The organism is Streptomyces sp. NPDC059828, assembly GCF_042731955.1.
In the GTDB taxonomy this organism is placed as follows: domain Bacteria; phylum Actinomycetota; class Actinomycetes; order Streptomycetales; family Streptomycetaceae; genus Streptomyces.
The window spans coordinates 1-96,849 of sequence record NZ_JBHWIW010000001.1 but is presented as its reverse complement, the minus strand read 5'-3'; the positions used below and the strand labels follow the sequence as shown (position 1 = coordinate 96,849).

The window sequence follows — 96,849 nt, the reverse complement described above, 5'->3', positions numbered from 1 at the left end:
CCCCGGGTACTACCCCCGCCTGAAACCGCACCCACTTGGCCCCGGGCACCCCCCGCCCCCGGGTACCCCCGGGCCCCCCGGGGCCGGCGCGGCGGGGGGGGGCCCCCCCCCCCCCCCCCGGCAGCAGCACACCAGCGGCCCGCGCTCAGCGGTCCTCCGCCGCTGCGGACTCCGCATCGGCGACGGCCGACTCCGCGCCCTCCACCAGCTTGGTCATCTCGGCCACCTGCGAGGGATCGGCGGTCGTCCGCTCGGTCGGCGCAGCACCGCTCTCGCCACCCTCGCCGGGCATACAGCCCGTGACCCCGAGCAGTGCCACCAGGCAGCCCGTGGCGAACGCGACGGTGTACGGGGCGCGCCTCACTTCGCCTCCCCGCCCTTGTTCCCGTTGTTCGCCTCGCACCAGGTCTTCACCGCGGCCAGGTCCTTCTGGCGCTTCTCGAGCGTCGGCACGAGGGACCGGCGGAACGCGAGCTTGCCACTGAGGTACTTCTCGACCTCGGTGTGTCCCGCCTTCTCGGCGTTCTCCACCCGCTTCTCGAGCCGGCTCACGGAGCCGCGCTGTGCGGCGTCCCCACGCAGCCGCTCAAGGGCCCGCTCCAGCCGCTTCTCGACCTTCGGCGCACGCTTGCACAGCGCCTTGGCACCGTCACCGCTCGGCGTACGCCCAGGCGAGGGTTTCCCCGCGTCGGCCGTGGCCGCGCCCGCGGTGGCGAGCAGGGCCGTGACGGTGGTGAGAGCCAGCGCAGCGGTCTTGACGGTCCTCATGACGTGTACCTCCCGGAGCGTGGCGCGGCCCAAGTGCCTGCGCCTGCGCGGAGGCTAGGAACCGACTTTGTGGAAACCTTGTGGCAGCCGTGCCGTGCCGATCAGCCAGTCGCGTTCGGTCGGCAACGAGGACCCGGCATCCCCCCGCAGCGGGAGCCGTACCTCGAAACGGGCCCCGGGGCCCGACGGCGGGTCCAGAACCCTCGCCTGGCCGTGGTGGAGTGCGGCCTGCTGGGCCACCAGCGTGAGCCCCAGTCCGGAACCGGGGCTGTCCGGTCCGCGCCTGAAACGCTCGAACACCTCGTCGCGCCGCGCCCGTGAAACACCGGGCCCCCGGTCGTCCACCGTCAGGACGGCCACCTGGCCGGGTCCGCCGCTCTCCACACGCAGCCCCACCTCGATGCTGGCCCGCCCATCGGCCCCGCGACCGTGAACCAGGGCATTGGCCAAGAGATTGTCGACAACGGTACGGAGCCCCGGCTCCCATCCGTACACGCCGGGACCGGATGAGGTACGCACCGTGATCTCCGCCGTGGGATGTCTGCGTGTGGCCTCGGCAACCGATGCGTCGATCACCTCCGTCAGATCCACCTCACCGAACGCGTCCGCTTCCACCAGATCACCCCGGCCGAGCTCACGCAGCATCACCAGCAGGCCCAGCATCCGCGTGTGCTCGGTGCGCAGATCGCCCAGTACCTCCGCGCGCTCGCCTGGACCGAGGCCGGGGTGACCGCTCAGGACCTCCAGATTCGTCTGCATGCTCATCAGCGGTGTGCGCAGTTCATGGGAGGCGGCGGCAGCGAAGGAGCGCGCCGTGGCCAGGGCCTCCGAGGCCCGGGCGGCCTGCTCGTCGTAGCGGGTGAGCACCGTCTGCACGGTCCGCGCGAGGTCGTCCACCTCCGTGACCCCGGTCGGAGCGTGCTCGAGCCGTGCCGTGCCGGCTCCCGGATCGAGCCCGCTGGTACGGCGCTGCAACCGGCGCAGCGGACGGCTCGCGCCCGACGCGATGGCCAGCCCCAGCAACCCCGCAACGGGAGCCGCCAGCAGAGCCACCGTCACCACACGCCTGCGGACGAGGGCCACCTGCTCCTGACCGGTGGAGTCCGGGGAGAAGAGCCACAGCGTTCCTTCGACTCCCGCGCGCGTACCGCGCACCGGGACCGCGAGCACCCGCCAACTGCCATGTGCGTCTGCCACGCTCACCGGCTTCGGTGCCACCGCCGGAAGAGCCACCGAGGCCGATGGCTGCGGGCCTCCGGAGACCGTTCCGTCGGGCCCGGTCAGCCGGATGCCGACATCCAGAGCGGAGGCGTACAACCTGCGTTCGCGTGCCCGTTCGACCGCGGCCGACCGGTCCTTCGCCGCTGCCCGCAGCAACCCCCGGGCCTCATCGGCGACCTGTGCGGCGCGCTGTGCGAGCAGTGCGTCCTGCTGCGCATGCGCGTCGCGTGTCACCAACTGGAGCAGCAGCCATGCGGCCGCGAGCACCAGGACCGGCACGGCGACGGCCACGGCCAGTGCGATCCGGGTGGACAGCTTCATCCGGGCTGCCGTCCGGATCCGGGCTTTCAGTCGGGCATGCATGCCGCCCCTCCCCTCATTCCGTCCTTCATCCGTCCTGCACCGGACCGTCATGGCGCAGCACGAAGCCCACACCCCGCACCGTGTGGATGCACCGGGCCCGTCCGCCCGCCTCCAGCTTGCGTCGCAGATAGCTGACAAAGGTGTCGACGGCGTCCGTGCGCACCTCGAAGTCGTAGCCCCAGACCCGGTCGAGCAGCTGGTCCCTGGTCAGCACGATTCCCTCGTTGCGTGCGAGTACCTCGAGCAGCTCGAACTCACGCCGTGTCAGGGACAGCGGCTCACCGTCCACCCGCGCCTCCCTGGCCGGCGGGTTCAGCGTGAGCGGCCCGGCTCGTACGGTTTCCGTGGCCTGGGGCGGACGGCGCCGCAGCAGCGCCTCCAGCCGCAGGACGAGTTCCTGCAAGGCGAACGGCTTGACCAGGTAGTCGTCGGCTCCTGCCTGGAGACCCGCGATCCGGTCCGCCGTCTCGTCCATAGCGGACAGCATCAGCACGGGCACGTCGTTGCCCCCGTCGCGCAGTGCCCGGCACACCTGGATGCCGCTGACGTCCGGGAGCGAGATGTCCAGTACCACCACATCGGCGCACCCGCCGTGTACGTGGCCCAGCGCGGACTGCCCTGCCTCCGCCAGGCCCACGGAGAACCCGGCCAGCCGCAGTCCGCGCTCCAGAGACCGGCGGATCGCCGGATCGTCATCCACCACCAGCACACGGCCCCGGCCCGCACCACTGTCCATCCGCCCGCTCTCCCGTCCTCGCCACCCGGCCCGCCCCGGCCCGGCCCCAGCACCGTAGTGCAGACCTCTGTGACAGCCCGGTGGGAGGTTCACAGCACAGGCGCCGGTGGCACAGGCACCCGAGCACGGGAGCTCAGCGCATCCGGAACCCTCCCGGCGGTGCCCCGAATGCGGGCACACCGCCAAGGAGAACCGGCCCACACAGGAGAAGTTCCACTGCGTTTCGTGTGGCCACAGCGCACACGCGGACACGGTGGGCGCCCTGAATGTTCTACGGGCCGGGCTGGTCCGTCGCGAAGCTCAACCCGCTTAGCGAGAAGCCACCCCCGCTTAGGGGTTGGAGGAGTCACGGAACCCGATGTGTCGACCGCGAAGGTGTACCGGACGATCTCCTCGGGAGGGAAGTACCGCCCGGCGCGCGGGATGGCGGGGTCCTGACGCCGCACCGGCAGGGCGCAGCTGCGCACCGGCTCCGGTCGGGGTACGAACTCGTCGAACCAGCGCGAGAGTCGGGCGTCCCACGGCACGAGAGGGTGGGTGATGGCGCGGTTCCCTCGACCAGGCCGGCCGGGAGCAGTCCGCGGTCGCGATCGGTGTGCGGCTGATGGCCGCTGAGCAGTGCCCGCCGGTAGAACTCGTCGAGATGGACGGGAGCGCCGGGCGGGCGCAGCGGCTCACCGTGGATGTCGCCGACGGCCTTTCCTCGGAGGGTGGCCAGCCGCCGCTGCCGTCGCAGATCGGTGGCGATGCGGTCGTAGACCTCCTCCACGGACTGGTCCTTCAGGGTGGGGTTGTGGAGTGCCGAGGTGGATCAGGCAGCGGGCCACTGTCCACGCCCAGTCTTGGGGTTCGGTTACTGAGGTTTCGGGTTGTCGTCGGGAGCAGCGGCCGGGCCGGCCACCGGGGTCAGGCGACCAGCGGCCGGTCGGTGGCGGCGATCGGTGCGGGAAGCACGGTGGTCCCGGTCAGATAGCGGTCCGTCGCGGCGGCCGCAGCCCGGCCTTCCGCGATGGCCCACACCACGAGTGACTGACCGCGCCCGGCGTCACCGGCCACGAACACCCCGTCGAGCACCCCGCCCCCTGTCTCGGCGGCCGCACCCGCCAGCGCCGCGAAGGCCTCGTCCCGTGCGAAGTTTCCCCGGTCGTCCAGGGCGAGCCCGAGTTGCTCCCGCAGCCCGCTGTGCCGCTCGGGTCCGGAGAAGCCGAGCGCGATGAGGACCAGCTCCGCGGGGACCGCGCGTTCGGTGCCAGGTAGCGGACTCCGGCGCACCGGCTCCACCTCCGCCAGGCACAGCGCCCGGACCTGCCCCGGGGAGCCTTCTTCGAAGCGGAGCGTGGCGGAGGCGAACAGCCTGGGGTCCGAGCCCTCGCGGCCCCGCGCCTCCTGGTGGGCGTGCGAGATCCGGAACACCTTCGGGTGGGTGACCGGCCAGGGCTGGGTGTCCGGGCGGGCGTCGCCCGGCTCCGGGTTGATGTCGAGCTGCACCACCGAGGCCGCGCCTTGGCGAAGTGCCGTGCCCAGGCAGTCCGACGCGGTGTCGCCGCCACCGATGATCACCACGTGCTTCCCCTCGGCGCTGAGCGGGGTGGCGGCGTAGTCGCCTTCCCTGACGCGGTTGGCGAGCGTCAGGTAATCCATGGCCTGGTGGATACCGCCGAGCTCGCGCCCGGGGACGGGTAGCTCCCGCTGCTCCATCGCGCCCACGGCGACGACCACCGCGTCATGGCGCCTCCGCAGCTCCCTGGCGTCGAGATCGCCGCCGACGTCCACGCAGGTGCGGAACTTGGTGCCCTCCGCCCGCATCTGCTCCACACGGCGGTCCAGGTACTGCTTCTCCATCTTGAACTCGGGGATGCCATAGCGCAGCAGTCCGCCCACCCGGTCGGCTCGTTCGTACACGGCGACCGTGTGACCGATGCGGGTGAGCTGCTGTGCGGCGGCCAGCCCCGCTGGTCCCGAGCCGATCACGGCCACGGACTTCCCGCTGAGCCGCTCCGGAGGCCGCGGCGGTGTGTAGCCGCGCTCCCAGGCTTCGTCGGCGATGGCCTGCTCGACGTTCTTGATGGTCACCGGATCGGTGTTGATGGCCAGCACACAGGCGTCCTCGCAGGGTGCCGGACAGAGTCGCCCGGTGAACTCGGGGAAGTTGTTGGTGGCGTGCAGCCGCTCCGCGGCGGCGCGCCAGTCACCCCGTGTGGCGTAGGCGTTCCACTCGGGGATGAGGTTCCCGAGGGGGCAGCCGCTGTGGCAGAACGGAATCCCGCAGTCCATGCAGCGCCCCGCCTGCTCGGACACCAGCGGGAGAAGTACCTGCCCCGCGTAGACCTCCCGCCAGTCGTCGAGCCGCTCCTCGACCCGCCGCGCCGGGACGGGGCGGCGGGGGGTCTTGAGGAAGCCGTGGGGGTCGGTCATACGCCGCCTCCATCAGTCACTCGCGGTGCGTTACGGCGGTGTGACCAGGGTACGCCTGGTTTGTACCGCTTTCACCGGGCGGTGTCCGAGGAGTCGGGGCCGCGTCTCAGTACGCGCCGTTGACGTTGTCGATGGACCCGTAGCGCTTGGCCGCGTAATTGCATGCGGCGGTGATGTTGGCAATCGGGTCGTAGATGTCCCAAGAGGTGCCATTGACGTGGTATGTCCGAAATGTGGGGTCAATTACCTGCATGAGGCCTTTAGAGGGAATGCCCGCCTTGGCATTCGAGTCCCAGAGGTTGATGGCGAAAGGGTCACCGGCCGACTCGCGTATGAGATTGCGGCGGATCCCTTCGTGGCTCCCGGGAATTCCCTCGGCTCGCATGACCAGGAGCGCGTGGTCGATCCAGACGTCAATGCGCTGCGAACTGGCGGGAGTTGCCGATGCCGACGCCGGGAAGGCGGCCGTGCTGACACCGAGCAGAACGGCCGCGCCGGCGGCGCTGCCTACGAGGTAGCGGAACGCCTTGGAGGGGGCCTTCTGGGGGAGGGGAGACAGCCGCATATTGTCGGGCCTTTCACGTGATTAGTCTGACCTGATCCCGTGTGCTGCGGTTCATAGCTAAAAGGTGGGAACCGCCTAGGGAATTCCTAGCATCCGAATATGGACGGTCTACGGCAAGTGTCGGTTTCTGTGATTGCCGCCACAAGAGTCTGAATTAGGTGGGGCCGTCCTATGGCAATTTCGGACAAAAGACCCTTCTCGGTTCGGCGATGCGCAGCACAAAACCCACGGGGCGACACCTGGAGGTGTCGCCCCGTGGGCCATGGGGTTTTGGGTCAAGTGACGGTGGAATAAGCCGAGTTCAGTACGACAGGTTCAGTGCGGTGCCCTTCAGTGCAGCACCTTGAGGGCACCCGGCTGGACGCGGGCCGTCACCGGGAGTGTGGCGTTGACCTCGCCGTCCGTCCCGTACGGGACGGGGCGGTCGGCCTCGATGCGCACTTCCTTGCCCCGCACGATCTCGACCTCGGGGCGGTCCACATGGGCGCCCGTCTTGAGCTCGTTCATCATGGCGAAGAACAGGTGCCGGGGCGCATGCCGGATGATCACGACATCCAGGAGCCCGTCGTCGATCCGCGCCCCCGGCGCGATGTTGCGCCCTGAGCCGTAGTAGCCCGAGTTGGCCGCGACGACGGTGTAGCCGCTGCGCTCGTACTCCACCCCGTCCACGGTGACCCGGAACGCGGCGGGCCGCCAGGTCGCCATGGCCCGCAGACCGCCCGCGTAGTAGGAAGCGGACCCGCGCAGCAGCTTCGCGGAATTGGCGTGGAGATTGGCGACCGCGTCGACACCGGAGTAGACACTGCCCAGTACGGACGTCCTGGCATGGACGGCCGACTCGACCTCGATGGTGTCGACCGGCCGGGGCGACCCGTTCAGCAGCACATCGACCAGCTCGGCCGGGTCGGTGGGCAGCCCCAGCGCGCGGGCGAAGTCATTGCCGCGTCCCGCCGGTACGAGGCCGAGCACCGCGTCAGTCCCGCTCAGCGCCCCGCCCACGCAGCCGGCCATCCCGTCACCGCCCACGGCGAGCACCACGCGCCCCTGCTCACCGGCCTGGCGCGCGAGCTCCTGCGCGTGCTCCAGGCTCCGGCTGTACTGGGTGTCGAGCTCGGCACCCGCCTCCCGCAGCAGCCGGGCCACCACCAGCAGCCCGGCCGCTCCGCTGGAGCCTCCAGCGGTGGGGTTGACGACGGCGGTGAACTGTCGCATGTGTGCGCCTTTCGGAAGGCCGGCCGGATGAGGGGTCGGTGGCTTGAGGATGAGGGATGGCCGGTGCCCGCGGACGGGACCGGGCGGATCAGCGGGGCGGGATCAGGATGCCGGGGCTGAGCACACCTGCGGGGTCGAGCTCGGCCTTGACGGCTTGCAGGATCCGTACCCCGACCGGACCGATCTCACGGGCGAACCAGTCGCGGTGGTCGGTGCCCACGCCGTGGTGGTGGCTGATGGTGCCACCGGCCGCGATGATCGCGTCGTTGGCGGCCTTCTTGACGGGGGCCCAGTGTGCGACGGGGTCCTCACCCTGGGCCGAGACCACGGTGAAGTACAGCGACGCGCCGTTCTCGTACACATGCGAGATGTGGCACATGACCAGCGGAGGAGTGCCCGCCTCGGTGAGCGTGGCCGTCAGCGCCTGGCGCACGGCGTCATAGAGCACCGGCAGATTCGACCAGTACGTGGCCGTCTCCAGCGTCTCCGCGAACGCCCCGGCGTCAAGCAGGGCATCCCGCAGATAGGGCGCGTTGTAGCGGCCGTGGGCCCAGCGCTCGCCGGGCTCCTCGCCCGCGAACTCGCCACCGCAGGCCAGCAGCACCTTCCGGGCCTGCTCACGGCGCTCGGTGGTGTCCTCCGGGGTGCCCTCGTATCCCGCGATCGCCATACATCCGGCGGCCGACGCCTCCGCGTTGCCGATCTTGTCCGGCTGTGCCAGGCCGATGAAGGTCTCCGACTCGTCCGACAGCCGCAGCACGGTCGGCCGCGGGCCGTCCTGGGCGAGCTTGCGCAGCGCCGCCGCACCGGCCTCGAACGAGGGGAAGCGCCAGCCCTCGTACACACGGACCTGCGGAAGCGGCCTGATCCTGACGGTCACCGAGGTGATGACGCCCAGTGCGCCCTCGGAGCCGAGTACCAGCTGACGCAGATCGGGGCCCGCGGCCGACCGCGGGGCCCGGCCGGTGTCCAGGGTGCCCTCGGGGGTGGCCACGGTCAGGCCCAGCACCATCTCGTCGAAGCGGCCGTAGCCGGCGGACGCCTGACCGCTGGAGCGGGCCGCGGCGAACCCGCCGATGGTGGCCCACTCGTACGACTGCGGGAAGTGGCCCAGGGTGAAGCCCTGCTCGTTCAGCAGCGCCTCGGCCTGCGGTGCCCGCAGACCCACCTGGAGGGTGGCCGTGCGCGAGACCTCGTCCAGGGTGGTGAGGGCGTCGAGCCGGCGCAGGTCCAGTGCGATGAAGAGGCGCCCGCCCTGCGGGGCCAGACCGCCCACGACCGAGGTGCCGCCGCCGAACGGCACGGCGGCCAGGTCCAGCTCCGCGCAGGCGCGCAGCACGGCGAGCACTTCGTCGTGGCTGCCCGGAAGCACGACCGCGGCCGGGATGTCGTCGGTCTCGCCGGCGCGGATGCGCAGCAGGTCCGGAGTCGACTTGCCGCGGGTGTGCCGGATACGGCTCTCCGCGTCGGTCCGCACATGCTCCGGCCCGCCCACACGCTCGGCGAGCGTCTGGAGCGCCTTGTCGCCCAGCGGGGTGCCGGCGACCGTGATGTCGCCCAGCCCGGCGGGACCGCTCTCACGAGGCACGACTCCGAGCAGGTCACGCAGCAGGCCGGTCACCGATTCAGGCAGCGCGGCCGCCTTGGCCGGGTCTCCCCAGCCGCTCCACAACATGTCGGTCGACATCACTCGAGTCATTCCTCACCGTCGGTTTCGCGGGGGCGCAGTGCCGCGAGGGTCTTGGGGCTTCCCCCCTGGCCTTCGGCCCGGGGGACGGGGGCGCTTTCCGCGCGGGTCCCTCCGGCTCGCTCGCCCCTGCACTGCATTACACTGTGACAGATGACGCCCATTCGTCACAACCATGCGGACCAAGATGCCGTGCTCGACGCGGCACGCGACTGTGTCCTGGCCGTCGGCGTGCGCCGCACCACGCTCACCGACGTGGCCCGCCGTGCCGGTGTCTCCCGGATGACGCTCTACCGTCGCTGGCCCGACGTGCGTTCGCTCGTCGGCGATCTGATGACCAGGGAATGGATCAGCGTCGCGGTCACCACCATGCCGACGGTCAAGCAGGGCGCCCCCACCCGGACGCGGCTCGTGGAGGGACTGGTGGCCGGAGTCGGCGCCTTCCGGGCGCATCCGCTGTTCCACAAGATCCTCGACGTCGACCCCGAACTGCTGCTGCCGTACGTGCTCGACCGCCGTGGCGCCAGCCAGGAAGCCCTGCTCGGGCTCATCACCGCCGCCCTGGCGGAAGGCCACGCAGACGGGTCCGTCCGCAGGGAACACATCGACCTGCAAGCCCGTGCGCTGCTGCTCGTCGTCCAGTCCTTCACGCTCTCGCTGCGCACGATGACCGACGAGGCCGACCCCCGCCTCACCGACGCGGCCTTCCTCGAAGAGCTGCGGACCCTTCTGGAGAGGATCCTCACCCCATGAGCCGCCCTGCCGGAGCCCAGCCTGCCGCCGCACACGCCACCCCCGCCTCGTCACTCACCGCCGCGCGTCGCGCCCGTGAGCTCGCCGAGCTGGCCGAGGGCGCCGAATCCGGCCAGGTCGACGTTCTCGTCGTCGGACTCGGCGCTACCGGCGCCGGCGCCGCACTCGACGCCGCCACCCGGGGCCTGAGCGTCGCCGCCATCGATGCCCACGACTTCGCCTTCGGTACCTCCAGGTGGAGCTCCAAGCTGATCCACGGCGGACTGCGCTACCTCGCCACCGGCCAGCTCGACGTCGCCCACGAGAGCGCCGTCGAGCGGGGCATCCTGATGGAACGCACCGCTCCGCACCTCGTGCGCGCCCAGCCGTTCGTGCTGCCTCTCACTCCGCTCGTCTCACGCGGACAGGCGGCCCTCGCCCAGGCCGGTTTCCTCGCGGGCGACATGCTGCGGCTCGCCGCCCGCACCTCGCGCCGCACCCTCCCCGCTCCTCGCACGCTTTCCGCGGTCGAGACCCGGCACATGGCCCCCGCGCTGCGCCCGACCGGTCTGCGCGGCGGGCTGCTGTCCTGGGACGGTCAGCTCGCCGACGACGCCCGCCTCGTCACCGCGATCGCCCGGACCGCGGCGGCTCACGGTGCCCGTGTCCTCACCCGCGCACGGGCGCTCAGCGTGACCGGCAGCGGTGCCACGGTCCGCGACGAACTCACCGGCGAGACCCTGGAGATCCGCGCCCGCGCGGTCATCAACGCGACCGGTGTCTGGGCCGGTGGCCTCGTGGACGACATCCGGCTGCGCCCGTCCCGGGGTACTCACCTCGTGCTGCGCTCCGAGAGCCTCGGCGGTCTCTCGGCCGGCCTGCACATCCCCATCCCCGGGGAGAGCAACCGCTTCGTGCTGGTCCTACCGCAGGGCGACGGCCGGGTGTACGTCGGTCTGACCGACGAACCGGTCGACGGGGACATCCCGGACGTGCCCGAGGTGCCCGAGACGGACATCGGCTTCCTGCTCGACACGCTCGGCTCCGCACTCGACGTCCCGCTCAGCCGTGACGACGTCGTCGGGGCCTTCGCCGGGCTCCGGCCACTCCTGGACACCTCGGGGACGGACGGCTCCGGCCGCACCGCCGACATCTCCCGCAAGCACGCCGTGCTCACCTCGCCCGACGGCGTCGTCACCGTCGTCGGCGGCAAGCTCACCACGTACCGCCGCATGGCCCAGGACGCCGTGGACGCGGCCGTCGCCGCGCGGCGACTGACCGCCGGACCGTGCCGCACCGCCGGCACCCCCCTCGTCGGCGCCGCCCGTCCCAGCACCCTGGCGACCCTCAGCGCCCCCCGCCGTCTGGTGCGCCGCTACGGTACGGAGGCCCTGGCCGTCCATGCCCTGGCCGCCGCCGACCCTGCCCTGGCCCGGCCCGCTGTCCCGGGTCACCCCATCACCAGGGCGGAACTGCTCTGGGCGGTCCGGCACGAGGGCGCTCTCGACGAGGCGGACCTGCTGGACCGCCGCACCCGGATCGGCCTCGTGCCCGAGGACCGCGGAGAGGCGCTCGCCGCGGCACGGGAGGCCCTCGCCGAGGGGACCGCGCTCCTGAACACGGACACGGCCTGAGCCCAGGCCCCGACCGGCCGGTACCAGCCGGGACCGGCACCCCGCCGCGACCACGCGAGGCGGGGTGCCGGGCTTGCGGCTGAGGCGGGATTCCTCGAACACGGCCGGGCGGGCGGCACCCCATCACGCCGGGCGCCGGGGGAGGCCGCTGGATAGAATCCCCCCATGGCTGAGCTGCCCGCCGCGTCGGCAGAGGCCCCGCACGACCGGGGCCCCGAGCGTTCCGGGACCACCTGATGGAACGGGCGTCGGGCGAGAACCCGTACGCGGGGCGGCCCTCCGGCCTGATCGGCGAGCAGATCGCCGGCTACCGCGTGGAGCGCGAGATCGGCCGCGGCGGCATGGCCGTCGTCTACAGCGCGCGGGACCTGCGCCTGGACCGTACGGTCGCGCTCAAGCTGCTCGCTCCTGAGCTCGCCCGCAACGACACCTTCCGGCGCCGCTTCACCCACGAGTCACGCGTGGCCGCGGCGATCGACCATCCCCATATCGTGCCGATCTTCGAGGCGGGCGAGACAGAGGGGATTCTCTACATCGCGATGCGCTATGTCTCCGGCCTCGACCTGCGAGCCCTGCTCGACCGCGACGGCCCGCTTCCCACGACCACCGCCATCCGCATCGCCGCGCAGGTGGCGTCGGCGCTCGACGCGGCACACGAACACGATCTGGTCCACCGGGACGTCAAGCCCGGCAACATCCTGGTCGCCAAGGGCACCGACAGCGACCATCCCGAGCACGTCTATCTCACCGACTTCGGCCTGACGAAGAAGTCGCTCTCACTCACCGGCTTCACCACCGTCGGAGAGTTCGTCGGCACCCTCGACTATGTGGCTCCGGAACAGATCTCCGGCCGTCCGGTGGACGCCCGATGCGACCTGTACAGCCTTGCGTGTGTGGTGTACGAGACCCTGACCGGCAAGCCCCCCTTCCAGCGCGACGAGGACATCGCGCTGCTGTGGGCGCATCAGTACGACCAGCCACCGCCCTTGAGCGAAAGGCGGCCCGGCAGCGAACCCGCCCTCGACGACGTGCTCGCGAAAGCACTCGCGAAGGTGCCCGACGACCGTTTTGAATCCTGCCTCGGCTTCGTCGCGGCCATGCGCGCCGCCACCACGAGCGGCGGCAGCGAAGGCGTTCGTCAGCCGACACGGGTCGCCACCCTCGTCGCCGCGTCCCCGTCGCACCCGGTGCCGCCTCCGGAACCGCCTGACTGGGCCAGACCGGTGTTCCGCCAGGGCGCTGCGGACGGCGTGGCGCCCTGACGAGACCTCACAGGCCCCGGCTTCGAGGGCTGGTCGAGAGGGTCTGCTCGGTCCAGATGGTCTTGCCGGCCGGGGCGTGGCGGGTACCCCAGCGTTGTGCGAGCTGGGCGATGAGAAGCAGCCCGCGGCCCCCTTCGTCGTAGGTGCGGGCGCGGCGCAGATGCGGGCTGGTGCTGCTGGTGTCGGAGACCTCTGTGGTCAGGGTGTTGTCATGGTGGATGAGGCGGAGCTGGATGGGCGGAGCGCCGTAGCGGATGGCATTGGTGACGAGCTCGCTGACGATGAGTTCGGTGATGTACGTGGCGTCGGGGAGCTGCCAGGCGCTCAGCTGGTCGGTGGCGTGGTGGCGGGCCTGGGCGACGATCGCGGGGTCGTCGGGGAGGGCCCAGGTGGCGATCTGCTCGGTGCCGAGGACGCGGGTGCGGGCCAGCAGGAGGGCGATGTCGTCGCTCGGCGGCCGGGTGAGGAGGGTGGTGAGCAGCCGGTCGGCGAGGGTGTCGAGCGCGGCGGTGGGCCGGGCCAGGGTGGCGAACATCTTGTCGAGCGTGTCGTCGATGTCCTGGTGCTGCGGCTGGAGCAGCCCGTTGGTGTAGAGCGTGAGGAGAGTGCCTTCGGGGAGCTCGATGTCGATGGTCTCGAACGGAAGGCCCCCGAGGCCGAGCGGCGGTCCGGCCGGCACATCCAGCAGGTACACCGTGTTGTCCGGGTTGACGATGGCGGGTGGGGGATGCCCGGCGCGGGCGAGGGTGCAGTGGCGGTTGGTGGGGTCGTAGATGGCGTAGAGGCAGGTGGTGCCGACGCCGGATTCGGTTTCCGGGGTGTCGTCGCTCGGTGTGCTGTCCGTGGACAGATGGATCACGAGGTCGTCGAGATGGGTGAGCAGCTCGTCGGGCGGCAGGTCGACATCGGCGAGGGTGCGCACGGCGGTACGCAGACGGCCCATGGTCGCGGAGGCCCGTATGCCGTGCCCGGCGACATCACCGACGACGAGCGCGACCCGGGCACCGGACAGGGGTATGACGTCGAACCAGTCGCCCCCCACCCCCGTGTCGCCACCGGCGGGGAGGTAGCGGGTGGTGATGTCGAGCGCGGCCTGGTGGGGGAGCGTATGGGGGAGCAGGCTGCGCTGGAGCGTCATCGTCGTGGTGCGCTCACGGGTGTAGCGGCGGGCGTTGGCGATGCTGATGGCCGTGTGGGTGGTGAGTTGTTCGGCGAGCTTCAGATCGTCGGGGGTGAAGGGCCCGGTATGTGTGCTGCGGGCGAAAAGGGCGACGCCGAGGGCGGTGCCGCGGGCATGCAGGGGGACGATCATGAGGGAGTGGGCCTGGGCGGCGTGGATCCAGGCCGCCTGGGGATCGTGCGCGATCCAGTGGGTGATGGCGCCGTCGGTGGTGTCGTACAAGGCGGGGCGCCGTTGGGCGAGGGCCACGGCGACGGGTGAATGAGGCGGACAGGTGAGGCTGTCTCCCGGGGACGGCACGGGGTACGGCACGTTGTCGCCGGCGGACCGGGTGGCCGCGCGGCTCAGGGTGAGCGGTGAGCCGGGCCGGATGCCGGGCTGAGTGTCGCTGTGCCGCGACAGATCGAGGAGGTCGACGGCCGCGTAGTCGGCGAAGCGGGGGACGGCCACTTCGGCGAGTTCCTGGGCGGTGTGGCTGATGTTCAGGGTGGTGCCGATGCGCGTCGCGTCGTCGAGCAGCAGCTTGTGCTGGGGCGCGGGGGCGTGCTCTGCGGTGTGATGGGCGACGAGGCACACGCCGCGGACCTGCCCTTCTGGGTCGCGCAGGGGAGTCGCTGTCGCAGGCCTTCCGGCCGGCCCGCGGGCGCCGGCCGGCGGGGGGCCGGGGAGCTGGGTGTCCTGGCGTTCACCGGTGCCGAGCGCCAGGCGCAGGGCGGCTTCGACCGCGTCACCCGTGGGGCCGGGGACGATGTCCGGCAGCCGCAGCCCCTGAGCCGGGGTGGCGGCGAGGCCGAGTCCTTCCGTCATGCCGGGATTGGCCCGGACCAGCCGCAGGTCCGCGTCGAAGACGGCCAGGGCGCAGGGATGCTGGGTGAACGCCCACTCATGCCATCGTTCATCCGGTGGTTCGCCGCCGAGGCGGGCGTCCGGGTTGCGCGGTCGCTCTGCCGACCGGGAAGAGTTGGGGGGGTGCTCCATCGCGGGTCATCTCGCCGTCGCTCATTCGTGTGCGCAGGCCAGGGCACTACTGACCAGCATGATCCTGCGGGACGGGGAGCACCAGCGGCGGGAGTGCCACGGGGATCCGAGGCGAACCCTTCTCGCCGGTGATCAGGCCGCCCGGGGCGCGGCGGTCAGGGGCTCGGAGCCCAGGACGCCCTCTCCGTAGAGGTCGTGCACCCAGTTGGTCTGGTAGATCGTCTCCAGGTATCGCTCCCCCAGATCGGGGGCGATGGCCACCGCCGTCAGATCCTGCTGACCGTGCCGTTCGAGCCAGCTGACGGCCCCGCTCACCACGGTGCCGGTCGACCCCCCGAACAGGAAGCCGCGGCGGGCCAGCCGATGACAGGCGCGTATGGTGTCGGCCTCCTCGACACTCACCACATCGTCCACCAGGGATTCGTCCAGCTGGGGTGGCCGCACGCTGGTGCCCAGGCCGGGGATCATCCGCCTGCCGGGGTGGCCGCCGAACGTCACCGAGCCGGCGGTGTCGACTGCCACGATCCGGACCTTACGGTGCCACCGGCGGAAGTAGCGCGCGCAGCCCATCAGGGTTCCGGTGGTGCCTGCCCCGACGAACAGGACATCCAGATCCGGGAACTGCCGAGCGATGGCAGGAGCGGTCCTGCGATAGTGCGCCATCCCGTTGTGGGGATTGGTGTACTGGTTGAGCCAGACGTAGCGGTCATCCCTGGCGCACAGCGCGCGGACATGGTCGATACGGGCACCGAGGAGACCGCCCACGGCTGAGGGCTCCGAGACCACGTGGACCTCGCTGCCGAGGGCCTCCATGAGGAGCCGTGTGGACAGATTGCAGCGGGAGTCGGTCACACACACGAACCGGTAGCCCTTGCTGGCCGCGATCATGCTCAGTGCCACACCGAGATTTCCGGATGAGGACTCGACGAGGACCGAGTCCGCGGTGAGCAGACCGTCGCGTTCCGCGGCCTCGACCATCTCGGAGGCGGCCTTGAGCTTGATCGAGCCGGCGAAATTGAACCCCTCGCACTTGAGGAACAGCGGGTGGCCGAAGATCCCTTCGAGGCCGACGTAGAGCTCTTCCTCGTTGAAGTCCTGCGGAACGGATATGACGGGCATGATCGCTTCCTCCTCACCTGGTACGTCCAGTAGGCCCTTTCGGTCGTGGGCTCGTCATGCCACAGAAACTCGGGACTTGACGTGGGCTGATGTGCTGTGCGTGGCCACCCTCACCGGCGGCATCACCCACCCCGCATGCCTCACCTCGAGCTCACTCGGGGGTTGCGCTTTCGAAAAGTAAGTGCTTTCCTTTTGTTCGGTGCCGCTGTCGGGCGGCCCGTTATGAAGCCGCATGCCACCACTCGTTAACGAGGAGCGCTCACGTGACTACCCCTGTCGTCTCGATCGCCTACCACTCCGGATACGGCCACACCGCCGTCATCGCCGAGGCCGTGGCCGCGGGTGCGTCCCGTGGCGGCGCCGAGGTGCACCTGGTGAGGGTTGACGAGATCACCGAAGGCGGATGGGAACTGCTGGACCGCTCCGACGCGATCGTCTTCGGCTCGCCCACCTACATGGGCACGGCGTCCGGCGCCTTCCATGTCTTCGCCGAGGCCACATCGAAGCGCTGGTTCTCCGACGCCTGGCGGGGGAAGCTGGCGGCCGGGTTCACCAACTCCGGCTCCAAGAGCGGCGACAAGCTGCACACCCTGCAGTTCTTCCAGATCCTCGCCGCCCAGCACGGCATGCACTGGGTCGGTCTCGGCCTCAAGCCGGGCTGGAACTCCAGCACCGGCTCCGAGCACGACATCAACCGTCTCGGCATCTTCCTGGGCGCCGGTGCCCAGACCAACTCCGACGAGGGCCCCGAGGCCGTCCACAAGGCCGACATCGCCACCGCCGAGCACCTCGGCCACCGTGTCGCCGAGACGGCCAGGGTCTTCGTCGCGGGCCGGGCCGCCGTCGCCTGATCCCCGGAAAGGCGAGGTGCCCTGCACGAGCCGTCAGCTCGTGCAGGGCACCTCGTCGGTCGGGCAGGGGTTACTTGACGTTGACCGCGCCCCACGCGGCGGCGACGGTCTTCGCTTCCGTCCCGTCCGCGCCGTAGAGGTCGCCGGCCGCCTTCACCGTCGCCTCGCGGGCGGCTTTGTAGTCGGTCGTCGAGGTCATGTACGTGGTGAGCGCCTTGTACCAGATCTTGTAGGCCTTCTCGCGGCCGATACCGGTGACGGTCGAACCGTCGGAGGTGGGAGAGTCGTACTCGACGCCGTTGATCGTCTTCTTGCCGCTGCCCTCGGCCAGCAGGAAGAAGAAGTGGTTGGCGATTCCGGACGAGTAGTGGACGTCGGTGTCGCCGGCACCTTCCTTCCAGGCGTCCAGCGAGCTGCCGTCCTTGCTGGGCTTGTCCATGTAGCGCAGCGGGGTCCCGTCGCCGCGGATGTCGACCTTCTCGCCGATGAGGTAGTCGCCCACGTCCTCCTTGTTGTTCGCGAAGAACTCCACGGAGGTTCCGAAGATGTCGCTGGTCGCCTCGTTGAGCCCGCCGGACTCGCCGCTGTACTCGAGGTTGGCGGTGTTCGATGTCAGACCGTGACTCATCTCGTGGCCCGCCACGTCGATCGCCGTGAGGGCCTTCTTGTTGCCCTCGCCGTCGCCGTAGGTCATGCAGAAGCAGCTGTCGTCCCAGAAGGCGTTGACGTAGCTGTCGCCGTAGTGGACCCGGGAGTAGGCGGCCTTGCCGTCGCCGGCTATGCCGTTGCGCTCCAGCTCGGTCTTGTAGAAGTCCCAGGTCATCGCCGCGCCGTAGTGGGCGTCGACCGCCGCGGTCTGCTCGTTCGCCCCGGTGCCGTCACCCCACTTGTCGTCCTCGTCGGTCAGCAGAGTGCCGGTGCCGCTCTCGCCGTGCTTCAGGTCGTAGGTCTTGTGGCCGCCGCGCTCACCGTCGGCGAGCTCGAAGGAGTCGCCGTTCTTGGTGGTGGAGACGGTCACCTCGCCGCTGTACTGGCTGGTGCCGCTGCCCGTCTCGACGGCCTCGAACTGGTGGAGCTTCTTACCGGTGGCGGCGTCGGTGATGACATGCAGTCTGCTGGGCGTGCCGTCCTTCTGGACCCCGGACTTGACGGTCTCGAACGCGAGTACCGGCTTGCCCTCGCCCGCCCAGATCACCTTGCGTGCGCCGGCTACGGCCTTGCGCGCCGCAACGGTCGTCGGCACCTGTATGCGGGCGTCGTTGGCCTTGTCCACGCCCTTGAGGGTGCCGTTCCCCGCGGTGTGGGTGACCAGGTCGCCGCCCAGCACCGGCAGCCCGGCGTAGGTGCGCTCGTAGCGGGTGTGGACGGTGCCGTCCGCGTCCTTGATGACGTCGCGGACGAGCAGCTTCTCCTGTGCACCCAGACCGAGTTGGGTGGCGGCCGCGGCGGACTGCTCCTGTGCCGCCTTGATGGCGGCGGCGCGCCCCTGCGCCGTGGGGGAGGGCGCGGGGCGGGGTCCGTTGTCGGGCGCCGCGATCGCCGAACCTGCCTCGGTGCTGACGATGAGCATGGCGGCCGCGGCCACGAGGGCAGCGGCGCGCCGGGTGTTCTTGTGGGGGGTCATGCGATCTCCATCGCTTGTCCTGTGGGGGGTTGACCGCTGACCAGCCTCCCACCGAACGAGCGCAATTGACGGAACGCCGACAATTGCCTCACAACTTCTTGACCATCTGTTGTTCGTTTGGAGAACACAACTGTCCGGTACTCGACTAGCTTTGACGACGTGTCATCTGAGACTGGCGGTTCTTGACGTCACCCGGCACCCCGCGCCACACAACGCCGGTACGAAAAAGACCCGCCACCGCTGCGTACTCACAGCGGTGGCGGGTCTGCTGTCGCAGTGCGAAACCGGTAGGTGTCAGCCGCCCACGGCCTCGTAGAGCCCACGGCCGGCCCGGTGGACACGGGAGGTCGCGACGAGACGGTCCAGGGTGCTGCGGACGGTGTTGATGTCGCCCGCGCTGCCGTCACGGCCGATCGCCTGGGCCACGTCACGGGCACGCAGAGCGGTACCGGCTTGGCCGTTGAGGACGGTGAGCACCTGGTCGGTCAGGCCCGTGCCGTCCGCGGCGGTGCGCTCCTCCGGCTCCGGCTCCGGTGACGGCTTCGGCTTCGCCGTCCTGGCGGTCGCGGGCTTCTTCGCGGTGCGGCGCTTGTCCGCCTGCTTCCCGACCGTCTTGGAAGCGGCACGCTTCCTCGCACTCCCGGCGGACCTGCGAGCCGGCTTGGCCTCACTCGGCTCGGCAGCAGTAGCAGCGGCGGCCTCCTCCGCAGGGGCGGGGACCGTTTCCGTGGCCTCCTGCTCCGCCGCAACGACCACCTGCTCGCGCTCCGCGGTGCGGGGACGGGGAAGTGTGGTGGCCGACAAGGCGCTCAGCGCTGTCAGTGCGCTGCGCACTGATTCCAGCCGCTCGGAGACCACTGCAAGCTCTGCCTGCAACGCCGCCTGCTGTTTCTCCAGTTGAGGAAGCTCTGCCTGGAGCAGGGTCGTTGTTGCTTCGACGCTGCCCGTTGCGGTGACTTCTGCTGTCATTGGTGCGCTCCAGAGAAGTGAAGAGTGCTGCTTGCGACGTGCCAGCGTGATGTCGCGGTGCGACCGTTGCCCTGACCGGTGGCGCGTGCACGTGTGACTGTCACAAGTTGCCGCTCAGTTGTGTTGCCATCGTCCCGTGGGACGAGAGCGACACCGTACCACCGAGACCGCCGCACATGAGCTGGTCGGGGCGAGATCCGAGAACCGGAAACGCCGCCTGATACATGGGCGAGTGGACCCGTGGCACCGGTGCCGGTCACACCTGCCGCAGTGCGCCGCCGTCAACTCCCCACTCGGATCCGGTGACTTGGCAGGCCAGCGGTGAGAGCAGGTAGGCCACGACCGGGGCGACATCGTCCGGGCTCCCGATCCGCCCCGATGGCAGTCGGCGCACCTCCCGGATGAAGTGGTCGACCGCTTCATCCGCCGGCAGCCCGAACCGCTCGCCGAGCTGCTCGGCGAAACCGCCCGGTGCGTCGAACAGCGCGGTCCGCGTAGGGCCGGGCAGCACGACGTTCGAACGTACGCCCTGTGGCCCGAACTCGCCGGCGAGTGCCTTCGACACCGAGAGCAGCGCGGTCTTCGCAGCCGCGTAGTCGGCGATGGCGGGCTCGGGGAGGCGGGCGGCTTCACTCGCGATATGCACAACGGCGGCGCCGTCGGACCGCAGGAGCACGGGCAGCGCGGCACGGGTCATCCGCACCGCCGAGTGGAAGTTGGTTTCGAACGTCGCCTTCCACTCCTCGTCGGAGATGTCGAGGAAGCCCTGGTGGGAGCGCACTGCTCCCACATTGTTGACCAGGCCGTCCAGCCGCCCGTGACGCTCGACGACACGGTCGATGACGTACTCGGCGGCCGCCGCTTCCGAGAGATCCGCGGTGATGGTGCTTCCCCGCCCGCCTGGCGCGTCGATCGTCCACGGCTTGCGGGCGACGCCGACGACCGTGGCTCCCTCGGCGGCAAGCAGTCGGGCAACGGCCGCGCCGATCCCCGAGGAGGCACCGGTGATGAGATACACACGGTCTTCGATGCGCAGGTCCATCGGGCTTCCTCGGAGGACGGCGAGGCGGTGGGTGATCGGCCGGGGTTCAGCAAATGAGCCGTGGCGCCGGAGTCACGCTACCCGCGTCCGCGGCCACCACCGGCCGCGTGAACACGGTGACGCTGAGACGGCACGAAAAGTCACCCGATCGCGGTGCGATGCGGGTGGCGCTGGACCTGCGAGGGCCTGGCCGCACGTCACAGAACCGTCATCACTGGTACTTTCGTGACGATTTCGGCGGTGAGAGCCGCCGAATGCCGTGTGCGGAGCGGTTCGCGGTTCTCGCGCTTCCTGTCCGTCTCATTGCGTGTACCTGTACGTATCAACGCCGGGAGTGGGCCATGCGGAGGTTGTGGGCAGCGGGCGTGAGCCTTGTCATGGCGGCTGCGGGAGTGCTGAGCACCGCGGGGACGGCTGGCTCCGTGCCGCACCAGGCACACGCTGCGGCCGCCGGGTGCGCGACCGCCTGGGGGAGCCGGGTCAAGTCCGCCGTGGACGCGGACGGAAAGTCGCTGAAGAACATCACGACCAGTCAGAGCAGGTGCTACGACCGCATGGTCTTCGAGGTCGGCGGAGCCACACAGCGGCTCGGCTATCGCGTGGGCTATGTGGACGCCTTCCGCCGTGACGGTTCCGGCGACGCGATGCGAGTGGCCGGGGGCGCCATCCTCCAGATCTTCGTCTCCGCGCCCAGCTGTGATCCGAACACCCTGAGGCAGACCTACCGGGGCCGGGCGGGGAAGTCACTGCCAGGCGTGAACGTCACCGGGTACCGGACGTTCAGGGACGCCAGGTTCGGGTCGAGTTTCGAAGGGCAGACCCAGGTCGGACTCGGCGTCCGCGCCAGGCTCCCCTTCAGGGTGACGCAGTCGCGCGACAAGCTGATCGTGGACGTGGCCCACACCTGGTGACCCTCGCAGCCGTCAGGGCAGGAGCCCGGGCGGATCACGCCGCCTTCCGCTTCGGCGGCACGCACAGCCACGCGAGCACCGCGGCGGTCAGATAGGCAAGCGCCCCGACGGCCATGCTGATGCGCAATCCCGCCCCGTAGTCCGACGCGGTGGCGAGCAGCGTGCCGCCGAGCGCCACGCCCGTGGCGCTGCCGATCTGGCGCGTGGTGTTGAACAGAGCGGATGCGGTCCCCGAGTACCCCGTCGGGGCCGCCTCCATCACCGTGGCGGTCGAGCCGGTGAGGGCGAAGGACGTGCCGAAACCCGCCGCCATCATCGGGGCCACCAGCAGGGGGTAGGCGGGGTCGTCTCCCGCGGCGACCCAGCCCGCGAGCCCCAGGGCGGCCAGGATCATGCCGGAGATCACCAGCGGCCTGTGGCCGGTGACACGGCTCAGCCGCCCCGACAGGACGGAGGCGAACATCGTCATCGCCACCGCCGGAAACAGCGCCGCCCCCGCACCGAGTGCGCTGAAACCGCGTTGGTGCTGGAAGTCCAGGCTCGCGGTGAAGACCATGCCGTAGAAGGCGAAGTTGAACAGCAGGCCGATGGCGGCCCCACCGCTCATCGCGCGCGAGCGCATCAGACCCAGCGGCAGCACCGGGGACCGGGCGAGCCGTTCGCGTACCGCGAACGCCACGGCGGCCAGTACGGCAAGCCCCGCCCCGGCGAGAACGGCCGGGTCGGTCCAGCCCCGCCTTCCTGCCTCGTTGAGAGCCGCGGTCAGCGCCGCCACCGCCGTCACGACGGCCAACTGCGCCGGCCAGTCCAGGGCCCGGGTGGGGTCCCGCGGCGAGGGTGTGACATGGCGCAGTGTCAGCATGAGGCAGGCGATTCCCACGGGCACGTTGATGAAGAAGACCCAGCGCCAGCCCACCGTGGACACGATCACCCCGCCCAGCAGCGGCCCCGCCGAGGCGGCGATGCCCGCCAGCGACCCCCAGAGCCCGAACGCACGCGCGCGCGTGGCCGTATCCGGGTAGGCCTGCTGGAGCAACGCGAGCGACCCGGGCACGATCAGCGCCGCACCGAGCCCCTCCACCAGCCGGGCGGCAATCAGGCTCACGGTGTTCTGTGCGAGTGCGCACGCAGCTGATGACGCGATGAACACGCCCACGCCGGCACAGAAGATCCGGCGGTTCCCCAGCCGGTCACCCAGCGCGCCACCGGTCAGCAGCAGGCCGGCGAAGACCAGGGTGTACCCGTCGGTGATCCACTGCATGGCGGTGAGCGGGGCCGACAGGTCCCGGCCTATGACCGGGACGGCGACATTGATGATCGTCACGTCCAAGATCACCATGAAGTACCCGGCGCACACGGCCAGCAGCGGTCTCCACGACTGCTTCCCGGGCGCCGGGGCCGACTCGGACGGCACGTTCTCAGCTCCCTCCGCACACGGAGATCACTGCCGAAATTCCACGATAGGTGCAGAGCGGACTGTCGGCGATTTGTCAAGCCCCGAGTTTCAGCGGCGTGACGGGAATTCCGACCCAGGGGTTAATTGAGTCAAGAGTTCACGGAAATCACGTGGATGATCTCTCTCGCTAAGGAGAAAAGTCATGGCTCGCACTTCCCGCACCCGCCGTTTCATCGTGCTGAGTGCCTCAACCGCTCTGGCCGCGGGAGGTGTGCTGCTTCCCACGAGCGCTTTCGCGGCCACGGATTCGCACCACGCGGTGACCGCGAAGTCAGCCCCCCAGGGTGACCACTGGCGCCACGGAAACCGTGGCGGTGGCGGTGGCGGTGGCCAGAGCACCGGGCGGGGAAACGTCATCATCATTTTCGGCAACGGAAATACCGTGCCCATCAACAACGGAACCGTCAACAACCGCTGAGTAGAAATTCCAGAGGAGAATCCCATGTCTCGTAATGTCCACTCCCACGACATCTCCCGTCCCAAGCGTCCGCGCTTCCGGCTCGTGGCCGTGCTCGCCTCGGCCACAGTGATCGGCGGCGGAGTGATCTTTCCAGCCACCGCGATGGCGGCCCCGAAGCCCGCCGCGTCCGTAGTGAGCCTCGCCGACCACCACCCCGAAGTGAGGGCCGGTACCGGCGGGGCGGGCGGAACCGGGATCTTCGGCGGCACCGGCGGTCCTGGTGGCACCGGGATCTTCGGCGGCACCGGTGGCCCCGGTGGCACCGGGATCTTCGGCGGCACCGGTGGCCCGGGCGGTACTGGCATCTTCGGCGGCACGGGCGGCCCGGGCGGTACCGGGATCTTCGGCGGCACGGGCGGCCCGGGCGGTACTGGCATCTTCGGCGGCAAGGGCGGCCCCGGTGGTACCGGTGTCTTCGGTGGCACGGGCGGTCCTGGTGGCACCGGACTCTTCGGCGGCACCGGTGGCCCGGGCGGTGTCGGCATCTTCTGACCACTGCCCTACGGCCCGGACTGTCCCTGTCCGGGCCGTGCCGGCCCCAGGGAGGCCCCGGCGATCCGGGGCCTCCCGCCACACAGCGTGTGACACCAAACCCCCAGTCACGGAACGGAGTTCGCCATGTCCAGAAGCCTCTGGCAGCGTCCAGTCATCCTCGCGGCGACCGCAGCGGCCCTCGCACTCGGCACCGCCTGCGCCGCAACCCCATCGCAGAGCGCGCACACAGCACCTCATGCCAGTCGTGGCGACGGCCTGGCCCAGACTTCCGACGGCAGCCGTGGAGGGCTGCTCGGCCAGCCGGGTGAGCCCGGCAAGCCGGGCCTCGGCAGCCGGGGCGGTGACGGCGGTCGCGGTGGCGACGGATTCTTCGGCGGCACGGGTGGCCGGGGTGGTGACGGCGGAGACGGGGCCCGTGGCGGCGACGGAGCCCGCGGCGGCGACGGAGGCGGCTGTCTCCGGCTGAGCGACCTGCCGGACAAGCCTAAGCAGAAACTCACGGTCGCGGACAAGGTGCGGATCGTGATGGTCGTGCTCTACGGGGACGTCACCAGCGCCGAGGCCGCGAGCAAGTACAAGATCCCGGAAAGGGACGTCGAAGCCTGGAAGCAGCAGGTCCTCGACGGTGACTGGTTCACCCTGACCGGAGTGGGTCCGCCCTTCCCCTCATGACGCGTAGCCCCGGTCGGCTTCCTGCCGCCTCGCCGGGCCCCGGCACGGAGACGTCACCCGTGGCGGTGCGGCCCGGGAGGCGGTGGCGGCAGAGTGGCCGTGCTGGGTGCGGCTTCCGGCCAGACCAGCAGCACCGGACACGGGGCGTGGTCGACGATGAAGCGGCTGACGGGGCCGAGGCTGCGGGGGCCGAGGTGTGAGCGGTCGCCGTCACGGGCGAGGACGAGAAGATCGGCATCCTCGGCTGCGGTGACGACTTCGTGCTCGGCGCGTCCCGTGCGTTCCTCGCGGGCGCAGGGGAGCCCCAACCGCTCGGCCGCGGCCGCGAGCAGTTGTTCGGCGGAGGCGGCGGCGAGGTGTTCCATCGCCGTGCCGGGGTCGCGATCGGGACGGGCACGGCCGAGCAGCCCGGCGTATGCGCCATGGGCGGCGCCGGGCACCTCCGGGCCTGACACATGCAGCAGCGCGATATCGGCGTTCTCGGGTGCGTGGGCACGGACAGCGTCGACGCAGGCGGGCCAGGTGCCCTCGACGATCCAGGCGATGATGGTCACGCGGTTCAGCCTCCGATCACATGGAGCGAGGCCCACAGTGCCAGCACGGAGAGCAGCAGCGCGGCCGGCACGGCGAGCAGTCCGAGGCGGGTGAACTCGCCCAGGTCCACCTCGGTGTCGTGTTCGCGCACGATACGTCGCCACAGCAGGGTGGCGAGGGAACCCGCGTAGGTGAGGTTGGGCCCGATGTTGACACCCAGCAGCACGGCCAGAACGGCGCCGGGGCCGGCGGGTGCGGTCAGCGGCAGCAGCACGAGTACCGCGGGCAGGTTGTTGATGAGGTTGGCCAGCACGGCGGCGAGTGCCGCGATGGCCAGCAGCGCGGGCAGCCCTGTGCCGTCCGGCACCAGATGCCCCAACGCGCCGGCGAGGCCGTTGTCCACGACGGCCCGGACCACGATCCCCAGGGCCAGGACGAACGCGAGAAGCGGCACCGCCGCGGCCTGCACGATCGCGGTGGGCGTGGTGCTGCGCCGGGTCAGGGCCCGGCAGGCGAGCACCGCCGCCCCCGCCGCTGCCGCCCACGCCGGGCTGATCCCCAACGCGGAGGTCACCACGAAACCGGCCAGCGTGCAGACCACCGTGGCGAGAGCGAACACCGGCACCTCGCGGGACGCAGGGGCCGTCGGCAGTTGGGCCCCGGCATCCAGATCGGTGGCGAAGAACCGCCGGATGACCACGTACTCCACACCGATGGCCACAAGCCACGGCAGGGCCATGAGCGCGGCGAAGCGGGTGAAGCTCAGGCCGCTGGCGGCGAACGCCAGCAGGTTGGTCAGGTTCGATACCGGCAGGAGCAGCGAGGCGGTGTTGGACAGATGGGTGCAGGCGTAGACATGGGGTCTGGGCCGTGCACCGAGCCGGGCGGCGGTGGCGAACACCACGGGGGTGAGCAGCACCACCGTCGTGTCCAGGCTGAGCACCGCGGTGACCAGTGAGGCCACCATGAACACATGGACCAGCAGCCGGCGCGGCCGACCCGCCGCGGTGCGGGCCATCCAGGCGCCGCAGGCCTGGAACAGGCCCTCGTCGTCGCACAACTGAGCCAGTACCAGCACGGCGGCGAGAAAGCCGATCACCGGTGCGAGGCGTGCCGCCTCCTCCGCCGCATGGTCGAGAGAGATCGCCCCGGTGGCGACGACCAGCCCCGCCGCGGGGACCGCGACGACGGCTTCCGGCCAGCCCCAGGGACGCATCACGGCACAGGCCAGAACCGCCACGAGCAGTACGGCGGAGAGTGTTTCGGCAAGCGGGGCGCTCAGGGTCGATGCCTTTCCGGGGAAAACACGGTGACGGGAGGGAGACCGTCTCCCTACTGTCAGCAGTATGGATGTCAGGAGTACACAAGGGCCCGGAGGGCTGCTGAACGTAGTGGATGTCGAGGCAACGTGCTGGACCGGGGATCCGCCACCCGGTGCGGTCAGTGAGATCATCGAGGTCGGGCTGACGGTGGTCGACCTCGCCAAGGGCGAGCGAGTGGCGCGGCATCGCATTCTCGTACGGCCCTCCAGGTCCACCGTCAGCGCCTTCTGCACCGAACTGACCGGACTCACCCAGGAGGAGGTGGACACCGGAGTGGGCTTCGCCGAAGCCTGCCGACTGCTCGCGAAGGAACACCAGGCGGGCATGCGTCCCTGGGCCAGTTGGGGTGACTACGACCGTCACCAGTTCACCCGGCAGTGCGGCGCCACCGGTGCCGGGTATCCGTTCGGCCGTCAGCACACCAACGCCAAGGCGGCCTTCACCGAGGCATATGGGCTGCGCAAGCGGCCCGGAATGGCCCGGGCGCTCAGCATCGCCGGGCTTCCGCTGGAAGGGCGCCATCACCGTGGCGAGGACGACGCCTGGAACATCGCCGCTCTTGTCCTCGACCTGGCTGCCCGGGACGCCTGGCCCGAAGCCACCCGCTGAGAAGCGGGAGGTGCCGCTGCGGCGGGGTGCCCAGAGGCTCAGACGGTCAGTGGCGTGTGACCGGCCGGTACGGCCTCTTCGGGCGCGGTCGGCCCGGGCGGTGTGCCCGTGCCGAAAGGACGCCCACCCAGTGCCGCACGGTCGTGTGACCCGAGCCAGTCGGACAGGTCAGGACCCGCCGGCACGATCCCCGTCGGGTTGATGTCCCGGTGCACCAGGTAGTAGTGCCGCTTGATGTGGTCGAAGTCCACCGTGTCGCCGAAACCAGGGGTCTGGAACAGGTCCCGCGCGTACGCCCACAGCACCGGCATCTCCGACAGCTTCTGCCGGTTGCACTTGAAGTGGCCGTGGTACACGGCATCGAAGCGCACCAGTGTGGTGAACAGCCGTACATCCGCCTCGGTGATCGTGTCCCCGACGAGGTAGCGGGAGCGTTCGAGCCGCTGGGACAGCCAGTCGAGCCGGTCGAACAGCTGCCGGTAGGCGTCCGCGTAGGACTTCTGCGATCCGGCGAAGCCCGCCCGGTAGACGCCGTTGTTCACGTCCTTGTAGACCACCTCGTTCACCGCGTCGATCTCCGGACGCGACGCGGGCGGGTAGAGCGCCGGCGCTCCCTCGCGGTGGTAGGGCTCCCACTCCGCCGACATGTCGATCGTGATCTGAGGAAAGTCGTTCGTCACCACCCGGCCCGTCGGTACGTCGACGATCGCGGGCACGGTGATGCCCCGCTCGTACCCGGGCTCGCGGGCGAAGTACGCCTCCTGAAGCCGTTCGATACCGAGCACCGGGTCACGCCCGCCCGGATCGAGGTCGAACGTCCAGCTGCGCTCGTCGTGCGTGGGGCCGGCGATCGCCATGGGCAGCGCCCGCTCGAGCCCGAGCAGCCGCCGCACGATCACCGCCCGGCTCGCCCACGGACAGGCACGGCTGACCACCAGGCGGTACCGGCCCGGCTCCACCGGGAATCCGTCACGTCCATCGGCGGTGATCCGGGTGGTGATGTACCTGCTGTCGCGTGAGTACGCTCCACCGGGTTTCACATAGGTCACATAGGAGCCCTACCCCGTGGGCGGCGTGGCAAAAATGCCGGTGAGGGATCCAGGGGGTTCGACCACCCCGTGAGGAGGAACGCCCCGCCACCGCCCCTGCGCGCGTCTCAGTGTGCCCGGTCATGCTTCGGGGTGCCGGCGCGGGCGTCCCGGGCGCGCGGCCACCACTCGAAGACGGCGTAGGCGAGCACCGCGAGAGCCGCCCCGCAGAGGGTGAGGCCGATCCTCGTGGCCGCGAGTTCCCAGTCTCCCGTTCCGTGTTGCATGCCGAAGAACAGGGCCACCATGGTCAGACACAGCGTCCACCAGCCGTAGCGGGCGGGCCCCACCAACTGCATGGCGAAGACGGCGACCGCGGCGCTGGCCACCAGCAGCAGGTCCGGCAGCGCGGGGGTGAGCAGCACCGCGGCAAGGACGCCGCCGCCGAGTGTGCCCAGCACGCGGGCACGGACACGGGCGTGGAACGCCGAGGGCTCCGGCTTCGCCACCCGCAGCGCGGACGTGGTCAGCCACACCGCGTGGGGCGACGGGATGAACCAGGCCGTCGCCGTGCCCACCGCGCCGATGACCGCCAGCAGCCCCGCGTACGGAACACCCTCGCGCCGCAGTCGTACGGCCCGCCGGGGTGCCGGGCCGGTGGGCGTACCGGTCGCCGCGATGACGGCGGTCTGCCACAACGTGCCCATCGCGAACGCCGCCGCGTACTCCCACCACGGCACCCCCTGCGCCAGGTTCACACCGGCGAGCAGGAAGGACAGGGCCGCCATGGCCGCGATCATCCTCAGGGGGCCTCCTCCCGTCTCGAACATCCCCTGGAGCCCCGCGAGCACCGTGGCACCCGCGACGAGCCCCAGCGGCTCGTCGGCCGCGGCCGCTCCGGCGGCTGCCGCCACGCTCAGATACGCGCAACCCCAGAGCATCACCGAGCCACGCGGGCGCTCGCGCAGCGCGCAGAACGCCGCCAGAAGCAGATAGGCACCGAAGGAGCAGGCGGCGCCCCACGTCATCCGGCCGGTACCCAGACCGAGGGCCAGTGGGGTCATGACGGCGACGGCACGGGCGAGAGCCGTCAGCCGTGTACTCGAAACCGGCACGCCCACTCCTCGTCAGGTGCCTGCGCCTGTCTGCGCCGTGGATCCGGACTGGTCCATGGTCGCGGGCACCGCGCGGTGGCAGGGGGGCGCCGCGCCGTCGTCTGCCGGTCCGCCGTCGCCGCGGCCTCGCGGCTCAGTTGCGACGCAGCACCCGGTTGGCCGAGGTGGCGGCGACGGTGGCCAGGAGCCAGCCCGCGCAGATGAGGAGGAAGGCGAGCCACTGGTACGGGCCGTCCGCCGCGTAGAAACGGTCCTGTCCCAGGTCGGTGAGGGGGATGAGCAGGTCGAGGGTGTACAGCGGCGCGTTGAACGCCGGGTACGGTCCGTCGCCGACCGGCTCCGGGTGGTGCGTCGAGAACACACCGGCCCCCAGGGCCAGCAGCAGAAGGAGCAGCCACACGGCGCGCCTGGGCAGATACCCGTAGCCGATCACCAGGTCCTGGAGCAGTCCCCAGAGCCGCTGCGGTGCGGGCCGGGTGGCGCGCAGCCGCCGGTGCTTGGCGAGCAGCACGGTCCGGGCGTCGGCGTCGCGACCGATGCGCTGGTAGTGGACGGCGAGCTGCTCGTACGGCTGGGGTATGAAGCCGGCGGGATCCCTCGTGAGCCAGGAGAGGCGATCGTCGGAAGAAACCCGGCCGGGCAGCGCGTCGTACTGGAGGCCGTCCAGCACGAGCGTGCGGGGCCAGGTGGAGCCGTCGTCGCGCAGGACGCCGAACGTGGCAAAGCTCAGATCGACGCAACCGGTCGGCGCCTCGCGCAGCAAGAGCGACAGTTCCGGGGCGGTGACACGCCGCAGTATCAGGGCGTCGCCGTCGACGGGAGCGGAGATCTCCGCCCCGGCGAAGGAGATCCGGCTCGCCACGGCAGCGCTGCTGAGCCAGACGGTTCCCCGTGCGGTGATGTCCTGGCACACGATCCGTGCCCCCACCACCAGGTTGCGTGCCCGGAGCGCTATGCCGTCGTGTCCGGTGAGCTCGGCGCCCTCCAGCAGCAGCGAACCGCCGATCCTGGCCCCGGAGAACTCCAGTGCGCCCACCGCGACGAAACCGCGGCGCGCATGGAGGTCTCCTCCGACCTGGATGCGGAACGCCCTGATCGCCGGGCCGTCATGATGGGTCAGCCGCGCGCCGTCCAGGTTGACCGTGCCCCGGATCTGGGTGTCGCGCAGGTCCATGCAGCCGGTCACCCGCACACCTTCGCCGCCCTGGAGGTTGCCGTCCACGGTCGCGCACACCAGTCCTAGCGCGGTCTGGCCGCGGCCGGTGCCTCGGCCCGTCAGGGTCGCCTCCTCGATATGGACCGAGCCGCCGATGGACGCGCGGTAGAGGTTGATCGGTCCCTCGTTGACGAAGCCCCGGTCGAGGTGGAGGCTGCCCCCGACGACGAGTTCGGGTGCGCGCAGGCGAGCCTCCGGGCCGACCAGCTGCGCCGCGCGGAAGCCCAGGTACTCCTGGATGTTCGCACTGCCCAGGTCCACGGCGCCGCCGCAGTGCAGCCCGCCGGCGGACATGCCCTGCTCCACGCTCAGCGACTGGGCGTCGAGCGCCGGACGCCCCGGCAGGGCCTCCAGCCGGGACCCGTCGAGGCTCAGCCACGCGCCGACGGTGAAAGAGCGCAGATCGAGTGTGCCGGTCACCCGGCAGTCGACGAACTTCGCCTCCCGAACGGTCGCCGCGCCGGTGGCCGCCAGACCGGGCAGGTCACAGCCGACGAGCTCGAGGGCGTCCAAGCGCGCCCCGCGCAGGTCCAGCGCGCTGTCGAAGGTGCACTGACGCAGCCGGACAGGCACGCTGATGCCGACATCGGCCAGGTCGAGCTCGCCGGTGATCCTGGCACCCCGCAGATGAAGCCTCGCCGTCTGGCCGGCCTCCGGCGCAGGGGCGGTCAGCAGCAGTGAACGTAACGCCGCGGCCCCGACCGCAGTGGCGTCGCACCACTCACCACGGCGGTACTGCCACCACATGTGCCGCTCGTCCGCTGTCCAGTGGTCCGGTGGGCTGAGGGACGGCGTCACCGATGTGGGTCCTCTCCCGTCCGGCGGTGCTGGTGTGCGGCTGCCGTAATCCGGTGCGGCTCGACAAGCCGTCCCAACAGTCAATCACGTCAGTGAAGTTGACCGGCCTCCGGGCGGCTGTGCGGGCGGGCGAGGTTGGCCGGTCGCAGAATGCGCTGGAGCTCCTCCCTCGTCAGCAGCCCCTTGTCGAGCACGAGCTCCTGGACGCTCCGCCCCGTGACAAGGGCTTCCTGCGCGACGGCGGTGGCCTGCTCGTAGCCGATGTGCGGGTTCAGTGCCGTGGCAAGACCGATGGAGCGGCCGACGAGGTGCGCGAGGTGCTCGCGGTTGGCGGTGATGCCCGAGACACAACGCTCGGCGAGCGACACACACCCCGCCCTCAGATGCGTCAGGCTCTTCAGCAGGCTGTGCGCGATCAGCGGCTCGAAGGCGTTGAGCTGGAGCTGACCGGCCTCGGCGGCCATGGTCACCGCCATGTCGTTGCCGATGACCTCGAAGGCGATCTGGTTGACCACTTCGGGAATGACGGGGTTCACCTTGCCCGGCATGATGCTGGAACCCGCCTGCACCGGCGGCAGGTTGATCTCGGCGAATCCGGCACGGGGTCCGGACGACAGCAGCCGGAGGTCGTTGCAGGTCTTGGACAGCTTGACGGCGATCCGCTTCAGCACACCCGACAGCTGGACGAACGCCCCCGCGTCCTGGGTCGCTTCGACGAGGTCGGCGGCGACGGTCAGCGGGAGTCCGGTGAGGTCCCGGGCATGACGGCAGGCCAGCTCCGCGTACCGGGGATGGGCGTTGAGTCCGGTGCCGATGGCGGTGCCGCCGAGGCTGATCTCATGGATCAGCGCCCGTGCCTCGGTGAGGCGCTGGCGGTCCTCGTCGAGCATGACCGCGTAGGCGGCGAACTCCTGGCCCAGGGTCATGGGAACCGCGTCCTGGAGCTGGGTACGGCCCATCTTGAGGACATCCGCGAACTCCTCCGCCTTCGCGGCGAACGCGGTGCGAAGCCGCCCCATGGCTTCCAGCAGACGCTGGGCGGCGAAGTCGAGCGCGATCTTCACGGCGGTGGGATACACGTCGTTGGTGCTCTGCCCCGCGTTGACGTGTTCCAGCGGGTGGAGGACCGCGTAGTTCCCCTTCTGCTCCCCGAGGAGTTCGAGCGCGCGGTTGGCGATGACCTCGTTGGCGTTCATGTTGGTCGAGGTGCCCGCGCCGCCCTGGATCACATCGACCACGAACTGGTCGTGGAGTTTCCCGGAGCGGACCTCCTCGCAGGCGGTGGTGATCGCATCCGCCCGGTCGGCCGTCAGCAGTCCCAGATCACGGTTGGCCAGGGCCGCGGCCTGCTTGACGCAGGCGAGCGCGGTGACGAGGTCCGGGTAGCACGAGATCGGGGTGCCCGTGATGGGGAAGTTCTCCACCGCCCGAAGGGTGTGGATGCCGTAGTAGGCGTCGGCGGGGATGTCGCGGTCACCCAGCAGGTCGTGCTCGGTGCGGAACTGGGGGCTGGTGTGCGCGGCCATGGGATGAGGACTCCAGAGAGAGGACGGGGGTGTGGAGGCGGGGGGTGGAGGGCTTGCGGGATCCGCGCCGGACGGCTTCGAAACCACGGCTTAGGCCGGGGCGAACACCCCGGTACGCGGCTCGGCGAGGGCATGCCGCAGCACCCGGTCGCGTTCCGCTCCGTCTGTGCCGGCGAGTAGCGCACTGAGCACGGCGATGCGGGCCTGTCCCGCACGCAGGGTGCCGGTCGGTACGGCCCCGGCGGCGACGAGGTCGACCGCGCCACCCTGGGTGTAGATCTCGGTGACGGGCCCGGACGCCACCCGCGTGGTCAGAGCGACGAGCACGCCCCGGGAGGCGGCGGAGGCGACCGCTTCGACGAACTCGGGAGTGGCATTGCCGGCGCCGGTGGCGACCAGGACGATCCCCTGGGCCCCGGCGTCCAGGGCCGCGTCGAACAGCAGTGCGTCGGCGCCGGCGTGGTGCATCACCATGTCGACGCGGGGCGGGATGCCGGGCATGGCGGGCAGACCGAGCGCGGCCGGGCGCGCGGGGCGCCGTTCGACGGCGACCCGGCCGAAACCCATGGCTCCCAGGGGCGCGCCGGACGGGTCGGCGAAGGCGTCGGCCACCAGTGTCTCCGTCTTCACCGTGCCGCGGGCGGAGTGGACCTTGCCGGCGAAGACGACGAGTACGCCGAGACCGCGCACTGTCGCGGCGGTCAGCAGGGCATCGTGAAGGTTCCCCGGGCCGTCGCCGTCCGCTGCCTCGAGGGGGAGCTGGGCACCGGTGAAGACCACCGGGCGGGCGTCGTCATGGTGGAGGTCGACCAGGAACGCCGACTCCTCGAGCGTGTCGGTGCCGTGTGTGACGACGATGCCGTCCACTCCGGGGTCGGAGAGCACCTCGTGCACGGTGTGCAGCAGTGTGAGCTGGTGGGCCGTGGTGAGACGCGGGCTGTTGACCCGGAACAGGTCGACCACTTCGACGGACACACCGTCGGGCACCGGGGCGGTCGCCATGACCTCGTGTCCCTGGGCGTTCGCGACGAACCCAGGGCCCTGCCGGCGGCTGGCTATCGTCCCTCCGGTGCTGATGACGACGATCCTGCGCACTGTGTGGGCTCCTGTTCTCAGTTCGATTGGTGTTCGCCTGCCGATACAGCGCAATGATAGAAGGCATATCGCGCAAATCGATTGCCATTTTCAGCACGGATGGCGAGAGGTTCTAGTGGATAATTGCGTCATGGATGAGATTGATCGCGCAATCTTGCGTGAGCTTCAGAGTGACGGCCGGCTGAGCAACCAGGAACTGGCGCAGAGGGTCGGCCTGACCCCTTCCCCCTGCATGCGCCGTGTCCGTCAACTGGAACAGGACGGAGTGATCCGGGGTTATCGGGCGATCATCGACCCCGAAGCGGTGGGGCGGAGCTTCGAGGTGCTCGTCTCCATCGAGGTGAAGCGCGACCGTGAGGCGGTCGAGGCGTTCGAGGCGGCGCTCGACGACATCCCCGATGTCATCGAGGCCTACCGGCTGTTCGGCAGCCCCGGCTGTCTTCTGCGCATCGCCGTGGCGGACCTGCGTGCCTATGAGCGCCTGTGGATCGAGAAGCTGACCGCGCTGTCAGGCGTCACCGAGGTCAACTCGCAGATCATCATGAAGCGGATCAAGGAGTCGGCCGGACTGCCGGTGAGCGGTTAGCCCCGGAACGGGCCCGCGGGGGGCAGGGCCTGTGCGAGCGTCCCGCCACCACCTGGGCGCGGCGGGGGCGCCCCCGGGCTCATGCCCGCGCCCACGATCGCAGCAGCGCCGCACGCTCGGACGGTTTCGGCGTGCCCTTCGGACCGTGCTCACGACCCCATGCCTCAGCCGCACGCGGATCCGCGGTTCCGGCCACGAAGCGGGCGAGCAGCTCCTGCGAGAGCGACACCTCTTCGACGCCGTACCCTCCGGCGGCCGCCGCGTACACGGTCAGCTCCTCCGGCCCGTGCTCCGTCTCCAGCCGCAGCGCCATCGCGGGCGGGCCCCCGCCGAGAAACGCGCCGACGGTGGCCGAGACCACCGACCCGATGAGCTTCGCGGCCCGGCCCGACGGCTCCCCCGTGGGCACCTCGGCGACGACCGCGGAACGCAGTCCGTCCCACGCCCACATCCGGGACCGCTCGGTGTCGACGGCCTCGACGCCCTCGGTCGTCAGCCTGACGCAGCCCCCGTCGGCGGCGGGCGGCGAGCCCACGTACATCCCGTCCGGCGTGACCCAGAACAGCCCGACCATCGCCATGACCCAACTCCCACTTCCCGCTGTAAGCCCCACCGCCACCCCTACCGCCCCACGGGAACGCAAGGCCGCAGACGCGCCGCGGAATCGCCGGGGAGGCGGAGTGGGCCAGCGTCGTCGATGCCAGGCGGCCGCCCATGAGATCTTGTGGATGGCTTTGCGGCGATATGATGCCTTACGTGATAGCGCCCGGACCGCTGCGAGGCCGTCGTCTCTCTTACGCTGGCCGCTGGCAAGCCGCTCAGCTGTCACCGCTGGCCCTGACCATCGTCATCGCCGGCTTCGCGTTCGCCACGCCGAGGGAGATCGCCCTCAGCCGCCTGCTGCCCGCCGCACCCGCACTCGCCGCCGCGATGTGGCCGGTGATCCCCACTCTTCTGCTGGGCGCGGGCTGCCTTCTCATCATGATCACTCTCGGCTTCTTCTACGCCGACCTGGGCACCGAGTACACATCGGCCGCCATCGTGGCGGTCACGCTCGCGGCCGCGTACGCGAGCCATGTCCGGCTCCAGCGCGAGGAGGTGCTCTTCCACATCCGGCTTGTCGCCGATGCGGCCCAGAAGGTGCTGCTGCGCCCCGTGCCGCACCGGATCGAGGGCGTCGAGATCGAGTCGCTGTACCTGGCGGCCCAGCAGCAGGCCCGCATCGGCGGTGATTTCTACGAGGCGGCCGACACGCCGTACGGCATCCGGCTGCTCATCGGCGACGTCCGGGGCAAGGGCCTGTCCGCGGTGGGGGCGGCCTCGGCGGTGATCAGTTGCTTCAGAGAGGCCGCGTACGACGAACCCGACGTGACGGGCATCGTCCACCGGCTGGAGACCAGCATCATGCGCTACAGCGCCGCCTTCCCGGGCCAGGACCTTCCCGAGCGTTTCGCCACCGCGATCATCGCCGAGATCTCGCCGGCCCGTAACCATATGAGGCTGCTCAACTGCGGACACCCACCGCCCCTGCTGGTCCACAACAGTGAGGTCCGCGTCCTGGCCCCCACCACCCCGTCGCCGCCGCTCAATCTCGCGGCACTCATCGGCGACCACTATGTCGTCGACACCGCGCCCTTCGCGCCGGGCGACCAGCTGCTGCTCTACACCGACGGGGTGACGGAGGCCCGCGACCGGACGGGTGAGTTCTTCCCACTGACGGACTGGCTGCGGCAGCAGGGTCCGTTGCGGCCCCGTGAGCTGCTCGACCGGCTGCACGGCGATCTGCTGCGGTACGGCGGAGGACGACTCGGTGACGACATCGCGGCCCTCGCGGTGCGATCCCCGGAGGCCGTGGGGGAGCAGGGGCCGCAGGCCCCGGGCCGTGACTGATGCGTGGGATTCCGGTCAGCGCCGGTCAGCGCCAGCCGAAGCGGCGGTCCACCACCGCTGCGAACTCCTCCAGGGTCAGTACCGCGTCCCCGTTCTGGTCGGCGGCGTCGAACAGCGCCGATGACGCGTCGGGGTCACCGAGCCCCCAGAAGGGCAGATCACCCGACGCGGCGAGCTGCGGTCCCTTCGTCCGCAGGGCGGTGATCACCTCTTCGCGGGTCAGGGTGCCGTTCGCATCGAGATCCAGCGCCCCGAACAGCTTTCGGGCCTTGTCGCTCACCACGTCGTCCCCGGTTCCTCTCACCTGAAGGGCGGGCCGACCCACCCGGTCACGGTGACAGACGCCTCCCGGGCCGTCCGGGTTCCATCGGGCACACCCGCCCCGTCGGCGGGGCTCCGGAATGCGGCCACGCGGTAAAGATCGCCTTCCGCATGCATATCCAACGGACCCGGTGGAGCATGAGAGTGATGACCGGATCCGTGCCCCTGATCAGCGAGAGCCCGGAGGACCCCTTCTCCATGGGTCGCGCCGCCTCTGTGGTGCTGGATGAGCAGGGATTGGTGACCGGCTGGAGTGAACGGGCACGCGCACTGCTCGGCTACACCCCTGACGAGGTCTACGGCCGGTCTGCGGCGGAGCTGCTCGTCGACCCGCAGGACCGCGGCCTTGTGAGGGAGGCCACCGCGGTATGCCGCAGGGACAACGGCTGGTTCGGATTCCTGCCGGTGCGGGACCGCCATGGCGTGCGTCAGCACTTCGGCCTGCGCGTCCGACGGCTGACCCGGAGCACCGGTGCGGACGAGTGGTTTCTGGTCGGTGCCCCCGCACAGGAGGTCGCCCAGTGGGAGCTCGACCGGAGGGTGATGGACGGTCTCTTCCGGCAGTCGCCGATCGGTCTGACCATCCACGATCCGTCCCTGGTCATCCTCAGGATCAACCGCGCGATCGCCGGTATCGGCGGGATCACCCCCGATCAGGCACGCGGCCACCGCATCGGCGACTTCCTGGTACGTGAGGACGCGGAGACGATCGAGGCGCGGTTGCGGCAGGTGCTGGAGACCGGGGCCCCGATGATCTTCACCGAGCAGCCCGGCCGGTTGCGGGGCGAGGCGGGGGAGCGGTTCGTCTCGGCCTCCGCGTTCCGGCTGGACGACGCGTCGGGCGGGACGATGGGCGTGGCGCTGCTCGTCGAGGACGTCACCGACCGGCACCGGGCGCGGCGCAGACTGGCGATGCTCAACCGGGCCAGCAAGAAGATCGGCACCACTCTCGATGTGGAGACCACCGCGCAGGAACTGGTGGACGCGGCCGTGCCCGGGCTCGCCGACTGTGTGACCGTCGACCTGCTCCAGGCCGTCGACCTGGGCGAGGAACCGCTGCCCGGGGGAGAGGGGCTCCTGGTTAGGTCGGCGCTGAAGTCGACCGCGCCCTACCCGGAGCGGGTGATGTATCCGGTGGGCACGCTGAGGACGTTCCCGCCCGACGCCCCCCAGGCGAGGTCCCTGCTCACCAGGCGTCCCGTCCTGGTCGCCGAGTTCGACCCCGAGGCACCCGCGTCCGGGCTCGACCCGGAGCAGGCGGCCCACGCCCGGAAGCTGGGTGCCCACTCCCTGATGGTCGTGCCGCTGACCGCCCGCGGTCTGGTCCTCGGGCTGGTGTGCCTGTGGCGCTACGCGGTGGCCGAGCCCTTCGAGGAGGACGACCTCACGCTGGCCGGCGAGTTCGCCGCACTTGCCGCCGTCTCCATCGACAACGCCCGCCGCTACACACAGCAGCACCGTACGGCGCTCGCCCTGCAACGCCGTCTGCTGCCCGGAGAATTCCCGCTGCACCCGGCGGTCGCCGTCGCGCACCGGTATCTCCCGGCCGGCGGAGCGGCCGGGGTCGGAGGGGACTGGTTCGACGTGATTCCCCTCTCCGGTGCCCGGGTGGCGCTCGTCGTCGGGGACGTGGTCGGCCACGGCATCAACGCCGCAGCGACGATGGGGCGCCTGCGCACGGCCGTCCACACCCTGGCCGATCTGGATCTCGAGCCCGACGAGGTCCTCTCCCACCTCGACGACCTGGTCACCCGGCTCGCCGTGGAACACGAAGCCTGGGACCAGGGCGTCGCCAGCGAACAGGTCGTCGGCGCCACGTGTCTCTACGCCGTGTACAACCCGGTCTCGAAGCTCTGCACACTGGCCCGCGCGGGCCACCCGCCTCCGGTGGTGCTCACTCCGGACGGACAGGCGAGCCTGCCCGAACTCCCGGCCGGTCCGCCGCTGGGACTCGGCGGCCTGCCGTTCGAGTCCGTGGACCTGGAGCTGCCGGAGAACAGCACGCTGGCCCTGTACACCAACGGACTGATCGACGGCCCTCGGCATGACGTCGACGACGGGCTCACGAGGCTCTGCGACGCGCTCTCGGGTCCGCCCGGGCCGCTGGACGAGACCTGCCAGACGATCGTCGACTCGCTGCTGCCCGTACGGCCTGCCGACGATGTGGCCCTCCTTCTGGCACGGACCCGGACACTGGACCCGTCCCGGGTCGCCACCTGGGTGCTGCCGGCGGAACCCACCGCACCCGCCAAGGCCCGTGGACTGACGGAGCGGCAGCTCGTCGAGTGGGGGCTGGAGGAGCTGATCTTCACGACCGAGCTGATCGTCAGTGAGCTCGTGACCAACGCCTACCGGTACGCCGGCGATCCCGTGACGTTGCGGCTGATCCATCTCCACCGGCTCATCTGCGAGGTCTCGGACCCCAGTAGCACTTCACCGCACCTGCGCCGCGCCCGCAGCACCGACGAAGGCGGCCGTGGGCTGATGCTCATCGCCCAGCTCACCGCACGCTGGGGCACCCGGCACGCCCGGGAAGGGAAGACGGTGTGGACCGAGCAGGAGCTGCCTTCCCGGACGGGCTCCGGGGCGCTGTTCTGATCGCCGGCCCGCCGACGCGCGCCTGGCCGACCCGTACGGGTGACGGGCGTTCCCCGCGAGAGAGTGAGCTGCTATCTTAGGTAAGCCTAACCTAAGGAGTGTGCATGGCTCTCGCAGATGCTCGCGTGGACGAGCCCACCGCCGCGGAGCGGATCCGTTCGGTCGTGCTCGCGTCCGCTTCCCTGAGTCTGACGACGGACGGCGCCACCTATGAGCTGACGGCCATGCACACCGTGGACGGCAAGGGCCGGTTGCGGCTCCACGCGCCCGCGGACAGCCCTCTCGCCGCCGAGGCCGTATGCGCGCCGCGCGGTGTGTTCGCCGGTCTCGCGCAATTCACGGACATCGCGCCGGTCGCGGTGCGCGACCGGGTCCGGGCCAGGGTCACGCTCTCCGGCTGGCTCACACCCGCCGACATCCAGTCGTCCCCCGACACCCTCGTGCTCCGACTCGACGCGGCCCGCGCCACCATCGACACGGACGCCGGCGCCGAGGCGGTCGGCCTCGACGAGCTGGTGCTTGCGCAGGCCGACCCCCTGGCCGCTCAGGAAGCGGCACTGCTGTGCCACCTCGCCCACGATCACCACGATGTGGTCACCGAGCTCAGCCGTCTCGCCGATCCGCAGGTGCTGCGATGCGCTGTTCGGATCCACCCGCTTGCCTTGGACCGCTACGGACTCACACTGCGCTGCGAGTACCCCCGCGGGCACCAGGACGTCCGCCTCCCCTTCCCCGCTCCGGTGGGCGGCCCGTCCGGGATCTGCGAACAGGTCGAGCTGCTGCTCGCACAGGTTCGCCATGACCGCCGTCATCACACGCACGGGCGCCGTGCCGGGCACCCATGACCGGACCCTCGAACGACCGGCAGCTCCCGCCCGTGGCCGGTGTGCCGTACGACCGGGTCGCCGCGATCATCCGCGCCGCGCCCCGTGCTGCCGCCCTGTACTCGGTGCCGTGTCCCCTTGCCGTACCGCGAACTGCCGGTGAGGGGCGCCGCTCGAACCGCTGACGGGGAGCGGCCCGGCCTCTGCCGGCAGCCGCTCCTGAACGGACCGGCGCGGGGCACGGATCCACGACCGGGCCCCCACCTCATCCGGTCCACACCCCTCTTTCCGGGGGTAGCCATGACGCGCAAAGCTGGTTAGGCTCACCTAAGTTGATGAACTCCTGCGCCCTGCAAACCGGACCCGGAGGGATGCGTGGGGAAGGCGGATCTCTCTGGACACGGCGTGCTCCGGCGAGCGGTCGGCGGCCAGCGTCGTGATGTCGCGCTCGGGGCGCTGCTCGGTGCCTGTCACCAGGGTGGCGAGGCGCTTGTGCCCGTCCTCATCGGTCTGGTCATCGAACGGGGCGTCGTCGAAGGCGACCCCACGGGCATGCTGCTCTGGCTGGGTGTACTCGGCGCCGTCTACGTCGGGCTGTCCTTCAGCTTCCGATACGGCGCCCGAGCCGGTGAGCGCGCGGCCGTGACCGCCGCGCACCTGCTCAGGACCGAGGTGGTCGGCCGGGTCCTCGCCCCCGAAGGCGGGGCCGATGACGGGCGGTTGCCCGGTGAGCTCGCGAACACCGCCACGGAGGACGCCAAGCGCGTCGGCGCCGTCACCATGGCCCTCATCGTCGGCATCGGGGCCCTCGTCGGCCTCGCGGTCGGCGCCGTGGCGCTGCTGCGGGTGTCCCTCGCTCTGGGGCTGCTCGTCCTGCTCGGTGCCCCGCTGCTGCTGTGGGCCGGGCACCTGCTGAGCAAACCCCTGGAGCGGCGCAGCGAGACCGAACAGGAACGCGCCGCTCGCGCCTCGGGCGTCGCGGCGGACCTTGTGAGCGGACTCCGTGTGCTCAAGGGCATCGGGGCCGAGTCGGCCGCCGTGGCCCGCTACCGGCGCATCAGCCGGGACTCCCTGTCCGCCACCCTGCGGGCGGCCCGCGCCGAAGCCTGGCAGCACGGGGTCGTCACCAGCCTCACCGGTGCCTTCATCGCCGTGGTGGCCCTCGTCGGCGGGCGGCTCGCCGTGCAGGGTGACATCGGTCCGGGCGAGCTCGTCTCATGCGTCGCACTCGCCCTGTATCTCATCGGTCCGCTCTCCGAGTTCCCCTGGGTCAACGCCGAACTGGCGCAGGGCCGTGCGTCGGCCACCCGCATCGCCGGGGTCCTGGCAGCGGACCACGCCGTACCCCCGGTGGTCCCGGGCCCCATGCAGGCCGCCGCCGTGCCGCACGCCGAGGGCCGACTGAGCCTGCGCCGCCTCGCGTACGGGCCGCTGCGATCCGTGGACGCCGACATCGCGCCCGGCGAGACCGTGGGCGTGGTGGTCACGGATCCCGCCGAGGCGACGGCACTGCTGCACTGCCTGGGCCGCAGAGCCGACCCGGACAGCGGCGCGGTCGAACTGGACGGGCGGGCACTGACCACCCTGGACCTCGCCGAGGTGCGCCGGGCGATCCTCGTCGCCGAGCACGATGCCGACCTGTTCGAGGGGACCCTGCTCGACAACGTCACCGCCGCGGCCCCCGACCCCCGTGCCGCGGACCGACGCGTCCGGCCGGACATCGCAGCCGCGCTGCTCGCATCCGCTGCGGACGAGGTCGTCCGCGCCCTCCCCGAAGGTGCCGACACCATGGTCAGCGCGCGGGGACGCTCCCTCTCCGGAGGACAGCGCCAAAGGGTCGCCCTGGCCCGGGCGTTGGTCGCCGATCCGCCCGTGCTCGTGCTCCACGAGCCCGCCACCGCCGTGGACGCCGTCACCGAAGTGCGGATCGCCGCGGGCATCAGGGACATCCGCAGGGGCCGGACCACCCTGCTCGTGACCAGCAGCCCCGCACTCCTCGCCGTGACCGACCGCGTCGTGCTCCTCCACGAGGGCAGCGTCCATGTCTCCGGTGAGCACGGGGCGTTGCTCCATGATCACACCGGCTACCGTACGGCGGTGCTCACATGACCGCACCTCCGGCCGGGCGCCGAGGCAACGCCGACCACCTGCTGCCCGTGGCGAGCCCCGCCCGGACCCGAGCAGTGGTGGCACGACTGCTCCGCCCGCAGCGTCGCTTAGTCCTCACCGCCGGCACCGTCATGGTCGCGGCCACTGCCGTCGGACTGCTCGTCCAACCGCTGCTCGGCAGGGTCGTCGACCTGGCCGTCGGCCACGGCTCCGCCCACACTGTCACCACGACCGCCGCACTGCTCGTCGCCGTCGCCGTGGTCCAGGGCGTCACCACCGGGCTGGGACTGTCCCTGGTCTCCCGGCTGGGTGAGACGACTCTGGCCCGGCTGCGTGAACAGTTCGTGGAAAAGGCGCTGGGGCTGCCGCTGGACCGGGTCGAGAAGGCCGGGGCAGGCGATCTGACCGCCCGCGTCACCGCCGATGTGTCCCTGATCGCCGAAGCCGTGCGCAACGCCCTGCCCGAGCTGGTCCGTTCACTCCTCGCCATCGTGCTGACCCTCGGGGCGCTGGCCCTGCTCGACTGGCGGTTCCTGCTCGCCGCCCTCATCGCCGTCCCCGTGCAGGCGCACACCGCACGCTGGTACGTGACGCGTGCCGTCCCGCTGTACGCCCAGCAGCGGGTGGCGGCCAGCGCCCAGCAGCAGCAACTGCTCGACACCGTCGGCGCGAGCCCGACCGTGCGCGCGTACCGGCTGGAGCGTGAGCACACCCGGCTCGTCGCCGAACGGTCCCGGTCCGTGCTGCGGTTGACGATGCGAGGCGTCCGGCTGGTGCTGGGCTTCTACAGCAGGCTGCACATCGCCGAGTACCTGGGACTGGCCGCCGTGCTGGTCACCGGCTACTGGCTGGTCAGCCAGGGCGCGGCCAGCATGGGCACGGCGACCGCCGCCGCCCTCTACTTCCACAGCCTCTTCACCCCGGTGAACTCGGCTCTCGTCCTGCTCGACGACGCCCAGTCGGCCACCGCGAGCCTCGCCCGTCTCGTCGGAGTCACCGACCACCCGCCACCGCGCATCTCGCCGTACACCGACCCGGCCGCAGGAACCGACGTCACCGTCCGCGGTCTCAGCCACGCCTACCGCCCGGGCCATCCGGTCCTCCATGACATCGAACTGACGATCAGTCGGGGCGAACGGGTCGCGCTCGTCGGTGCCAGCGGAGCGGGCAAGACCACCCTGGCCCGACTGGTCGCCGGGATCCAGCCACCCACGGCGGGAGCCGTCCTGGTGGGCGGGGTGCCCCCGACTGAGCTCGGCCCCGCGGCAGCGGGCCGCACCATCGCCCTGATCACCCAGGAGACCCATGTCTTCGCCGGGCCGCTCGCCGATGACCTGCGCCTCGCCAGGTCCGACGCCACCGAGGAGGAACTGCGCGCCGCGCTCGACCGGGTCGACGCGCTCGACTGGGCGGAAGCACTGCCCGACGGCCTCGCCACCGTGGTCGGCGACGCCGGACACCGGCTCAGCGGCGCTCAGACACAGGCACTCTCTCTTGCCCGGCTCATCCTCGCCGACCCGCCCCTGGTGATCCTCGACGAGGCCACGGCCGAGGCGGGCAGCGCCGGAGCACGCGCCCTGGAGAAGGCGGTCGCCCGCGCCGTGGACGGCCGCACCGCACTGATCGTCGCCCACCGCCTCAGCCAGGCCACGGCCGCCGACCGCATCGTCGTCATGGACCGCGGACGCATCGTCGAGACCGGCACCCACGACACACTCCGCGCCGCCCACGGTGCCTACGCGGCGCTCTGGAAGGCATGGTCGGACAGCCGCGAGCCCGACTCCTAGACCGCCACCCCCCGCACCACGCGCTCCACCGGAGCCCGACACGGAGGACCCGACACCCATGCCCCGTATCCGCAGCGCTCCACGGCTCGCCGCCGCGCTCACCTCCGCCCTGCTGCTGCTCACCGCCACCGCGTGCGGTGACGGCTCGGACCCCGGCACACCCAGTGCCAAATCCGGGGCGACTGCCTCCTCCGGAAAATCCGCGTTCCCGGTCACCCTCACGCACAAGTACGGCAGCACCACCATCACAGCCGAGCCCAAGCGGATCGTCACCGTGGGCCTCACCGACCAGGACGCGGTGCTCGCCCTGGGCAAGGTGCCGGTCGGCACCACCGAATGGCTCGGGGGATACGAGGGCGCCATCGGGCCCTGGGCACGGGACGAACTGTCCGGTGGCCGGACCCCGACGGTGCTCAAGGACACCGGCACGGGACCTCAGGTGGAGAAGATCGCCGCACTCAGGCCGGACCTGATCCTCGCCCTGTACGGCGGACTGACCAAGGAGCAGTACCGGTCGCTGTCCGCGTTCGCCCCCGTGGTCGCCCAGCCGAAGGAGTACAACGACTACGGGATTCCCTGGCAGGAACAGACGAAGACCATCGGACGCGCTCTCGGCAAGGAGGCGGAAGCCGTGAAGGCCGTTGAGTCCACCGAGGGCGAGATCGCCGCCGAGGCCCAGGAGCACCCCGAGTTCAAGGGTGCCTCCGCCGTGATGGCCACACCCTACGAGGGCATGTTCGTGTTCGGCAGCCAGGACCCGCGTTCACGCATCCTCACCGGTCTTGGACTCACCCTGCCCGGCGGCCTCGACAAGGCGATCGGCGACCAGTTCGGTGCGAACATCAGCAAGGAACGCACCGATCTGCTCGACCAGGACGCGATCGTGTGGATCGTCGGCGACCCGGCCAAGGACACGGCGAAGCTGCACGCTGATGCTTCGTACAAGAACCTGAAGGTGGTGCGGGAGGGCCGCGAGGTCTTCGTGGACGAGTCGAGCGACTACGGCCACGCCACGTCGTTCGTCTCGGTGCTCAGCCTGCCGTATGTGATCGAGCGGCTGTCACCGCAGCTCTCGGCGGCCGTCGACGGAAAGCCGGGCACGCAGGTCGGGCAGCCCGCGTCCTGACCGCGGACGCGAGACCGGGAACGGTGCCGGCCGGGGGGTTTGAGCGCCCGCGGCCGGCGCCGCTCCCTTCTGCGGGAGTTCGGCTGACCCGGAGGTCAGCCGTCCATCGCCTCAGCGAGGCTGCGGGGCCGCATATCGGTCCAGTGGGTGTCCACGTAGTCCAGGCACTCCTGCCGCGCGGCAGGGCCGTGGACGCTCCGCCAGCCGGCCGGTACGTCCACGAAATCGGGCCACAGGCTGTGCTGGTTCTCGTCGTTGACGAGTACCAGGTAGGTGCCTTCGGGATCTTCGAACGGGTTGCTCATGCGCTGCCCCTCCTCTGCGTGTCAGCCTTCGTATCCGACGTGTCCGTTGTCGCGTTCGCCCATTTGACCAGACCTCGCAGCGCCCGGAACCAGGTCCCGGCCAGTTCCTCGACCGTCTCGCGCGCCAGCAGTCCTTCCGCGTAGGTCCAGTGGGCTGCGAGCACCGGTCCCTCCGGCCGGTCCTCGGTGACCACGTTGATCTCCACCGCGTGGCTCTGGCGCATCGTGGGCCCGGGGCCGATGTCCGCGTCGTCCTCCTCGGGGGCGTACGACCAGTCCGTCTCCTCCGGGACCCCGAACCGGCCGAGGTAGTTGAACTCGATACGCGGCGCGGGGTGGTCTGCCAGGACCTCACGGGTCTTCGGGTTCAGATGCCGCAGCAGTCCGAAGCCCACCCCGCCCGAGGGCAGCGACGCCAGATGCTCGCGGACCCGGCGCACCGCCTCTTCGGCGGCCGGTCCGCCGGCCATCGCGTCGTCGGGATCGGCCGCCCCGATGTCGAGTCGCACCGGGAACACACTGGTGAACCAGCCCACGGTACGGGAGAGGTCGACGCCCTCCCCGGCCAGCTCCTCCTCCCGGCCGTGAGCTTCGAGGTCCACCAGCACGGAGGTGTCCGACCCCCCGGCGCGCCCCCGCCGGTCGGCGAACGCCAGGGCGAGCCCCGCCAGCAGGACGTCGTTGACGCCCGCCCTGAAGCGGGCGGGCACCGTCGACAGCAGCGGTCCCGTGTACTCGGCGGGAAGCCGCAGGGCGAACTCCCGCACGGTCGCGATGGTGTCGCGGTCCGGTTCCGCTTCGCGCAGCAGCGGGAACGGCTCCGCCGCTCCGCCGTCCAGCACCTCCGTCCAGAGGGCCAGTTCAGCCTCGCACCGCGGGTCCATGGCCCGGTCCGCCAGCAGTCGGGACCACCGTGCGAACGACGTCTCGACCGGGTCGAGCCGCACCGGCCGCCCCGCGGACACATCCCGCCACGCCGCCGCGAGGTCGGGCAGCAGCACCCGCCAGGACACCCCGTCCACCACCAGGTGGTGGGCCATCAGCAGCAGCCGTCCCGGCACACCCCCTCCGTCGAACCACACCGCCCTGACCATCACCCCCGCGTCCGGGTCCAGCAGCGAGCGCGCCGCCAGCGCGTGCTCACGGACGACCCGGCCCAGCGACCCGGCGTCGAGTCCGGACACATCCACCCGGACGATCCACGCCCCGGCGTCCACGGCACCGGGCGGTGGGACATGCATCGACCAGTCGCGGGTGCTCTCGTGCGTCGGCCGCCTCAGCGTGGCCCGCAGCATGTCGTGCCGGTCGGCGAGGGCTTGGAGCACCGCTGTCAGACCCGGCAGGTCGAGAGCGGCCGGAGTGCGTACGAGCGCGCCCTGGTGGTACGTCGCGATCGGACCGCCCAGTTCGCGCAGCCAGTGCATCACTGGCGTGAGTGACACGGTGCCCGTCCCGTCCTCCGCGGACCGGACGGCGGTGGCGTCGACCGTCTCGGCGACGGCGCTCAGGGCCGCCACGGTGCGGTGCCGGAAGACCAGCCGCGGACTGATCCGCACGCCCGCGGCGCGGGCCCGGCTGACGAGTTGCATCGCCACGATGCTGTCGCCGCCGAGCGCGAAGAAGTCGGCGTCCACGCTCACGTGTTCGAGACCCAGGAGGCCCGCGAACACCGCGCAGAGCGCCTTCTCGCGTGCGTCGCGTGGCGGGCGGCCCGAGGACAGCGCCGAGAAGTCGGGGGCCGGCAGGGCGCCCCGGTCCAGCTTGCCGTTCGCCAGCTCCGGGAACCGGTCGAGGGGCACGACGGCGGCCGGGACCATGTGTTCCGGGAGCAGCGCGGCGACACGGGCCCGCAGCTCCGAGCCGTCCACGGTCGCACCCGCCAGGGGCACCACGTAGGCCACAAGACGTCCTCGCCCGTTCTCCCGGTGGAGCGTCACCAGGGCCTGGCCGACCGCGGGATGCCTGCTCAGCGCCGACTCGATCTCGGCCGGTTCGACACGGAATCCGCGGATCTTGATCTGGTCGTCGGCGCGCCCGAGGAAGTCGACACGCCCCTCGGCGGTCCAGCGGGCCAGATCGCCGGTGCGGTACAACCGTGAGCCCGCAGCGCCGAACGGGTCGGCCACGAAGCGCTCGGCCGTCAGCCCGGGGCTGCCCAGATAGCCGCGGGCGAGGCCGCCGCCCGCCAGGTAGAGCTCGCCGGTCACACCGGGGGGCACCGGCCGCAGCAGGCCGTCGAGCACATAGGCCCGGGTGCCCGCCACCGGCCGCCCGACGAGCGGGCGTTCCCCGTCGCCCACCCGTGCCACCAGCGCGTCGACGGTCGACTCGGTCGGTCCGTACAGATTGAACACCTCGGTGCCACGCAGCGATGCGAGCCGCCGCCACAACGCACGCGGCACCGCTTCCCCGCCCACGCCGACGACCCCGAGCGGACAGACACCGCCGTCCTCCGTCAGCAGCCCGCTCTCCGCCATCTGCGCGAAGAACGACGGGGTCACCTCCAGGAAGTCGAAGCCGTGCCGGAGGACCGCGGCGGTGAGCAGTTCGGGATCCCGCCGCACCTCGTCGGACACGATGTGGACGCAGTGCCCGTCCAGAAGCCACAACTGCGGCTGCCAGGAGGCGTCGAAGAAGAACGACCAGGCGTGTCCCGCCCGCAGATGCCTCCGGCCGGTCGCCGCGACAGCCGGTGCGTACAGCGTCTCGCGATGGCTGTGGAAGAGATGGCCCAACGAGGCATGGGTGACCACCACGCCCTTGGGCCGGCCGGTGGAGCCGGATGTGTAGATCACATACGCAGGATGGTGCGGGCTCAGCGGACCGGTACGCTCCGCGTCGCCGACCCCCCCGCCGTCCAGCGAGGCGATCCGCTCGGCGGTGCCCGGGTCGTCCAGCACCAGCACCGCCGCCCCGGGGGGCAACGCACCGGCCAGTTCGCCGGTGGTGAGGCTGAGCAACGGCCCGGCGTCGCCCAGCACCTGTGCGGTGCGCTCCAGTGGTGCGTCGGGGTCGAGCGGCAGATACGCGGCACCGGCCTTGTGGACCGCGAGGACCGCCTCCATGAACAGCACGGTACGCGGCAGGGCCAGGGCCACGATCCGCTCGGGACCCGCGCCCAGCCCGACCAGCAGGCGGGCCAGGCGGTTGGCACGGGCGTCGAGCGCCGCGTAGCTGAGCTCCATCCCGTCGGAGGCCACGGCGGGTGCGTCCGGCCAGCTTCGTACGCAGGCGTCGAACAGGGCGGGCACGGTGGTGGGGGCGGCCGGGAGCGTACGGCTGTGCCAGCCGCCGTGCAGGGCTTGCCGTTCGGCGGTGCCCAGGATCTCGACCTGTCCGATGCGGGTACCCGGATCGGCGGCGACCGCCCGCAGGAAGCGCGGCAAGCGTTCTGCGAGGGAACGGGCCGTCGCGGGGTCGAACAGGTCGGTGCTGTACTCCAGTACGCCGTCCACCCCGGTGCCGTCGGCGCGTTCGACGAAGTCGAAGGAGAGGTCGAACTTGGCCGAGCCCTGTGCCACGTCCTCCCGCCGGACACGCAGCCCCGGCAGAGCCGGCACCCCCGTCTCGTCCCCACCCGCCGCGAGATACACCACCATCACCTGGAACAGCGGATGGCGGGCGAGTGACCGGGCCGGGTTGACCGCCTCCACCAGCCGCTCGAACGGCACGTCCTGGTGGTCGAAGGCCGCCAGGTCGGTTGTCCGCACCCGGGCCAGCAGTTCGCGGAAGGACGGGTCGCCCGAGGTGTCGGTGCGCAGCACCAGGGTGTTCAGGAAGAACCCGACCAGATCCTCCAGCGCGTCGTCCGTGCGGCCGGAGATGGGACTGCCGATGGGGATGTCGTGCCCCGCGCCCAGCCGGGTGAGCAGTGCCGCCACCGCGGCCTGGATCACCATGAACACGCTGACGCCGTTCTCACGGGCCAGCCGCCGCAGATCCGCGGCCAGCCCGGCGTCGAGCGAGAGGTCCGCGCTGCCGCCGCGATGGCTCGCTTCGGGGGGACGCGGCCGGTCGGTGGGCAGGGCCAGTTCCTCGGGCAGTCCGGCGAGGGCCGCTCGCCAGTAGCCGATCTGACCTGCCGCGAGACTCCGGGGATCCCGCTCGTCCCCCAGCACATCCCGTTGCCACAGCGTGTAGTCGGCGTACTGGACGGGCAGCGGCGCCCAGCCTGGGGCACGGCCCTCCTTCCGGGCGGCGTAGGCGAGCGCCAGGTCGCGGTGCAGCGGACGCTCCGACCACTCGTCGCCCGCGATGTGGTGCAACAGCAGGAGCAGCGTCCACTCACGCGCAGCCGTACGGAACAGATGGACCCGCAGGGGAGGTTCACGGTCCAGCTCGAATCCGTACGCCCCCGCCTCGGCGAGCCGACCGGCCAGCCGCTCCGGGGAGACGTCCTCGACCGCGAACGGGACGCGCAGCCCGTCCGCGTCCAGGACCCGCTGGTAGGCACGGCCGCCCTCGTCGGGGAACACCGTCCGCAGCGTCTCGTGCCGCTCCGCAAGGTCGTGCACGGCGGCCCGCAGGGCACCCGGATCCAGGTCGCCCGAAAGCCGCCACGCGGTGGGGATGTTGTACGTGGCGCTGGGTCCCTCCACGCGGTGGAGCACCCACAGCCGCTGCTGCGCGGAGGAGAGCGGCAGCCGCTCCGGGCGCGGCCGTACGGTCGGCGCCGGCCGGCCACCAAGACCGTGCGGGTCGCCCGATGCCGGATCGGCGAGCCGTGCGGCGAGACCCGCCACCGTCGGAACGTCGAACACGGTACGCAGGGACACCTCGGCACCGAGCACCGAACGGATCCGGGACACCAGCCGCATGGCGAGCAGGGAGTGCCCGCCCCGCGCGAAGAAGTCGTCGTCGATGCCCACCACCGGTACGTCGAGTACGGCGGCGAACGCCTCGCACAGCAGCTCTTCCCGTGGCGAACGGGGCCTGCGGGCGGCGCCCGCGGCGGCGAAGTCCGGTGCGGGGAGCGCCCTCTCGTCGAGCTTTCCGCTCACCGTGCGCGGCAGCAGCGGCACCGTGACGAACGCGGCGGGCACCATGTGCGGGGGCACGGCCGCCGCCACACGCTCGCGCATACCTGCCGGATCCGGCACACGGTCGCCGGCCGGCACGACATACGCCACCAGCCGCGGGACGCCCGGGTCGTCCTCACGCACGACCACCGCGGCCAGCGCCACCCCCGGGCACCCGCTGATGACCGCCTCGACCTCACCGGGCTCGATCCGGAAGCCGTGCAGTTTGACCTGCGCATCGGCGCGCCCCAGGAACTCCAGAGCACCGTCACGGCGGCGTCTGGCAAGGTCACCGGTGCGGTACATCCGGCTGCCCGGTGCACCGAAGGGGTCCGCCGTGAAGCGCTCGGCCGTCGGCCCCCGCCGGTTCAGATAGCCACGGGCCAGTCCATGCCCGGCCAGATACAGTTCGCCGACCACCCCGACGGGCGCCGGCCGCAGCCGGCTGTCCAGGACATGGGCGCGCACATTGCCGAGTGGGCCCGCCCACGGACCGCTGCCGTCCGGAGCCCGGCCGTGCCGCCCATAGGCGTCCACCGTGCACTCCGTCGGCCCGTACAGGTCGTGCGCCTGTACGTCGGGCAGCGCGCACAGCCGCTCCCACAGCCCGTCCGGGACGGCCTCACCGCCCACGACGACCACCCCGGGCACCTGCCCTGGGTCGGAGAGGAAGCCATGGTGGACCAGCTCACGGAGATAGGTCGGAGTGACGTCCAGAAAGTCGATCCGCTCGCGTCCCAGCAGGACCGGCAGCGCGGCCGGATCCGCTATCGCGGCCTCGTCGGCGATGTGCACTTCGTGACCGGCCAGCAGCCACAGCAACGGGTCCCAGGAGGCGTCGAAGCTGAACGACGCGGTATGGACGGCCCGCAGCCGATCACGGCCTGCCGACCGTACCGCGGACGCGATGAGACCGTCGCGGTGCGCCGCGAACAGGTTGCTGAGTCCGCGGTGGGTGCACACGACCCCCTTGGGGATGCCCGTTGAGCCCGAAGTGAAGATCACATAGGCCGCGTTGGACGGGGCGGGGGCGGTGAACGGGGCGTCGTCCGCCGGGTGACCGGGCTCGTCGAGCAGGACGCGTACACAACCGTCCGGGAGTTCCGGAGCCAGGGCCTCGGTGGTCAGCACGAACAGCGCGCCCGTGTCGCGCAGCATGAACTCCAGCCGCTCGGTGGGGTAGGCGGGATCGAGGGGAAGATACGCGGCTCCCGCCCGGAGCACCCCCAGGATCGCGGGCACCATCAGGTGCCTCGGCAGCGCGAGGCCCACCACCGCCTCGGGGACCGCGCCCCGGCGCCGCACCAGCCGTGCCACGGCGTCGACCCGTGCGGCCAGTGCACGGAAGGTGAGACGCTCGCCGCCCGCGTCCAGCGCCGGGGCGTCCGGCGTGGCACGAACCGTGTCGTCCAGGATCTCCGGTACGGAACGGGTCTCCACCGGCCGGTCCGTGGCGTTCCACGCCGTCGCTTGTGCCGACTCCTCTTCTTCGGTGAGCACCACCAGCCCGCTCACGGGCCGCGCGGGGTCGGCGGCGACCTGCTCCAGGAGGCCGACCAGTCGTACGAGCAGAGCCGCCGCTGTCTCCTCGTCGGTCAGCTCAGTGGCGTACTCCAGCAGCAGGGCCATGTCACGGCCAGGACCGTGGTCGACCACAGTGAAGTCCAGATCGAACTTGGCCATGCCCGTGTCCATGTCCGACCACTCGGTGGGCAGCCCGAACAGATCCGGATCCCCGTCCGGCCGGTGGTGGTAGCCGAGCATCACCTGGAACAGCGGATTGCGGTCGGCGGCCCTGACGGGATTCACCGTCTCCACGACCCGGTCGAACGGCACGTCCTGATGCTCGAACGCGGCGAGCGCCGCCTCCCTGACCCGGCCGAGCAGCTCCGCGAAGACCGGGTCACCGGAGACGTCAGTGCGCAGCACGAGCGTGTTGACGAAGAACCCGACGAGGTCGTCCACCGCGCTGTCGGTGCGTCCGGCGATCGGTGTGCCGAGCGGGATGTCGTCGCCCGCGCCGAGCCGGTGCAGCAGGGCCGCCGCGGCTGCCTGGAACAGCATGAACATGCTGATGTGATGGGTGGCCGCCAGCTCCCTCAGGGCGGCCGCCGAAGCGTCCGGCAACGTCGTACGCACCATGGCGCCCCGGCCCGTCACGCGAGCCGCACCCGGCCTGTCCAGCGGCAGGGGGATCTCTTCGGGCAGCCCGTCGAGCGTGCGTGCCCAGAAGGCCGACTGGTGCTCCCCGACCTGTGCGAGCAGTCGCTCCTGCCACAGTGTGTAGTCGGCGTACTGCACCGGCAGCGGCGTCCAGCCGGGTTCCCGCCCTGCGGCCCGGGCCCGGTACGCGTGGTCCAGATCGGTGAGGAACGGCCGGTCCGACCACTCATCGGTGGTGATGTGGTGCAGCACCAGCGCCACCACCCGGTCCTCCGGACCCAGCCGCAGCACCTCCACCCGCAGGGGCAGGTCCGCACCCAGGTCGAAGGGGCGGCGCTGCGCGTCCGCGATCCGCGCCGCCAGTTCGGCCTCCGGGCAGTCCACCACGCGGAACTCCGGCTCGGCCTCGCCGGCCGGGACGATCCACTGGTGCGGTTCGCCGTCCACAGCCACGAAACGCGTACGCAAGGACTCGTGACGGTTCATCACATCACGGGCGGCGGCCCGCAGAGCCTCCAGGTCCAACTCGCCCCTCAGCCTGAACACCAGTGGGAAGTTGTACGCGACCCCGTCTCCGGTGATCCGCTCCACCAGCCAGAGCCGTCGCTGGGCCGCCGACAGCGGAATCAGCTCGGGGCGCACCGCGGGCTCCAGGACGGGACGGGCGGGACGCGCCGCCGCACTGTGCTCCACCCGCAGTGCCAGCGCCTCGGGTGTGGGCGCCTCGAACAGGTCGCGGATCGCCAGCTCGGCACCCAGCTCCGTGCGGGCCCGGCTGATCAGCCGGGTCGCCAGCAGCGAATGGCCGCCCAGATCGAAGAAGTCGTCCTCAGCGCCGGTGCGGGGGAGACTCAGCACCTCCGCGAAAAGCCGGCACAGCACCTCTTCGACCGGAGTGCGCGGACCGCGTCCCTCCGACAGGGCCACTGCGGGTTCGGCGTCGGGCAGCGCCGGGACGTCCAGCTTGCCGTTGTCGTTCATCGGAAGCGCGGGCAGGACCACGAAGGCCGCCGGCACCATGTAGTTCGGGAGCCGCTGCCCCAGGTCCTCGCGCAGCCGGCGCGCGAGTGCGCCGTTGCCCCGGTTCGCGGCCGGGGAGTTGGCGTACGGCGCCGGACCGCGGTCCCCGTGCGGGCGGTAGAGCCCCGCCGTGCGCCCGTGGTCCGTACCCCGGACGAACACGGCGTCGTAGAAGCCGGGTTCATCCGCCCAGGTGGTCAGCGCACGGTAGCCGTACCGCTCGCCCAGGGCGCGCAGCTCGTCGGGCTCCACACCAGCCGCTTCGGCTCGGCCGGTCCGAGGCCCCAAATCCACGTCCCGCAGGATGGCGAGATCGGCCGCCGTCCGGGGGTCGGGCACCCGGTGCACCCGCAACCGGTCCGCTCGTTCCCGGGACCCGTCCAGACGGGCGGCGAGGCCGGCGAGGTCGCCGTGTCCGGTCCAGTCCAGCACCGGGGCGTCGTCGAGCCGCAGCGCATCCGCCGTGTCGTCGCACGGCTCGTACAGGACCACGTCGTAGCGGTACCGCGTCAGTTCGTTGTGGTGTCTGCCGTCCTTGGTCCGCACCTCCACACCGGCGCCCAGGGTGGTGAACCAGTCCGGATCGACGAGCAGCTCCTTCTCCAGGGCGATGCCCCGGTCGACGGCCCGCCGCAGCACTTCGGGTGCGGGATGATCGGCCGCCCGCGCGGCCTGGACACCGGCCTGGAACACCCGCGCCTGCCGCAGATCGCGGATGTCCCCCAGGAACAGGGTGCCGCCCGGCGCCAGCAGTCCCATCGCGCCGCGGATCACCCCGCGCAGGTACTCCAGGCTCGGGAAGTACTGCACCACTGAGTTGATCACGACCGTGTCGAAGAACCCCGTCGGCAGACCCGCCGTCTCATCGGCCGCCTGGCAGCGCAGTTCCACCTTCCGCGCCAGCCCCGGAGCCGACGTGAGGTCCTCACCCAGCTTGCGGATGACGGGCGCCGCGAAGTCCGTCGCCCAGTACGACTCCACGTCAGGGGCGAGCCGGGACAGCAGCAGACCTGAGCCGACCCCGATCTCCAGGACATGGCGCGGCCGTAGCTCGCGGATGCGCCGGACCGTCGTCTCCCGCCACTCGCGCATATGCTCCAGCGGGATCGGCGCGCCGTCGTACGAGCTGTCCCAGCCGGCGAAGTCCTCGGTGAACAGCGCCGTCCCGATCTCGGTGTACTCGGCCGCGTAGATCTCCCGCCACTCGCCGACCTGCTCACGCTCCGCCGCCGCGCGCTCCCGGGCGCCCGGTTCGGCCGGGACGACATAGCCCACCAGCCGCCGTGTGCCGGGCGCGGACTCGTCGTCCCGCGCGACCACGGCCGCCTGGGCCACCCCGGGGTGCCGCACCAGAGCGGTCTCGATCTCACCCAGCTCCACCCGGTGGCCGCGGATCTTGACCTGGTCGTCCGTGCGCCCGAGGAAGTCGATGTTGCCGTCCGCACGCCTGCGCACCAGGTCACCCGTCCGGTACAGGCGTTCCCCAGGCCTGCCGTGCGGGTCCGCCACGAACCGCTCGGCGGTCAGTCCGGGCCGTCCGAGATAGCCGCGGGCGAGCCCCGTGCCCGCGATGTACAGCTCACCGGCCACCCCGTCCGGCACCGGCCGCAGCCAGGTGTCGAGGATCCGGGCACGGGTGGCGCGGATCGGGCGGCCCACGGTCGGGCTCTCGCTGTCCCCGGTGCCGCCGCCCAGGGTGTTGATGGTGTACTCGGTGGGCCCGTAGAGGTTGTAGCCGTAGGTCCCCTCGGTGTCCCGCAGCGTGCTCCACACCGCTTCGGTGACCGCCTCCCCTCCGAGCAGCACCAGAGGTGGGCGGTGGCCGTCGAGCAGCCCCTCCTCGAACAGCAGATGGGCGTACGTCGGCGTCACGTTCACGACGTCGACGCGGTGCTCCTCGCAGTACGCCACGAGCGCGATGGCGTCACGGCGCAGCTCCTCGTCGCAGATGTGCACCTCGTGTCCTTCGACGAGCCACAGCAGCTCCTCCCAGGACATGTCGAAGGCGAACGACACGGTGTGCGCGATGCGCAGCCGCCGTCCACCGGCAGCGGCGACGGCCGGGGCGAAGATCTCCTTCTGGTGGTTGAGCTGCATGTTCGTCAGTCCCACATAGGGGGTGACCACACCCTTGGGGCGGCCCGTGGAGCCCGATGTGTAGATCACGTACGCCGGATGGTCCAGGCTGAACGACCTCCGCACGGCACCGTCCGGCAGCAGGGCCAGTTCGGCGGCCACCCCCGGATCGTCGAGCAGCACACGCGGGGTGCCGTCCGCCAGGGTCCGCGACACCGTCGCCGTCGACAGCAGGAGCAGCGGGCGGGCGTCGGCCAGCATCAGGGACAACCGCTCGGCGGGATGGTCGAGTTCGAGCGGCAGATACGCGGCACCGGTGCGCAGCACGGCGAACAGCGCCACGACCATGTCGGTCGAGCGCGGCAGGCCGAGCGCGACGACCTTCTCGGGACCGGCGCCGCGGGCGATGAGCAGCCGGGCCAACCGGTTGCAGCGCCCGTCCAGTTCGGCGTACGTCAGCGTCGTGGCGCCGAAGACCAGCGCCGTCGCGTCCGGTGTCCGCTCCGCCTGGTCGGCCAGCATGGCCGCGACGCTCCGCCGCGGCACCGGCTGCCGGTTCGACGCCTCCGCCCGTGCCAGCGCGGCGGCCTCGGACGCGAGCAGTGGATCAAGCGACCCGACCGGCGCCCCGGGTGCCGCGACCAGCCTGCCGGACAGCACCACGAACCGGTCGAGCAGATCTTGCGCGCGGTCCCGGTCCAGCAGATCGGGACGGTGGGCCAGGGTGACCCGGATCCGTTCACCGGGCGTGACGATCAGGTTGGCCGGGTAGTGGGTGGCGTCCACGTTGGCGACGGCGGTGGCGCCGTACCGCTCGCGCAGGGCGGCGAGCCGTTCCTCCGTGTCGGCGTTGCGCAGCACGAACAGTGTGTCGAACAGCCGGCGGTGACCCGTCTCGGCCTGGAGCACACCGAGCCCCAGGTACTCGTAGGGCATGACGTCCATCCGCTCGGCCTGCACACGGCGCAGCAGATCCAGGACCGGCTCGCGCGGATCGAGGGCCAGGCGTGTGGGCACGGTGTTGAGGAAGAGACCGATGACATGCTCCACATCCGGCACCTCGCTCGGCCGCCCGGCCACCGTGGTGCCGAAGACGACATCGCTGCGGCCGGTGGCACTGGCCAGGACCAGGCCCCAGACGGTGTTGAGCACGGTGTTGAGGGTCAGCCCGTGGCCGCGTGCCAGTGTGCGCAGCCGCGCGGCGGTGTCCGCGTCGAGTACGGCGTCCAGGAGCTCCGGGACCACCGGGTCGGGGCCGCGGTCGGACACCGCGGGCACCAGCAGCGTGGGTTCCTCGAGTCCGGCCAGCGCGGCGCGCCAGGCACTGGTCGCCCGTGCCTCGTCCTGGCCCTCCAGCCAGGTCAGGTAGTCCCGGTACGAGCCGGGGCGGTCAAGGCCCGCGGTGTCGCCACCGTTCTCGTAGAGCGCGAACAACTGGTCGAGGAACAGCCAGGCGGACCAGCCGTCCCAGAGGATCAGATGTCGCCCGATCACCAGCCGGTCGCTCAACCCGTCACCCCGCCGGATCAGCAGCATCCGCAGCAGCGGAGGACGTGACAGATCGAAGCGCCGGGACCGCTCCCGGTCCATCAACTCCCGCAGCTCCCGCTCTTGCCGGTCAAGCGGCACACCAGCCAGGTCCACCTCGGCAAGAGGGACCTCCACCTCGCGTACGAGGAACTGCACGGGTCTGCGCTGCCCCTCGCTCGTGAACCCGGCACGCAGACTCCGGTGGCGGGCGAGCAGGGTCCGGGCCGCGCTGCGCAGCCGCTCGGCGTCCACCTTTTCAGCGAAGTCGAAGGACTCATGGACCGTGTACACGTCCAGGACACCGTCGTCGTACGCCGAGTGGAAGAACAGGCCCTCTTGCAGCGGGGCGAGTGGCCACACGTCCTCGACACGCCCCGGGGCGAGCCGTTCGACCCGCTCCCGCTCCTCGTCCGTCAGACGGAACGCGGCGGCGGCCGGGACCTGGCGGTTCCCTTCCGCCAACGGCACGCTCGCGGCCGCCGCCGCGAGCGCCGCGGGCGTGCGGTGCTCGAACACCTCGCGTGGGCCGATCGCCAGACCCGCGCGACGGGCCCGGCTGCACACGGCGATGGAACTGATGCTGTCACCGCCGAGCAGGAAGAAGTCGTCGTCGGCACCGACCTCCGGTGCCCCCAGCACCCCGGCGAAGATCTCCGTCAGCGCCCGCTCCCGCTCGTCGCGTGGGGCACGTGCCGGCGCCCGCACGGCCTTCGGCGCGGGCAGCGCGCCCCGGGCCAGCTTGCCGCTGGGGGTGAGCGGCAGGGCATCGAGGACCACCCACGCGCCGGGCACCATGGCGGAGGGAAGAAGACCCGTCAGGGCATTTCGCAGCTCGGTCACGTAGGAACCGTCGTCGTCCTGCGGTGCGGCGGACGACGGGACCGCATAGGCGACGAGTACCCCGTCCCGCACGGTCACGGCGGCCTGGTCCACGCCGGGCAGGCGTACCAGTGCGGCCTCGATCTCGCCCGGCTCGACGCGGTTGCCGTGCAGCTTGACCTGCCGGTCGGTGCGGCCGAGGTACTCGACCACACCGTCCGGGCGCCGTCGCACCAGATCGCCGGTGCGGTACATCCGGCTGCCGGGCGGTCCGAAGGGGTCGGCCGTGAACCGCTCGGCGGTCAGCGCGGGCCGGGCGTGGTAGCCGCGGGCGAGCTGGACACCGGTCAGATACAGCTCTCCCGGCACCCCGTCGGGCACCGGCCGCAGGCACAGGTCGAGCACCCGGAGACCGGTGTTCCACACCGGCCGCCCGATGGGCACGCTGGGGCCGCTCGCACCTTCCTCCGCTGGATCGAAAGGCTGGTACGTCACATCGACCGCTGCCTCGGTGGGACCGTAGAGGTTGTGCAGCGGCACCCCGGTCCGTGCGTGCCAGCGGTGCGCGGCGGCGCGCGGAAGTACCTCACCGCTGCTGAACACCCGACGCAGCGAAAGGGACCAGGAAGGGGCGGCGGCGACCTCGTCCGACCGCAGGAACGCCTCGAGCATCGACGGCACGAAATGCATGGTGGTGATGTGCTGCCGCTGGACGAGCCCGGCGAGGTACGCGGGGTCGCGATGGCCGTCGGGCCGGGCGAGCACGACAGCGGCACCCTCCATGACGGGCCAGAAGAACTCCCACACCGACACGTCGAAGCTGGAGGGCGTCTTCTGGAGCACCCGGTCGTCGGCGCGCAGCCCGTAGGCGCCCTGCATCCAGGCGAGCCGGTTGAGTACGGCCCGGTGCGTGACGACCACACCCTTGGGGCGGCCCGTCGACCCGGACGTGTAGATCAGATAGGCAGGGTCGTCGGGTCCAGCCGCAACTCTCCCGTGTGCGGTCCCGGCGACCGGTTCCGGCCCGGCATCCGCGGCGTCGAGCAGCAGTACCGTCGTGCCCGTGCGCTCCGGCAGCAGATGCGCCGACGCGGACAGGGCCAGTACGGTCGTGGCGCCGGAATCGTCGAGCATGTGCGACACACGGTCGGACGGGTAGTCCGGATCGAGCGGGAGGTACGCGGCCCCCGACTTCAGCACGCCGACAAGGGCCACCATCAGCTCCGGTGACCGGGGTACCGCGACCGCGACGAAAGCACCCGGGCCGGCGCCGAGCCCCCTCAGCCGGACGGCCAACGCCTCCGCCCGGACGTCCAGTTCGGCGTAGGTCAGGCGCTGCTCCTCGTAGACCACGGCCAGGGCTTCGGGGCTGCGGCCAGCCTGCGCCGCGAACGCGGCTGCCAGCGTGGTGGACGGTACGGAACGCTCCTCGCCGTCCTGGTGCGCACGCAACGTCTCGTCCGGCGAGAGGAGTTCGACGGTGCCGGCGGGCCGTGCCGGATCGCCGGCGAACGCTTCCAGGACACGGACCAGCCGGTCGCCGATGGCACGTGCGGAATCGGAACCGATCCTGCTTCCGTGGTACTTGAGCCGCAGATCCAGACGCTTCCCCGGCCTTGCCACCAGGGCGAGCGGGTAGTGGACGGTGTCGTGGAACTCGTCGCCGGTGATGCGTACGCTGCCCGACGGGTCCCTCAGATCCGCCGCCGCGGGGTAGTTCTCCACCACCAGCAGGGTGTCGAAGAGTTCACCCGTGCCCGCGTGCCCGGCGAGCCGCTGGAGCTCCGCCAGCCCCAGGTGCTGGTGGTCGAGAAGCCGTGCCTGCTCGTCCTGGAGGCGGGCCAGGATGCCTTCCAGAGACTCTCCCGGCGCCCAGCGCAGTCGTGTCGGCAGGGTGTTGATGAACAGGCCGACCATCCTGTCGATACCGGCGACCTCGCCGTCACGGCCCGAGACGGTGGTGCCGAACACCACGTCGTCGCGCCCGGTGAGCCGCCCGAGCAGCAGCCCCCATGCGGCCTGCAGGACCGTCCCGAGGGTCACCCCGCAGGCTCGTGCCCGCTCACCGAGACGCGCGGTGGTCCGTTCGGGCAGCTCGATCCGGACGTGCGCCGGGCGCACCGGGCCGCCCGTGAAAGGGCCGTCCACCAGACGGGTCGGCTCCTCGAGCCCGGCGAGCGCGGCACGCCAGGCCCCGCGCGCGGCGTTCCCGTCCCGCTCACGGAGACTCCGCAGGAAGTCCCGGTACGGAGTGACCGGTTCGAGCGAAGGGGCCGATACGCCGTAAGCCGCCATCAGTTCACGATGCAGTACCCGCAACGACCATCCATCGGCCACGATGTGATGGAAGGTCAGAAGCAGTCGCATGCGGCTCTCACCGAGACGGATCAGTGCGCAGCGCACCAGAGGAGGTGCGGCCAGGTCGAATCCGCCGTCCCGCTCCTGGGCGGCCACCGCCCGGCCCCGGGACTCTCTGGCCTCCTCGTCATCGGCGGAGAGGTCGACCTCTCGCCACGGCAACTCCACATCCTGGGCGATGAGTTGCACGGGTGAGCCGTCCGACCGCTGCCGGAATGCCGCCCGCAGCGGTGCATGGCGGTCCAGCAGCAGCTGCGCCGACCTCCGCAGCTCCGCACTGCGGACCGGGCCCTCCAGCTCGAGGACCTGTTGGACCACGTACAGGTCGCCATCCGGTCCACTGGTCAGCGCGTGGAAGTAGAACCCCTGCTGGAGTGGGGTGAGAGGGAGCAACTCCTCGACGGGGAGCGGGTGCGCGCCCTGGACGGCGGCGAGCTCGGCCGCGTCCGGCTCCATGAGTGACGCTGCCTCGGAGGCCGTCGGCGCTGCGGCACGGACCGCGGCCGCCGTCGCGAGTGCCTCGACCGTCCGGTGCCGGAACACATCCCGCGGGGTGAGCCGTACACCGGCTTCTCTGGCCCTGATCAGCAGCTGGATCGCGGTGATGCTGTCGCCGCCGAGAGCGAGGAAGTCGTCCTCCGCGGTGACGGACCCCAGCCCGAGCACCTCCGCGTACAGCCGGGCCAGCAGCCGCTCCCGAGCCGTGCGTGGCGGGCGGCCGGAACTCATGGCCGCGTAGTCCGGCACCGGCAGCGCCCTGGCGTCGATCTTGCCACTGGGGGTCACCGGGAGGACGTGCACGGGGACGAACGCGGACGGCACCATGAAGTCCGGTAGCCGCTCGGCGACATGCACGCGGAGCGTCCGCATCAGGGCGCCCGTGTCACGGAACGGCGCCGGACGGTTGGCGCGCGGGTACGCGGCCGCGGTGCGGTAGAGCCCGTCGATCGCACCGTCCGGCGCGCCTCCCGGTACGAAGACCGCGTCGAACGCCCCGTCGTCGGCGTTCCCGTTCCACGTCAGGGCGGTGCGGCAGCCGTGGTGCGCGGCCAGGACGCGGAAGTCCTCCGGATCCGCGCCGGGGGCGGCCGCGCCTCCGCTGCCCTCCAGCCCCCGCAGATCAGCGAGGTCGTCGGCGAGACGTGCGTTGGGCACACCGGTGACACGCAGACGCGGTGGGCGCTCACCGAGGAGCCTGCCCAGCCCCGTGAGATCCCCCGCCTCCGCCCAGCTGACTTCCCGCTCCGGGTGCGTGTTCCGGGTCAGCCGCCCGGGGCGCAGGACGACGTCGTACCGGTAGCGGCTGAGCTCGTTGTGGTGCGTGGCGCGCTTCAGCCGGATCTCGGTGCTGAACCCGTCGAGAGTGGCGAAGAAGTCGGGATCGAGGAGGAGTTCGCCCTCCCAGCGCACCGACCGCTCGACCGCGGTGCGCAGCGCGCTCTTGTCGCCGTCGCCGTCCCCGGCCCCGTGCAGCCCGGCTCGCCGGGTCTCCACGGCCGCGCGCAGTGTGCGCAGCAGCCGCAGATTGCGTACGTCCCCGAGGAAGATCCGGCCGTCCGGAGCCAGCAGCGGAGCCAGCTCGCGCAGGACCTCGACGAGATAGTCGGCACTCGGGAAGTACTGCGCCACCGAGTTGAGGACGACCGTGTCGAAGTGCCCGGAGGGCAGTCCTTCCGCGTCATGCGCGGGCCGGGTGAGCAACTCGACCCTTCCGGCGAGCGCGGGGTCGGCGTCCACGCGCGCGCGCAGGGCCGCGACCGCCTCCTGCGAGAGGTCGGTCGCCCAGTAGCTCTCGCAGCCGGGAGCCAGCCGGGACAGGATCAGCCCGCTGCCCGCACCGATCTCCAGCACACGCCGGACCGGTCCCAGCTCGTGGATGCTCCGGACGGTCTCGGCGCGCCACTCGCGCATCTCGTCGACGGGGATCGGCCGGCCGTCGTACATGCTGTTCCAGCCCGCGAAATCGTCCCGCGTTCCGTCGGGAGCGGCTGCCCGGTAGAAGAGTTCGTGCAGCTCCTTCCACCCCTCGACCAGGGCGTCCTGGTCCTCGTCGCGGGCCCCGTCGAGCGCCGGCACGACATAGGCGGCGAGACGCCGGTCACCGGGGGTGTCCTCACGGGCCACCACCGTGACCTGGTAGACGGCGGGATGACGGCGCAGCACGGACTCGATCTCGCCAGGCTCGATGCGGAAGCCGCGGATCTTGACCTGGGTGTCGGTACGCCCGAGGAACTCCAGCCTTCCGTCGGACCTCCAGCGCACCAGATCGCCCGTGCGATAGAGCCGTTCGCCCGGTTCGCCGAAGGGATCGGCGACAAACCGCTCAGCGGTCAGCCCGGACCGGCCGAGGTACCCGCGGGCGAGACCCGCGCCTCCGAGGTACAGCTCACCCGTGACACCGGAGGGCACCGGCCGGAGGAAGGCGTCCAGCACATACGCCCGGGTACCGGGGTCGGGGACCCCGATCGGCACGAGGGAACCGGTCGCGATGTCCGGATCGCACAGCCCGAGCGTGGAGTTGGTGGTGGCCTCGGTCGGACCGTAGGCGTTGAACATCATCCGGCCCCGGGCATAGCGGGCCACCAGCTCGGGGGACACCCGCTCCGTACCCGCCAGCAGCGTCGCGGTCGCGGGCAGACGCACATCGTCGGGCATCGCGGCGAGCAGGGCGGGCGGCAGGATCATGAAGGTGATGCCGTGCGCATGGGCGAATTCCGCCAACGGAGCTCCGGGGAACCGCCGTTCCGCCGGGACCACGACAAGGCGGCCACCGGAGAGCAGTCCGAGGCACAGGTCCCAGAAGGCGACGTCGAAACTCGGCGAGGCGAACTGCAGCACCCGGCTGTGCGGACCGATGCCGAACCGCTCGGTCTGGGTCGCGACGAGCTTCGCCACACCGCTGTGGGAGAGGACGACCCCCTTGGGGCGGCCGGTGGACCCCGAGGTGTAGATGACACACGCGGCGTTCAGCACGGACGACGGAGCGCCATCGCCCTCTTCCGTGGGGCCGTGTGCGGGGTGCCCCGCCAGCTCCTCCGCGGTTCCCGGCGCGTCCAGCACCAGCAGCGCCATCCCGTCCCGCCCGGGCAGCTCTCGGGCGGCCTCCCCGGTGGTCACCATGCAGACAGGCGCGGCATCGCCGAGCATGTACGCGATGCGGTCGGCCGGATAGTCGTGGTCGATGGGGAGGTAGGCGGCACCGGACTTCAGCACGGCGATCTCGGCGACGAACAGGTCCACGGAACGCGGCAGGGCGAGGGCGACGATCCTCTCGGGTCCCGCGCCACGCGCCACCAGGGCGTGCGCGAGCCGGGAGGCCCGCTCGTCCAGTTCCGCATAGGTCAGCTGCTCGTGCTCCAGCACCAGGGCGACGTCGCCGGGGCGGCGGCGCACCTGCTCGGCGAACATCACGGGCCAGGTGGCCGAAGGGACCGAGTGTCCGGTCGTGTTCCGGTCGACCACGACCTGCCGGTACTCGTCCGCGTCCATCAGATCCAGCGCACCGACGGGCACCCCGGGCCGGACCAGCGCATCGCCCAGCAAGGTCCGGTAGTGACGCAGCACGCGCTGCACGGCGGCGACGTCGAGCAGGTCGGTGGTGCACGTCGCCCGTAACGTACCCTTCCGTGCCTCGAGCAGCAGGTCCAGAGGCTCCGGGGGCTCACCGGCCGGGCGCTCTGCGGTCCCGAACGCGGTGCGGACGACCAGTCGGCCTTCCCCGACCGCCCATGCGTGCGACTCCTCGACGAGGACGCCCAGCGGCACCCGGTGTGCCTCCGCGTCCTGCCGCGCCAGCTCGACCTGGCGCTCGAACTCCGCGAAAGTGGGCGCGTGTTCGAGAGACACACGCAGGGGTAGCCCGTCGTACAGCACGGTCAGATCTGTCCCGCCGCCGTAGCGGTGCAGAAGCGTCAGGAACACCGCGAGCAGCACGGAGTCGGGAGCATCGGGCAGCCCGTCCAGCATGCTGGTCCGCTGTTCCCGCGTGTCGTCCGTGGCCGGTGGCCGGTCCGTGGGGAGTGCGACCGCCTGCGGAAGTGGTGTCAGAATCCGTCGCCAGTAGGCCAGTGCTTCCTCGGAACCGCACACGTAGCCGTCCCTCCCCGAGCAGGTCGAGTCCCCGGCACTGGGCCGGGGATCGACGCCATACTAAGGTAAGGGTTACCTAATTCACAGGGTGCCTACGGCTTCCCCGGAGAGGGGGTTCCGGCCACACTTGCCCTGTAACGGACGCTGGACGACCGGAGGTTGTGGATGTGGGGACCATAGGCCCTGTCCAGGCGGCAAAAGGCCCCCGCGCCGCCATGCTGCTCCTGCTCGCCGGCACGCTGCTGCTCGCGCTCTGCGCCCTGTCGATGGCGTACGGCGCCCTCAGCGTCCCACTCGACCAGGTCTGGGACACCCTCCTCGGTGACGCGCCCAACTCCCGTGTCTCCGACGTGATCTGGTCCGTACGCCTTCCGCGCACCGTCCTCGGCCTCGCGACGGGAGCCGCGCTCGGTCTGTCGGGCGCTCTGATGCAGGCGCTGACACGCAATCCGCTCGCGGACCCCGGCATCCTCGGGGTGAGCGCCGGTGCCGCATTCGCCGTCGTGCTCTGCGTCGGGGTGCTGGGGCTCGGCTCGGTCTACGGATACATCTGGTTCGCGTTCGGCGGAGCGCTGGCCGCGAGCGTCCTGGTCTACCTGCTCGGCGGACTGGGACGGTCGGGCTCGACCCCGGTCAAGCTCGCCCTCGCCGGTGTGGCGGTGACCTCGCTGCTGTTCTCCCTCACCAGCGCCGTCGCGCTCACCGACCCCGACGCCCTCAACCGCTACCGTTTCTGGTCCGCGGGTTCTCTGGCCGACCAGAACGAGCAGGTGCTGCTGAGGGTGCTGCCGTTCCTGGTGGCCGGCGGCATCCTCGCCCTCACCTGTGCGCGTGGCCTCAACAGCCTCGCCCTCGGCGAGGACGTCGCGAAGTCCCTGGGGCTCGGGGTCGGACTGGTCCGCCTCCAGGGGGTCGTGGCCGTCACCCTGCTCACCGGCGGAGCCGTCGCCGTCATCGGCCCCGTGGTCTTCGTCGGCCTTGTCGTCCCGCATATCGCCCGCATCCTCGCGCAGTACGCGGGAGTCGGCCCCGACCACCGCTGGCTGCTGCCCCTCTCGGCGGTCCTCGCCCCGTCCCTGCTGCTGGCCGCCGACATCGCCGGACGGCTCATCGCCCGCCCGGTCGAGATCCAGGCCGGTGTCCTGGTCGCCTTCATCGGAGGACCGTTCTTCATCGCGATGGTACGCCGCCGCCGACTCGCGGAGCTGTGACCCATGACCACCGACACCGCACCGGTCCCGGACAGGGAACACACCGCGGCTTCGCGCCAGCACCTGGTGCGCACCCCGGGCCGGTTCACCTACCGGCTCCCCGTTCCACCCGTCTCCGGCGTGCTGAGGCCCAGGCTGCTTGTCGTCTGTGCCGTGCTCGGCGCCGCCACGGCCGCGCTGTTCTGGGTGGGGCTCACCATCGGGGACATCCCTCTCCCGTTTCCCGACGTGCTGCGCGCCGTGGTGGGCACCAGCGACCCCGGCACCGAGCTCATCGTCCATGAACTGCGTCTGCCCCGTGTGCTGGCCGGCCTGCTCGTCGGCATCGCGTTCGGCGCCTCGGGCGCACTGCTCCAGACCCTGACCCTCAACCCGCTGGCGAGCCCCGACCTGATGGGTATCACCCAGGGCGCCGGCACCGCCGTCGTCGCCGGCATCGTCCTCGGCTGGGACCTCGGTCCCGGGACCCAGATCCTGGGGCTGCTCGGGGCGCTCACCGCAGCGCTCCTGGTGTATCTGCTGGCCTGGAAGCGCGGTACCACCGGCTACCGGATCGTCCTCGTCGGTGTCGGCGTGGCCTGGATCTGCACCAGTGCCACGGACTATCTCCTCGCGCGCGGCCGGCAGTTCGAGGCCCAGGCCGCGCTCGGCTGGCTCGTCGGCAACCTCAACGGCCGCACCTGGCAGCAGATCGGCCCGCTCGCCCTCACCCTGGTGGTGCTGCTGCCCGCGGCGGTACTGCTCGGACGGCTGATGCGCACCCTCCAACTCGGCGACGACATGGCCCGTGGCCTCGGCACACGGGTGCAGTCCGTCCGCGTGACCGCACTGCTGTGCTCCGTCGGCCTGGTCGCCTTCGCCACGGCGACCGCCGGCCCCGTGGCCTTCGTCGCACTCGCCGCCCCCCAGATCGCCCAGCGCCTCGCGGGCACGGCCCATCCGCCGCCCCTCGTCTCGGGGCTGACGGGTGCCTTCGTCGTGCTGCTGTCCGACCTGGCTGCCCGGAAGGCGATTCCCGGTACGGAACTCCCGGTCGGGATCGTCACCGGCGTGCTCGGCGCACCCGTACTGCTGTGGTTGCTCGTCCGCGCCAACCGCGCCGGCTCAGGAGGCTGACAACGTGTCATCGACGTACGAGAAGCACACCGAAGCCGGCGGACTGCCTCCGGCCGGCGTGGATCCGGGGGAGGGGCACGCCGCACCGCCCGGGGCGGGACCTGACCTGCGGGCCTCGGGACTGCGCCTCGCCTACGACGAACGGATCGTTGTGGACGGCCTCGACGTGGCGATCCCCCCGGGACGCGTCACCGTGATCGTCGGCGCCAACGCCTGCGGGAAGTCCACGCTGCTGCGTGCCCTCGCCCGGCTGCTGAAGCCCAGGGCGGGAGCCGTGCACCTGGACGGACGCTCGGTCCACTCCATCCCGACCCGTGTGCTCGCCCAGCGGCTCGGCATCCTGCCCCAGTCGCCCGTGGCCCCCGAGGGCCTGACCGTCATGGACCTGGTGGGGCGGGGCCGTTCACCCCACCAGACCTGGTGGCGGCAGTGGTCCGAGGCCGACGAGCGTGCCGTGGACGAAGCGCTGCGCGCCACATCGATGACGGGGCTCGCACACCGCGCCGTGGACGAACTCTCCGGTGGGCAGCGCCAGCGCGCCTGGATCGCCTTGGCGGTCGCCCAGGGCACCCCCGTGATGCTGCTCGACGAGCCCACCACGTATCTCGACCTCGCCCACCAGATCGACGTCCTCGACCTCGTCACCGATCTCAACCGCCACCAGGGCCGCACGGTGGTGATGGTGCTGCACGACCTCAACCACGCCTGCCGCTACGCCGACCACATCATCGCCATGAAGGGCGGTCGCGTCGTCGGCGAGGGCACACCCGCCGAGGTGATCACCGCCTCCACGGTGGAGGAGGTCTTCGGACTGCGCTGCGTCGTCGGTGAGGATCCGGTCAGCGGGGCGCCGATGGTGGTCCCGGTGGGCCGCCACCACACATCGCCGCCCGCTGAAAGCGCTCCGGCGGGTGTCAGGACTCAGGGCCGGGCAGTGAGATAGCCCCCCATGGTGCGGAAGTAGTCCGCGGCGGCGAGCTCGGTACCGTCCTCGGTCCGCACCCGCCTGATCACAAGCCCCGGCAGGCGCCCCGACCGGGCCTCGGCCCCGGCGACGATGACGATCCCGTCGCCCTCGCGAATGAAGATGCGCCCCGGGGTACCCCCGTAACGCCCTTCCGAGACGGCGGCGGAGACGATCCTGATGCGCTCCCCGCGGTGGTGGGTGAAGGCGTTCGGGTACGGGTCGCACTGGGCGCGGACGAGGCGTTCGAGTGCTTCGGCGGGCCAGCTCCAGTCGATCCGGCTGTCCTCGAGCGAGCGTTTGTGGAAGAAGCTCGACCGTGAGGTGTCCTGAGGCGTCCACACGGCCTGCCCGGAGGCGATCAGGTCGAGCGCTTCGGTGACGATGGGGCCGATCAGGTCCACCGTCCGGTGGAACAGGTCCGTGGCGGTGTCGGTGGGCCCCACCGGCACCGAGCGCTGGAGCACCACGTCGCCCATGTCGAGCTCGGCGTTCATTCGGTGCGCGGTGACACCGACCTCTCGCTCGCCGTTGATGAGGGCCCAGATCAGCGGTGAGAAGCCGGCGTACGCGGGCAACAGCGAGTCGTGGATGTTGAGGGTGCCGTGCGGGGGGAGGTCGAAGATCTCGGGGGGCAGCCAGGTGCGCCAGTTGTTGGCCACGATGAGGTCCGGCTCGGCGCGCTCGATGCTGCGGAGGAGCTCCTCGTCGTCCGGCCGGTTGCGCAACAGCACGGGCACACCCTGCTTCTCGGCGAGGTCGGCCACCGAGTCGCTCCAGATCCTCTCGTAGGCGTGCTCGCTCTTGGGGTGGGTGACGACCAGGACGACCTGGTGCCCGGAATCCAGCAGCGCCTGAAGCGTCCGGTGTCCCCAGGTCTGATAGCCGAACATGATGACCCGCATATGAGCCCTCCTCAGCCATTGAAAGGTAAGGCTTACCTTATCTAACATGTGTCTGCTCGGGGGAGCCTGTGTCTCCACTCCGGGGACACCGAGAACCTCTTGGGACCGAGACCCCCTTGGGGGAGGCGATGACGCGATGACGACATTGCACAACGACCGGGAGCACGACCGGGAACCCGTCCACGATGTTGTGGGCATCGGCTTCGGACCGTCGAATCTGGCACTCGCCATCGCGATCCGGGAACGCATCGCGAGCACCCCCGGCCTGGAGGGTTTCCGCGCCGCCTTCCTGGAGCGCCAGCCCCATTTCGGCTGGCACCGGGGCATGCTCATCGACGATGCCACCATGCAGGTGTCGTTCCTCAAGGACCTGGTCACCCTGCGCGACCCGACCAGCGACTTCAGCTTCCTCTCCTACCTGCAGGACCAGGGCAGGCTGGTCGACTTCCTCAACCAGAAGACCCTGTACCCCCTGCGCATCGAGTTCCACGACTACCTCGAATGGGCCGCCGCACGCCTCGCGCACCTCGTCGAGTACTCCGCGGACGTGGTCTCCGTCCGGCCCGTCACGGAGGACGGCGAGATCCGCTGGTTCGACGTCATCAGCCGCGACCCGGCCGCACCCGGGCGCCGCACCGTCCGCCGCACGCGCGCCATCGTCGTGGCGACCGGCCTCGAGCCGCATCTGCCTCCCGGCACCGTGCTGTCCGAACGCGTCTGGCACAACAGCGAGTTACTGCCACGCGTCGGCGAACTGCTCCACACCGGCACGCCCGTGCGCCGCGCCGTCGTCCTCGGCGCCGGACAGAGTGCCGCCGAGGCGGTCGACTTCCTCCACCGCAGCTTCCCGGACGCCGAGATCTGCTCCGTGTTCGCCAAGTACGGCTACACACCCGCCGACGACAGCCCGTTCGCCAACAAGATCTTCGACCCCGAAGCCGTCGACGTCTACTTCGGGGCACCGCGCGACGTGAAACGGTCGCTCTTCGACTACCACCGCGGCACCAACTACTCCGTGGTGGACATGGACCTGATCCAGTCCCTGTCCCGGACCATGTACCAGGAGAAGGTACGGGGCAGGCAGCGTCTGCGCATGATGAACGTCTCCCGCATCCGGGAGGTCGGCACACACGGGGCCGGTGTCCGGGTGACCGTGGAGTTCCTGCCGACGGGGGAGCGCGAGCTGCTGGCCGCCGATCTGCTGGTGCACGCCACCGGCTACCAGCCGCGGGGGCTCGGTGACGACCTGGGCGAGGTCGGCAAACTCTGTCTGCGCGACGAGGAGGACCTCATCCAGGTCGGCCGCGACCACCGTGTGGTGACCGTCCCGAAGGTGGCCGCGGGGATCTACCTCCAGGGCGGCACGGAACACACGCACGGCCTCACGTCGACCCTGCTGTCGACCACCGCGGTACGCGCCGGCGAGATCTGCTCATCCCTCCTCGCCCGGACCGAACCCTCCTAGCGCGGCAACGGTGTTCGGTGTGAGCGGTGGCCAGGGGTCACTGGCGTCGACGCCAGACCGGCTACGGCCGGTCGTGCGAGCGCACCAGCGCCGCGAGCACACCGGCCTCCGGCCTCGCCGCATCGACCAGGACCTCGACCGAGAGGCCAGGCAGCCACAGTCGGACGTAAGTGCCGCCGCAGTTCTGGCACTTCGGCGGTCGAGGTGACGGCAACGGCGTACTCCCTGCAGGTATGGCGGTACGGCGCCGGCGAACCGGACGGATGCCCGCCAGCACCGAGGCCGCAGCTACGGCCTCGCGCTGTTCCTGGCCGGAGACGCGCGGACGAGACGCTCAACAGCGAGGGGGCGATCCGCAGGACCCCGCACCGGGCTCGATCAGGAGGTCGTGGTCGTCGATCGCTTCAAGGGTTCCCGCTGTGCCGGTGATCGGGTTTCCGGCTCTCCCGGCCACGCATCCGGGAAACTTGTACGGGAGCATGTCCATCATGACAGGTCAGCGGCGTTTTTCGTAGGACGGAACGCACAGTTCGTGAGCCTTGTCCGATCCGCTCCCCGACGCCCAGAATCTCCTTCGTGCATCACCCGGAGACAGGGGGAATATGGGGAAGATCGATCATGACGCGGTACTGCGGGCTCGCGTGCTGCTGCTGGGCTCCGGCCGGCCGAGCCTGCTCGAACAGGTTCACGCGTACCGGACTCTGGCGGAGGTGAGCCCGAAGGCGTACCTCCCGAAGCTGGTCGACGCGCTCCTCTCGACGAGCTACCGCAGCCGGGACGTGGAGGTGGAGCTGGCGCTGATCACCGAGGCGGTCGAGGCAGCGCGGAGGATCGAGGCCGGGGCGCCGACCCGGGCAGAACGGCTGTGCAGGGCGCTGGACGCCTACCAGCGGTCTCTGTTCGCCCTCGGGCGCAGAGCAGAGGGACGTGCGGCCTGTGAGGAGATGGCCGGGGCTGGAAGAAGCGGGCGGCTGGCGAACATCCTGGCGGAGGAGGGGCGCTTCCGGGAGGCCGCGGAGCTCAACGAGAAGGCGGCCCGGAACGGCATACCGGAGCATTCCTTCTGGAACATGGTCGAGTGGGCGGCGAACCTGGAGGGTGCCGGCCTGCACGATGAGGCAGCGGCTGTCTTCCGCGAGCTTCTGGACGAGTCCCGGCGCGGGGCCGCCGACCAGCGCACGTCACTGGCCATATTCACCTGGGAGCTGGTCCATTACTCGCGGATGCGCGAGGCCGCCGGGCACGGGGCGGACGCCACAGCCATCCGGCGGGAGGCCTTGACCGTTCTGGAGGAGCTGGCGACGACGGGCGATCCGAGGAATCCGAGCTGCGTCCTCTCGTGGTGGGTCACACTGTTCGCCCTGTCAGGGCGGGCCGACGAACCAGCCGCGAGCGCTGAGTCCCCGATGCCGCCCTTCGGCACCAACCTCAGATGGACGAACGACACGAGGGATGCCTTCCTCGGCACTCTGCCCGAACTCGAGGCGCGGGCGGCGGGACTGCGCGACGCGGGCCGACTGCCTGAACTGGTCGACGTCCAGCGCAGAATCATCATCCGCGCGGCCCTCCGCAAGGGCGACGACCCCCGCCAGTTCGCGGAGCGGTTCACGCCGTACTTCGACGAGGGCGTGGCACTCGCCCGCCGCCTGCCCGACGACCCCGCACGCCTCGCCCGGGCCTTGACGGACCGCTCGATGTTCCTCGTCGCCGCGCGGACCTTTGAGCCCGCGTACGCGGACTTCGCCGAGGCCGTCGTCCTCCTCGACATCGCGTAGCCCCGCTCCGGGCCAAGGAGGCTTCCTGCCCACAGATCTGCTCCCGTCTCCCTGATCGGGCACCGTCATGTCGCCCATAAGCGTTCCATGACCGTGTTGGCTGCCACGTGGCGTCCGTGCTTTCCGTGGAGGAGCGCCCAAAGAGACAGGCTCAAGCCTGTGCGGCAGGGCTTCTGCGTGGACTTCAGCTCCGCCGCCCAGCGCTGTCACAACGGGGCCGCGTGACCACCGCTGACAGGAGCCGGAACATGGCGACGGGCGAGGCGACCAGCAGTAGAGAGCGACCAGGCCGGGAAGGTTGTCCTACTCCAACGTCGGCGGACCGCAACGTCCGCGGCATGACGCGCTGGTGGGGGATCTAGCACCACCAACGCTCGCTGTCGCCCCACTCTTTCAACCTCAGCGTCAACTACTGCCGTCAGAGACCCAAGGAGCCCCGCCTGAAATCCGGCGGGGCTCTTCTCGGAACGACGCCGCCCGTTAGCTGTCATAACCACAGGTTTGCCAGACCTTCGGGTCCGTGAACTATTGATGGTGCCCTATTTCACCTTCACAGCGAACCCCCAGCTGCAACATCCTAGCTGGATTCACCTGCATTGAGGAAGCCCCGATAGGCGATCGCCACCAGCGTTGCGTATGCGTGAACCTCTCGCGCGGCCACCAGATCACTTCCCGTATATTCCGTACACAGAGCGCCGGCCCGAGCAATGACATCTTCGAGTTCCGCTATGACATCCGCGCCCGATGGCCTGAACACACCGGTCCTCATGAAGGCCTCGATCACCATGGCGTGCTCATCGGCCTCGCCAAGATCGGCGCGAAGCAATTTCAACTCCCGCGTCGATCCAAATGGCGGAAACGGCAGGCGACGCCAGATGGTATAGGCGTCCATCAGGCTCAATTCCATAGCCCCTCGCAATCTTCAGCCATTCCTTCGGGGAAGCGGATGATGCGTGACGACTTTGCCGTCCAGCGACGTGATCAGAAACTCTCCCGTATCCTTATTGACGTACTTGAATCCCTTCAGCTTGTCTTCATGGGCTCCGATGGGTGTTAGATGCTTCTCCCAGCCCGCTGACCCGCCGGGTTGCGACAGACGCCGAGCCAGTGCCGCGGCATTGTCGAGGTACTCCTGTTGCGTGTAACCAAGCGGCGCACCGTGCCTATTGTAATGATCCATGAACTGCTCTCCAGGCGTGTCGAAGGTGGCGCGGTGGAACGCACCATTGACATCTTCGACGGGGACCGTCAGGCACGGTATTGCGTCAGTGTTGTGGACCAGAACCGGCACGGCGCCGGCGAGTACGTAGTAGGTGTGGAGGTCGTTGACGGTCAGGTTGTACGCAGGCTGCAGGGTTTTCCAGTGACGAACCTTCGCCACCTCGACGTTGTCGCCGGTGGCCGTGCGGAGAGTGTCACCCGCGTTCAGGTCTGCTGCGTCGGTCCACGTCCTGGTCTTCTCGGACCAGAAGGGGTGGTGGTCGGTGGCCGTGACCATGTCTTCACCACGAGCGGCGCTCAGGGTGATGTCGGTGAAATCGCGGTCGTCCGGGGTGTAAATGGTGGCTTCGACCCCACGGGGGCCCGATACTCCCGTGATCGGATCCGTGGCCTGGACCATGTCACCCGTGCGGACCTGCTCGATGGGCTTGGTGGTCCGGTCGCCCATGAGGACCCGGGTACCAGCCGGGAAGCTGTTCCTGCCCGGGCAGCTGGGCGCCTTCTTCAGGGCGGTCACGATATCGTCGAAGAGCTTCTTGGCGTCGGGGCCGTACTTCTCCGCGTAGCGGGTGAGCTTGACGGCTGTGCTCGCCCAGCCGGCGAAGGGGATCATGGCGGCGCAGGCCAGGCCGGCGTCGACCCAGGCGCCTTCGCGACCGATCGGGTGGAAGTACTGGACGGTCCCTTCGATGGCGTAGATCCCGCAGTTGATGCCGTCGGCGATCTCGCCGAAGAGCGGGATCGTGCCGAGGATGTCGAGGCCGAAATGTATGACGTCCAGGTGGACACCGGGGGGCGTACCAGGAGGGAGCTGCTTGGTGGTGAGGAACCGGTAGATGTGGAAGCCGGTCCAGGCGACCTTGACGATCGCCTTCTTCTTCGCCTCTGCCTCCGCGCGCAGGCGCTCCTGTACCGCCTTCTGGTACTGGTCGGTCATGTAGCGCTCGACGGTCTTCGTGTAGGTGTTCCGAGCGCTCTCGCGGCTCTGGCCGGCGGCGACGGCGGAGACACGCGCCTCTTCCGCGGCGTTCATGGCGTCCTGGGCGTAGCCCACGGCGGCCTGGAAGCTGGCGCCGGCTTGGACGGCCGAGTTGTCGGCGCGACGGACGGCGTCGGCGGCCTGCCTTTCGGCGTTGCGCGCGGTGGCCGCTGAGGCGGCTGCGGCGTTGGCCGAGTTGCGGGCGCTCTGGGCGGACTCGGCTGCCTGCTTGGCCCAGTCGGCGGCCTTGTCGGCGTAGGAGCGTGCGGTGATCGCGTGGTTGTGGGCGGCGTTGGCGTCGTCCTGGGCGTTGGCCGCGTTCTCGGCCGCCGCGTAGGCGTCCTGGAAGGCGCGGGCGGCGATCTCGCTGGAGGAGGCGATGATGGCCTGGACCTGCGCGACGTGGGCGGCGTTGAGCTGGTCGCGGCGCTTCGCGCGGTGCTGGCCGGACTCGATGAAGGTGCGCAGGTTGGTGTCGGGGCTGGCGAGCGCGGTCTCCGCTGCCGCCTTGAGCTCGGGTGTGCCGCCTTCGGCGAGGCGTGCTGCCTCGACGCGGTCGTCCTCAAGACGGGCCTGGTGCTGGCCGACGGTGAGGAAGGTGTCGAGAGCCTTGGGGTCGGAGCTGTCGAGGGCCTTCTTGGCGTCTTCCTTGACGCCGGGGCCGCCGGCTTCCGCGATGCGGGCGACCTCGATGCGGCGGTCGGGTGCCGCCTCCTGGTACTGACCGGTGGTCAGGAAGGTGTGGACCTGGGCGGGCGTGCCCTTGAGGGCCTCGGCCGCGGCCGTGCGCAGGTCGTCGTAGGCGCCGGTCTGGGCGAGGGTGTTGACCTCGTCGCGTTCGTCCTGACCGCCGGCCGTCTTCCAGTCCGTGCTCGCGTAGGCGACGACAGCGGCGTCGTCACCGGCGAGGGCGGCCTCGGCTGCGGCGCGGGACCAGGGGCCGCGGGTCTGCACCGCGATCAGAGCCATCTTGCGGCCCGTCGTGGCGATGTGGGCCGGGTCCGCACCGGGCTGGCGGGCCTGGTCGGCGAGCTGCATGAAGTCGACGTCGAGCTTGATCGCCTCCTGCGAGACGCGGGCGACCTCGGCCTTGGCCAGGTTGTGGGTCTCTGCGGCGTCCTTGGCCTCGTTGACCAGCGTGTGGGTGCGGCTGGCGATCTCCTCGGCCTCGGTCTTACGGGTCGTGGCCTGGATGTCCTGCGCCTTCTTGACGGCCTCGCCCGCGGCCTGAGCGGCCTTGAGCGCCTCGTCGGCAGCGGCCTTCGCCCGGTTCGCGGCCTCCTGTGCGTCACCGGCGTGTTCGGCCGCCTTGCGGGCGGCTTCGGCGGCCTTGCGGGCATGAGCCGCGGCCGAGCGTGCCGCAGTGGCGGCTTCTCCGGCGGACGAGGCGGCGGCAGCCGCGTTGGCCATGGCGATGCCGGTGGCGCGCTTGGCCTCGGCGGCATGCCGGCGGGTGGCGGCGGCAGCAGCCAACGCGTTGCCGTACTCCACGCCGGACTCCTTGGCCCAGTTCGCGGATTCCGTGGCGGCGTCCGCCGAGGCGTACATGTCGCTGATCGTGTCGAGCGTGGCCTGCATGGTGCGCTGCAGGTTGACCGCGGTCTTCTGCATGGCCTCGGCCGAGTCGGCGATCCTGGAGGAGGCGGCGGCCGCCTCGTCGGCCGCGGCCGCGACCAGCGCGTTGTGCTTGCCCGAGCCCGCTGCGTCCCATGCCCGGCTCGTGGCCTTCGAGGCCTGGAGGGCGGCGTCGGAGGCATTCCGGGCGGCGATCGCTCCGGCCTGCGCGGCGGCGTTGGCGGCCTTTGCGGCCGAGATCGCGGTGCGGGCGGCCGCAGCGGCCCGGCGGCTGGACTCCGCGGCCCGGCGTGCCGCGTCCTTGGCCCGGACCGCGTCCTTCTTGGCCGCCGCGCTCTCGGCGGCTGCCTTTGCGGTCTCCTCCTTGGCCAGCCGAGCGCTGGTCTTGGCCTTCTCCGCCTGTTCCTCCGCGACCCTCTTTGCCTTCTCCGCCGCTGTGCCGGCGTCCTTGGTCTGCTCGGCCAGATCGGAGATGGTGGCGTGTTCGCGGTCCTGGGCGGCGGTGATGTGCTGCCCGTAGACGAGGAACTCGCGGACCTCCGCGATGCCCGACCGGAGGGCTTCGGCAGCCGCGCGCTTGGTGGCGGGACCACCAGTGGCCTCGATCTGTGTGACGCGGACGCGGGCGTCGTCGTCGCGCTGCTTGTACTGGCCTTCGGTCAGGAAGGCGCGGATGTCGTCGATCGAGCCCCGCATCGCCGCGTTGCCGACCTCGCGGACACCGGCGCCGCCGGTTTCGATGGCGCGCGCTGCCTCGACGCGCTGGTCGTCGGCGAGCGGCTGCTTCCAGCCGTCCTTCATGAACGCCGCGAGCTCTTGCGGGGTGCCGTCCAGGGCCTTCGCCGCGGCCTCACTGACGCCGGGGCCCGCTTCGGTGACCAGCTTGAGGGCGGCTTCCCTCAGGTCGAGCTGCTCGGCGACCTTCTGGCCGTCGGCGATGTACTTCCGGATCTGCTCGTCGTTGCCGACAAGTGCGGCTCCAGCGGCGGACTTCACGGCGGGGCCGCCGCTCTTCCACAGCTGCATGACCTGTTGACGGTCGGTCAGCTGACTGCCCGGATCCTCAGCCGCTGCGGGCACGGCGGACACCAGGCTCGTGAGCAGGGCCAGAGGCAGTACGGCGCCGGCGACCATTCCGCCGCCAGCGCGTCTCCTCCCCGTGCCTCTCGGTATTCGGGCTGGTTTCTGGCGCACTGAGCGTGCTCCCCTCTGGTCAATTGAGCGTTCTGCCGGTACGAGCGGCGCGGCAAAGCACCGCAAGACGGCTTGGTTTGTGGGTCTCTGCATCGCGCAACTCAGCAGCGCCGGCCGTACGGACCGCCGCTGGGCGGGACTTCAGGCAGGGCAAGGTGGACAACCGGTGACTGGTGCACCGTTGTCGTCTGCCGGCGCCGAAGTTCCGGTTTTTCGGGAAGAGTTGTGGTCCTGGTTGGGCGTTCAGACGTGAGGCCGCCGCTGCCAGGACCGTATGCGGGAACCCTATCGACGTCAACCATCGTTGTGTGCAGCTCGCTGATGGTTGATAAGTTTGCTGTCAGCGCGCTACGGTCTCGCTCGACCGATCGCTGATGGCCGAACACCGATGAGGCAGGCTCACTCAGCGGCCCATTGCCCAGGCGCCGTCGCGACGGCACGGCTCTCCCTGTTGTACCCCGCTGTCCGTGACCACGGAAAAGCCCTTGATTCACCTCCGCTCAGGCGGGGTTGAGACGACGAAAGTGATCCCATGGCATTGCTCATACGCCGGTGGCTGCCCGCCGCCACCGCGACGGCGCTCGTTTTCGGCGCGGCGACCCCCGTGGCCTCAGCCGCCGTGGAGGCGGCAGCCAACGCCGACGCACCCTTCGTGGTCGAGGACGGGGCCTACCCGGACAGCGCCGAGATCCTGGCAGCCACCGGTGCCACCCTGATCGCCGGTGACGGAGACATCTACTACACCAGTTGCTCCGGCCCGTACCAGATCATGGTGTGGGCGCGGAACTTGAAGACCAGCGAGTCCAGGATCTGCTTCAAGGCCCGCAACACGGGTTACCTGTCCGTCAACATCCCGCGGGCCTACCGGATCGAGACCGTCGACCGCGACATCAACGCCAGTGTCTCCATCGCCGGCACGACCAAGGAGCTGGCCGTCCCCAAGGACACGGCCAAGGGGTTCGGCGAAGCCGACCCCGTCGACCCCAAGCAGGCCGTCCTCCTGGAGATGCGCGTCACCGGATCCTCCGGTCCGTTCGGCGCAGGCCAGCCGGTTCTCGACAAGCAGCTGTTCGGCGCGAAGCTGGACATCGGCGGCGGCACTCGTTCCTGCTCCGCGGTCCTCGTCGACCCGTACTGGGTCGCCTCGGCCAAGAGCTGCTTCGCCGACAAACCCGCCGAGAGCAACACCGTCGCTGCCGGGCCGCCGAAGGAGAAGACCCGCGTCGTCGTCGGCAAGTCCATCATGATCTCCAGCGGTGGCCACGCCAGCGACATCACCCAGCTCGTCCCGCACCCGGACCGTGATCTGGTGATGGCGCGCCTCGACAAGCCCGCCCCCGCCGCGTTCACCCCGGTCGCCCTGGCCACGACCGCCCCGACGGCCGGTCAGGCGCTCGACGTCGTCGGCTTCGGCCGCACCGTGGACGGCTGGGGCTCCATCGGCCGCCACAGCTCAACCTTCAGTGTGGGCACCACCACCGCCGACGGCTTCGACCTCGCCGCCAAGACGCCCGCCGACGCCACCGTCTGCAAGGGCGATGCCGGCGCCCCGGCGCTGCGCACCGTGAACGGCAAGACGGAACTGGTGGGCCTGGTCAGCCGCGCCTTCCAGGGCAACTGCCTCGGCGCCCCGGCCACCGAGACCCGCACCGGTGCCTACGGCACCCGAGTCGACAACCTTCACGACTGGGTCCAGCGCGTGCGTGCCCTGTCCCCGGGGTGGAAGACCCAGGCCCTGATGCAGTCGGGCAGCAGCCTCTACCAGGGCGTCCGGGTGAACGACGGTTCCTGGACCGGTTTCAACGACGTCCAGGCCACGGCAGCCGCCGGCAGCATCGGTGGAATCCGCAACTCCGCCGCCGTGGGTATGAACGGCGACACCCACGTCCTCGCCGTCAGCAACAGTGGCGGGCTGTTCCACACCATTCGCAAGGAGGACGGCACCTGGGCCAAGTTCGGCGACGTCTTCGGTGTGGCCGGCACCCTCGGCAACCTCACCAGCGTCACCGCGATGAACATCGGTTGGGACCTGCACGTCGTCGCCGTCGCCGATGGCAAGGCCCTCCACACCGTCCGCGACAAGGACGGCCAGTGGACCCCCTTCCGTGACATCACCACCGGCAAGGTTCCCAACGTGACCGCCGCCGCCACCGCCGTCGTACGCGGCGAGCTGCAGGTCACCACCGTCAGCGGCGGCAAGGCCTACCACACCATCCGCCAGGGCAACGGCAACTGGCTCGGCTGGGGCGACGTCGCCGGAGCCGCCGGCTCCACCGGCCCGATCACCTCGATCAGCACCGTCGGCGCCGGAGACGAGACCCACGTCGTCATCGCCACCGACAACGGCACCCGCCAGTACCACGCCGTCCGCAACTTCAACGGCAGCTGGACGCCCCTGACCCAGCTCAAGGACATCCTCGGTACCGTCACCGCCAAGTCCGTCGCCACCGCCAACATCGCCGGCGAGGTGCAGGTGGCTGTCACCACCGCCGACGGCAAGTTCCTCCACACCACCCGCCACACCGACCGCACCTGGGACCCGACCACCACCGTCCCCACCCAGGGCCTGCCCAACGCCCCCGGCCACCTCGCCCTCACCGGCACCTGGAACGGCTGACCCTTAGCACCGGCGTCCGTAACCCGAACCCGGACGTGTAGCTACTCCCGTAGACCCCGGCCGACCTGGTCGGGGTCTACGGGGGTCTACCGGGGCCCGCCGGTCGGTGGTGGCCTGCCGCCCCTACTACGCGGAGGTGGCCTCGCGCGACGAGGAGGCGCCGGAGCGGAAGGTATCCGGCGCGTCGACGTCGATGTCGATGTCGTGCGCATCGGGCACGCGGGGCAGGGCACGGGAGATGTGCACGATCAGGTCGGGGTACTCGGCCTCCGCCGAACGCAGTGCGAGGACAGCCCTGGTGCTCTGTTCGTCACCGGTGGGCGGCGCCTTGCGGACGCGGTCGGCGGCCGCAGTCCGGAGCATGACGGCGAGGCCGATGGCGACGGCCTCGCGCTCCGGCTCCCCGTCCTCCTTGGCCCGTAGGTGGGCCGCGGCGCGCAGGTCGTCGCTGTAGTGGGCGTGCGACCTCAGCATCCAGTCGTGAATGCTCGTGAGCTGCGACAGCAACCGCTGCTCGGGACCCGCGTACCACCGTGTGTCCAGGAGCAACGGGTCGGCTGTACCGGTGGTCGGCTGGGACACGATGCGCCACAGCGGACGCAAGGCGATGAGCGCCAGTAACGGGCGCCAGATCCGTTCGGCGAACCGGGGACCGAACATCGGCACCAGGAAACCCAGGCCGATCATCACGCCGATCAGGGAGACGGCCAGCGCCACGCCCTCGTTGAGCCGGTCCCAGTCGTTGCCGGTCCACCGCGCGAGGACCGCGAAGAGCTTGGACACGCCGAAGACGATGCCGCCCAGCGAGACGACGACGAGGACGAGCAGCCCCGCCCGCAACGAGGTGCGCTTTCCGGGAGCGTCCTGGTTCCCGTCGGAACTGCTGATGTCGACGGCCCAACGCCAGCACGCCTTCATCGTGATGATGCCGGCCACGACCAAGGCGAGGAGGTAGAGGACGACCATCTCGCGGATGAAGGGGGTGTTGGCGTAATACGTGTCGAAGTCCCGCGGACGCTCGACCGGCGTCGTCCCCAGGGCGAAGAGTCCGACGACGCAGGCCACCACCAGGCCGTATCCCAGGAGCCAGGCGCGGACCCGTCGTCGGGTACGTGCCTGCGCATCGGCGTCTCCGCGCCAGTACTCCATCAGCACCAGACAGGCACAGGAGAAGCCGCACAGGAAGCAGTGCACCAGTACGGCTGAGAGGTTGCTGATGCCGGTGGTCCGGTTGACGAACGTGATGGTGGGCGGGGCCGAGAACAGTAAGGCTCCGCAGGGCATCAGGAGGAGGGCGTGCACCACGCGGACCAACGGGCTGCGCCACCCCCTGAGCAGCGCGGGCAGCTTCACCAGAAGGGCGATCGCCAGCACGGCCACCGATATGTAGTAATTGACGCCGTCTTCCACGCTCAGCCTTTCAGCGACGCCTGGATGCGGCCGACTGCGCCGTCCGCGGGTGGTCGTCCGCGGTGCCCCTCCATGTACGGACGGAACTTGGCAGCCAGCATGCGGCCGAACGTCTCCGCGCGGCGTTCTTCGTCGACGGCGGTGTCTCCGCGCGCGGCCACGTGGGCGATCGCGTCGCCGACGGACCACCGGTCCCCGAGCTTGCGTGCCGCCGCAGTCCCGATGGAGCTGCCGCCGTGGCCGCAGTGGCCCTCCTTGTGGTGCCAGAGCTCATGACCCGCGATCACGAGCTGGTGGAGTGGGGCCGTGTTCGCCTCCACCGCGATCAAGTCGAAGTCGCCCAGATCGATCCAGAGCCCACTGACCGTGTCCGCCGGGAACGACTCGAACATCAGCCGTACCTCGCGCCCCGTGCGCGCCGTCAGATGGCTGCACAATGCCTGGAGCAGTTCGTGCGGGTCGCTCGGTACCGGCTCCCCCACCCCCGCGAACAGTTCGTCGCGGTAGCGCTTCATCCTGCGCGAGACACTCATGACGTATCCCACCCCCACCCCCCGGTGTGCCGACTCTGTGTGGAACCTGTGTGGAACCTGTTCCAGGCGCACCGTACCCTTTCCGGGCCCCGTGGCCGACCGGCGAGTGCGCCCGGCCTACCTCAGGTGGGCGCCACCACTGTCGACGGGAGTCGACGTCCGCTCAGTTCTCCCGCGCGCGCTCCTCGCGTGCCCGCCTCGCGACGGATTCGATCAGGGCGATGAGCGGCTGGGCGGTGTCGTCGGGGACATCGGCCAGGGCGCGTGCCGCGTAGCCGACGACTCCGAGCTCGGAGTCCGGGCCGGCGGCGGGACCGGCGTTCTTGAGCCGTTCGAGATCCTTGTCCTGGCGCTCGACGGTACGTTCCAGAAGGTCCTTGTGGATCTGCTGGAGAACCCTGTCCAAGGCCTCGGCCGGCGGAGCCACCAGGAACTCGATCTTCTCTCCGAAGAAGTCCGCGATGCCCGCGGCGTGATCGAGGTTCGGGGCCTTCCCCGCCTTGATCATCTTGTCGAGCCACTGGGCACTCGTCCCTGCCCCGGCCGCGATCTCCGCGAGCGAGTACACCCGGCGGGTACCGTCCGGGAACGCCTTCAGTCTGGTCTTGCGGAGGAAGAGGATCCGGTCGACCACCTGACGGTGCCGGTCCTCCAGGTCCACCACTGCGCCGCGGGAGGGCTGGGGTGCCGGCACCTGTTCACCGCGCAGCAGGGCCTCGACGTCCTCAGGGGGCAACCCCGAGGCGAAGGACAGGCCGCCCTCTCCCTCGACCCGCAGTACGTCCGTACGCTCGATCCCGGCCCGCTCCGCCAGCGAGGCGATGCGCCGCGCGGTCTCGACGGGATCCGGGACGGGCCGCTCACTCACGCAGACTCCTGGTCGACTCTGGTTGGACGGACTACTTGCGAGCTTGACAGTAGTTCCAGGGCCCTGGCCCGGCAACCACGACTTCGCCACCATCAACCATCGTTGCGACCTGACCGCTGACCGCTGACCGCTGCCACGGTGTACGGACCGCGAGGCTCAGCACCTGCTCGAACCGGCCGGCACGTCCTGGCTGTCCGGCGGCGCGTGCCGAAGAAGGGACGACCGGGCTGAATCATCCACCACAACCGCCCGCGCGGCCGCGGGCGGCCTCCGCCTCCCTCGCCAGCACGGCGCGGCGACCACGTACGTAGTCCCGCACCGTGGAGTACGAAGCGCGGGTGAAGTCCTCTTCGATGCGGAGGCGTTCGATGATCCGGGCGACGGTGTGCCGCCGACTCCGGGCGACGTCGAGGTCCTGGCGGAGCATCCGGTCGATCGCCTCCTTCACCGGGTCGAGCACGGTGGCCCTGGGGCGAGGCCGGTCCCGCGTGAGCACACCCACGTCACCGGCTACTGGCGCCGCACCGAACCGCCCGCACCCGACGCCGCACCGGTCGACGAGACCACCGGCGCCGACAGGTCCACCCTGGCGGCACTGATGACCTCCCTGGTCTCCCTCGACGTGCTCGCCACCGGCGACGACGGATACCGCCTCACCCCGGTCAGCGAGGAACTCGTCGAGGACGACCACTCCGCCGACGAGTACCACCTCGAAGGCGCCCAGGCCGCCTTCGACTCCTCCCTGTCCGGTCTGCTCCACACCCTCCGCACCGGCGAGGCCGGCTACCGGACCCTCGACGGACTGCCGCTCGCCGCGGCCTTCGAAAAGAGCCCCCGGCTCGCCGGAACCGCTCGCGCCGCGGTCGAGGAGGAGGCCCGCTGGGTCGCCCCCGGAGTGGTCCGCGCGCACGACTGGTCCACCGTCACCTCCCTCACCGCCACCGGCCAGGGCTCGGCCACCGTCGTCAACGCCCTCGTCAAGGCGTACCCCGGACTGCGGGCGACGATCACCACCATGCCCTCGGCGCTGCGCACCCTGGAGGAGCAGGTACTCGACCGGGACGTGCTGCCGCACGTCGCACTCGTACCCCGGACGGGCCCCGAGCCGCCGTACTCCACCGGCACCCTGCTGATGTCCCGCCAGCTGGAATGGCTGCCGGACGACGACGCCGTCCATGTCCTCTCCGAAGCGGTGGCCGCCCTCACCACCGGCGGCAGTGGGTTCCGATGCGAGCCGCAGCGAAGAATGTTCGCCATGTACGAGACCCTTCGCTACCGTTACCTCCACGCCGGCGTGGGCTTGGCCGCCGACCTTCGCGCCGACGTGTACGAGACGGACGGGCCCCCGCCTCCGCCCGCCCTCCTCATCTATCGCTCGCTGTACCTGCGGCTGCCCACGGACCGAACCCCGTACTGGCTCGAGGCGGCCTGGCTCGCGTTCGGGGCTTCCCTGCACGCCGAACAGCTCCTCGACGACCGAACCCTGGTTCTGGACGTCAATGCCTTCACGTACCCTGGCGCCGACTTCCGCGCTGAGGTCGCTGCCCTCGCCATGGACGGATGGATCCACCGTCGCTTCGGGCTTGCCCCCTGCAGTGCCTCAGTGATGTACGACAGACCCTCTCACCGCTTCACCTTCACCTGGCCGGGCCCGTTCTCCCCCTTCGCCGACGAGCTCCCGCCACCAGGCCACGCGTGAGTTGGCGGCCGCTGGCGAGCCTTCCGCTGCTGCACGTAGTCGACGGTGCCGTCGCCGGGCCAGACCCGTTTCCGCGATGGCATCCAAGATCAGCACAGCGTCCTCACCCCTGTCGGCCGATGCGGGACCTCGGTGCCTGGCCCCCCGGCCCGATCAATGTGAGCGCCGCGATCGTCCCGCACGGACGGTACGGCGACACGGCATCGCCCGTCAGGCTGGCGGTGAGGACGTCGACGTGCCGCGTGAGCAGTGGCGCAGCGGCATCCGCCCGTCCCCGTCGCGCCGGTCCTTGGCGTACGGCTCATTGCAGGATCATGAACAACTCCCGTGATTCCGTGGACTCTTCGAGCGCGCGCTCCTATGGTCACCGCGGTGCGACCGTCAATCGCATGGACCCCGAGGAGTCGCATGTCCCGCAGGACGTTCAGCCGTGCCCTGGCCGTCACCCTGTCGCTGGTCGCGGCTACGGCCCTTGCCCCACCCGCGCCCACGCTGGCTGACCCGATCCCCAAGGCCCCCGGCCACCGTCTGGTCGACCCCTACGTCGGTGCCCCCGCCACCGCTCAGCCGCTCCCCGGCACACAACCCCCGCAGCACCCCTACCTCGCGGCGAACGGCCGCTCCGGGATGCACGCCGACGGCTGGGGCAGCGCGACCTACCCGTGGTCCGGCCCGCTCGGTGACCACCCGCGGTCCGGCAGCGAACGCATGGCGGTGCTGGGCGGGGAGTGCGCCAATGTGACCTTCGACCGCGCGGGCCGGATCGTCACCGTGTGTGGGACCTTCACCGGCTTCCTGGTCAAGCTGCTCGACCCGCACACGCTGGCGACGCTGGCCGAGTACAGGCTTCCGCAACGCCCGTCCACGGTGGAGGCGATCACCCGGCTGGACTTCTCGCGGATCTTCAAGGACACCTCGGGCGGTGCCTACTCGTACCTCGACAACGAAGACCGGCTGGTGCTCGCGGACTCCCGGCAACACCTCGTCCGTCTCGCCCACCGGCAGAAGCCCGACGGCAGCTGGGCGTTCACCGTCACCGACGACTGGGACCTGACCGGTCACGTCCCTCACGACTGCGTGACCTGGACCAACCTCCATCCGACCGGCACCTGCGATCCGGTCACCTCCGTCATGCCGGACTGGCAGGGCCGGATCTGGTGGGTCACCCGGCAGGGCCGGATCGGCACCGTCGACACCACCACGGGCGCCATCCGCTCCGTCCGGCTGAGCGGAGAGGAGATCCAGAACTCCTTCTCCGTCGCCGCCGACGGTGTGTCGATCGTCTCCGACCACGCGCTCTACGAGTTCACCGCGGCGGCGGACGGAACCCCCGCCATGGTGTGGCGGGCGCCCTACGACCGGGGCACCGGCACCAAGCCCGGCTCCGTCAACCAGGGTTCGGGCACCACTCCGGACATCTTCGGCGACGGCGGCAGGTACGTGGCGATCACCGACAACGCCGACGACCGCATGCACGTCCTCGTCTACCGGCGCGGCGCGGACGTGCCCGCCGACCGCCGGCTGGTGTGCGAGATCCCCGTCTTCGCCTCAGGCGCGTCCACGACGGACAACTCCCTGATCAGCTGGGGCAACAGCCTCGTCGTCGAGAACAACTACGGCTACGAGAACATCACGTCGCTCACCCTCGGCCGGAGCATCACCGGCGGAGTCACCCGGATCGACGTGCGGCGGGACGCCAGCGGATGCGACACCGTGTGGGAGAGCGGAGAGCGGTCCCCGTCCGTCGTCCCGAAGCTGTCCACCGGCAACGGGCTGATCTACCTGTACACCAAGGACCCCGACCGTCGCGGTATCGACGCCTGGTACCTGACCGCCGTGGACTTCCGTACGGGACACACCCGCTGGAAGCAGTTCGTGGGCACTGGAGCGGGCTACGACAACAGCTGGGCGCCGATCACTCTGGGCCCGGACGGCACGGCCTACGTCGGCGTGTTCAACGGCCTGGCCTCCGTGCACGACGGCAACTGAGGGGCGACGCACGCGGAACGAACCCCCGGCACCCGGCGACGACCGGACCCGGCCGCCGCGCCCGGTGCCACGGCCGTCGCCGTCGGCCCCGCGGTCAGCGGCCTGTGCCCATAGGGCTCGGTGAGCCCAGCACCACGAGGGAGGCCACGGTGTTCGCCGCCGCCTCGGGCTGCGCCACGTCGCCGCCAAGTGAAGCCGGGCATCACCCGAGTAGTGGCACGATCGGGTGAAGTTCGGGACGGTCTGTCTGTGGCGCGGAACATGTGGTTACGCGTGCCGATATGAACGTATCGCCATCCGCGCGCCGACTGCGCGTCGCGCTCCCCACCTGCCTCCTCGCCTGCACCGCCCTCCTCGTCACCGCATGCAGCGCTGACGAGGGGACCAAGGGCTCGGCGGCTGCGCCGACCGCCACAGACGGCGGCAACAGCTCCCCGAGCCCTGCCGACACCGAAGACACCGGTGACCTGGCGGAACTCAAGGCCCTGATCCCCGCAGCCAAGATCACCTGGGACAAGGCGGCCGACACTGCGGTCGGAGAAGTCTCCGGGAGCGAGCTGGTCGAGATCGACCTGTCCCGTTTCCAGAGAGGCAGCACCGTCAGTCCCGCACCGAGCCCCGGCAGTCCTGAGTGGGCCGCTGAAGTGGCCACCAAGGACGGCACCGTGCACAGGGTCCTGGTCGACGCGGTGTCGGGCAAGGTGCTCCAGTCCGAGCCGGAGACCGATCAGGACGCCGACGACAAGAGTGCCGTCGCCGACATGCTGGGCAAGGCCGAGGTGACCGCGGAGCAGGCTGTGAAGACGGCGACGGGGAAGCAGCAGGGCACCGTCACCGACGTCCACCTGGACAGCGACGACAACGCCCCCGTGTGGTCGGTCGACATCGTCGACCAGAACGACTGGACCGTGGCGAACGTCGCCATCGACGCCACCAATGGCAAGGTCCTGCGTGCGCAGGTCCACCAGGTCGACAAGGACAACGACGACAACCAGGACGACCAGGGCTGAGTCCCCGCCTCACGAAAGCACCGCCGGAAACGGCGAAAGCTCCTGACAGCGGGTGGCTGATCTTGATTTCCACCCCGGCTGTCAGGAGCTTCGCCATTTCTGCGCCGCCCGGCAGCCCGCCCTTTCCTGAAGGTAAAGCGGGCTCAGCGGGTCACAGAATGATGTGCAGGTAGTAGTCGCCGCCGAACTCCTCGGTGCGCTCGATACGGGCGTAACCGCGGGCCTTCTTGTAGTCGCCGGTGCCACCGGTGATGGCGACGTCGTACGGGGTGGCGGCCGAGTCGAGCTGTGCGTGCTCCCACGTGATCTCGCCACCGGGAAGAAGGAAGCTGCCCCGGCAGAGGGTGGCGTGCGTCGGAGAGACGCTCGCGGTGACGCAGGTCGTCACCTCCGACCCGTAGGGCTCACCGTCGCGGAGGAGGTCGTCGGTGCTGAAGATCTGGCCGCCCACGGTGGTGGCCCACTCCTCCGCACTGGGTAGGAATGTCGGACTCCCGGTGCCCGCTGTCTCGAGGTGGATCACCACTGTACGGTCTTTGCCGGTGCCCCAGTCCAGAGGAACGGGGTTGCCGGCCGCGGATGCGGAACCCGCGAGGCACGAGAGTGTGAGGACGGCGGCTGTCGCGGCGCACCACTTTGAACGGGAGGGCATGTTTTCCTCACCTGTTGTCGATGGCTGAATTGGCTTGGTTGCGACACGGTCCCTTCCGCGTGATGTGATGTCAATTCGATTGCCCGTACCGGCGCATGGGTTCACCCGCCCAGCCGTCCTCTTTCCGGTAAGGGAATGCGGCGACTCTTTTCAGAGGCTGATATGCCGTATCGGCTTTATCGGGAGCGATGGGTCGTCGCCCTCGCATGCGAGGGGGCGGGCCTGGGCTGTCAAGAGGCGTCGCCGCTGCTCCCCGGCCGCAGAGAACGCCGATGGCGCACCTCGATGACGGAAGACGCCACGATCACCAGGCCCCACACCCCTGCGTACACGCCGGTCTGCGGAACCGCACCGAAGGCGAGCCAGCCGATTCCGAGGCCGCTCAGCATGAGCCCGCAGACGGCCCCGAGCACCGAGCGGCGGCGTGGATGCATGGACCTGGACAAGCAGAGTGCGGCCAGGAGAAGCGCCGGGATGCCCAGCGCCTCATGGCTTGTGTGCTCGTCGTAGGAGAAGCTCGATTCACCCGAAGCGGAGCTGTAGGTGTCGTCGTAGTTCTTCTCGAAGACGCTGTAGCCCCAGGAGTCCTCGGGGAGTTCCGCATACGAGCCGTCGTCCGGATTGTAGGAATAGAGTGTGCTGTCGAAGTCCGACTCCGAGACGTACGTGTAGTCGTACCCCTCTCCGCGGCCTCCGGACTCGATCCCCGCGAAGACGAGTGCTCCGGCACCCCACCACAGCAGGGCCGAGGTCAGGGGCAGCCAGCGGCACACGCCCAGCCCGAGCACCGCGGCTGCCGCCCACGCCACCACATACGGACTGTCCTCGATGCCGAGCGCCGCGAGGCCGGAGGCCACGATGCCGAGCACCGCGGCCACGCGGTCGAAGGGGACCGACAACCGGCGCTTGCCCGCCTTGGGCGTGGCACCTGGCACGACCGTGTCCGCAACCGCCACGGACGGTGTCGCACCGGCCGTTCTCGCCCTGGCGTCAGTGCCGGCCGTGTCCGGCGCATGAGCCGGAGGCACCGGGACAACGGCTTCCGGGGACACTCGGGCCACCGGGACCACCGGGACCGCCGTCCGCGTGGGTGCCTGTGCTTGCGCCACCTCCGTCTCCTTTGGCCCGGATGCCGGAGCGCCGGCCGCAACCGGGCGGCGCTCCAGGGCTTCGGTCAGCGCCAGGCGCATCTCCGCCGCACCCGCGTAGCGCTGCTCATAGCCCTTGGCCAGCGCCCGCAGGACCACGGCGTCGACTTCCGCGGGAATCTGCGGACGCAGCAGCGAGGGGCTCAGCGGTTCCTTGCTCAGATGCTGGTTCATCACCGCGAACGGTGAGTCTCCGATGAACGGCGGGCGACCGGTGAGGAGTTCATAGAGGAGGCACCCTGTGGAATACACGTCGGAGCGGCCGTCCACCAAGCGGCCCTCCAGCTGCTCCGGTGAGAGATACGCGGGAGTCCCGACGGCCATGCCCGTCACGGTCAGGCGGGTCGAGGTCTCCGCGATGACCTTGGCGATACCGAAGTCCAGGATCTTGACGTCGCCGTCGGAACTGAGCATCACATTGGAGGGTTTGATGTCCCGGTGCACGAGACCGCGTCCGTGGCTGTGGGCGAGGGCGTCGGTGATGTCCCGGGCGACGGCGAGGGCCCGCTCGACCGCGAACGGGCCGTCGGCGAGCAGCTGCGCCAGGGTGCGGCCCTCGATGAACTCCATGACGAGAAACGGAGTGCTCTCACCGGACGCGCCGTCCTCGGTGTCCTCGCCCACGTCGTGGAGCACCGCGATACCCCGGTGGCTGAGCGACGCGACCGTCCGCGCCTCACGGCGGAAGCGGTTGCGGAACTCCTCGTACCGGGTGAGTTCCGGCGGCAGTACCTTCACGGCGACGCGACGGGCGAGCTCACGATCCGTCGCGCTCCACACTTCTCCCATGCCACCGCGCCCCACGGCCTCCACCAACTCGTACCGCTGCGCGAGCACCCGCACCCGTTCGCCCCCATCCCGACACCCACCGGACACTCCCGGTCCTCCGCCGCTGGGCTGGTGACCGGTCGCCGGAACGCTAACCGGAGAGGCGACTCGCCGTGGGGCTTATGCGCTTCATGCTTGAATATCTTCCGATCTGATGCTTTCTGCCCGATCGTTTCACTCTGTCGCTCTGCCCTCTGCGTGCTCCTTCGCCGGGCCGCACCGGACCCGTCTCGTGGGCCACCGTCACAGCAGACCCCGGCTTGCCCACTCCTGTCGGCGAGCCGGGATCTGCCGCGACGACGCCCTCGACCGGTCGACTCAGGCGTCCAGCACGGTCAGATCGATCCGCGCCAGCCGCGACGGGTCCGCGAGGATGTCGAGCCGGACGATCCTGCCGCGGGAGACGGTGAAGGCCATGACCGACATGGCCTCGCCCTCCGGGGCTGTGACCGTGCCCACCGCGCCGTTGATGAGCGCGAGGCGGGCCAGCGGCGCGAAGCGCCGGTACATCCAGGCCTGGCTCGCCACCTCCTGAGCCCCGCGCACCAGCTTCGACACCGCCGGAGCTAACGCGCCGCCGTCCACCCGCAGCACGACGTCCGGGTCCAGGAGCGAGACGAGCGCCTCGAAGTCGCCCCCGCGCGACGCCGCGACGAACGCCTCGACGACCTTCCGCTGCCGCGCGGCATCGGTCTCCGGTTCCGGCACGGCGCCCTGCACCCGCCGCCGCGCCCGGCTCGCGAGCTGCCGTGTCGCAGCCGCGTTGCGCCCGACGATGTCCGCGATGTCGTCGAACGGCACCGCGAACATGTCGTGCAGCACGAAGGCGAGCCGCTCGGCAGGCGGCAGCGTGTCCAGCACCACGAGCATCGCGAGCCCGACCGAGTCGGTGATCATCGCCTCCTGCTCGGGGTCGGTGCCGCTGATGCTGCTGACGATCGGATCCGGCAGGTACACGTCCAGTGGGTCCTCGCGCCGTGATGTCCGGGACCGCACCATGTCGAGGCAGATCCGGCCCACGACCGTCGTCAGCCACCCACCCAGGTTCGCCACTTCGCTCGTGTCCGAGCGGCTGAGGCGCAGCCATGTCTCCTGAACAGCGTCATCGGCCTCGGCCAGCGAGCCGAGCATCCGGTACGCCACGGAGCGCAGATGAGACCGATCGGCCTCGAAGCGCTCCGCCAGAAGAATCTTTTCGTCCACCGGTCACATTCTCCCGTCGCGATCCGTCAGTGCAGTGACGATCCGAACCGAGCCACAGAGACTCGATCTTGAGGAGAAAATCATGGAAGCACGCATGAAGCACCCCGCTTTCGTCGTCCCGTCCGCCATGCAGGCGCTGCTGGCCCTGGGCAAGTCCACGAAGTCGACGGGTCTTTCGGACGAGCTCCTGGAACTGGTCAACCTGCGGGCCAGCCAGATCAACGGCTGTGGCGTCTGCGTCCACATGCACGCCCGTGACCTGCGCAAGGCCGGTACGAGCGACGAGCGCATCGACACCGTGGCGGGCTGGCGCGACGCTCCGTTCTTCACGGATGCGGAGCGTGCTGCGCTGGCCCTCACGGAGGCCGTCACCCGCATCGCCGACTCCTCGGACCCGGTGCCGGACGCGATCTGGAACGAGGCGGCCGAGCACTACGACGAGGCACAGCTCAGCGCCCTGCTGCTCGCGATCGCAGCGATCAATGTCTGGAACCGGCTCAACGCGGCGACCCGTCAGGTCGCGGGTTCGATGGGGGTCTGACGTGTCCGCCGCGGTACGGGTCCGGCTCACGGCCGGGCTCGTACCGGCGCAGCGGGCAGGTTCGGTGAACCGCCGTGCGGACGCGCTGCGGTTCACCGAGGACCGGTACAGCGGGCCCGTTGCGGTCGTCGGGTGTCGTGCAGTCACCGTCCGGCCAGCGCTTCCCCATGGACCCCCACATACACGCTCTTCTCCCACCACAGCGCGGTAGGGGCCGGTGGTCCCCACCCTGCGCCGCGGCGCGAACGGCCCGGGCCCGGCGAAGAGGAGCGTGCCACTGCCGGGAAACCCGAGTGCACACGGATCCCGGCCGTGCCAGCATGACAGCCGGAGAAGCGAGGTCTCGTGGACGAGTTGACGCGGTTCCGCCATGCCCTGGCCGCGTGGGCGGCCGGTGGAGCACGAGCGGGCGCAGCCGCCGCGAAGGCGCGGGAGCTGGCCGGCAGCGTACGCATGGTCGTGCTCGTCGAGGGCGGCAGCGATCAGGTCGCACTCGAAACACTGGCCACCCGCCACGGCCGCGACCTCGGCGCGGAAGGCATCGCGGTCGTGCCGCTCGGCGGCGCGACGAACATCGGGCGCTTTCTGGATGTGTGCGGCCCTTGCGGGCTCGACCTCCCTCTGGCCGGGCTCTGCGACACGGGTGAGGAGCGGCACTTCCGGCGCCATCTGGAGCGGGTCGGTCTCGGGACCGGCCTCACGCCCGCCGGGCTGGAGTCACTCGGGTTCCACGTGTGCGTCGCCGACCTCGAGGACGAGCTGATCCGCGCACTCGGAGCCGACGGCGTCCGGCAGGTGATCGACGCCCAGGGCGAGATGCGTCCCTTCCACACCTTCCAAGGCCAGCCGGCACAACGGTCACGTCCCGTCGAACACCAACTGCGGCGCTTCATGGGCACGCACAGCGGACGCAAGGCGCTCTACGCACGGGCGCTGGTCGCCCGCCTGGACCTCGCACGTATTCCCCGGCCGCTGGAGCGTCTCACCGAACACGTCTTCGCCGCGTCCTGAGCGGCTCCAGCCAGGCACGGTCAGTGGCGCGCCGAGGTGGTCGGCGTACCGGGCATCGGGATACCGCTGGACTAGAAAGAGGGGAGTGCGGACGGCCGAGCGGCTGAGGAGGGCGATGGCTCACGACGGCGGAGCGGCCGGGGCATCCGGAGACGCGGGCCCGCTGCCCCCGCATCGCAGACAGGTACTGCGGCTTGCTGCCGTCTCCCTTGCCTCGGCGAGCCATTGGCCAGGAAGCAGCGTGGCTGCGGAGCCGCTCGTGGACGGGCGGCACGCGCTCGACGTCCGGGAGGAGAATCTCCGGTCGGGAGCTCCCGACTGGCGCATCGGGCATGCGGGACCGGCCCGAGCCATCGAAGGGTTCGCCGAACACACCAGCGTGCGCGCGGGCCGGCCCGTCGCTCTGAGAGTGTCGACCACGGCCGCCTCGTACATCGTCTCGGCCTACAGAATGGGCTGGTACGGCGGAGCACTGGCCCGTCTCGTATGGCGCTCGGGAAGGCTCCCGGGTACGTCCCAGCCTCCCCCCTTGACCGATGACACGACGAGGACGGTGTCCTGCGACTGGCAGCGCACCGTGGAGGTGGACACCTCCGGGTGGCCGGAAGGCTGCTACCTGCTACGGCTCGACGCGGAAGCGGGAGCAGGGCAGCGCTATGTGCCGCTGACCGTGCGGTCCCCGTCGGTGGCGGGCCGGATGGTGGTGGTCAATTCGGTGGCCACCTGGCAGGCCTACAACACGTGGGGCGGCACCGACCTCTACAAAGGCCCGGACGGCAAGAAGGGATCCCGTGCGCTCGCGGTCTCCTTCGACCGTCCCTACGACAACGGGCACGGCGCCGGCCAGTACCTCGTCTACGAGGCACCGCTCGTCGCGCTTGCCGAGCGCCTGGGTCTGCCGCTCGCCTACGCCACAGGGGTGGACATCGCCCGGGCGCCGCGGCTGCTCGACGGCGCCGTGGGCATGCTCTCCCTGGGACACGACGAATACTGGTCCCCGGAGCAACGGCAGCATGTGACCTCGGCGCGGGACCAGGGGATGAACCTGGCCGTCCTCGGCGCCAACTGCTGCTACCGCCGCATCAGGTTCGAGCCCACCGGTGCGGGGCCCGACCGGCTGGCTGTCTGCTACAAGGACGACTACGCCAAGGACCCCGGCTTCCAGCAGGGGCTGCCCCCCACCAACGACTACCGCCGCAAACCCGCGCCCGAACCGGAGAGTGCCCTGCTCGGGGTGCTCTACGACGGCTACCCGGTGGATGCCCCGCTCGTGGTCTCCCACCCTGACCACTGGCTGCTCGCAGGCACCGCCGCACGCACGGGCGACACCTTCCCGCACCTGGTCGGGGTCGAGTTCGACCGTGTCGATCCGGCACGTCCGACCCCCCGGCCACTTGAGATCCTGGCGCACTCGCCCGTCGTGTGCAAAGGACGGCCGTCGCACGCGGACATGACCTACGGCTCGCTGAGCAGCGGTGCGGGCCTCTTCGCCACCGGCACCATGCGCTGGGTCGAGGCGCTGAAGGCGACCGGGCCGGCACGCCAAGGGGTGAACCACGGACTGGACGGGCGGGCCGGCGACTTCACCCGCACCGTGACCGCCAACGTCCTGCACGCATTCGCGCAAGGCCCGTCCGGCCTGACCCGGCCCGCGTTGGACAACGTGGGTGACCACTACACCCGGGACGGCGCGCCGGTCGCCCCGTAACACGGTCACGGCTCCGATTCCCACTACGGTCACACATGTTCCCCTACGTCTCTTCCGGGGGTGTGCGATGCGCCGACTCACCGTCGGGCTGGCCCTGCTGTCCTCCATGGCCACCGCGCCCTGGCTCACAGGCCATGCCGACTCCGCCACGAACGCACCGCCGGCCCAGCCGGCCGGTCGCGGCACGAACATCCTGATCGTGGGCATCGACAGCCGCTCCGGACTGTCCGCCGCCGAGAAACGACGCCTGCATGTCGGCGGACAGGGATGCGAATGCACCGACGTGATGATGCTCGTCCACCTCTCCGAGGACGAACACCGCGCCAGCGTCGTATCCATCCCCCGGGACAGCTACGTCCAGTACGCCACGCCTGCGGGATCCACAGACCCCGCCCCCCGGGCCAAGATCAACGGCGCGTTCAAGCTCGGCCGGGGACCGCTCACCGTGCGTACGGTGGAGAAGGCCACGGGGCTGCGTATCGACCACTACCTCGAAACCGGCTTCACCGGCTTCGAACAGACGGTCAACAACCTCGGCGGGGCGACCGTATGCACCGACAAGCCACTCAAGGACGAGAACTCCGGCCTCGACATCACCGCGGGAACCCACCGCATCGACGGCAACGGCGCACTGCGCTATGCCCGCGCCCGGCACATCAACCGCCCAGGAGACCTCGGCCGGGTCCGCCGCCAGCAGCGCCTGCTCGCCGACATGCTGAAGGACCTCACCGTCCGGGGAGCACTGACCGATCCGGTGAGCGCCGCGTTCACCGCCCAAACGCTGCTCGAGTCGGTACGCACGGACGAACGGACGAGCCTGAGCGACCTTGTGCGCATCGGCTGGGCACTGGGCCGGCTGTCACCTGAACAGACCGAGTTCGCCACTGTGCCGATCTCCGACTTCGACCACCGGGTACCCGGTGTCGGCTCCACACTCATCTGGCACGAGGCCCGCTCCCGCGCCCTGTGGGACGCACTGGGCGCCGACCGTCCCCTCACGGGCGACACGCGCATCCTTCCCGTCCCCGAGACCCGTGCCGAGACCAACCCCGCCGGAATCAGGGTGCGCGTCAACGACGCCACCGTGGCCGAGGCACTTCGCCGCAACAAGTTCGTCGTCACGGACACATCGGCGTCGGCTCCGCCCGTGCGGCCCGTGGGCTCTCCGGTCATCACGTACCCCGCAGGACACGAAGCGGACGCCTCCACACTCGCCGCAGCACTCCCGGGGGCACGCCTCCAGGCAGACCCGCGGACCGATGCGGTCTTCGGCATCGCCGTCGGCTCCGATCCCGTCGTGGTCAGGACGGTCACCTACGACCGCAACGTCGCAGAAGGCGCCCCCGTGACGGCAGGTCAGCTGCGCTGCGCCGGCTAGACGGCGGCATCCGCGCTGCACCGCTGACGTCGGCGGTCACCGGGACACGGGCGCGGAACCTCGTTCCGGCGGCAGCCACAGCTCCGCGTCCGCTTCCGTTCCGCCCTGCGCCAGGCAGGTGCGCAGGATCTCGGGACCTGGGATACGGATCGCCGGCGATGATGCGGTCCATTCGCGCCATCGCTTCAGAAGCGCTGTCAGTGCTGTCGGACCAAGAGCCGCGCGGCGTCGACTCGGCCTGTGACGACCTTGACCCGGGTCGTGCCGAGGGCAGCGAATTCGACTGCTACCACGGAGTGATCACGTGCGCGGACCCGCCGGATGGCACGACGGCTCTGGCCGTTCCAGCCGGCAGCTGGCGGTGTCACCACGTCCGGTCCAGCGCCGCAGGCGATTCAGCATCTGTGGCGCGACGTGTTCACTCAGTGTTTCCCCGGTTCGGTCGGTGCCCGCGGGCCTGGCCTCGCCCCGCCCGACACCGTGTACTGCACGGAACGCCCGGGCGAATGCCTCGCCGGATCCGTCCCCGTAGCGCACCGCGATCTCCAGCAGCGGTTCGTCCCCTGCGAGTACCTCGGCGCCCGCGACCGTAAGCCGTCGGCGGCGGATGTACTCCGACAGCGGCATGCCCGCGAGCGCCGAGAACATTCGGCGCAGGTGGTACCCCGAAGCAACTGCGATAGGCACCAGTTCGGCCGCGTCGATGGTCAGATCGAGGCGCTGCTCGATGTACTCCAGAGCCTGATTGAGCCGCTCCAGCACTCCTGGTTCCTCCTCATTGCTCGTCCGCGCTGATTGCCCGTCCGCGTTCATCACGTTGGTCACCCCGCCGGACCGACATCCCGTGCCAGATGGTCGGGTGGTGCCGCACGGGCGGGGAGAGGAACAGACAAGGCTCCCTGCCGCGACGTCGAGCCATCAAATGTCTCGCGCGTCTGACAGGGAGCCTCGCCAGCTCGATCTTCTTCGGTGTCACCAGGTCTGGCTGCCCGCGGAGCTCATGCGGGCCGGTGTCCCCTCACCTCATGACGCACGGCTTTGCTATAGCGCCGAGGCGGCTTCTCGCGGACCGGTGTGGGGCCAGCCCTTGTACGGACGATGCCGCGACGCGATCGTCACGGTCACCGGCTCACTCTGCGCCGTGGCACCGTTCCTACCAGTGGCAACAGCGACGAAGGTGTGACTGCGGTGGGTATCCGCAACGCGCCCCCGACATGTCCAGTCTCCATCGGCGTGGACGGTCGCCGAGCAGACGACTCGCCTGCCTTCGACGACGGCGATGCGGTCGCCGACCCCACCGGTTCCGGCGAAGGACACCGTGCACCCTCCACGACCTGTCCGCTCCGGTCCGTTCGGCCGACTCCATCGGCAGCCCGTGAGTGTCGTTCCGTCCGCTGGGGATGTGATGACCGGCGTCGTGGGAGGCACGGTGTCGATGGTGATGGTGATCGGGTCACCGTCGGTGGTGTTGCCTGCGGCGTCTCGCGTGGTGGGGAGGATGGTGTGTTGGCCGTCTGCGAGGGCTGTTGTCGGGGTGCAGGTCCACTCGCCGCTGGTGTCGACGGTTGCGGTGCAGATGGTGGTGCCGGACTCGGTCAGCGTGACGGTGTCGCCTTCGCCGCCTGTGCCCGCGAA

The 96,849-nt window shown here is 70.6% G+C and carries 66 protein-coding genes and 3 pseudogenes; 31 read left to right on the top strand and 38 right to left on the bottom strand.

Translation table 11 applies throughout. From position 1 onward, the window contains the following. Positions 1-145: 145 nt before the first annotated feature. From ACFV6V_RS00345 to ACFV6V_RS00330, 4 genes are read right to left on the bottom strand one after another with little or no spacing between them, the layout of a single operon-like run. Positions 146-364 (bottom strand): hypothetical protein, encoded by a 219-nt coding sequence (locus tag ACFV6V_RS00345; RefSeq protein WP_385556782.1) that lies wholly within the window; start codon positions 362-364, stop codon positions 146-148. Next, positions 361-768: a hypothetical protein gene (locus ACFV6V_RS00340; protein WP_385556779.1), complete on the bottom strand. Its 408-nt coding sequence runs from the start codon at positions 766-768 to the stop codon at positions 361-363. Before ACFV6V_RS00340 ends, ACFV6V_RS00345 begins: the two co-directional genes overlap by 4 nt. A gap of 54 nt (positions 769-822) precedes the next feature. Next, positions 823-2,352 (bottom strand): sensor histidine kinase, encoded by a 1,530-nt coding sequence (locus ACFV6V_RS00335; protein ID WP_385556778.1) that lies wholly within the window; start codon positions 2,350-2,352, stop codon positions 823-825. Between the two features lie 25 nt (positions 2,353-2,377). After that, positions 2,378-3,088, bottom strand: a complete 711-nt coding sequence (locus tag ACFV6V_RS00330; protein ID WP_385556775.1) for a response regulator transcription factor — start codon at positions 3,086-3,088, stop codon at positions 2,378-2,380. A 151-nt stretch (positions 3,089-3,239) separates the two neighbouring features. Between ACFV6V_RS00330 and ACFV6V_RS00325 the strand changes: the two are divergent. Further along, positions 3,240-3,401, top strand: a pseudogene (locus ACFV6V_RS00325) (zinc ribbon domain-containing protein); the annotation flags it as partial. Here the strand turns inward: ACFV6V_RS00325 and ACFV6V_RS00320 are convergent. From ACFV6V_RS00320 to ACFV6V_RS00300, 5 genes and pseudogenes are all read right to left on the bottom strand, one after another. After that, positions 3,361-3,887, bottom strand: a pseudogene (locus ACFV6V_RS00320) (hypothetical protein); the annotation flags it as partial. The pseudogenes ACFV6V_RS00325 and ACFV6V_RS00320 sit on opposite strands and share 41 nt — an antisense overlap. A 107-nt stretch (positions 3,888-3,994) precedes the next feature. Then, positions 3,995-5,503 (bottom strand): glutamate synthase subunit beta, encoded by a 1,509-nt coding sequence (locus ACFV6V_RS00315; protein ID WP_385556772.1) that lies wholly within the window; start codon positions 5,501-5,503, stop codon positions 3,995-3,997. A gap of 106 nt (positions 5,504-5,609) precedes the next feature. Beyond that, a complete protein-coding gene (locus tag ACFV6V_RS00310) occupies positions 5,610-6,068 on the bottom strand; it encodes a transglycosylase SLT domain-containing protein (RefSeq protein WP_385556769.1) in 459 nt (152 codons plus the stop codon). Between the two features lie 330 nt (positions 6,069-6,398). Beyond that, the gene (locus ACFV6V_RS00305; protein WP_385556766.1) at positions 6,399-7,280 is read right to left on the bottom strand and encodes a diacylglycerol/lipid kinase family protein; all 882 of its coding nucleotides are present in this window, start codon (positions 7,278-7,280) and stop codon (positions 6,399-6,401) included. An 88-nt stretch (positions 7,281-7,368) separates the two neighbouring features. After that, complete coding sequence (locus ACFV6V_RS00300; RefSeq protein WP_385556763.1) at positions 7,369-8,967, bottom strand: FAD-binding oxidoreductase; 1,599 nt, start codon at positions 8,965-8,967, stop codon at positions 7,369-7,371. Positions 8,968-9,120: 153 nt separating this feature from the next. On the opposite strand from ACFV6V_RS00300, the gene ACFV6V_RS00295 reads away from it, so the two are divergent. From ACFV6V_RS00295 to ACFV6V_RS00285, 3 genes are all read left to right on the top strand, one after another. Next, positions 9,121-9,720: a TetR/AcrR family transcriptional regulator gene (locus ACFV6V_RS00295; protein WP_385556760.1), complete on the top strand. Its 600-nt coding sequence runs from the start codon at positions 9,121-9,123 to the stop codon at positions 9,718-9,720. Beyond that, positions 9,717-11,333, top strand: a complete 1,617-nt coding sequence (locus ACFV6V_RS00290; protein WP_385556758.1) for a glycerol-3-phosphate dehydrogenase/oxidase — start codon at positions 9,717-9,719, stop codon at positions 11,331-11,333. Before ACFV6V_RS00295 ends, ACFV6V_RS00290 begins: the two co-directional genes overlap by 4 nt. A gap of 236 nt (positions 11,334-11,569) precedes the next feature. Then, a complete protein-coding gene (locus ACFV6V_RS00285; protein ID WP_385556755.1) occupies positions 11,570-12,595 on the top strand; it encodes a serine/threonine-protein kinase in 1,026 nt (341 codons plus the stop codon). 7 nt (positions 12,596-12,602) lie between these two features. Here the strand turns inward: ACFV6V_RS00285 and ACFV6V_RS00280 are convergent, their stop codons facing one another. Both ACFV6V_RS00280 and sbnA read right to left on the bottom strand, forming a co-directional pair. Continuing rightward, positions 12,603-14,753 (bottom strand): SpoIIE family protein phosphatase, encoded by a 2,151-nt coding sequence (locus ACFV6V_RS00280; RefSeq protein ID WP_385556752.1) that lies wholly within the window; start codon positions 14,751-14,753, stop codon positions 12,603-12,605. 132 nt (positions 14,754-14,885) lie between these two features. Beyond that, positions 14,886-15,872 (bottom strand): 2,3-diaminopropionate biosynthesis protein SbnA, encoded by a 987-nt coding sequence (gene sbnA / locus ACFV6V_RS00275; protein WP_385556750.1) that lies wholly within the window; start codon positions 15,870-15,872, stop codon positions 14,886-14,888. Between the two features lie 263 nt (positions 15,873-16,135). On the opposite strand from sbnA, the gene ACFV6V_RS00270 reads away from it, so the two are divergent. Continuing rightward, the gene (locus ACFV6V_RS00270; protein WP_385556748.1) at positions 16,136-16,723 is read left to right on the top strand and encodes a flavodoxin family protein; all 588 of its coding nucleotides are present in this window, start codon (positions 16,136-16,138) and stop codon (positions 16,721-16,723) included. Between the two features lie 70 nt (positions 16,724-16,793). On the opposite strand, the gene ACFV6V_RS00265 is transcribed toward ACFV6V_RS00270, so the two are convergent. The 3 genes from ACFV6V_RS00265 to ACFV6V_RS00255 form a co-directional block, all read right to left on the bottom strand. Then, positions 16,794-18,347 carry a M4 family metallopeptidase gene (locus ACFV6V_RS00265; RefSeq protein ID WP_385556746.1) on the bottom strand — a complete coding sequence of 518 codons (1,554 nt, stop codon included), beginning with the start codon at positions 18,345-18,347 and terminating at the stop codon, positions 16,794-16,796. A 294-nt stretch (positions 18,348-18,641) separates the two neighbouring features. Then, positions 18,642-19,316 (bottom strand): hypothetical protein, encoded by a 675-nt coding sequence (locus ACFV6V_RS00260; RefSeq protein WP_385556744.1) that lies wholly within the window; start codon positions 19,314-19,316, stop codon positions 18,642-18,644. Positions 19,317-19,572: 256 nt separating this feature from the next. After that, entirely contained in the window at positions 19,573-20,358 is a 786-nt protein-coding gene (locus tag ACFV6V_RS00255; protein ID WP_385556741.1) for an SDR family NAD(P)-dependent oxidoreductase, read from the bottom strand. Positions 20,359-20,699: 341 nt separating this feature from the next. Between ACFV6V_RS00255 and ACFV6V_RS00250 the strand changes: the two genes are divergently transcribed. Then, on the top strand, positions 20,700-21,269 hold the full coding sequence (locus tag ACFV6V_RS00250) for a hypothetical protein (RefSeq protein ID WP_385556738.1): 570 nt from the start codon (positions 20,700-20,702) through the stop codon (positions 21,267-21,269). Between the two features lie 34 nt (positions 21,270-21,303). Here the strand turns inward: ACFV6V_RS00250 and ACFV6V_RS00245 are convergent, their stop codons facing one another. Next, complete coding sequence (locus tag ACFV6V_RS00245) at positions 21,304-22,683, bottom strand: MFS transporter (protein ID WP_385556735.1); 1,380 nt, start codon at positions 22,681-22,683, stop codon at positions 21,304-21,306. A gap of 184 nt (positions 22,684-22,867) precedes the next feature. On the opposite strand from ACFV6V_RS00245, the gene ACFV6V_RS00240 reads away from it, so the two are divergent. The 3 genes from ACFV6V_RS00240 to ACFV6V_RS00230 all read left to right on the top strand — a co-directional run bounded on the left by ACFV6V_RS00240 (position 22,868) and on the right by ACFV6V_RS00230 (position 24,352). Continuing rightward, positions 22,868-23,143, top strand: a complete 276-nt coding sequence (locus ACFV6V_RS00240) for a hypothetical protein (RefSeq protein ID WP_385556732.1) — start codon at positions 22,868-22,870, stop codon at positions 23,141-23,143. A gap of 24 nt (positions 23,144-23,167) precedes the next feature. Next, a complete protein-coding gene (locus ACFV6V_RS00235) occupies positions 23,168-23,677 on the top strand; it encodes a hypothetical protein (RefSeq protein ID WP_385556729.1) in 510 nt (169 codons plus the stop codon). A 126-nt stretch (positions 23,678-23,803) separates the two neighbouring features. Further along, a complete protein-coding gene (locus tag ACFV6V_RS00230; RefSeq protein ID WP_385556726.1) occupies positions 23,804-24,352 on the top strand; it encodes a DUF1153 domain-containing protein in 549 nt (182 codons plus the stop codon). Positions 24,353-24,405: 53 nt separating this feature from the next. On the opposite strand, the gene ACFV6V_RS00225 is transcribed toward ACFV6V_RS00230, so the two are convergent. Both ACFV6V_RS00225 and ACFV6V_RS00220 read right to left on the bottom strand, forming a co-directional pair. Then, positions 24,406-24,906, bottom strand: coding sequence for a universal stress protein (locus tag ACFV6V_RS00225; RefSeq protein WP_385556723.1), 501 nt, complete (start codon positions 24,904-24,906; stop codon positions 24,406-24,408). A 5-nt stretch (positions 24,907-24,911) separates the two neighbouring features. Next, positions 24,912-26,168 carry an SLC13 family permease gene (locus tag ACFV6V_RS00220; protein ID WP_385557125.1) on the bottom strand — a complete coding sequence of 419 codons (1,257 nt, stop codon included), beginning with the start codon at positions 26,166-26,168 and terminating at the stop codon, positions 24,912-24,914. 64 nt (positions 26,169-26,232) lie between these two features. On the opposite strand from ACFV6V_RS00220, the gene ACFV6V_RS00215 reads away from it, so the two are divergent. Next, positions 26,233-26,817 carry an exonuclease domain-containing protein gene (locus ACFV6V_RS00215; RefSeq protein WP_385556720.1) on the top strand — a complete coding sequence of 195 codons (585 nt, stop codon included), beginning with the start codon at positions 26,233-26,235 and terminating at the stop codon, positions 26,815-26,817. 38 nt (positions 26,818-26,855) lie between these two features. On the opposite strand, the gene ACFV6V_RS00210 is transcribed toward ACFV6V_RS00215, so the two are convergent. The 5 genes from ACFV6V_RS00210 to ACFV6V_RS00190 form a co-directional block, all read right to left on the bottom strand. Next, positions 26,856-27,857: a glutathione S-transferase family protein gene (locus tag ACFV6V_RS00210; protein ID WP_385557122.1), complete on the bottom strand. Its 1,002-nt coding sequence runs from the start codon at positions 27,855-27,857 to the stop codon at positions 26,856-26,858. A gap of 116 nt (positions 27,858-27,973) precedes the next feature. Beyond that, the gene (locus ACFV6V_RS00205) at positions 27,974-28,960 is read right to left on the bottom strand and encodes an FUSC family protein (protein ID WP_385556717.1); all 987 of its coding nucleotides are present in this window, start codon (positions 28,958-28,960) and stop codon (positions 27,974-27,976) included. Between the two features lie 133 nt (positions 28,961-29,093). Next, the gene (locus ACFV6V_RS00200) at positions 29,094-30,974 is read right to left on the bottom strand and encodes a hypothetical protein (protein ID WP_385556714.1); all 1,881 of its coding nucleotides are present in this window, start codon (positions 30,972-30,974) and stop codon (positions 29,094-29,096) included. A gap of 89 nt (positions 30,975-31,063) precedes the next feature. Next, entirely contained in the window at positions 31,064-32,500 is a 1,437-nt protein-coding gene (gene aspA / locus ACFV6V_RS00195; RefSeq protein WP_385556711.1) for an aspartate ammonia-lyase, read from the bottom strand. 90 nt (positions 32,501-32,590) lie between these two features. Then, complete coding sequence (locus tag ACFV6V_RS00190) at positions 32,591-33,595, bottom strand: asparaginase (RefSeq protein ID WP_385556708.1); 1,005 nt, start codon at positions 33,593-33,595, stop codon at positions 32,591-32,593. Between the two features lie 130 nt (positions 33,596-33,725). Between ACFV6V_RS00190 and ACFV6V_RS00185 the strand changes: the two genes are divergently transcribed. Further along, positions 33,726-34,181: an Lrp/AsnC family transcriptional regulator gene (locus ACFV6V_RS00185; RefSeq protein WP_361285255.1), complete on the top strand. Its 456-nt coding sequence runs from the start codon at positions 33,726-33,728 to the stop codon at positions 34,179-34,181. Positions 34,182-34,260: 79 nt separating this feature from the next. Here ACFV6V_RS00185 and ACFV6V_RS00180 read toward each other — a convergent pair whose 3' ends face one another. After that, a complete protein-coding gene (locus ACFV6V_RS00180; protein WP_385556704.1) occupies positions 34,261-34,761 on the bottom strand; it encodes a hypothetical protein in 501 nt (166 codons plus the stop codon). Between the two features lie 167 nt (positions 34,762-34,928). On the opposite strand from ACFV6V_RS00180, the gene ACFV6V_RS00175 reads away from it, so the two are divergent. Next, complete coding sequence (locus ACFV6V_RS00175) at positions 34,929-36,071, top strand: PP2C family protein-serine/threonine phosphatase (protein WP_385556701.1); 1,143 nt, start codon at positions 34,929-34,931, stop codon at positions 36,069-36,071. A gap of 25 nt (positions 36,072-36,096) precedes the next feature. Here ACFV6V_RS00175 and ACFV6V_RS00170 read toward each other — a convergent pair whose 3' ends face one another. Continuing rightward, positions 36,097-36,351, bottom strand: coding sequence for an EF-hand domain-containing protein (locus tag ACFV6V_RS00170; protein ID WP_361285511.1), 255 nt, complete (start codon positions 36,349-36,351; stop codon positions 36,097-36,099). Between the two features lie 188 nt (positions 36,352-36,539). On the opposite strand from ACFV6V_RS00170, the gene ACFV6V_RS00165 reads away from it, so the two are divergent. From ACFV6V_RS00165 to ACFV6V_RS00140, 6 genes are all read left to right on the top strand, one after another. Beyond that, positions 36,540-38,990 carry a SpoIIE family protein phosphatase gene (locus ACFV6V_RS00165; protein ID WP_385556698.1) on the top strand — a complete coding sequence of 817 codons (2,451 nt, stop codon included), beginning with the start codon at positions 36,540-36,542 and terminating at the stop codon, positions 38,988-38,990. A gap of 104 nt (positions 38,991-39,094) precedes the next feature. After that, entirely contained in the window at positions 39,095-39,835 is a 741-nt protein-coding gene (locus tag ACFV6V_RS00160) for a DUF2470 domain-containing protein (RefSeq protein ID WP_385556695.1), read from the top strand. Next, complete coding sequence (locus ACFV6V_RS00155) at positions 39,832-39,999, top strand: hypothetical protein (protein WP_385556692.1); 168 nt, start codon at positions 39,832-39,834, stop codon at positions 39,997-39,999. Before ACFV6V_RS00160 ends, ACFV6V_RS00155 begins: the two co-directional genes overlap by 4 nt. Before the next feature lie 190 nt (positions 40,000-40,189). Then, positions 40,190-41,923, top strand: coding sequence for an ABC transporter ATP-binding protein (locus tag ACFV6V_RS00150; RefSeq protein WP_385556689.1), 1,734 nt, complete (start codon positions 40,190-40,192; stop codon positions 41,921-41,923). Then, a complete protein-coding gene (locus ACFV6V_RS00145) occupies positions 41,920-43,710 on the top strand; it encodes an ABC transporter ATP-binding protein (RefSeq protein WP_385556686.1) in 1,791 nt (596 codons plus the stop codon). The genes ACFV6V_RS00150 and ACFV6V_RS00145 overlap by 4 nt, the downstream gene beginning before the upstream one ends. Before the next feature lie 58 nt (positions 43,711-43,768). Beyond that, entirely contained in the window at positions 43,769-44,836 is a 1,068-nt protein-coding gene (locus ACFV6V_RS00140; protein ID WP_385556683.1) for an iron-siderophore ABC transporter substrate-binding protein, read from the top strand. A gap of 95 nt (positions 44,837-44,931) precedes the next feature. Here the strand turns inward: ACFV6V_RS00140 and ACFV6V_RS00135 are convergent, their stop codons facing one another. Both ACFV6V_RS00135 and ACFV6V_RS00130 read right to left on the bottom strand, forming a co-directional pair. Continuing rightward, entirely contained in the window at positions 44,932-45,141 is a 210-nt protein-coding gene (locus tag ACFV6V_RS00135; RefSeq protein WP_385556681.1) for an MbtH family protein, read from the bottom strand. After that, entirely contained in the window at positions 45,138-64,214 is a 19,077-nt protein-coding gene (locus ACFV6V_RS00130) for an amino acid adenylation domain-containing protein (protein ID WP_385556678.1), read from the bottom strand. The genes ACFV6V_RS00135 and ACFV6V_RS00130 overlap by 4 nt, the downstream gene beginning before the upstream one ends. A gap of 215 nt (positions 64,215-64,429) precedes the next feature. On the opposite strand from ACFV6V_RS00130, the gene ACFV6V_RS00125 reads away from it, so the two are divergent. The 3 genes from ACFV6V_RS00125 to ACFV6V_RS00115 are packed head-to-tail and all read left to right on the top strand — an operon-like array spanning position 64,430 to position 67,484. Beyond that, the gene (locus ACFV6V_RS00125) at positions 64,430-65,425 is read left to right on the top strand and encodes a FecCD family ABC transporter permease (protein WP_385556675.1); all 996 of its coding nucleotides are present in this window, start codon (positions 64,430-64,432) and stop codon (positions 65,423-65,425) included. 3 nt (positions 65,426-65,428) lie between these two features. Beyond that, positions 65,429-66,541, top strand: coding sequence for a FecCD family ABC transporter permease (locus ACFV6V_RS00120; RefSeq protein WP_385556672.1), 1,113 nt, complete (start codon positions 65,429-65,431; stop codon positions 66,539-66,541). 58 nt (positions 66,542-66,599) lie between these two features. Then, positions 66,600-67,484, top strand: coding sequence for an ABC transporter ATP-binding protein (locus ACFV6V_RS00115; RefSeq protein WP_385557119.1), 885 nt, complete (start codon positions 66,600-66,602; stop codon positions 67,482-67,484). Here ACFV6V_RS00115 and ACFV6V_RS00110 read toward each other — a convergent pair. Beyond that, positions 67,463-68,410 carry a methionyl-tRNA formyltransferase gene (locus ACFV6V_RS00110; protein ID WP_385556669.1) on the bottom strand — a complete coding sequence of 316 codons (948 nt, stop codon included), beginning with the start codon at positions 68,408-68,410 and terminating at the stop codon, positions 67,463-67,465. The two genes, ACFV6V_RS00115 and ACFV6V_RS00110, sit on opposite strands and share 22 nt — an antisense overlap. 136 nt (positions 68,411-68,546) lie before the next feature. On the opposite strand from ACFV6V_RS00110, the gene ACFV6V_RS00105 reads away from it, so the two are divergent. Continuing rightward, positions 68,547-69,875, top strand: coding sequence for a lysine N(6)-hydroxylase/L-ornithine N(5)-oxygenase family protein (locus ACFV6V_RS00105; RefSeq protein ID WP_385556666.1), 1,329 nt, complete (start codon positions 68,547-68,549; stop codon positions 69,873-69,875). Positions 69,876-69,936: 61 nt separating this feature from the next. Here the strand turns inward: ACFV6V_RS00105 and ACFV6V_RS00100 are convergent, their stop codons facing one another. Continuing rightward, complete coding sequence (locus ACFV6V_RS00100; protein WP_385556663.1) at positions 69,937-70,089, bottom strand: hypothetical protein; 153 nt, start codon at positions 70,087-70,089, stop codon at positions 69,937-69,939. Positions 70,090-70,477: 388 nt separating this feature from the next. On the opposite strand from ACFV6V_RS00100, the gene ACFV6V_RS00095 reads away from it, so the two are divergent. Next, a complete protein-coding gene (locus ACFV6V_RS00095) occupies positions 70,478-71,650 on the top strand; it encodes a hypothetical protein (RefSeq protein ID WP_385556660.1) in 1,173 nt (390 codons plus the stop codon). Between the two features lie 577 nt (positions 71,651-72,227). Here ACFV6V_RS00095 and ACFV6V_RS00090 read toward each other — a convergent pair. Together ACFV6V_RS00090 and ACFV6V_RS00085 are read right to left on the bottom strand one after the other, a co-directional pair. Further along, on the bottom strand, positions 72,228-72,557 hold the full coding sequence (locus ACFV6V_RS00090; protein ID WP_385556658.1) for a hypothetical protein: 330 nt from the start codon (positions 72,555-72,557) through the stop codon (positions 72,228-72,230). 15 nt (positions 72,558-72,572) lie between these two features. Continuing rightward, positions 72,573-76,559: a polymorphic toxin-type HINT domain-containing protein gene (locus ACFV6V_RS00085; protein WP_385556655.1), complete on the bottom strand. Its 3,987-nt coding sequence runs from the start codon at positions 76,557-76,559 to the stop codon at positions 72,573-72,575. A gap of 592 nt (positions 76,560-77,151) precedes the next feature. Between ACFV6V_RS00085 and ACFV6V_RS00080 the strand changes: the two genes are divergently transcribed. After that, on the top strand, positions 77,152-79,236 hold the full coding sequence (locus ACFV6V_RS00080) for a trypsin-like serine protease (protein WP_385556652.1): 2,085 nt from the start codon (positions 77,152-77,154) through the stop codon (positions 79,234-79,236). Between the two features lie 126 nt (positions 79,237-79,362). Here ACFV6V_RS00080 and ACFV6V_RS00075 read toward each other — a convergent pair whose 3' ends face one another. The 3 genes from ACFV6V_RS00075 to ACFV6V_RS00065 form a co-directional block, all read right to left on the bottom strand. Next, a complete protein-coding gene (locus ACFV6V_RS00075; protein WP_385556649.1) occupies positions 79,363-80,646 on the bottom strand; it encodes a hypothetical protein in 1,284 nt (427 codons plus the stop codon). Between the two features lie 2 nt (positions 80,647-80,648). Then, positions 80,649-81,179 (bottom strand): toxin-antitoxin system, toxin component, encoded by a 531-nt coding sequence (locus ACFV6V_RS00070; protein WP_385556646.1) that lies wholly within the window; start codon positions 81,177-81,179, stop codon positions 80,649-80,651. Positions 81,180-81,342: 163 nt separating this feature from the next. Next, on the bottom strand, positions 81,343-82,047 hold the full coding sequence (locus ACFV6V_RS00065) for a hypothetical protein (RefSeq protein ID WP_385556643.1): 705 nt from the start codon (positions 82,045-82,047) through the stop codon (positions 81,343-81,345). A gap of 385 nt (positions 82,048-82,432) precedes the next feature. Here ACFV6V_RS00065 and ACFV6V_RS00060 point away from each other — a divergent pair, with 385 nt between their 5' ends. The 3 genes from ACFV6V_RS00060 (at position 82,433) to ACFV6V_RS00050 (ending at position 86,745) form a co-directional block, all read left to right on the top strand. Further along, a complete protein-coding gene (locus ACFV6V_RS00060) occupies positions 82,433-83,746 on the top strand; it encodes a hypothetical protein (RefSeq protein WP_385556640.1) in 1,314 nt (437 codons plus the stop codon). 408 nt (positions 83,747-84,154) lie between these two features. Beyond that, positions 84,155-85,735 carry a hypothetical protein gene (locus tag ACFV6V_RS00055; RefSeq protein WP_385556637.1) on the top strand — a complete coding sequence of 527 codons (1,581 nt, stop codon included), beginning with the start codon at positions 84,155-84,157 and terminating at the stop codon, positions 85,733-85,735. 281 nt (positions 85,736-86,016) lie between these two features. Further along, on the top strand, positions 86,017-86,745 hold the full coding sequence (locus ACFV6V_RS00050; protein WP_385556634.1) for a PepSY domain-containing protein: 729 nt from the start codon (positions 86,017-86,019) through the stop codon (positions 86,743-86,745). A 151-nt stretch (positions 86,746-86,896) separates the two neighbouring features. On the opposite strand, the gene ACFV6V_RS00045 is transcribed toward ACFV6V_RS00050, so the two are convergent. The 3 genes from ACFV6V_RS00045 to sigJ form a co-directional block, all read right to left on the bottom strand. Beyond that, positions 86,897-87,196, bottom strand: coding sequence for a hypothetical protein (locus tag ACFV6V_RS00045; RefSeq protein ID WP_385556631.1), 300 nt, complete (start codon positions 87,194-87,196; stop codon positions 86,897-86,899). A gap of 431 nt (positions 87,197-87,627) precedes the next feature. Then, positions 87,628-89,388: a protein kinase gene (locus ACFV6V_RS00040; RefSeq protein ID WP_385556628.1), complete on the bottom strand. Its 1,761-nt coding sequence runs from the start codon at positions 89,386-89,388 to the stop codon at positions 87,628-87,630. Between the two features lie 303 nt (positions 89,389-89,691). After that, on the bottom strand, positions 89,692-90,576 hold the full coding sequence (gene sigJ / locus ACFV6V_RS00035; protein WP_385556625.1) for an RNA polymerase sigma factor SigJ: 885 nt from the start codon (positions 90,574-90,576) through the stop codon (positions 89,692-89,694). An 82-nt stretch (positions 90,577-90,658) separates the two neighbouring features. Here sigJ and ACFV6V_RS00030 point away from each other — a divergent pair, with 82 nt between their 5' ends. The 4 genes from ACFV6V_RS00030 to ACFV6V_RS00015 all read left to right on the top strand — a co-directional run bounded on the left by ACFV6V_RS00030 (position 90,659) and on the right by ACFV6V_RS00015 (position 95,214). Continuing rightward, positions 90,659-91,117 carry a carboxymuconolactone decarboxylase family protein gene (locus tag ACFV6V_RS00030; RefSeq protein WP_385556622.1) on the top strand — a complete coding sequence of 153 codons (459 nt, stop codon included), beginning with the start codon at positions 90,659-90,661 and terminating at the stop codon, positions 91,115-91,117. Positions 91,118-91,462: 345 nt separating this feature from the next. Next, a complete protein-coding gene (locus ACFV6V_RS00025) occupies positions 91,463-92,128 on the top strand; it encodes a TOPRIM nucleotidyl transferase/hydrolase domain-containing protein (protein ID WP_385556619.1) in 666 nt (221 codons plus the stop codon). A 241-nt stretch (positions 92,129-92,369) separates the two neighbouring features. Next, positions 92,370-93,836: a N,N-dimethylformamidase beta subunit family domain-containing protein gene (locus ACFV6V_RS00020; RefSeq protein WP_385556616.1), complete on the top strand. Its 1,467-nt coding sequence runs from the start codon at positions 92,370-92,372 to the stop codon at positions 93,834-93,836. Positions 93,837-93,903: 67 nt separating this feature from the next. Further along, positions 93,904-95,214: an LCP family protein gene (locus ACFV6V_RS00015; RefSeq protein WP_385556613.1), complete on the top strand. Its 1,311-nt coding sequence runs from the start codon at positions 93,904-93,906 to the stop codon at positions 95,212-95,214. 36 nt (positions 95,215-95,250) lie between these two features. On the opposite strand, the pseudogene ACFV6V_RS00010 reads toward ACFV6V_RS00015, so the two are convergent. After that, positions 95,251-95,976 (bottom strand): annotated as a pseudogene (locus ACFV6V_RS00010) (helix-turn-helix domain-containing protein). Between the two features lie 279 nt (positions 95,977-96,255). Next, positions 96,256-96,792, bottom strand: a complete 537-nt coding sequence (locus ACFV6V_RS00005; protein ID WP_385557116.1) for an Ig-like domain-containing protein — start codon at positions 96,790-96,792, stop codon at positions 96,256-96,258. Between the last annotated feature and the right edge of the window lie 57 nt (positions 96,793-96,849).

Excerpts from the sequence above, each read along its gene's own strand:
- ACFV6V_RS00340 (WP_385556779.1), bottom strand. The coding sequence starts at position 768 with ATGAGGACCGTCAAGACCGCTGCGCTGGCTCTCACCACCGTCACGGCC.
- ACFV6V_RS00335 (WP_385556778.1), bottom strand. The coding sequence starts at position 2,352 with ATGCATGCCCGACTGAAAGCCCGGATCCGGACGGCAGCCCGGATGAAG.
- ACFV6V_RS00330 (WP_385556775.1), bottom strand. The coding sequence starts at position 3,088 with ATGGACAGTGGTGCGGGCCGGGGCCGTGTGCTGGTGGTGGATGACGAT.
- ACFV6V_RS00315 (WP_385556772.1), bottom strand. The coding sequence starts at position 5,503 with ATGACCGACCCCCACGGCTTCCTCAAGACCCCCCGCCGCCCCGTCCCG.
- ACFV6V_RS00310 (WP_385556769.1), bottom strand. The coding sequence starts at position 6,068 with ATGCGGCTGTCTCCCCTCCCCCAGAAGGCCCCCTCCAAGGCGTTCCGC.
- ACFV6V_RS00305 (WP_385556766.1), bottom strand. The coding sequence starts at position 7,280 with ATGCGACAGTTCACCGCCGTCGTCAACCCCACCGCTGGAGGCTCCAGC.
- ACFV6V_RS00300 (WP_385556763.1), bottom strand. The coding sequence starts at position 8,967 with ATGTCGACCGACATGTTGTGGAGCGGCTGGGGAGACCCGGCCAAGGCG.
- ACFV6V_RS00295 (WP_385556760.1), top strand. The coding sequence starts at position 9,121 with ATGACGCCCATTCGTCACAACCATGCGGACCAAGATGCCGTGCTCGAC.
- ACFV6V_RS00290 (WP_385556758.1), top strand. The coding sequence starts at position 9,717 with ATGAGCCGCCCTGCCGGAGCCCAGCCTGCCGCCGCACACGCCACCCCC.
- ACFV6V_RS00285 (WP_385556755.1), top strand. The coding sequence starts at position 11,570 with ATGGAACGGGCGTCGGGCGAGAACCCGTACGCGGGGCGGCCCTCCGGC.
- ACFV6V_RS00280 (WP_385556752.1), bottom strand. The coding sequence starts at position 14,753 with ATGGAGCACCCCCCCAACTCTTCCCGGTCGGCAGAGCGACCGCGCAAC.
- sbnA (WP_385556750.1), bottom strand. The coding sequence starts at position 15,872 with ATGCCCGTCATATCCGTTCCGCAGGACTTCAACGAGGAAGAGCTCTAC.
- ACFV6V_RS00265 (WP_385556746.1), bottom strand. The coding sequence starts at position 18,347 with ATGACCCCCCACAAGAACACCCGGCGCGCCGCTGCCCTCGTGGCCGCG.
- ACFV6V_RS00260 (WP_385556744.1), bottom strand. The coding sequence starts at position 19,316 with ATGACAGCAGAAGTCACCGCAACGGGCAGCGTCGAAGCAACAACGACC.
- ACFV6V_RS00255 (WP_385556741.1), bottom strand. The coding sequence starts at position 20,358 with ATGGACCTGCGCATCGAAGACCGTGTGTATCTCATCACCGGTGCCTCC.
- ACFV6V_RS00250 (WP_385556738.1), top strand. The coding sequence starts at position 20,700 with ATGCGGAGGTTGTGGGCAGCGGGCGTGAGCCTTGTCATGGCGGCTGCG.
- ACFV6V_RS00240 (WP_385556732.1), top strand. The coding sequence starts at position 22,868 with ATGGCTCGCACTTCCCGCACCCGCCGTTTCATCGTGCTGAGTGCCTCA.
- ACFV6V_RS00235 (WP_385556729.1), top strand. The coding sequence starts at position 23,168 with ATGTCTCGTAATGTCCACTCCCACGACATCTCCCGTCCCAAGCGTCCG.
- ACFV6V_RS00230 (WP_385556726.1), top strand. The coding sequence starts at position 23,804 with ATGTCCAGAAGCCTCTGGCAGCGTCCAGTCATCCTCGCGGCGACCGCA.
- ACFV6V_RS00215 (WP_385556720.1), top strand. The coding sequence starts at position 26,233 with ATGGATGTCAGGAGTACACAAGGGCCCGGAGGGCTGCTGAACGTAGTG.
- aspA (WP_385556711.1), bottom strand. The coding sequence starts at position 32,500 with ATGGCCGCGCACACCAGCCCCCAGTTCCGCACCGAGCACGACCTGCTG.
- ACFV6V_RS00185 (WP_361285255.1), top strand. The coding sequence starts at position 33,726 with ATGGATGAGATTGATCGCGCAATCTTGCGTGAGCTTCAGAGTGACGGC.
- ACFV6V_RS00180 (WP_385556704.1), bottom strand. The coding sequence starts at position 34,761 with ATGGCGATGGTCGGGCTGTTCTGGGTCACGCCGGACGGGATGTACGTG.
- ACFV6V_RS00175 (WP_385556701.1), top strand. The coding sequence starts at position 34,929 with ATGCCTTACGTGATAGCGCCCGGACCGCTGCGAGGCCGTCGTCTCTCT.
- ACFV6V_RS00165 (WP_385556698.1), top strand. The coding sequence starts at position 36,540 with ATGACCGGATCCGTGCCCCTGATCAGCGAGAGCCCGGAGGACCCCTTC.
- ACFV6V_RS00160 (WP_385556695.1), top strand. The coding sequence starts at position 39,095 with ATGGCTCTCGCAGATGCTCGCGTGGACGAGCCCACCGCCGCGGAGCGG.
- ACFV6V_RS00155 (WP_385556692.1), top strand. The coding sequence starts at position 39,832 with ATGACCGGACCCTCGAACGACCGGCAGCTCCCGCCCGTGGCCGGTGTG.
- ACFV6V_RS00145 (WP_385556686.1), top strand. The coding sequence starts at position 41,920 with ATGACCGCACCTCCGGCCGGGCGCCGAGGCAACGCCGACCACCTGCTG.
- ACFV6V_RS00140 (WP_385556683.1), top strand. The coding sequence starts at position 43,769 with ATGCCCCGTATCCGCAGCGCTCCACGGCTCGCCGCCGCGCTCACCTCC.
- ACFV6V_RS00135 (WP_385556681.1), bottom strand. The coding sequence starts at position 45,141 with ATGAGCAACCCGTTCGAAGATCCCGAAGGCACCTACCTGGTACTCGTC.
- ACFV6V_RS00125 (WP_385556675.1), top strand. The coding sequence starts at position 64,430 with ATGCTGCTCCTGCTCGCCGGCACGCTGCTGCTCGCGCTCTGCGCCCTG.
- ACFV6V_RS00120 (WP_385556672.1), top strand. The coding sequence starts at position 65,429 with ATGACCACCGACACCGCACCGGTCCCGGACAGGGAACACACCGCGGCT.
- ACFV6V_RS00110 (WP_385556669.1), bottom strand. The coding sequence starts at position 68,410 with ATGCGGGTCATCATGTTCGGCTATCAGACCTGGGGACACCGGACGCTT.
- ACFV6V_RS00105 (WP_385556666.1), top strand. The coding sequence starts at position 68,547 with ATGACGACATTGCACAACGACCGGGAGCACGACCGGGAACCCGTCCAC.
- ACFV6V_RS00095 (WP_385556660.1), top strand. The coding sequence starts at position 70,478 with ATGGGGAAGATCGATCATGACGCGGTACTGCGGGCTCGCGTGCTGCTG.
- ACFV6V_RS00090 (WP_385556658.1), bottom strand. The coding sequence starts at position 72,557 with ATGGAATTGAGCCTGATGGACGCCTATACCATCTGGCGTCGCCTGCCG.
- ACFV6V_RS00085 (WP_385556655.1), bottom strand. The coding sequence starts at position 76,559 with ATGGTCGCCGGCGCCGTACTGCCTCTGGCCCTGCTCACGAGCCTGGTG.
- ACFV6V_RS00080 (WP_385556652.1), top strand. The coding sequence starts at position 77,152 with ATGGCATTGCTCATACGCCGGTGGCTGCCCGCCGCCACCGCGACGGCG.
- ACFV6V_RS00070 (WP_385556646.1), bottom strand. The coding sequence starts at position 81,179 with ATGAGTGTCTCGCGCAGGATGAAGCGCTACCGCGACGAACTGTTCGCG.
- ACFV6V_RS00055 (WP_385556637.1), top strand. The coding sequence starts at position 84,155 with ATGTCCCGCAGGACGTTCAGCCGTGCCCTGGCCGTCACCCTGTCGCTG.
- ACFV6V_RS00050 (WP_385556634.1), top strand. The coding sequence starts at position 86,017 with ATGAACGTATCGCCATCCGCGCGCCGACTGCGCGTCGCGCTCCCCACC.
- ACFV6V_RS00030 (WP_385556622.1), top strand. The coding sequence starts at position 90,659 with ATGGAAGCACGCATGAAGCACCCCGCTTTCGTCGTCCCGTCCGCCATG.
- ACFV6V_RS00015 (WP_385556613.1), top strand. The coding sequence starts at position 93,904 with ATGCGCCGACTCACCGTCGGGCTGGCCCTGCTGTCCTCCATGGCCACC.